This window comes from Stenotrophomonas sp. AN71 (assembly GCF_050435725.1).
Classification (GTDB): Bacteria; Pseudomonadota; Gammaproteobacteria; order Xanthomonadales; family Xanthomonadaceae; genus Stenotrophomonas.
In genome coordinates this window covers 56,929-172,271 of sequence record NZ_JBNDKU010000004.1, presented here as the reverse complement: position 1 = coordinate 172,271, position 115,343 = coordinate 56,929, and the positions used below count along the sequence as shown (strand labels likewise).

Annotated in this window: 102 protein-coding genes and 1 tRNA gene (2 of these 103 only partly in view); 44 read left to right on the top strand and 59 right to left on the bottom strand. The window is 65.9% G+C overall.

Features of this window, described 5'->3' with window-relative positions:
* Together ABH900_RS08705 and ABH900_RS08700 are read left to right on the top strand one after the other, a co-directional pair.
* Positions 1-946: the 3' portion of an ABC transporter permease gene (locus ABH900_RS08705; RefSeq protein WP_429622493.1), read on the top strand. 242 nt of this gene lie to the left of the window's left edge; 946 of the gene's 1,188 nt are visible here — the last part of the coding sequence; the start codon falls outside the window, past its left edge; the stop codon is at positions 944-946.
* Positions 943-2,070, top strand: coding sequence for an ABC transporter permease (locus tag ABH900_RS08700; RefSeq protein WP_429622492.1), 1,128 nt, complete (start codon positions 943-945; stop codon positions 2,068-2,070). Before ABH900_RS08705 ends, ABH900_RS08700 begins: the two co-directional genes overlap by 4 nt.
* A 129-nt stretch (positions 2,071-2,199) precedes the next feature.
* On the opposite strand, the gene ABH900_RS08695 is transcribed toward ABH900_RS08700, so the two are convergent.
* Positions 2,200-2,568, bottom strand: a complete 369-nt coding sequence (locus ABH900_RS08695; RefSeq protein WP_014646414.1) for a glycine zipper 2TM domain-containing protein — start codon at positions 2,566-2,568, stop codon at positions 2,200-2,202.
* Between the two features lie 169 nt (positions 2,569-2,737).
* Positions 2,738-4,960 carry a methyl-accepting chemotaxis protein gene (locus tag ABH900_RS08690; protein ID WP_429622491.1) on the bottom strand — a complete coding sequence of 741 codons (2,223 nt, stop codon included), beginning with the start codon at positions 4,958-4,960 and terminating at the stop codon, positions 2,738-2,740.
* A gap of 184 nt (positions 4,961-5,144) precedes the next feature.
* On the opposite strand from ABH900_RS08690, the gene ABH900_RS08685 reads away from it, so the two are divergent.
* The 4 genes from ABH900_RS08685 (at position 5,145) to ABH900_RS08670 (ending at position 10,802) form a co-directional block, all read left to right on the top strand.
* Positions 5,145-5,537 (top strand): barstar family protein, encoded by a 393-nt coding sequence (locus tag ABH900_RS08685; RefSeq protein WP_429622490.1) that lies wholly within the window; start codon positions 5,145-5,147, stop codon positions 5,535-5,537.
* A gap of 113 nt (positions 5,538-5,650) precedes the next feature.
* Positions 5,651-8,242 (top strand): DNA mismatch repair protein MutS, encoded by a 2,592-nt coding sequence (gene mutS, locus ABH900_RS08680; protein ID WP_429622489.1) that lies wholly within the window; start codon positions 5,651-5,653, stop codon positions 8,240-8,242.
* A 194-nt stretch (positions 8,243-8,436) separates the two neighbouring features.
* A complete protein-coding gene (locus ABH900_RS08675; protein WP_429622488.1) occupies positions 8,437-10,080 on the top strand; it encodes a catalase in 1,644 nt (547 codons plus the stop codon).
* A gap of 107 nt (positions 10,081-10,187) precedes the next feature.
* Positions 10,188-10,802, top strand: a complete 615-nt coding sequence (locus tag ABH900_RS08670; protein ID WP_429622487.1) for a DUF937 domain-containing protein — start codon at positions 10,188-10,190, stop codon at positions 10,800-10,802.
* 108 nt (positions 10,803-10,910) lie between these two features.
* On the opposite strand, the gene ABH900_RS08665 is transcribed toward ABH900_RS08670, so the two are convergent.
* From ABH900_RS08665 to ABH900_RS08655, 3 genes are all read right to left on the bottom strand, one after another.
* Positions 10,911-12,104, bottom strand: a complete 1,194-nt coding sequence (locus ABH900_RS08665; protein ID WP_429622486.1) for a glycoside hydrolase family 5 protein — start codon at positions 12,102-12,104, stop codon at positions 10,911-10,913.
* Positions 12,105-12,223: 119 nt separating this feature from the next.
* Positions 12,224-12,631, bottom strand: a complete 408-nt coding sequence (locus ABH900_RS08660; RefSeq protein ID WP_429622485.1) for an RNA-binding S4 domain-containing protein — start codon at positions 12,629-12,631, stop codon at positions 12,224-12,226.
* A gap of 9 nt (positions 12,632-12,640) precedes the next feature.
* Positions 12,641-12,880: a hypothetical protein gene (locus ABH900_RS08655; RefSeq protein ID WP_429622484.1), complete on the bottom strand. Its 240-nt coding sequence runs from the start codon at positions 12,878-12,880 to the stop codon at positions 12,641-12,643.
* A 62-nt stretch (positions 12,881-12,942) separates the two neighbouring features.
* Here ABH900_RS08655 and ABH900_RS08650 point away from each other — a divergent pair, with 62 nt between their 5' ends.
* Positions 12,943-14,415, top strand: a complete 1,473-nt coding sequence (locus tag ABH900_RS08650; RefSeq protein WP_429622483.1) for an MATE family efflux transporter — start codon at positions 12,943-12,945, stop codon at positions 14,413-14,415.
* Between the two features lie 98 nt (positions 14,416-14,513).
* On the opposite strand, the gene ABH900_RS08645 is transcribed toward ABH900_RS08650, so the two are convergent.
* The 10 genes from ABH900_RS08645 to ffh form a co-directional block, all read right to left on the bottom strand.
* Positions 14,514-14,921 (bottom strand): DUF1801 domain-containing protein, encoded by a 408-nt coding sequence (locus ABH900_RS08645; protein WP_429622482.1) that lies wholly within the window; start codon positions 14,919-14,921, stop codon positions 14,514-14,516.
* A gap of 38 nt (positions 14,922-14,959) precedes the next feature.
* Positions 14,960-15,394, bottom strand: coding sequence for a DUF1801 domain-containing protein (locus ABH900_RS08640; protein WP_429622481.1), 435 nt, complete (start codon positions 15,392-15,394; stop codon positions 14,960-14,962).
* A gap of 79 nt (positions 15,395-15,473) precedes the next feature.
* Complete coding sequence (locus tag ABH900_RS08635; protein ID WP_429622480.1) at positions 15,474-15,854, bottom strand: DUF6404 family protein; 381 nt, start codon at positions 15,852-15,854, stop codon at positions 15,474-15,476.
* A gap of 82 nt (positions 15,855-15,936) precedes the next feature.
* The gene (gene rplS, locus ABH900_RS08630; protein ID WP_079221128.1) at positions 15,937-16,338 is read right to left on the bottom strand and encodes a 50S ribosomal protein L19; all 402 of its coding nucleotides are present in this window, start codon (positions 16,336-16,338) and stop codon (positions 15,937-15,939) included.
* 154 nt (positions 16,339-16,492) lie between these two features.
* A complete protein-coding gene (trmD, locus tag ABH900_RS08625) occupies positions 16,493-17,251 on the bottom strand; it encodes a tRNA (guanosine(37)-N1)-methyltransferase TrmD (RefSeq protein ID WP_429622478.1) in 759 nt (252 codons plus the stop codon).
* A gap of 8 nt (positions 17,252-17,259) precedes the next feature.
* A complete protein-coding gene (rimM, locus tag ABH900_RS08620; protein ID WP_429622477.1) occupies positions 17,260-17,772 on the bottom strand; it encodes a ribosome maturation factor RimM in 513 nt (170 codons plus the stop codon).
* 45 nt (positions 17,773-17,817) lie between these two features.
* Positions 17,818-18,078 carry a 30S ribosomal protein S16 gene (gene rpsP, locus ABH900_RS08615; RefSeq protein WP_025873821.1) on the bottom strand — a complete coding sequence of 87 codons (261 nt, stop codon included), beginning with the start codon at positions 18,076-18,078 and terminating at the stop codon, positions 17,818-17,820.
* A 167-nt stretch (positions 18,079-18,245) separates the two neighbouring features.
* Positions 18,246-19,046, bottom strand: coding sequence for an aminotransferase class IV family protein (locus ABH900_RS08610; RefSeq protein WP_429622476.1), 801 nt, complete (start codon positions 19,044-19,046; stop codon positions 18,246-18,248).
* On the bottom strand, positions 19,043-20,119 hold the full coding sequence (locus ABH900_RS08605; RefSeq protein ID WP_429622475.1) for an NAD(P)H-dependent flavin oxidoreductase: 1,077 nt from the start codon (positions 20,117-20,119) through the stop codon (positions 19,043-19,045). Before ABH900_RS08605 ends, ABH900_RS08610 begins: the two co-directional genes overlap by 4 nt.
* 94 nt (positions 20,120-20,213) lie before the next feature.
* Positions 20,214-21,590 (bottom strand): signal recognition particle protein, encoded by a 1,377-nt coding sequence (ffh, locus tag ABH900_RS08600; RefSeq protein ID WP_004149025.1) that lies wholly within the window; start codon positions 21,588-21,590, stop codon positions 20,214-20,216.
* A 122-nt stretch (positions 21,591-21,712) separates the two neighbouring features.
* Here ffh and ABH900_RS08595 point away from each other — a divergent pair, with 122 nt between their 5' ends.
* The gene (locus tag ABH900_RS08595) at positions 21,713-22,507 is read left to right on the top strand and encodes a cytochrome C assembly family protein (protein ID WP_429622474.1); all 795 of its coding nucleotides are present in this window, start codon (positions 21,713-21,715) and stop codon (positions 22,505-22,507) included.
* A 137-nt stretch (positions 22,508-22,644) separates the two neighbouring features.
* Here the strand turns inward: ABH900_RS08595 and ABH900_RS08590 are convergent, their stop codons facing one another.
* The 4 genes from ABH900_RS08590 to radA form a co-directional block, all read right to left on the bottom strand.
* Entirely contained in the window at positions 22,645-23,109 is a 465-nt protein-coding gene (locus tag ABH900_RS08590; RefSeq protein WP_429622473.1) for a hypothetical protein, read from the bottom strand.
* A gap of 105 nt (positions 23,110-23,214) precedes the next feature.
* A complete protein-coding gene (locus tag ABH900_RS08585; RefSeq protein ID WP_429622472.1) occupies positions 23,215-25,521 on the bottom strand; it encodes a tetratricopeptide repeat protein in 2,307 nt (768 codons plus the stop codon).
* 48 nt (positions 25,522-25,569) lie between these two features.
* A complete protein-coding gene (locus ABH900_RS08580) occupies positions 25,570-27,426 on the bottom strand; it encodes an ATP-binding protein (RefSeq protein ID WP_429622471.1) in 1,857 nt (618 codons plus the stop codon).
* 156 nt (positions 27,427-27,582) lie between these two features.
* Positions 27,583-28,959, bottom strand: a complete 1,377-nt coding sequence (radA, locus tag ABH900_RS08575; protein ID WP_429622470.1) for a DNA repair protein RadA — start codon at positions 28,957-28,959, stop codon at positions 27,583-27,585.
* 149 nt (positions 28,960-29,108) lie between these two features.
* Here radA and ABH900_RS08570 point away from each other — a divergent pair, with 149 nt between their 5' ends.
* Positions 29,109-31,166 carry a putative bifunctional diguanylate cyclase/phosphodiesterase gene (locus ABH900_RS08570; RefSeq protein WP_429622469.1) on the top strand — a complete coding sequence of 686 codons (2,058 nt, stop codon included), beginning with the start codon at positions 29,109-29,111 and terminating at the stop codon, positions 31,164-31,166.
* Between the two features lie 214 nt (positions 31,167-31,380).
* Here ABH900_RS08570 and cyoD read toward each other — a convergent pair whose 3' ends face one another.
* From cyoD to cyoA, 4 genes are read right to left on the bottom strand one after another with little or no spacing between them, the layout of a single operon-like run.
* Entirely contained in the window at positions 31,381-31,722 is a 342-nt protein-coding gene (gene cyoD, locus ABH900_RS08565; RefSeq protein ID WP_005408584.1) for a cytochrome o ubiquinol oxidase subunit IV, read from the bottom strand.
* A complete protein-coding gene (gene cyoC, locus ABH900_RS08560) occupies positions 31,722-32,360 on the bottom strand; it encodes a cytochrome o ubiquinol oxidase subunit III (RefSeq protein ID WP_429622468.1) in 639 nt (212 codons plus the stop codon). The genes cyoD and cyoC overlap by 1 nt, the downstream gene beginning before the upstream one ends.
* Positions 32,357-34,354, bottom strand: a complete 1,998-nt coding sequence (cyoB, locus tag ABH900_RS08555) for a cytochrome o ubiquinol oxidase subunit I (RefSeq protein ID WP_429622467.1) — start codon at positions 34,352-34,354, stop codon at positions 32,357-32,359. Before cyoB ends, cyoC begins: the two co-directional genes overlap by 4 nt.
* A gap of 2 nt (positions 34,355-34,356) precedes the next feature.
* Entirely contained in the window at positions 34,357-35,412 is a 1,056-nt protein-coding gene (gene cyoA / locus ABH900_RS08550) for a ubiquinol oxidase subunit II (protein ID WP_429622466.1), read from the bottom strand.
* 306 nt (positions 35,413-35,718) lie between these two features.
* Between cyoA and ABH900_RS08545 the strand changes: the two genes are divergently transcribed.
* The gene (locus ABH900_RS08545; protein ID WP_429622465.1) at positions 35,719-36,354 is read left to right on the top strand and encodes a GyrI-like domain-containing protein; all 636 of its coding nucleotides are present in this window, start codon (positions 35,719-35,721) and stop codon (positions 36,352-36,354) included.
* A gap of 13 nt (positions 36,355-36,367) precedes the next feature.
* On the top strand, positions 36,368-36,703 hold the full coding sequence (locus ABH900_RS08540) for a hypothetical protein (protein ID WP_429622464.1): 336 nt from the start codon (positions 36,368-36,370) through the stop codon (positions 36,701-36,703).
* A gap of 34 nt (positions 36,704-36,737) precedes the next feature.
* On the opposite strand, the gene ABH900_RS08535 is transcribed toward ABH900_RS08540, so the two are convergent.
* From ABH900_RS08535 to ABH900_RS08480, 12 genes are all read right to left on the bottom strand, one after another.
* Complete coding sequence (locus ABH900_RS08535; protein WP_429622463.1) at positions 36,738-37,100, bottom strand: hypothetical protein; 363 nt, start codon at positions 37,098-37,100, stop codon at positions 36,738-36,740.
* Positions 37,101-37,344: 244 nt separating this feature from the next.
* The gene (locus ABH900_RS08530) at positions 37,345-37,659 is read right to left on the bottom strand and encodes a hypothetical protein (protein WP_429622462.1); all 315 of its coding nucleotides are present in this window, start codon (positions 37,657-37,659) and stop codon (positions 37,345-37,347) included.
* Positions 37,660-37,738: 79 nt separating this feature from the next.
* Positions 37,739-37,936, bottom strand: coding sequence for a hypothetical protein (locus ABH900_RS08525; RefSeq protein WP_429622461.1), 198 nt, complete (start codon positions 37,934-37,936; stop codon positions 37,739-37,741).
* 286 nt (positions 37,937-38,222) lie between these two features.
* Positions 38,223-38,564 carry a hypothetical protein gene (locus tag ABH900_RS08520; RefSeq protein WP_429622459.1) on the bottom strand — a complete coding sequence of 114 codons (342 nt, stop codon included), beginning with the start codon at positions 38,562-38,564 and terminating at the stop codon, positions 38,223-38,225.
* A complete protein-coding gene (locus ABH900_RS08515; protein ID WP_429622458.1) occupies positions 38,561-39,454 on the bottom strand; it encodes an RHS repeat domain-containing protein in 894 nt (297 codons plus the stop codon). The genes ABH900_RS08520 and ABH900_RS08515 overlap by 4 nt, the downstream gene beginning before the upstream one ends.
* Positions 39,455-39,468: 14 nt before the next feature.
* A complete protein-coding gene (locus ABH900_RS08510; protein ID WP_429622457.1) occupies positions 39,469-45,525 on the bottom strand; it encodes an RHS repeat protein in 6,057 nt (2,018 codons plus the stop codon).
* Between the two features lie 452 nt (positions 45,526-45,977).
* Positions 45,978-46,235, bottom strand: coding sequence for a hypothetical protein (locus ABH900_RS08505; protein WP_429622456.1), 258 nt, complete (start codon positions 46,233-46,235; stop codon positions 45,978-45,980).
* Between the two features lies 1 nt (position 46,236).
* Positions 46,237-46,599 (bottom strand): hypothetical protein, encoded by a 363-nt coding sequence (locus ABH900_RS08500; protein ID WP_429622455.1) that lies wholly within the window; start codon positions 46,597-46,599, stop codon positions 46,237-46,239.
* 2 nt (positions 46,600-46,601) lie between these two features.
* Positions 46,602-47,555, bottom strand: a complete 954-nt coding sequence (locus ABH900_RS08495; protein WP_429622658.1) for an RHS repeat-associated core domain-containing protein — start codon at positions 47,553-47,555, stop codon at positions 46,602-46,604.
* A 239-nt stretch (positions 47,556-47,794) separates the two neighbouring features.
* Positions 47,795-47,870 (bottom strand) — tRNA-Thr (locus tag ABH900_RS08490).
* A 50-nt stretch (positions 47,871-47,920) separates the two neighbouring features.
* A complete protein-coding gene (locus tag ABH900_RS08485; RefSeq protein WP_429622454.1) occupies positions 47,921-48,925 on the bottom strand; it encodes a 2-hydroxyacid dehydrogenase in 1,005 nt (334 codons plus the stop codon).
* A 104-nt stretch (positions 48,926-49,029) separates the two neighbouring features.
* Positions 49,030-51,900 carry an autotransporter domain-containing protein gene (locus ABH900_RS08480; protein WP_429622452.1) on the bottom strand — a complete coding sequence of 957 codons (2,871 nt, stop codon included), beginning with the start codon at positions 51,898-51,900 and terminating at the stop codon, positions 49,030-49,032.
* A 238-nt stretch (positions 51,901-52,138) separates the two neighbouring features.
* Between ABH900_RS08480 and ABH900_RS08475 the strand changes: the two genes are divergently transcribed.
* Genes ABH900_RS08475 through ABH900_RS08455 form a run of 5 tightly spaced genes read left to right on the top strand, consistent with a single transcriptional unit; the run spans position 52,139 to position 58,158 of the window.
* Positions 52,139-52,666, top strand: a complete 528-nt coding sequence (locus ABH900_RS08475) for an RNA polymerase sigma factor (RefSeq protein ID WP_429622451.1) — start codon at positions 52,139-52,141, stop codon at positions 52,664-52,666.
* Positions 52,663-53,631, top strand: coding sequence for a FecR family protein (locus tag ABH900_RS08470; RefSeq protein WP_429622450.1), 969 nt, complete (start codon positions 52,663-52,665; stop codon positions 53,629-53,631). Before ABH900_RS08475 ends, ABH900_RS08470 begins: the two co-directional genes overlap by 4 nt.
* Before the next feature lie 14 nt (positions 53,632-53,645).
* The gene (locus ABH900_RS08465) at positions 53,646-56,441 is read left to right on the top strand and encodes a TonB-dependent receptor plug domain-containing protein (RefSeq protein ID WP_429622657.1); all 2,796 of its coding nucleotides are present in this window, start codon (positions 53,646-53,648) and stop codon (positions 56,439-56,441) included.
* 44 nt (positions 56,442-56,485) lie between these two features.
* Complete coding sequence (locus tag ABH900_RS08460) at positions 56,486-57,442, top strand: hypothetical protein (protein ID WP_429622449.1); 957 nt, start codon at positions 56,486-56,488, stop codon at positions 57,440-57,442.
* On the top strand, positions 57,439-58,158 hold the full coding sequence (locus ABH900_RS08455) for a hypothetical protein (protein ID WP_429622448.1): 720 nt from the start codon (positions 57,439-57,441) through the stop codon (positions 58,156-58,158). Before ABH900_RS08460 ends, ABH900_RS08455 begins: the two co-directional genes overlap by 4 nt.
* Before the next feature lie 84 nt (positions 58,159-58,242).
* Here ABH900_RS08455 and ABH900_RS08450 read toward each other — a convergent pair whose 3' ends face one another.
* The 7 genes from ABH900_RS08450 to murJ form a co-directional block, all read right to left on the bottom strand.
* Positions 58,243-58,908 (bottom strand): lysoplasmalogenase, encoded by a 666-nt coding sequence (locus ABH900_RS08450; protein ID WP_429622447.1) that lies wholly within the window; start codon positions 58,906-58,908, stop codon positions 58,243-58,245.
* A complete protein-coding gene (locus ABH900_RS08445; RefSeq protein WP_429622446.1) occupies positions 58,905-60,788 on the bottom strand; it encodes a M61 family metallopeptidase in 1,884 nt (627 codons plus the stop codon). The genes ABH900_RS08450 and ABH900_RS08445 overlap by 4 nt, the downstream gene beginning before the upstream one ends.
* A gap of 193 nt (positions 60,789-60,981) precedes the next feature.
* On the bottom strand, positions 60,982-61,932 hold the full coding sequence (gene ispH / locus ABH900_RS08440) for a 4-hydroxy-3-methylbut-2-enyl diphosphate reductase (RefSeq protein WP_429622444.1): 951 nt from the start codon (positions 61,930-61,932) through the stop codon (positions 60,982-60,984).
* Positions 61,933-61,959: 27 nt separating this feature from the next.
* A complete protein-coding gene (gene lspA, locus ABH900_RS08435) occupies positions 61,960-62,484 on the bottom strand; it encodes a signal peptidase II (protein ID WP_429622442.1) in 525 nt (174 codons plus the stop codon).
* Positions 62,484-65,315, bottom strand: coding sequence for an isoleucine--tRNA ligase (gene ileS, locus ABH900_RS08430; protein WP_429622441.1), 2,832 nt, complete (start codon positions 65,313-65,315; stop codon positions 62,484-62,486). The genes lspA and ileS overlap by 1 nt, the downstream gene beginning before the upstream one ends.
* On the bottom strand, positions 65,312-66,259 hold the full coding sequence (locus ABH900_RS08425; RefSeq protein WP_429622440.1) for a bifunctional riboflavin kinase/FAD synthetase: 948 nt from the start codon (positions 66,257-66,259) through the stop codon (positions 65,312-65,314). Before ABH900_RS08425 ends, ileS begins: the two co-directional genes overlap by 4 nt.
* A 75-nt stretch (positions 66,260-66,334) precedes the next feature.
* The gene (gene murJ, locus ABH900_RS08420; RefSeq protein WP_429622656.1) at positions 66,335-67,939 is read right to left on the bottom strand and encodes a murein biosynthesis integral membrane protein MurJ; all 1,605 of its coding nucleotides are present in this window, start codon (positions 67,937-67,939) and stop codon (positions 66,335-66,337) included.
* A gap of 117 nt (positions 67,940-68,056) precedes the next feature.
* Between murJ and rpsT the strand changes: the two genes are divergently transcribed.
* The gene (gene rpsT / locus ABH900_RS08415; RefSeq protein WP_005408560.1) at positions 68,057-68,326 is read left to right on the top strand and encodes a 30S ribosomal protein S20; all 270 of its coding nucleotides are present in this window, start codon (positions 68,057-68,059) and stop codon (positions 68,324-68,326) included.
* A gap of 204 nt (positions 68,327-68,530) precedes the next feature.
* Here the strand turns inward: rpsT and cgtA are convergent, their stop codons facing one another.
* The 3 genes from cgtA to rplU form a co-directional block, all read right to left on the bottom strand.
* Complete coding sequence (gene cgtA, locus ABH900_RS08410; protein WP_429622439.1) at positions 68,531-69,583, bottom strand: Obg family GTPase CgtA; 1,053 nt, start codon at positions 69,581-69,583, stop codon at positions 68,531-68,533.
* 216 nt (positions 69,584-69,799) lie between these two features.
* On the bottom strand, positions 69,800-70,063 hold the full coding sequence (gene rpmA / locus ABH900_RS08405; protein WP_004148333.1) for a 50S ribosomal protein L27: 264 nt from the start codon (positions 70,061-70,063) through the stop codon (positions 69,800-69,802).
* Between the two features lie 11 nt (positions 70,064-70,074).
* The gene (rplU, locus tag ABH900_RS08400; RefSeq protein WP_004148331.1) at positions 70,075-70,392 is read right to left on the bottom strand and encodes a 50S ribosomal protein L21; all 318 of its coding nucleotides are present in this window, start codon (positions 70,390-70,392) and stop codon (positions 70,075-70,077) included.
* Positions 70,393-70,710: 318 nt separating this feature from the next.
* Between rplU and uvrA the strand changes: the two genes are divergently transcribed.
* The 3 genes from uvrA (at position 70,711) to ABH900_RS08385 (ending at position 74,919) form a co-directional block, all read left to right on the top strand.
* Positions 70,711-73,704 carry an excinuclease ABC subunit UvrA gene (gene uvrA, locus ABH900_RS08395; protein WP_429622438.1) on the top strand — a complete coding sequence of 998 codons (2,994 nt, stop codon included), beginning with the start codon at positions 70,711-70,713 and terminating at the stop codon, positions 73,702-73,704.
* Positions 73,704-74,111, top strand: a complete 408-nt coding sequence (locus tag ABH900_RS08390) for an acyl-CoA thioesterase (RefSeq protein ID WP_429622437.1) — start codon at positions 73,704-73,706, stop codon at positions 74,109-74,111. Before uvrA ends, ABH900_RS08390 begins: the two co-directional genes overlap by 1 nt.
* A gap of 82 nt (positions 74,112-74,193) precedes the next feature.
* A complete protein-coding gene (locus ABH900_RS08385) occupies positions 74,194-74,919 on the top strand; it encodes an enolase (protein WP_429622436.1) in 726 nt (241 codons plus the stop codon).
* Positions 74,920-74,957: 38 nt separating this feature from the next.
* Here the strand turns inward: ABH900_RS08385 and ABH900_RS08380 are convergent, their stop codons facing one another.
* A complete protein-coding gene (locus ABH900_RS08380; protein WP_429622435.1) occupies positions 74,958-75,404 on the bottom strand; it encodes a copper chaperone PCu(A)C in 447 nt (148 codons plus the stop codon).
* 34 nt (positions 75,405-75,438) lie between these two features.
* Between ABH900_RS08380 and ABH900_RS08375 the strand changes: the two genes are divergently transcribed.
* The 4 genes from ABH900_RS08375 (at position 75,439) to ABH900_RS08360 (ending at position 79,242) form a co-directional block, all read left to right on the top strand.
* Positions 75,439-76,215, top strand: a complete 777-nt coding sequence (locus ABH900_RS08375; protein ID WP_429622434.1) for an enoyl-CoA hydratase/isomerase family protein — start codon at positions 75,439-75,441, stop codon at positions 76,213-76,215.
* Positions 76,216-76,364: 149 nt separating this feature from the next.
* On the top strand, positions 76,365-77,285 hold the full coding sequence (tesB, locus tag ABH900_RS08370) for an acyl-CoA thioesterase II (protein WP_429622433.1): 921 nt from the start codon (positions 76,365-76,367) through the stop codon (positions 77,283-77,285).
* Positions 77,286-77,289: 4 nt separating this feature from the next.
* Positions 77,290-77,799 carry a pathogenicity-like protein gene (locus ABH900_RS08365; RefSeq protein ID WP_429622431.1) on the top strand — a complete coding sequence of 170 codons (510 nt, stop codon included), beginning with the start codon at positions 77,290-77,292 and terminating at the stop codon, positions 77,797-77,799.
* Positions 77,800-78,024: 225 nt separating this feature from the next.
* On the top strand, positions 78,025-79,242 hold the full coding sequence (locus tag ABH900_RS08360; protein WP_429622430.1) for an RNA polymerase sigma factor: 1,218 nt from the start codon (positions 78,025-78,027) through the stop codon (positions 79,240-79,242).
* 51 nt (positions 79,243-79,293) lie between these two features.
* On the opposite strand, the gene ABH900_RS08355 is transcribed toward ABH900_RS08360, so the two are convergent.
* Positions 79,294-79,854 carry an EF-hand domain-containing protein gene (locus tag ABH900_RS08355; RefSeq protein WP_429622429.1) on the bottom strand — a complete coding sequence of 187 codons (561 nt, stop codon included), beginning with the start codon at positions 79,852-79,854 and terminating at the stop codon, positions 79,294-79,296.
* A gap of 156 nt (positions 79,855-80,010) precedes the next feature.
* On the opposite strand from ABH900_RS08355, the gene ABH900_RS08350 reads away from it, so the two are divergent.
* The gene (locus ABH900_RS08350; protein ID WP_429622428.1) at positions 80,011-80,766 is read left to right on the top strand and encodes an arginyltransferase; all 756 of its coding nucleotides are present in this window, start codon (positions 80,011-80,013) and stop codon (positions 80,764-80,766) included.
* Between the two features lie 37 nt (positions 80,767-80,803).
* Positions 80,804-82,012: an endonuclease/exonuclease/phosphatase family protein gene (locus ABH900_RS08345; RefSeq protein ID WP_429622427.1), complete on the top strand. Its 1,209-nt coding sequence runs from the start codon at positions 80,804-80,806 to the stop codon at positions 82,010-82,012.
* A gap of 77 nt (positions 82,013-82,089) precedes the next feature.
* On the opposite strand, the gene purT is transcribed toward ABH900_RS08345, so the two are convergent.
* Positions 82,090-83,277: a formate-dependent phosphoribosylglycinamide formyltransferase gene (purT, locus tag ABH900_RS08340; RefSeq protein ID WP_429622426.1), complete on the bottom strand. Its 1,188-nt coding sequence runs from the start codon at positions 83,275-83,277 to the stop codon at positions 82,090-82,092.
* A 142-nt stretch (positions 83,278-83,419) separates the two neighbouring features.
* Between purT and ABH900_RS08335 the strand changes: the two genes are divergently transcribed.
* The 6 genes from ABH900_RS08335 to ABH900_RS08310 are packed head-to-tail and all read left to right on the top strand — an operon-like array spanning position 83,420 to position 87,418.
* Positions 83,420-84,301, top strand: coding sequence for an SPFH domain-containing protein (locus ABH900_RS08335; RefSeq protein WP_429622425.1), 882 nt, complete (start codon positions 83,420-83,422; stop codon positions 84,299-84,301).
* 45 nt (positions 84,302-84,346) lie between these two features.
* Complete coding sequence (locus ABH900_RS08330; RefSeq protein WP_005412615.1) at positions 84,347-84,526, top strand: hypothetical protein; 180 nt, start codon at positions 84,347-84,349, stop codon at positions 84,524-84,526.
* Positions 84,523-84,702, top strand: a complete 180-nt coding sequence (locus ABH900_RS08325) for a DUF4177 domain-containing protein (RefSeq protein WP_429622423.1) — start codon at positions 84,523-84,525, stop codon at positions 84,700-84,702. Before ABH900_RS08330 ends, ABH900_RS08325 begins: the two co-directional genes overlap by 4 nt.
* A 2-nt stretch (positions 84,703-84,704) precedes the next feature.
* Entirely contained in the window at positions 84,705-86,009 is a 1,305-nt protein-coding gene (locus ABH900_RS08320; protein ID WP_429622422.1) for an alpha/beta fold hydrolase, read from the top strand.
* Positions 86,006-86,599, top strand: coding sequence for a PH domain-containing protein (locus tag ABH900_RS08315; protein ID WP_429622421.1), 594 nt, complete (start codon positions 86,006-86,008; stop codon positions 86,597-86,599). The genes ABH900_RS08320 and ABH900_RS08315 overlap by 4 nt, the downstream gene beginning before the upstream one ends.
* A gap of 9 nt (positions 86,600-86,608) precedes the next feature.
* Complete coding sequence (locus ABH900_RS08310) at positions 86,609-87,418, top strand: M15 family metallopeptidase (RefSeq protein ID WP_429622420.1); 810 nt, start codon at positions 86,609-86,611, stop codon at positions 87,416-87,418.
* A 175-nt stretch (positions 87,419-87,593) separates the two neighbouring features.
* Here the strand turns inward: ABH900_RS08310 and ABH900_RS08305 are convergent, their stop codons facing one another.
* From ABH900_RS08305 to ABH900_RS08290, 4 genes are all read right to left on the bottom strand, one after another.
* On the bottom strand, positions 87,594-87,965 hold the full coding sequence (locus tag ABH900_RS08305) for a DUF423 domain-containing protein (protein WP_429622419.1): 372 nt from the start codon (positions 87,963-87,965) through the stop codon (positions 87,594-87,596).
* 103 nt (positions 87,966-88,068) lie between these two features.
* Complete coding sequence (locus ABH900_RS08300; RefSeq protein ID WP_429622418.1) at positions 88,069-89,142, bottom strand: SRPBCC family protein; 1,074 nt, start codon at positions 89,140-89,142, stop codon at positions 88,069-88,071.
* 234 nt (positions 89,143-89,376) lie between these two features.
* Positions 89,377-90,018 carry a response regulator gene (locus tag ABH900_RS08295; RefSeq protein WP_429622417.1) on the bottom strand — a complete coding sequence of 214 codons (642 nt, stop codon included), beginning with the start codon at positions 90,016-90,018 and terminating at the stop codon, positions 89,377-89,379.
* Complete coding sequence (locus tag ABH900_RS08290) at positions 90,018-91,214, bottom strand: sensor histidine kinase (protein ID WP_429622416.1); 1,197 nt, start codon at positions 91,212-91,214, stop codon at positions 90,018-90,020. Before ABH900_RS08290 ends, ABH900_RS08295 begins: the two co-directional genes overlap by 1 nt.
* A 151-nt stretch (positions 91,215-91,365) precedes the next feature.
* Here ABH900_RS08290 and ABH900_RS08285 point away from each other — a divergent pair, with 151 nt between their 5' ends.
* The 5 genes from ABH900_RS08285 to ABH900_RS08265 are packed head-to-tail and all read left to right on the top strand — an operon-like array spanning position 91,366 to position 94,393.
* The gene (locus ABH900_RS08285) at positions 91,366-91,962 is read left to right on the top strand and encodes a GNAT family N-acetyltransferase (RefSeq protein WP_429622415.1); all 597 of its coding nucleotides are present in this window, start codon (positions 91,366-91,368) and stop codon (positions 91,960-91,962) included.
* Positions 91,908-92,759, top strand: a complete 852-nt coding sequence (minC, locus tag ABH900_RS08280) for a septum site-determining protein MinC (RefSeq protein WP_429622414.1) — start codon at positions 91,908-91,910, stop codon at positions 92,757-92,759. The genes ABH900_RS08285 and minC overlap by 55 nt, the downstream gene beginning before the upstream one ends.
* Before the next feature lie 35 nt (positions 92,760-92,794).
* Positions 92,795-93,604, top strand: coding sequence for a septum site-determining protein MinD (minD, locus tag ABH900_RS08275; RefSeq protein WP_004148075.1), 810 nt, complete (start codon positions 92,795-92,797; stop codon positions 93,602-93,604).
* A gap of 2 nt (positions 93,605-93,606) precedes the next feature.
* Positions 93,607-93,867, top strand: a complete 261-nt coding sequence (minE, locus tag ABH900_RS08270; RefSeq protein WP_053516176.1) for a cell division topological specificity factor MinE — start codon at positions 93,607-93,609, stop codon at positions 93,865-93,867.
* A gap of 46 nt (positions 93,868-93,913) precedes the next feature.
* A complete protein-coding gene (locus ABH900_RS08265; RefSeq protein ID WP_429622413.1) occupies positions 93,914-94,393 on the top strand; it encodes a hypothetical protein in 480 nt (159 codons plus the stop codon).
* 227 nt (positions 94,394-94,620) lie between these two features.
* Here the strand turns inward: ABH900_RS08265 and ABH900_RS08260 are convergent, their stop codons facing one another.
* From ABH900_RS08260 to ABH900_RS08250, 3 genes are all read right to left on the bottom strand, one after another.
* Positions 94,621-95,850 carry a DUF819 domain-containing protein gene (locus tag ABH900_RS08260; RefSeq protein WP_429622412.1) on the bottom strand — a complete coding sequence of 410 codons (1,230 nt, stop codon included), beginning with the start codon at positions 95,848-95,850 and terminating at the stop codon, positions 94,621-94,623.
* 126 nt (positions 95,851-95,976) lie between these two features.
* Positions 95,977-98,055, bottom strand: a complete 2,079-nt coding sequence (locus ABH900_RS08255) for a prolyl oligopeptidase family serine peptidase (protein WP_429622411.1) — start codon at positions 98,053-98,055, stop codon at positions 95,977-95,979.
* A 235-nt stretch (positions 98,056-98,290) separates the two neighbouring features.
* Positions 98,291-100,255: an OPT family oligopeptide transporter gene (locus tag ABH900_RS08250; protein ID WP_429622410.1), complete on the bottom strand. Its 1,965-nt coding sequence runs from the start codon at positions 100,253-100,255 to the stop codon at positions 98,291-98,293.
* Between the two features lie 256 nt (positions 100,256-100,511).
* Between ABH900_RS08250 and ABH900_RS08245 the strand changes: the two genes are divergently transcribed.
* The gene (locus ABH900_RS08245) at positions 100,512-102,266 is read left to right on the top strand and encodes a peptide MFS transporter (protein ID WP_429622409.1); all 1,755 of its coding nucleotides are present in this window, start codon (positions 100,512-100,514) and stop codon (positions 102,264-102,266) included.
* Between the two features lie 9 nt (positions 102,267-102,275).
* On the opposite strand, the gene ABH900_RS08240 is transcribed toward ABH900_RS08245, so the two are convergent.
* The 3 genes from ABH900_RS08240 to ABH900_RS08230 form a co-directional block, all read right to left on the bottom strand.
* On the bottom strand, positions 102,276-103,625 hold the full coding sequence (locus ABH900_RS08240; protein WP_429622407.1) for a hypothetical protein: 1,350 nt from the start codon (positions 103,623-103,625) through the stop codon (positions 102,276-102,278).
* A gap of 179 nt (positions 103,626-103,804) precedes the next feature.
* Positions 103,805-105,793 carry an alpha/beta hydrolase family protein gene (locus tag ABH900_RS08235; RefSeq protein WP_429622405.1) on the bottom strand — a complete coding sequence of 663 codons (1,989 nt, stop codon included), beginning with the start codon at positions 105,791-105,793 and terminating at the stop codon, positions 103,805-103,807.
* 164 nt (positions 105,794-105,957) lie between these two features.
* The gene (locus ABH900_RS08230; protein ID WP_429622404.1) at positions 105,958-106,593 is read right to left on the bottom strand and encodes a LysE/ArgO family amino acid transporter; all 636 of its coding nucleotides are present in this window, start codon (positions 106,591-106,593) and stop codon (positions 105,958-105,960) included.
* A gap of 138 nt (positions 106,594-106,731) precedes the next feature.
* Here ABH900_RS08230 and ABH900_RS08225 point away from each other — a divergent pair, with 138 nt between their 5' ends.
* From ABH900_RS08225 to ABH900_RS08210, 4 genes are all read left to right on the top strand, one after another.
* Positions 106,732-107,637, top strand: a complete 906-nt coding sequence (locus ABH900_RS08225) for a LysR family transcriptional regulator ArgP (RefSeq protein WP_429622403.1) — start codon at positions 106,732-106,734, stop codon at positions 107,635-107,637.
* 158 nt (positions 107,638-107,795) lie between these two features.
* Positions 107,796-108,242 (top strand): N-acetyltransferase family protein, encoded by a 447-nt coding sequence (locus ABH900_RS08220; protein ID WP_429622402.1) that lies wholly within the window; start codon positions 107,796-107,798, stop codon positions 108,240-108,242.
* Between the two features lie 228 nt (positions 108,243-108,470).
* Positions 108,471-110,183: a malate dehydrogenase (quinone) gene (gene mqo, locus ABH900_RS08215; RefSeq protein ID WP_429622401.1), complete on the top strand. Its 1,713-nt coding sequence runs from the start codon at positions 108,471-108,473 to the stop codon at positions 110,181-110,183.
* 334 nt (positions 110,184-110,517) lie between these two features.
* A complete protein-coding gene (locus ABH900_RS08210; protein WP_429622400.1) occupies positions 110,518-112,710 on the top strand; it encodes a TonB-dependent siderophore receptor in 2,193 nt (730 codons plus the stop codon).
* Between the two features lie 150 nt (positions 112,711-112,860).
* Here the strand turns inward: ABH900_RS08210 and ABH900_RS08205 are convergent, their stop codons facing one another.
* Positions 112,861-113,337 (bottom strand): hypothetical protein, encoded by a 477-nt coding sequence (locus ABH900_RS08205; protein WP_429622399.1) that lies wholly within the window; start codon positions 113,335-113,337, stop codon positions 112,861-112,863.
* Between the two features lie 198 nt (positions 113,338-113,535).
* Here ABH900_RS08205 and mdcA point away from each other — a divergent pair, with 198 nt between their 5' ends.
* The gene (gene mdcA / locus ABH900_RS08200; RefSeq protein WP_429622398.1) at positions 113,536-115,179 is read left to right on the top strand and encodes a malonate decarboxylase subunit alpha; all 1,644 of its coding nucleotides are present in this window, start codon (positions 113,536-113,538) and stop codon (positions 115,177-115,179) included.
* Positions 115,180-115,189: 10 nt separating this feature from the next.
* Positions 115,190-115,343 carry the 5' end (the start) of a malonate decarboxylase acyl carrier protein gene (gene mdcC / locus ABH900_RS08195; RefSeq protein ID WP_429622397.1) on the top strand. Its footprint extends 167 nt past the window's final position, so 154 of the gene's 321 nt are visible here — the first part of the coding sequence; it begins with the start codon at positions 115,190-115,192; the stop codon falls past the right edge of the window.

The window sequence follows — 115,343 nt, the reverse complement described above, 5'->3', positions numbered from 1 at the left end:
CCTACGCATCGCCAGCCAGCCGGCCGACCTGGAAGAGGCCCGCTCGCAGCTGCGCAGCCTGGACGTGTTCGCCATCGTGCTGGTGCCGCGCGATGTCACCCGGCAGGCGCTGCGTGGGCATCAGGGCACGGTGTTCGCCTATTACAACGCCACCTACATGACCACCGGCCAGTCGGCTGCGCGCGATATCGGCGACGCGGTCTCGGCCTGGAACGCACGCCTGCTGCGCGAGCGCATCGGCCTGCAGGTCGGCCCGGGCAAGCTGCGTGCGGCGCCGATCGCGGTGCAGTCGGACATCCTTTACAACCCGGCGCGCAGCTACGAGTTGTTCCTGCTGCCGCTGATCTTCCCGGCGGTGCTGTCGCTGGTATTGGCGCTGGCCGTGGCCGGCAGTCTCGGGCGCGAGATCCGCGATGGCTCCCTGCCCGCCTGGCTGGGCCGCGCACCGTGGCCTGCCATCGCCGGCAAGGTCGCGCCGTACATCCTGCTGTTCTCGCTGTATGGCGCGCTCGGCATCGGCTATCTGGCCTGGCTGCGCGGTGATGGCGTGGCTGGCAGCGTGCTCCTGCTGCTGCTCGCCCAGCCGTTGTTCTATCTGGCCACGGCCGCTTACGCGCTGTTCTTCGTTGGGGTTACCCGCGACATGGGCACGGCGCTCTCTGCGGTCGGTCTCAGCATCGGCACCGCGCTGGCGTTTTCCAGCGCCACCTTCCCGGTGCTGGACGGCCCCCTGTTCACCCGCGTCTGGCATCAGCTGCTGCCACTCAGCGCCTACATCAAGCTGCAGACCCAGCAGCAGTTCATGGGTTCACCGCTGCTGGTCTCGTTGTGGCCGATGACCACACTGCTGCTGATGTCACTGGTGGCCGGTGGTATCGGCGGCAGGCGCCTGATCGCATTCGCGCGTACGCCCGAGGCCGCCCAACCTGCGGGAGCCGACGCATGAGCTCGCTCTGGCGCAGCCTGCAGCAAACCCTGATGGCGGTGCTCTGCGACCGCTATGCGATCGTAGTGATGATCGGCGCGGTGATCCTGTACTCATTCTTCTACCCGGCTGCGTACCGCCACCAGGTGGCCGGCAACCTGCCGGTGCTGGTGGTGGACGAAGACCACAGCGCGACCAGCCGCGAACTGCTGCGCAAGCTCGATGCACTGCGGGTCGCACGCGTGGTCGGGCAACCGGCGGACATCGACAGTGCGCGCCAACAACTGGAAGCCGGCCACGCCGAAGGCATCGTGCTGATCCCGGCCAACCTGGAGCGTGACATCCTGCGTGGGCACCCGGCCAAACTGGTGCTGCTCGGCAACGGCGCCTACCTGGGCCGCGCAAGCTGGGTGCTGGGCAGTGTGGCCGACGCACTGGGCGCGTTCGGGCGTGATGCGGTGGTCGGCCAGGCCGCCTTCATGGGCGCACCACAGCCCCCCCCGGTCACCCTGGTGCAGCGCCCGCTGTACAACACCCAGGAAGGCTATGGCAGCGCCATCGTGCCCGGTGTGGCCGAGTTGATCGTGCACCAGACCCTGCTGATGGGTATCGGCGTGCTGCTCGGCGGCCGCCGCCTCGCGCTCGGCCGGCGCCTGCGTTTCGACCTCCCGACCCTGGCCGGCATGGCGATGGGCTTCGGCCTGATCGGCCTGTTCGGCCTGTTCTATTACGCCGGTTTCACCGCCTGGGTGCAGGACTATCCACGCGGCGGCAACCCGCTGGGCCAGCTGCTGGGCGGCACCCTGTTCATCGCCGCCACGGTGGCCTTCGGCCTGTTCATCGGCAGCTTCTTCCGCACCCGCGAACGCGCCTTCCAGTACATCATCGCCACCTCCATCCCGCTGTTCTTCCTGGCGAACCTGTCGTGGCCGGCAGTGATGACGCCGCAACCGCTGGTCTGGCTGGCGCAGCTGCTGCCCACCACCTCCGGCATCAACCTGATGGTGCGCCTGAACCAGATGGACGCCAGCCTCGCCGAAGTCAGCCACGAACTGATCACCCTCACCGTCCTGCTGCTGCTCTACGGCAGCCTCGCCACCTGGCGCCTCCTCGCAAAAAAGGGGACGGAGGGGATTAAGTCGTAAGCGGCCGATTTGGGGGATTGCGACTTAATCCCCTCCGTCCCCTTTTCGCGCAACGAAGAACGCCGGCGCGGGGCCGGCGTTCGCGTACTGCGATGTGGAAGGGGGGAAATCGGGTATGGCAGCGATCGATCAGCGATAGACGCGTTCGCAGCGGCGTTCAACCACGCGGTCGCCGTTCTTCTGCTGGCTGTTGCCCTGGATCTGCCGGCCGGCCGCACCGCCGGCTACGGCACCGGCCACGGTAGCGAGCTTCTTGCCATTGCCGCCGCCCACCTGGTTGCCCAGCAGGCCACCGATCACCGCACCAGTGGCGGTACCGGCAATGCGGTTGGGATCGCGCGAGTTGCGCTGCACTTCCACGTTCTTGCAGACCACGCGGCTGCCATCGTTGAATCGGCGTCCTTCATCGCGCGGCCCGTAGGTCTGCGCGCCGGCTACCGACGAAGCCGCCAGCAGGGTGCCCAGCACAAGCAATCGGGTCGAGGTCTTCATGGCCATCTCCTGAGGTCCGGTATGGCGGAAGTGTCCTCCCGGGGTTGGCAACCGGAAGTGAAATGCGCGTGTCCGTCGCCTCATCGGCCATCGCGCGTTCAGGAAGAAAATCTGCGCCCATCACGATCAGCCATCGTGATGGGCGCCGTCTCCCTACCGGCGTGCCATGTTCTAGCTAGAACTCTTCCCAACCACCGGCATTGGCCGCCAGTGTCGGCTCGATGCGCGGCGACAGTGCCGCCGGCCTGCGCACCGGGGTGACCGTCGCGGCCACCGCAGCCAGGGCCGGACGCACGGCTGCAGCCGCCGCAGTCGCGCCGGTACGGAACACCGATACCGCCTCGGCCAGCAGGGTGGCCTGCTCCTCCATGGAACGCGCTGCGGCGCTGGCCTCTTCCACCAGCGCCGCATTCTGCTGCGTGGTCTCGTCCATCTGCACCACGGCCTGGTTGACCTGCTCGATGCCCGAACTCTGCTCCTGCGACGCAGCAGAGATGTCGGCCATGATGTCGGTCACGCGCTGCACCGAGGCAACGATTTCGCCCATCGTGGTGCCTGCCTGGCGGACCAGGGCCGATCCATCGGCCACCTTGCCGACCGAATCCTCGATCAGGCCCTTGATCTCCTTGGCCGCGCTCGCCGAGCGCTGCGCCAGCGTGCGCACCTCACTGGCGACCACCGCAAAGCCCCGGCCCTGCTCTCCGGCACGTGCGGCTTCCACTGCCGCGTTGAGCGCCAGGATATTGGTCTGGAACGAGATGCCGTCGATGACCGAAATGATCTCGGCAATCTTCTTCGATGATGCCTCGATGGCCGACATCGTGGTCACCACCTGGCCGACCACTTCGCCCCCCTGCGAGGCGACGCCATGTGCACCGATGGCCAGCTGGTTCGCCTGGCGCGCATGTTCGGCGTTCTGCTTCACTGTGGAGGTCAGTTCCTCCATCGAAGCGGCCGTCTCTTCCAGGTTCGCCGCCTGCTGTTCGGTGCGCCGCGACAGATCGGTGTTGCCCGAGGCGATCTCGCCCGCGGCCAGATTGATGCTGGAGGCGCTGGCCTGGATGCGGCCGACGATCTGCTTGAGCTGATCGACGGTGGCATTGCAGTCATCGCGCATGCGGGCGAATACCCCATGGAAATCGCCTTGCATGCGCACGGTCAGATCGCCGCGCGAGATCGCCTGCAACAGCGTCGATACCTGCACCAGATTCTCGTCGGTGGTCTGCATCAGTCCGTTGAGCCCGGCCACCATGTCGCGGAAATCGTAGGCAAAGCGATCTTCGTCGCCGCGCAGGCTGAAGTCACCGGCCGCCGCTGCCGTCGCCAGTCGGCGGATCTCACCGTTGATCGCCGACAGGCTGGTCTTGGTCTCGTCCATGGCCTGAGTGATCGCCGCCTTCTCACCCGGCAGCGGATCCATGTCCACCGACAGGTCACCACGGGCGTAGTGCTTCATCACTTCGATCAGGCGGTTCTGCACCTGCACGTGCGAACCGACCAGGGAATTCGTCTCATGCACCATCCGCCCGTAGTCGCCGGGGAAGGCGCTCTCATCCATGCGATAGCTGAGGCTGCCCGCATCGTGCTGGCGGGCCAACTCGCCCTGCGCTGCCATCACCGACTGCAACTGCGCCTGCATGCGCTGCATCGACCTGAGCAGCTGGGTCAGCTCGTCGTTGCCGGAGGCGTCGATGCTGCTGTCCAGCCGCCCGTTGGCGATACCGTCGGCCAGCGTCACCGCCCCTTCCAGCGGGCGGGTCAGGCTGCGGGTGATGGCCCACGCGGCCAGCGAGCCCAGTATCAGGCTCAGCACGCCGAACACGATCGACAATGTGCCGGTCCAGGATTCGGTTGAACGATATTCCTCGCGACTGCGCGCGGTCAGTGCCTCCTGATGCCGCAACAGGGTCGAGATCGCCTCATTCCATGCGGTGGCCAGGCCATGCTCGGCAAGCAGTTCCTTGGCCGCGCCGTCGAAATCACCGGCCTTCATGCGCTCGTGCAGATGCTGGGTGGAAGCATCGGTGGCCTTGCGTGCCGCGTCGATTTTCGCAACCAGGGTATCGCCGGTGGCATCGCGCGGAATCTTGATGTACTTGGCCCAGATACCGTCGTAGGTCTGCGACAGCGCCTGCGCCTTCTGATAATCCTTGTCGAAATCCTCGCCGCGCTTGATCACCATCAGCCGGCGGTGCATCAGCACCGCGTTGTTGGTATCGAGCATGTCGTTCAACAGCCGCATCTTCACCATGTTGACGTCCACCACTTTCTCGAACTGGGCGGACTTCAGGTGATTTCCGTACAGCACCAGGCCGACGATGGCCACGATGAACAGCAGCAGCAAACCAAACCCGGCACCCAGCCGGGATCCCACTCGGAGGTTGCGTAAGGCGAGCATCTCAATTCCCTTGATCATGGCCGTACGATCGATGGCGGCTCGATCGGGGGAATCTTTAAGAGCTTTTCCGAATATACCTTCATCAATATCTTGAACTGTGCATACAGGATTGAAAAATACCCCCATGAAACCCGCATTCATATTCGCAATGAATACTTGTCACTTTCCAACCCGGGAGCCATCAATGCCGCTCACCCTGCAGATTGAAGGCGCCGCCATCGATGACATTGCCAGCCTGTATGCGGAGATCAACCGGGTGTTCATGGCCAACGAAAGCTGGCAGCTGGGGCCCAGCCTGGATGCCCTCGACGACCTGCTGCATGGCGGCTATGGAGCGCTGGCCGGGCACCCTGCGGCCACGCTGATCTGGCGCGATATCGCACATACCCGCGCAGCCCTGGGAGCGGAGGCCACCCGCAGCTGGCTGCAGGCCAAGCTGGACGCACCCGGCACCTTCAACAGACAGACCGTTGCCGGCCAGCTGGACGCACTGCAACGGGGCGAAGGGCAGACCTACTTCGAGATCGTCATGGAAATCGTCGGCGGCCATCGGCAGATCACCCTGGTACCGGCCTGATCCTGCCACCGGTGGCGGCGCCCCCGTGCGCCAGCAGTTACCATGGACGGCCCTGTACCCGCTCCGCCGCCGCTGCCCTCCGGCGCGGCCGGACGCCGCGATCCACGAGTGCCATGTCCAAAGACAAGTCCGCCGAACATACCCCGCTGATGAAGCAGTTCTTCGCAGCCAAGTCCGACCATCCGGACCTGCTGCTGTTCTTCCGCATGGGCGACTTCTACGAGCTCTTCTATGACGATGCGCGCAAGGCCGCGCGCCTGCTCGACATCACCCTGACCCAGCGTGGCAGCTCCGGCGGCGCACCGATCCCGATGGCCGGCGTGCCGGTGCATGCCTACGAGGGCTATCTGGCGCGGCTGGTGGCGCTGGGCGAATCGGTGGCGATCTGCGAGCAGATCGGTGATCCGGCGCTGGCCAAGGGCCTGGTCGAGCGCAAGGTGGTGCGCATCGTCACCCCCGGCACCGTCACCGACGAAGCGCTGCTGGACGAGCGTCGCGACACCCTGCTGATGGCGCTGTCGCGCACCAGGCAGGGCTACGGCCTGGCCTGGGCCGACCTGGCCGGTGGCCGCTTCCTGGTCAACGAAGTGGAAACCGACGACGCACTGGAAGCCGAACTGGCGCGGCTGGAACCGGCCGAGCTGCTGGTGCCCGACGAGGAGAACTGGCCGGAGTTCCTGCGCCAGCGCACCGGCGTGCGCCGCCGCGCACCGTGGTTGTTCGACGCCGACAGCGGTCGCCGCCAGCTGCTGAACTTCTTCAAGTTGCATGACCTGAGCGGTTTCGGCATCGACGACAAGCCGCGCGCCACCGCCGCAGCCGGCGCCCTGCTCGGCTATGTCGAGGAAACCCAGAAACAGCGCCTGCCACACCTGACCGCGATCGCGATGGAAAACGCCGGCGAGGCGATCGCGATGAATGCCGCGACCCGTCGCCATCTGGAACTGGACACGCGTGTCGATGGCGATACCCGCAATACCCTGCTGGGCGTGCTCGACAGCACGGTGACACCGATGGGCGGCCGCCTGCTGCGGCGCTGGCTGCACCGTCCGTTGCGCCTGCGCGAGGTACTGGTGCAGCGCCACCACGCGGTGGAAACGCTGATCGATCGTGGCAGCGACGCCGACATCCGCGAGCAGTTCCGCCGCCTCGGTGACCTGGAACGCATCCTGACCCGCGTCGCGCTGCGCTCGGCGCGCCCACGCGATTTCTCGACCCTGCGCGACGGCCTGGGCCTGCTGCCGGCGGTGCGCGAGGTGCTGGCGCCGCTGGATTCACCGCGCCTGCAGGCCCTGCATGCCGCACTCGGCGAGCACGACGACTGCGCGCAGCTGCTCGCCCGCGCCATCGCTGAAACGCCGCCGCTGAAGTTGAGCGACGGCGGGGTGCTGGCCGACGGCTTCGACGAGGAACTGGACGAGCTGCGCCGCCTGTCCACCCACGCCGACCAGTTCCTGGTCGACCTGGAACTGCGCGAGCGCGAGAGCAGCGGTATCCCTACCCTGAAGGTGGGCTACAACCGTGTGCACGGCTACTACATCGAAATCAGCAAGGGGCAATCCGAGCGCGCGCCGGTGCACTACACCCGCCGCCAGACGCTGACCAATGCCGAGCGCTACATCACCGAGGAACTGAAGGCGTTCGAAGACAAGGTACTTTCTGCGCGCGACCGTTCGCTGTCGCGCGAAAAGTACCTGTACGAGCAGCTGCTGGACACCCTCGGCGGGCAGCTGGAACCACTGAAGCAGTGCGCCGCCGCGCTGAGCGAACTGGACGTGCTGGCCGCCTTCGCCGAACGCGCCCAGGCGCTGGACTGGGCGCGCCCGGAACTACAGGTCGAGCAGTGCCTGAAGATCGAACGTGGCCGCCATCCGGTGGTCGAGGCGGTGCGCGAGCAGCCGTTCGAACCGAACGACCTGGACCTGCATCCTGACCGACGCATGCTGGTGATCACCGGTCCGAACATGGGCGGTAAATCGACCTACATGCGGCAGAACGCGCTGATCGTGCTGCTGGCCCACATCGGCAGCTTCGTGCCGGCCAGCCGTGCGCTGATCGGCCCGATCGACCGCATCCTGACCCGCATTGGCGCCGGCGACGATCTCGCGCGCGGACAATCGACCTTCATGGTCGAAATGGCCGAGACCAGCTACATCCTGCATCACGCCACCGCGCATTCGCTGGTGCTGATGGACGAGATCGGGCGCGGCACCTCCACCTACGACGGCCTGGCGCTGGCCGATGCCGTGGCTCGCCACCTTGCTTACCAGAACCGCTGCTACACGCTGTTCGCCACCCACTACTTCGAGCTGACCGCGCTGGCCGACGAGCAGCACGAGGGCGGTCGCAGCGGCATCGCCAACGTGCATCTGGACGCGGTCGAGCATGGTGAAGCGCTGGTGTTCATGCATGCCGTAAAGGACGGCCCGGCCAACCGCAGCTTCGGTCTGCAGGTGGCGGCCCTGGCCGGCCTGCCGCGCACCACCGTGGCACAGGCGCGGCGTCGCCTGGCCGAGCTGGAGCAGCGCGGCGGTGAGAGCCACGCCGCTGAACTGGCGCCGCATGCGTTGGATGCACCGCAGCAGTTCGGCTTGTTTGCGGCACCGGCCAGCAAGGCACAGGAGGCGCTGGCAGCGATCGATCCGGACGAGTTGACCCCGAAGCAGGCGCTGGAAGCCCTGTACCGGCTGAAGGCGCTGCTGTAAGCGCAGCTCCGCGGGAGGTCTCGGGCCCGGGGAGTTTCCCCGGGCTACCGAAAGGCCCCGCGAATCCGATTCTGCATTTCAATTGACAGAATCTATCAAACTGAACGAATCATTCGATTATTCATTTCATCTGGCCCTAGCTACAGTCGAGTGAAGATGTTTTCCACATCTTCACCGCCACCAGGAGCCAGCCGATGAGCCAGTCCGACAACAACAACGCCAAGTGCCCGTACCACACCGCCCCGTCGCCGGAGCAGGGCGCCCAGCAGCAGCGCGAGCTGAGCACCACGCCGAAGCAGAAGCACGGCGACGATCCGGTCACGCCGATGACCACGGCCTTCGGTGCGCCGGTGGTGGACAACCAGAACAGCAAGACCGCCGGCCCGCGTGGCCCGCTGCTGATGGAAGACGTGTGGCTGCTGGAGAAGCTGGCCAACCTCAACCGCGAGATCATTCCCGAGCGCCGCATGCACGCCAAGGGCTCGGGCGCGTTCGGCACCTTCACCGTCACCCACGACATCAGCAAGTACACCCGCGCCAGGATGTTCGAGAAGGTCGGCAAGAAGACCGAGATGTTCGCCCGCTTCACCACGGTGGCGGGTGAACGTGGTGCCGCCGACGCCGAGCGCGACATCCGCGGCTTTGCACTGAAGTTCTACACCGAGGAAGGCAACTGGGACCTGGTCGGCAACAACACGCCGGTGTTCTTCCTGCGCGACCCGCGCAAGTTCGCCGACCTCAACAAGGCTGTGAAGCGCGACCCGCACACCAACCTGCGCAGCGCGCGCAACAACTGGGATTTCTGGACCTTGCTTCCCGAGGCCCTGCTGCAGGTGACCGTGGTGATGAGCGATCGCGGCATTCCGCGCAGCTTCCGCCACATGCATGGTTTCGGTTCGCACACCTACAGCTTCACCAATGCCGACAGCGAGCGCTTCTGGGTCAAGTTCCATTTCGTCAGCCAGCAGGGCATCGAATCGCTGACCGACGCGCAGGCGCAGATCCTGGTCGGCCATGACCGCGAAAGCCACGGCCGCGACCTGTTCGCCGCGATCGACAAGGGCGACTTCCCGAAGTGGAAGCTGTTCATCCAGGTCATGCCGGAACTGGACGCGGAAACCTACCGCGTGCATCCGTTCGACCTGACCAAGGTGTGGCCGAAGAGCGACTACCCGCTGATCGAAGTGGGCCAGTTCGAACTGAACCGCAACCCGGTCAACTGGTACCAGGACGTGGAGCAGTCGGCGTTCGCACCGAGCAACCTGGTGCCGGGCATCGGTCCGTCGCCGGACAAGATGCTGCAGGCCCGCCTGTTCGCCTATTCCGATGCGCAGCGCTACCGCCTGGGCGTGAACCACCACCAGATTCCGGTGAACGCCGCACGCTGCCCGGTGCACAGCAACCACCGCGACGGTGCGATGCGCGTGGACGGCAACTACGGTGGCCTGCCGCACTACGAGCCGAACAGCTATGGCCAGTGGCAGGAACAGCCTGAGTACCGCGAGCCGCCGATGAAGATCCGCGGCGATGCTGACTTCTGGAACTTCCGCGAGGACGACGCCGACTACTTCAGCCAGCCCGGTGCGCTGTTCCGCAGCTACAGCCAGGCGCAGAAGGACAGGCTGTTCGCCAATACCGCCCGCGCACTCGGCGATGCGCCGGACTTCATCAAGCAGCGCCACATCGACAACTGCAGCAAGGCCGACCCAGCTTACGGTGCCGGCATCGCGGCAGCACTGAAGGCGCTGGCCAGCCAGCCGTCCGATCCGTTCCTGCCGGCCCAGCCGGAAACCGACTTCCCGGCCGCCACCCCGGGTGCGGAAGACATCGAGCTCTGATCGCCCTGCCCCGCGTACGGCACGCCGTCTCCTTGTGAGGCGGCGTCGCCGTTTTAACAGACGGGGTCGTACCGTGTGCAGCGCCAACCCAACCGAGGATTCCCCTGATGAGCCTGACCGATGAACTTCTCGCCAAATTGCAGGGCGCTCCGCTGCAGCAGGTCTCGCAGCAGCTTGGCATCAGCGACACCCAGGCGTCCGGCGCGATCAGCGCCGCACTGCCGGTACTGATGGGCGCGCTGGGCAACAATGCCGCCCAGCCGCAGGGCGCGCAGGCGCTGCTCGGTGCGTTGCAGAACAACCACAGCGGCCTCGACCTGGGCAGCGTGCTTGGCTCGGTGCTGGGCGGCGGTGGCGGCGGTGCTGCCAGCGATGGCGCTGGCATCCTCGGCCACATCTTCGGTGGCAGCCAGCAGAAGGTGGAGACCGGGCTGGCCCAGGCCACCCAGCTCGACAGCGGCCGCACCAGCCAGCTGTTGCAGATCCTGGCGCCGATCGTGATGGCCTTCCTCGCCCAACGCCTCGGTGGTGGCCAGGCCGATGCCGGCTCGCTCAGCCAGGCCCTCGGCCAGGAAAAGCAGCAGGTGCAGCAGCAGGTGCAGCAGCAGGGCGGCATTGCCGGCGGCCTGCTCGGCAGCGTGCTGGACCAGGATGGCGACGGCCAGTTCGGCGTGAGCGACCTGCTCAAGCTGGGCGGCAACCTGCTGGGCGGCAAGCGCTGAGGCAGACGGGCGCCGGGCGTGGCCCGGCGCTACCGGGCACCGCCTTGATCGATATCCGCCGGGCGTAACCGGTATCTCCATGGGTAGCGCCGGGCCATGCCCGGCGGCTTACCGGTCGCCAGCCTTCAACCGCTGCAGGATCGGCGCGAACAGCGGCGCCTGCATCGAGCGCGGCGGCTGCACGGCTTCGCCTTTCTCCTGCGCCTGCCAGTACGACCATGGCAGCGCCGCATCACCCAGTTCGTAGTCCATGCCGTCCCAACCGTCCTCGCGGAACGCGTAGAAGGCCCAGTGCACCTTGTGTTGTTCCAGCACCTCCAGCACATCCTGCAGGTAGCGGCGGCAGTCAGGCCAGCGCCGCATGCAACCGAATTCACCCACCACCACGCGATTGGCAGCAACACCGTGTGACGCCGCCCAGGTCATCGGCTGCTCCAGGTAACCGCGTACACGTGCCGGGTCCCAGCGCTCACTGTGCTCATTGAACGGCACAACGCCGGGGTACCGGTAAGGCGTGGCCCGTTTCTGGTTCGGTGCACTGGTTGCCGCATACGGCTCGTACATGTGCACGCTGTACAGCAGGCGGGAATCGGCCAGCGGCGCCGGCCAGTAGTTGAAACCATCCGCGGCGGCATACCAGCCCGCATCCAGCATCAGCGGCATCTCCGCGTCGACCTCGCGGATGCTGGCAATCAATTCGGAATAGAAGCGGCGCAGATCGCGCGGACCGTCCTGGACGCCGGCGTACCACTGCTGCATGGCCTCGATGGAGGCATGCTCGGCCAGGCCCGCGCCGTACTCCGGCACAGGCTCATTGATCAGGTTGTAGGCCGCCAACGCCGGGTGATCCTTCAGGGCCGTCGCCAGATCGTGCCAGAAGCGTCGGGCCGGCGCGTGGTTCTCGAAGGACCGCCACAGGCGCGGATCGACCACATCCCCGTTGTGCTGCTTCCAGCGCAGCAACGGCAGCGACAACGGCGTCAGCACCACTTTCAGTCCGGCCGCGTCGGCGTCATCCAGCACCCGCCGCAGCGTGGCCAGGTCGCCCGGCACCAGACCGCGATAGTCATCGGCGTTGCCGATCAGGAAATCACGACCGCCCTGCCCCTTCCATTTGTCCGGCACCAGCCGCACCCAGGTCGCCCCGGTGGCGCGCAGGGCCTGGAAGTAGGCCCGGTCGGGAGGCGACATGTTCATGCTGTTGCCCCCGCGCTGCGGGGTGTCCCAGAAGGTGATGTCGGCGGCGTGCAACGGCACGGTAGCAAACAGGGACAGGCCGAGCAGGCAATGGCGGAGGAACATCGCGATCTTCCATGAAGGGATGGTCAACCCTGCCGGGTGCCCACCCAACCGCTGCTGACCGCGACCGTGTCCGCCGGGCACGGCCCGGCGCTACCGGGTGCATCGCCTTGGGTAAAGCGTCACAACGCGTCGATATCACCCAATGCACGGATCAGCCGCCGCGCGCGCTTGTCCGGCTTGTGCTCCGGCGGCTGGAATCCATCGCGTGCGGCGATGCGCAGCGCACGCAGCTCGGCGCGGCGCGCCTTGGAGGCGTCGCTCTCGGCGTACAACTGCTGCGCCGACGGTGCCGGCCCGCGCTGGTCGCTCAGGCCCAGCACCTGGATCTCGAAATGCTCCTCGCCGCGGTCCACCTGCAGCTGCTCGCCCACGCGCACCGCGCGTGAGGATTTCGGGCGTTGGCCAGCCACGCTGACCTTTCCGGTTTCGATGGCCTGCTTGGCCAGGCTGCGCGTCTTGAAGAAACGGGCCGCCCACAGCCAGATGTCCAGGCGGACACTGGGCGGCAGCGGGGAAAGCTCATGCATCGGTACGCACTACTCCGGTGGCTTGTTCAGGGGACGCGGATTGTCGGGGTCGGTCCGGCAGCCGGTGCCGCCGATCAGGGTCGGCACACCCGTGGACAGATCCTGGCGCTGGCTGCCGACCAGGCACTCGGGGCGGTCGGTCGGCCGCACCTGGGTATCGCCCAGCCGGTCACCTGTCGAACATGCGGCCAGTGCGACGCCGATCAAGGCCAGCGCCACGCCGCGCGTCACCTGCAGTGGTTGATGCATTGCCACATCCCGCAAACCTGCTTGGTGCTAGTGTGCGCCTCCCGGGATTCGATCACCACTCCATGGCCAAAGCGCCGCTTGACCTGACCTCCGGCCCGATCGGCCGCAACCTCCTGCTGTTTTCCCTGCCGATCCTGGCGGGCAACATCGCGCAGTCGCTGAACGGTTCGGTGAACGCGATCTGGGTGGGGCGCTTCCTGGGCGAGGCGGCACTGACTGCCACCGCGAACGCCAACAACATCATGTTCTTCCTGATCGGCTCGGTGTTCGGCTTCGGCATGGCCTCCACCATCCTGATCGGCCAGGCCATCGGTGCACGCGATATCGCGCAGGCGCGGCGCGTGGTCGGCACCAGTGCCACCTTCTTCATCGGTCTGTCGGTGATCATCGCCATCGCCGGCTGGTTCATGGCGCATCCGTTGCTGGCGGCGATGGGCACCCCAGCCGCCTCGCTGCCGCTGGCCGAGGCCTACCTGCAGATCATCTTCCTGGCGATGCCGACGCTGTACGCGTTCGCCTTCCTCACCGCGGCGCTGCGCGGTGCCGGCGATTCACGCACGCCGTTCCGTTTCCTGATGGTGTCGGTGGCGTTGGACATCGTGTTGAACCCGGTGCTGATCTTCGGCATGGGGCCGTTCCCCGCACTGGGCATCGCCGGCTCGGCCTGGGCCACGCTGGTGGCGCAGACGCTGTCACTGGCCGGGCTGCTGCTGTACATGCGGCACAAGCGCCACACGCTGTGGCTGGGCCGCGCTGACATGCGCCTGTTCAAGCTCGACCTGACCATCCTCAAATCGCTGGTGATCAAGGGCGTGCCGATGGGACTGCAGATGGTGCTGATCTCGTTGTCGGTGATCCTGCTGATGACCATGGTCAACCAGTACGGCACCGACACCGCAGCCGGCTATGGTGCCTCGCTGCAGCTGTGGAACTACCTGCAGATGCCGGCGATGGCGATCGGTGCGGCCTGTTCGTCGATGGCCGCACAGAATGTCGGCGCGCAGCGCTGGGATCGTGTGCGTGGCACCGCGCGCCAAGGCGTGCTGTTCAACTTCCTGCTGACCGGCGCGCTGATCCTGCCGCTGGTGCTGTTCGATCGCCAGCTGCTGGCACTGTTCCTGCCGCCGGCCAGCCAGGCGCTGGAGACGGCCCGGCATCTGAACCACGTGGTGATCGGCTCGTTCCTGTTCTTCGGCGTCAGCTTCGTGATCTCCGGCGTGGTGCGTTCCACCGGCGCGGTGATCCCACCGCTGCTGATCCTGGCCGGTTCACTGTGGGGCGTGCGCGTACCGTTCGCCGAACTGCTGCAACCGTACTGGGGCGCCGATGCGATCTGGTGGAGTTTCCCGGTCAGTTCACTGGTGTCGATGCTGCTGTCGCTGGCGTACTACCGCTGGGGCGGCTGGCGCAAGGCAAAGATGATCGGCAAGCCCCCGCATGCGGAAGAACTGGCCACGCCTTCGGAGATTCCAGCCTGCCCGCCGTCGCCCGTGGCCGACCCGGATGCCACGCTGGAAGCCACGCCGCCACGCTGAACGGTGCCCGGCGGTGGGTGCGGTGGGTGCGGTGGGTGCGGACCGTTGGTCCGCACATACCTCCCAGCCGAACATGGGCTCGGCTCTACAGGAGGCGGTCAGCGTTTCTTCTTGGCGACGTTGTACTTCGCTGCTTCTCGCAGCAACGCTTTGAACGCCGCGGCATTGGGCATCGCGCCTGCATGGATGTCGATCGCGCGCCGCGTAGTGCCTTCAAGGCTGGCGTTGAACAGGCCCTTCGGGTCGGCCAGCGCCGCGCCATGGGCAAAGGTCAGCTTCACCGTCTGCGTGTAGGTTTCACCCGTGCACAGGATGCCGTTGAGTTCCCACACCGGAACGCCGCGCCATTTCCAGGTTTCCTGCACATCCGGCAACGCCTCATGGATCAACGCACGCACGCGTGCCAGCGTTTCGCCACGCCAATCGCCCAGCTCTGCGATGCGTGCATCGATCAGTTCGGCCGCCGGCGTACCGGCATCGGCGGGGTTCGGCACGTGCATGGCCATCAGGGGCTCTCATGGCAAAGGGAATCGGAACGGTCGGCTTACATGTGCTCGCCGGGCAGCGCGGCGGCCTGGCACACCCAGTCGAGGAACTGCGCTTCGTCCAGCCCGGCACCCTCGTGGATGTGCAGGTAGCGCGTATCGGCACTCTTCGACGGCTCCGGTGGCATCGGCTGCAATGCAGCGCCGCGGAAAAACGCCACCTTGATATAGCGGGTGAAGCAATGGAAGCTGAGGAACCACCCTTCGCCGGCAGCTAACGCGTACATCGGCGAGTTCCATTTCACCGCCTTGTGCACGCCCGGCACGGCCTGCCCGATCAGCGCATCCAGCCGTGCGCCCATCGGCTGCTTCCAGTCCGGCATGGCCGCAATGTAGGCCTGCACCGGGGCATCGCCGTCGCCCTTGGCGATCTGCGGGTTGCCACCGGACAACAGCGTGGGCATGGCAGAAGGTGCGGTTCGCTTGGCAGGCATCGCACGGCACGTCCATCGGGATGACGCCGTAGCCTAGCGCGGCCCGCAACCAACGGTCACGGCGCAGTGCGCCATCGGCTCACCCAGCCTGCCGGGCCCGGAACTGGCGCCAGTCCGGCAGCTTGCGGTGACGACGCAGCGAGCGCATCAGCGCCGCCATCACCAGTCCGAACAACGCGCCGGCCAACAGCCCGGCCACCAGCAGCAGCAGCAGCGGGCGCTCACTGCCCTGCCACAGCATCAACCACATCAGCGCGGTCCAGAACAGCCCGAACAGCAGGCCCTGCACCAGTGCATTGGTGCCGAAGCTGGCCAGGATCGGCGGCGGCAGGGCGATGCCCGCACGCCACAGCAGACGATGCAGCAACGGCGCCGACTGCACGCGCGCCAGGCCCTTGCCGTCAAGAAAGCGCAGCGCCGACTGGATCACGGCCGGATAGCGCGGGTTGATGTCATTCATCGCCTGATCGTGGCCGATGCGATACCGGAAACGCAAACGGCCGCCCGAAGGCGGCCGTCGCGGCAACAACCGAAGTTGTTTATCAGGCCTTTTCGGCCAGACGGGCAGCCTTGGCGGCAGCAGCGGCAGCCAGGTCTTCCTTGATGCGGGCAGCCTTGCCTTCCAGGCCACGCAGGTAGTACAGCTTGCCGGCGCGGACCTTACCACGACGCTTCACTTCGACCGAGTCGATGATGGCGCTGTGGGTCTGGAAGACGCGCTCGACGCCGTAGCCGTGCGAAATCTTGCGGACGGTGAACGAGGAGTTCAGGCCGCCGTTCTTGGTCGCGATGACAACGCCTTCATAGGCCTGCACGCGCTCGCGGGTACCTTCCTTCACCTTCACGTTGACGACAACGGTGTCGCCCTGGCTGAACTTCGGCAGTTCACGGGTGATCTGGGCGGATTCGAATTCCGCGACGATGGACTTGTTCAGCTTGCTCATGGGTTACACCGATTCTTGTTCGGGTGGTCGTGTCGTTTCGACAACGTAGGCTCATGCAGTCACCGGACTGTGCTGCACGTTTGTTGTGGGTACTGCGCGCGTCGGCCGAGGCTGACGGTAATTGGCCATGATAGCCGATAAAACCCGCCCTGCGCTAGGGGCTGGCCTTCTGTTTCCGGGCCTGGCGGGCCAGATCCAGCAGTTTGCGGTCGGCCTTGCCCAGCGCCTGTTCATCCAGCAGGTCCGGGCGTCGCTGTGCGGTGCGGACCAGCGACTGCTGGCGGCGCCAGGCGGCGATGGCCGCGTGGTTGCCCGAGCGCAGCACGTCCGGCACGTCACCCAGCGGGTGCTGGGCCGGCTGGCTGTAGTGCGGGCAGTCAAGCAGGCCGAGGTCCCCCTCGAAGCTGTCCTGCGCCGCCGATTCAGCATCGTTCAGGGCACCGTCCTGCAGGCGGGCCACGGCGTCGATGATCACCGCCGCACCCAGTTCGCCACCGGACAGCACGTAATCGCCGAGCGAAATCTCCTCGTCGACGTTGGCCTCCAGGAAGCGCTCGTCGATGCCCTCGTAGCGGCCGCAGAGCAGGACCATGCGCGGCAGGGCCGCCAGTTCCCGCACCTTGGCCTGGGTCAACGGCGCGCCCTGCGGGCTGAGGTAGATCACCCGTGCCGGGGTCGGGTCGGCGTCGCGGATCGCCTGCAGGCAGGCCTGCAGCGGCTCGATCAGCATCACCATGCCCGGGCCACCGCCGAACGGACGGTCGTCCACCCGGCGGTAATTGCCTTCAGCGTAATCACGGGGATTCCAGCCATGCAGGCTGAACAGCCCCTTCTCCTGCGCACGCCCGACCACGCCCAACCCAGCGGACTGGGCCAGGAAATCGGGGAACAGGGTGATGACGTCGAAACGCATGCTTGCCCTCAGAACTCGGGGTCCCAATCGACCACGACCAGATTGGCCTCGAAGTCGACGGAGACAACGAAATCCGGCTGCACGAACGGAATCATCCGCTCGCGATCACCGCGAACCACCACCACGTCGTTGGCGCCGGTGCTGAACAGGTGCGAGACCTGGCCCAGGGCAACGCCCTCGGTGGTCTTCACGTCCAGGCCTTCCAGATCCACCCAGTAGTATTCATCAGGCTTCGGCGGCGGCAGTGCACTGCGGGCCACGTAGACCTCGGTGCCATGCATTGCCTCGACCGTGTCGCGATCCTCGATGCCCGGGAAACGGGCCACCAGGTGCTTGCCGGTATCCCGGCCACGGGCGCCTTCAAACGTCGATTCCTGCCCGTTGGGGCTGCGCAGGATCCACGGCTGGTAACGGAAAATAGCGGAACGCGGCTCGGTCCAGGACTCGAGCTTTATTTCGCCGCGCACACCAAAAGCGCCGACAATCCTGCCCAGCAGGATGCGGCGCCCGTTATCTTTCATCTGCGTTCAATCAGATGGGCCGCGCCAGGGCGCGGCCCGTCAGGATCAGGCCGCAGCGGCCTGGGACTTGCTCGCTTCCTTGATCAGGTTGCGAACCTTTTCGGTCGGCTGGGCGCCGTTCTTGACCCAATGGTCAACGCGGGCCAGGTCCAGCTCGATGCGCTTCTCGCCGCCCTGGGCGACCGGGTTGTAGAAGCCCACGCGCTCGATGTTGCGGCCGTCGCGCGCGCTGCGCACGTCCGTCACGATGATGTGGTAAAACGGACGCTTCTTGGCGCCGCCGCGGGTCAGTCGAATCTTGACCATGGTGTTTTTCCTATTGCCCAGTCGCCAGGATGGCGAGGTAAGCGGGCGATTATAGCGGCAGAGCCCGGCCGAGCCAACCCCATGGGTGGTGTATGCCCTCACGGTAGCGCCGGGCCATGCCCGGCGGGCGGTATCCCGCCGCTGCGCTCGCGGGGCATGGCCCCGCGCTACCGGTGCGTTGCGTCAATCTTGAGCGCGTCCCACGGAACGCCCGCCAGCACCGCCCTGCCTTGTTCCGCCAACGCCTGGGAGCCCGGCAGGCCATGCCCGTCAATGGCCTCCAGCGCCCACAGGCCGCTGGCGTTGCAGGCAAAAGCGGCCTTCACGCTGGCCAGGTCCGCCAGCGCCAGCGGCCGCGTCAGCTGCGGGCCCGGCCAATGCTGCTTGAGCAGACGCTCGGCAGTCCCGCGCAGGGCGGGCGCCTGCGGCCAGATGAGCCGTTCACCATCGTGCACGGCCAGGTTCCAGGTGCTGCCTTCGCTGACCTCGCCATCAGCGGTCACGAACAGCACATCGTCGAATCCTTCCGCCATCGCCGCGCGACGCTCGGCGAACAGGCCGAAGGTGCCCACATGCTTGATCTGCGGCAGTTCGCGCTGCCAGGCCACGCTGCGCACACGCTTGGAGGCGGCCAGCGTCACCGGCGCTGAAACCGCCACCAGCACGTCCACCGGCACGGCCGCCAGCGGATTGCGGAAATCGAAGCGGCGCGAGTACACGGTTACCCGCAGCGAGGCATCGACCCGGCCGGCCTGCCGCAGCGCCTGCGCCATCCAACCCCGCACCTGCGCCACATCCAGCTCGCTGCCGAACAGCTCACGCGTGGCCTGTGACAGCCGCACCAGATGCAGGTCCAGCCCCTGTACGGCGTGGCCGCGCGCCTGCAGCGAGGTGAAGTGGCCGTAGTTCACCAGTGCCGGCAGCAGGTCCTCCACCTGTGCCGGCTGGCCGTTGCAGGTCAGCGTCATCGCAGCAGTGCCTGCGCCTGGCTCCACATGCTGCGCAGCACGTCGGCGGCCGGCTGTGCGGGGGCCATCCACGCCGACTGCCCGGCCCAGGCCTGCATCGCCGCCAGGCGGTTTTCCTGCACGGCCTGCTTGCGCATCGGTGCGGTCAGGCCGCGCTGCACCGGGTACGGGCGTGATGCGGGCGCACCGTCTGCGGCGGCGGCGCGCACATAGGGGGTGGCCAGGCCGCGGCCCAGACGACCACTGAAGGCACGGGTCGGCCAGGTGTCTTCCGGTTCGCTGGCGGCCAGCCCATCGGCCCACGCCGAGGCGATCGCCGCTTCGGGCGTGCGCAGGAAGGCAGTGCCGATCTGCACGGCGCTGGCCCCCAGCGTGAGCGCGGCGGCGATGCCACGGCCATCGGCGATGCCACCAGCAGCGATGACGGGAATCTGCAGGTGATCGGCCAAGCGCGGCAGCAGTGCGAACAGCCCAACCAGCTGGCGTTCGGCCATCGCCGGATCGAACGCACCACGATGGCCACCGGCCTCAACGCCCTGCGCCACCACCGCGTCGGCGCCAGCATCCTGGGCCGCCCGCGCTTCGGACAACGTGGTCGCACAGGCGATCCAGGCAATGCCAGCATCCTTCAACTGCTGCACGTGACGCGGCAGCAGCACGCCCATGATGGTCGAGGCCACCGCCGGGCGCGCGGCCAGCAAGGCGGCAAACTGTTCTTCGAAATCGGCGGGCGTGGCATCGGCGGCGCTGGCCGGCACGTCCGGGCCCCATTGTGCGAGGAACGCGCGGCTGGCGGCCTCGGCAGCAACGTCGCGGGTCGGTGCCGGGTCCGGCACCCAGAGGTTTACCTGGGCCGGACCGCGGGACGTGGCGCGGAAGTCCTCCATCCAGCGACCGATATCGGCTGATGACGACAGCACAGCGCCCATCGCGCCCATGCTGCCCGCATTGGCCAGCGTGGCCGACAAGGGCACCGGGCAGGCACCGGCCATCGGCGCCAGCAGGATCGGAACGGAAACGTCAAAGCGCCGGCAGAACGCCTCGACGCGAGAAGCTACAGCGGACATCTGCATGACGGCCCATCGTTGTGGACAGGCCCCCATGGTGCGCGCAGGACGGGGGTGGAGTCGAGCTTGCTCGACTCTACACACGAGCCGCGCGAATGCATCAACGGAACGGCATGCCGCGGCCGCCCATGGCGCCCATCATGCCCTTCATGCTGCGCATCATGCCCTTCATGCCACCGCCGGCCATCTTGCTCATCATCTTTTCCATCTGCATGTACTGCTTCATGAGCTTGTTGACATCGGCCGGGGTCACGCCCGAGCCCTTGGCGATGCGCGCACGGCGCGAGCCATTGAGCAGGTTCGGGTTGCGCCGTTCCTTCTTGGTCATCGAGCTGATGATGGCGATCATGCGCGGCACTTCCTTGCCCTGGCTGACCTGCTGCTTCAGGTGATCGGGGATGTTGCCCAGGCCCGGAAGCTTGTCCATCAGGCCGCCGATGCCGCCCATGTTCTGCATCTGCTCCAGCTGGTCACGCATGTCGTTCAGGTCGAACTTCTTGCCCTTGGCGACCTTCTCGGCCAGCTTGGCGGCCTTGTCCTTGTCGACCTGCTGCTCGACCTGCTCGACCAGCGACAGCACGTCGCCCATGTCCAGGATGCGGCTGGCGATGCGGTCCGGGTGGAACACGTCCAGGCCTTCCGGCTTCTCGCTGACACCGACGAACTTGATCGGCTTGCCGGTGATGTAGCGCACGCTCAATGCGGCACCGCCACGGGCATCACCGTCGGTCTTGGTCAGCACCACGCCGGTCAGCGGTAGCGCATCGCCGAAGGCCTTGGCGGTGTTGGCCGCGTCCTGGCCGGTCATGGCGTCGACCACGAACAGCGTCTCGGCCGGGTTCACCGCCGCGTGCAGGGCCTTGATCTCGGCCATCATCGCTTCGTCGATGGCCAGACGGCCGGCGGTATCGACCAGCAGCACGTCGACGAAGGACTTGCGCGCATCGTCGATGGCAGCGCGGACGATGGCTTCCGGCTTCTGGTCGGCGCTGGACGGGAAGAACAGCACACCCACCTGCTCGGCCAGGGTCTTCAGCTGTTCGATCGCGGCCGGACGATAGACGTCGGCCGACACCACCATCACCTTCTTCTTGCGCTTTTCCTTCAGGTGCTTGGCCAGCTTGCCGACCGTGGTGGTCTTGCCGGCGCCCTGCAGGCCCGCCATCAGGATGATCGCCGGGGCCGGAACGTTGAGGTTCAGGTCGCTGGCTTCGGCGCCCATCACCGCGGTCAGCTCGTCGCGCACCACCTTGATCAGGGCCTGGCCCGGGGTCAGCGACTTCAGCACTTCCTGGCCGACCGCACGCACCTTGATGCGCTCGATCAGGGCCTGCACCACCGGCAGCGCGACGTCGGCTTCGAGCAGTGCGATGCGCACTTCACGGGTGGCCTCGCGGATGTTCTCCTCGGTCAGGCGGCCGCGGCCACGCAGGCGCTCGATGGTGCCGGAAAGGCGCTGGGTCAGGGACTCGAACATGCGGCGCAACCTGTCTGAAAGCGGGGGACAATAAGGCAGACAGTATAGCGGGTCCGCCTGCCGTCCCGGACTGCGACCACGGGGCCGTCGCCAGCATCCCGGGGGTATGCGAAACTGCAACGATGACAATCGTTCTCATCGCCGTCCTGCTATATCTGGCCGCCAGCGCCCTGCTGGTGCGCGCGCTCGGTCGCGATGAAACCACCGGCTCGCCCGTCTGGCTATGGCCGGCCCTGCCGGCGATGCTGCTGCATGGCGGCTACCACGTGATGGTGGCGATGCGCACCAATGGCGGGCCGGACATGCACTTCTTCGCCGCCCTGTCACTGGTCGGCCTGGGCATGGCCTGGCTGACCTCGCTGGTCGGCGCGCGCAGGCGGATGTCGGCGCTGGGCGTGGTGGTGTTTCCGCTGGCCGCGGTGCTGCTGCTGGTTTACCACGGCTACGGCCATGAACCGAGCAAGGTGCTGGGCTGGCGGCTGGCCAGCCATGCCTGGCTGGCGCTGCTGGCCTACGCCACCCTGAGCATCGCCGCGCTGCTGGCGATCATGCAGTGGCTGCAGGAGCGCGCGCTGCGCCGCCGCGAGTTCCGGCCGTGGCTGCGTGCGCTGCCACCGCTGGCCGACCTGGAATCGCTGCTGTTCCGGGTCATCACGGTGGGCTTCGCGCTGCTGACCCTGACCCTGGTCACCGGGGTCCTGTTCGTCGATGACCTGCTGGCGCAGAAGCTGGTGCACAAGACCGTGCTCAGCGTGCTGTCCTGGATCGTGTTCGGCGTACTGCTGATCGGGCGACGCCGCTATGGCTGGCGAGGCATGAAAGCGGTCCACTGGACACTGGCGGCGATGCTGTTGCTGCTGCTGGCGTTCTTCGGCAGCCAGTTCGTGATCGAACTGGTGTTCGGGCATACGCGATAGAGGCGTGCCGACCAACGGTCGGCACCCACCCCAATATCACCTGGTAGTGCCGGCCGCTGGCCGGCAAGTGGGGCGCCGTAAAGCCACGCCACGCGTGGATGCCGGCAGGAGCCGGCGAGCGGCCGGCAGTACCGTCGTCAGGGCACCGGTTGGGCCAGGATCTTCCGCACCGAGCGGCCGCTGTTGGTGAGGATGTCATCGACCTGCCAGCAACCCTGCCCCTGGCGCACCATCGACAGGCGGGTCAGGTAGGCCTCCTTCCACACCGAATAACGCATCTCGACCTGACCGGCGGTGGCCGAAGCCTCCTTCCAGCTGTAACGCACCGGGGGTTCGATGTCGCCGTCCTGCGCATCCAGCCACGGATCGGAATCGATCGTGCAGATGCCCTCTTCGCGCTGCTGGCAGGCGCGCTCGCCGCGCAGCGCCTTGCCGAAGGCCGGGCTGACCAGCGCGGGCGGCGGCTCCAGCAGGTCACCATCGCCGGTCGTTGCCTCGTAGAAGGCGCGGGCAATGGCCGTGGGTTCCTGGCAGGCCGGCGCGGCCTGCACGGCCTGGGCCAACAGTAGTCCGATGATGACGAACGTCCCTGTCTTTCGCATGTAGTCCATTCCTTTTGTGGAGGACGCCGGGTATGGCCCGGCGCTACCGGAACCGCGCGGGGGTGACGCCGGGCCATGCCCGGCGAGCGCTTAGCGCGACAGAGCTTACAACCCGTAGCGCTCGATCACGTCCAGGTGCGACTGTCGATCCTGGTCGCAGGCCTCGGCCAGGCGCAGCCAGCACTGCGGATGCGACCACGTTGCGGTTTCCTGCTGCAGGAAGCGATGCAGGGCCAGAGGCGCATGATCCTGCGGCTGGGCCACAGTGAACAACAGACCCGGCAGCGTGCCTTCATGCACCTCGGGATCGGTCACGGTGTAGTCCGGGCGGCTGTGCGACCACACCTGCCAGCCCTGTGCCTCAGCGCCTTCGACAAAGGCATTCCACGCGTCCTCACCGGGATGTGCGCCATCGATCAGCCAACTGCGGGCGAAGCCGCCACGTTCAAGCACATGCACCTGGGCGTAGGTCGGGATGAAATGTTCGCGCGCGTGTTCCTCCTCCGGCGCCGGATGCACCAGTGCAGCGTCGAACACCACCCAGTCGCCGACCTGCTGGGCGCGGTTGGCCGGAGCATTCTCAACGATGCGCGCAGTCACCGGGCCACTGCGGCGCGCGTAGTACTCCATCGGCTCGCCGTTCTCTTCGCTGCGGATGATCACCCAGCCCCACGGCTCCTCGACCACGCCGTCCTGGCTGGACAGCTCCATGCCGATCGCGCTGGCCGAGCGCCGTACCGCGTCCCAGTCGCGCGCCGCACTGGCGGCACTCATGTGATCCCAATGCGCGGCATTGGGCTCATCCAGCCGTTCCACCAATTGCGCATAGCAGGCCTGCGCCTCGCTGAAGCGGCCAGTGTCCATGTACATCCGTGCCAATGTGCCGCGTGCGCCGTGTGAGCCCGGCGACGCCGCCAGCAGCGCCTGCGCCGCCTGCTCCAATGTCGGCCAGTCGGATACGCGACGGGCGCGCTGCACGTCGCACCAGTGCGCGAACACCGGCACGCTGCCACGGTAGGCGCCGGCCAGCTGCTGCAGGCCCTCATCGTCGCCCTGCTCGGTCAGCCAGCGCATCAGCGTGTAGGCGGCAGGGCCATCGTTCTGTGCATGGCCACCCACGAACCGCCACAACAAGGCACGCGCTTCGGCCTGTGCGCCGCAGGCATGCAACGCCGAGGCGGCCGTCTCGGCCAACGCCTCGTCGTCAGCACATTGCGCATGCGCCTGCAGCAGCCACTGCGCCTCGCGCTCGGGATCACGCGACTGATGCTGCTCTGCCTGCTCGCTCAGCCACCCCAGCAGTTCGGCCGCTGGCACCGGCAGCGGCGCCACCTCCGGCAGTGCGTCGATGCGCGCGGCCAGACCTGCCACCAGCGCAGCCGCACCTCGGTCCTGGCGCAGCTGCGACAGATGGGTACGGGCCAGTTCCAGCTGGCGCTGCGCAACCCAGCGCGCACCGCGCTGCAGGGCCAGCTCCAGGCTCAGCGCGGCCATCTCGATCACCAGGCGATGTGAACCCACGCGAGCGAAGTGCTCGATGATCGTGTTGAAACGGGTGCCAAGATCCCAGGTGTTGCGCGCTGGATCGCGCTGGCACAGCGCAGCGGCGGTGTTGGCCCACAGCCGCCAGTAGTTCGGGGTCAGCTCGCCCCATGGCACCAGCTGCTGCAGGGCCTCTTCATCACGGCCCAGCTGGGCCAGCGCCCAGGCCTTGGACAGGCGGCGCGGCACCGTGCAGTTGGCCGGCTCGTATTCACCGGAGGCCGCTACTTCGGCTTCGCGCTTCTCGATCAGCGCCAGCGCCTGTTCGGCCCGGCCCACGGCAAGCAGGATCTTGATCTGCATCTCGGGGAAGCTGTCGAACACCTCCTTGCCACACGCCTCGATCGCATCGGACTGCGCCTGCAGATAATCCAGCGCCTCCTGGCCGCGGCCGTCATCGAGCAGGGCATCGGCCTTCTCGCAGCTCAGGCACTGGAAGCAGGCCCAGCTCGGATCGATGCGGCCCAGCGTTTCATCGCAGACCTCGATGCGCTCCGGCACCCAGCCCGGGCCATCGATATTGCCGTAGCAGGCGGCCAGGTCCTGGGTCACGCAGATCGACTGCGGGCATCCCAGGGTGTCCTCGCGATGCGCGCGCTCGAACAGCGACACCGCCTCGCCCAGCGCACTTTCTCCTTCGACGCGGTTGCCAACACGGTTGCGCAGCGCCCAATGGCCGACGTAGACGTCCACCCAGGGATTGTCCAGCGCCTTGCCCAGCGCGCGCGCCTCGGGCAGCAGTGCGTCGACGCGATCGATCTGCAGTTCACTGACTTCGTCGGCGAGGCGGTTCAGCAGGTGCGCGTTCTGCGCCTGGCCGGCCTGACGCAGGTCACTCTGCAGTTTTTCAACCCAGTTCCAGATGTCCATGGGGTAATTGCTCCTGTCTAGCGAAGGCTGGATGAGAGGGGGCGGTGCTCAGCGCAGCATCTGCTGCAGGGCACCGGCGATATCGGCGAAGGCGCCGTTGAGGTCAGGGCCCGCAGTGGTCGTCGCCCGTGCCAGCGGGCGGCCCTGCGCGGCAACGATGATCTTCAGCGAGCGCAGCAGGCGCGCGGCGGCTTCGGCCTGCGGGTGGCCATCGCGTTGTGCGCGCAGCAGTGACTGCACCGCCGGGTTGTCCAGGTTGAGGTACAGCCGCGACGGCGCACGCGATTCGATGCGCGCGGTGAACTGCCGGGCCAGACGCAGCGCGGCCATCGAGACGCGCTTGTCGTTCTCGTCGTCTTCCAGCCGCTGTTTCAGTTCGGCCTCGCGGTCAGGCACCACCACCACCGGCAGTGCTTCGGGGCTGAAGCGTGCCGGCAGCAGCTGCTCGCCGTCGCCCAGCTGCTCACGCAACCAGGCCAGCTGGGTGTCGTCGAGACTGTCGTCGGTGCGGAACAACGCACGATTGCCCTGCTCGGTGCCGAGCTCGACCAGGCGCAGCCCCTTGGCCTGTGCCCAACGGCGCAGGAACGGCACCACGGCATAACGATGGCCATGCGCGACCGGCACGCCCATCGCGCGGAACAGCATCTCTTCGAAGCCGCCGCCGTTGTCGAGGATGACGTGCACCGCGCCACGCGATGGCAGCGCACTGGCTGGCAGGTCGCCCTGCGAGGTTGGCACGCGCACGTGCTCGAGCAGCAGGTCGAACAGGCGGTCATCGCACAGCGCCGCGCCCAGCAGTGCCTCGTTGTGACGGGTCAGCACGCGCCGCCACGCTTCCGGCTGCTGCCGCGCGACGTCGGCCAGGCCGTCGATCAGGGCTTCCAGCAACGCATGCTGCACGGCACGGTACTGGTCGTCGCGCTGCAGGTCTTCGCGGCTGGCGGTGGGCGTCAACCGCGACGATTCGATCACCCCGCCGATGAAGCCGGCCCATGGCGGCAGCAGGTCGCGGGCGTCGTCATCCAGCAGCATGCCGCGCACGAATACCGACAGGTTGCGGTTGTCGCTGGTGCCATAGGTGGCGCCATCCTGCACCCACAGCAGGCCGACGGCATCGCTGCTGCCATCAGCGCGCAGCGGCAAGGTGGCGATCGGCTCGAAATCGTGCTCGAAGCGCGCAGCAAACTGCAACGCCTGGCGGCGGGCCTGCACCGGGTGCACGGCAACATCGCCCGGGCCGCGCCACGGCGGTGGCTCGGGGTTCAGCGCCTCGGTCGCGGCACCGATGAAGATCGGTTCGGACAGCAACGCGCAATAGCGGCCCAGTACCTCGTGCAGGCGTGCCTCGTTGGCCAGCGGCAGGAAATCCGGATGCAGCTCCAGCTCCACCTCGGTACCAACCGCGCGTGCCGGCACTTCGCTGACCGTGTACTGCTCGGCGTTGCTGGACACATACAGGTGGCCCAGCTCCGGCGTCTGGTAGGAGGTGGTGCGCACGCTGACCCGCCGCGCCAGCACGAACGCCGACAGGAAACCGAGGCCGAACATGCCGATCAGGCCGTCGTCGTCGTCCCCACCCTGGCGCAGGCCGCGGGTATAGCCGACACCGACAGTGGCCAGGTAGTCATGGATTTCCTGCCGGGTCAGGCCCGCCCCGGTATCGGTGATGCGCAGCACGCCGGCACCGGCATCGACCCGCACCGAAATGTGCGAGGGCACCTCGGCACCGGGTTGCTCGATGCGGCGGCGGATGATCGAGTCGTGCGCGTTCTGCACCAGCTCACGCAACGCCACCATCGGGGTGGAATACAGGTGCTTGCCCAGCACCGTCATCAGTCCATTGAGATCGACCCCGGCGCGACGGATTTCGGCGTTGGGGGCGATGAGCGCGGTGTCCTGCATGTAATCGTTTACTCCTGGGCACGGAAAGACGCCAGCGGGCATCTTCGTCGAGCGGGAAAAACTAGCACAGCAACGCTGACCATTGCCGTGCCCGCCGCCGCATTCCGCACGCGCGAAGGTAGCGCCGGGCCAGCCCGGCGGGAGGCGCGGCAGGCATCACGCCGCGTCGATGGCCTCGGACAGGCGCTCGACGGCAATCACTTCCATGCCCTTCACCGACCCGCCCTTGGGCGCATTGGCCTTGGGCACGATGGCGCGCTTAAAGCCATGGGTGGCCGCCTCGCGCAGGCGGTCTTCACCATTGGGGACCGGACGGATCTCGCCGGACAGGCCGACTTCGCCAAAGGCGATGGTCTTCTCCGCCAGCGGCCTGTCCTGCAACGAGGACAGCACCGCCAGCAGCACCGGCAGATCGGCCGCCGTCTCCTGCACGCGGATGCCTCCGACCACATTGACGAATACGTCCTGGTCGCCGACCAGCACGCCACCGTGGCGATGCAGCACCGCCAGCAACATCGCCAGACGGTTCTGTTCCAGGCCAACGGCGACACGGCGCGGATTGGACAGCGGCGAAGCATCGACCAGCGCCTGCACCTCCACCAGCAAGGGCCGGGTGCCCTCGCGGGTGACCATCACGCAGCTGCCTGGCTGGTGGGTGCTGCCGCCGGACAGGAAGATCGCCGACGGGTTGGAAACCTCCTTCAGCCCCTTGTCGCCCATCGCGAACACGCCCAGCTCGTTGACCGCGCCGAAACGGTTCTTGAACGCCCGCAGCAGGCGGAAGCGGCTGCCGCTTTCGCCTTCGAAGTACAGCACCGCGTCAACCATGTGCTCCAGCACACGCGGGCCAGCGATACCGCCCTCCTTGGTCACGTGGCCGACCAGGAACACGGCGGTGCCGGTCTCCTTGGCGAAGCGCACCAGCCGTGCGGCACTCTCGCGGACCTGGCTCACCGAACCCGGCGCCGCCGTCAGGCTCTCGGTCCACAGGGTCTGCACCGAGTCGGCCACGATCAGCCGCGGGCCGGCCCGGGAGGCATGCTGCAGGATCGACTCGACCCCGGTTTCAGCCAATGCGTTGACGCCGTCCAGCGGCAGGCCCAGGCGGTGCGCACGGCCGGCCACCTGGGCCAGCGACTCCTCGCCGGTGACATACAGCACCGGCAGTTCGGCGGCCATCTTCGCCACCGCCTGCAGCAGCAGGGTCGACTTGCCGATGCCCGGGTCGCCGCCGACCAGCACCACCGCGCCCTCGACCAGACCACCGCCGAGCACGCGGTCGAACTCGCCGATGCCGGTGGTGACACGGCGGTGCTCGGTCTGCTCCACGTCCTTCAGCGCGGTGATCTTCGGCGGATCGATCTTGCCGGCCCACCCCGCCCGCCGCGAGGCCGGCGCCTTGGCCGCCGCCGCGCTTTCCAGCACGATTTCCGACAGTGAGTTCCAGGCGTTGCACTCGGTGCACTGGCCCTGCCATTTACTGAACTCGGCGCCGCATTCATTGCAGACGTAGGCGGTGCGGGCTTTTGCCATCTGGGAATTTCCTGCAACGGGAACGGGCGTGGCAGGATAGCCGAGCCGGGTCGCAGGTGCTGCGACCGCTCAAGTTCCGCCCACCCGCGCCGATAGGGGTCGCAGGCGTGCGCCTTGCGGGCGCCCCTCCCTCCTCCACTGGATCCAACATGACTGGCAGTTACAGTCAGAGCCTGGTCATCACCTCCCTGCTGGTGGCCATCCTTGCTTCGTACACGGCACTGGACATGGCCGGCCGCCTGGCCACGGCCGAGGGCCGCGTGGCGCGATGGTGGCTGGCTGGCGGCGCCGCAGCGATGGGCCTTGGCATCTGGTCGATGCACTTCATCGGCATGCTCGCCTTCGACCTGCCAATCCCACTGGGCTACGACCTGGGCATCACCCTTTACTCGCTGGCGGTGTCAATCGGCGCCTCGGCCTATGCGCTGTGGCTGGTGTCACGGCCCAGCCTGCCCTGGCGGCGCCTGCTGGCCGGCGCGGTGCTGATGGGGCTGGGCATCGCCACCATGCATTACCTGGGCATGGCGGCCCTGCGCATGCAGCCGGGCATCGACTACCATCCGGGCTGGTTCGCCGCCTCCATCGCGGTGGCCATCGGTGCCGCCGGCGCCGCCCTGTGGATCGCCTTCCGCCTGCGCACCGAACAGCGCAACACGCTGCTGCTGCGCGGCCTCGCCTCGCTGGTGATGGGCCTGGCCATCGTCGGCATGCATTACACCGGCATGGCCGCCGCGCGCTTCCCTGATGGCAGCATCTGTGGCGCAGTCGGCAGCGGCGGCATCGACACGCGCTGGCTGGCCGTGCTGGTCATCGTCACCACGGTAGCGACGCTGGGCATCGCTCTGGTGGCCTCATTGTTCGACCGGCAGATGCGTGTGCGCACCGGGCTGCTGGCCGATTCACTGGCGCACGCCAACAACAAGCTGATCCAGGCCGCCCTGCATGACCCGCTGACCCAGCTGCCGAACCGCATGCTGCTGCAGGACCGCATCGAGCAGTCCATCGAAAAGGCACGCCGCCGCAACCACGCGGTGGCGGTGATGTTCTGCGACCTGGACGGCTTCAAGGCAGTCAATGATGCGTATGGCCATCAGCTCGGCGACCGCCTGCTGGTGGCGGTGGCGCAGCGCATCGGTGGCCTGCTGCGGCCACAGGACACCTTCGCCCGCCTCGGCGGCGACGAATTCGTGATCGTGCTGGCCATCGACATTCCCGACGATGCCGTGGTGGTGGCCGAACGCATCATCGCCGCCGCCGGCGAACCGTTCACGCTGGACGCGGCCGAACTGCAGGTCAGTGCCAGCCTGGGCATCGCCCTGTATCCGGATGACGCCGGCAACGAGCGCGAACTGATGGCACACGCCGACGCGGCGATGTACCACACCAAGGAAACCGGGCGGAACGGCTACACCTTCTTCACCCCGTCGATGCAGCTCAGCGCCAATCGCCAGCTGCGGCTGCTGCAGGACCTGCGCAAGGCCATCGCCCGCAACGAACTGATCCTGCACTACCAGCCCAAGTTTCCCGCCGCTGGCGCTCCGGCCACGGGCGCCGAGGCGCTGCTGCGCTGGCAGCATCCGGAGCTGGGGCTGCTGGCGCCGGATGTGTTCATTCCGATCGCCGAACGCAGCGGCCTGATCCTGCCGATCGGCGACTGGGTACTGGACCGCGCCTGCGCCCAGCTGCGTGCCTGGCACGATGCAGGTCACAGCGAGTGGTCGATGGCAGTGAACCTGTCGCCGCTGCAGTTCGCCTCACCGGCGCTGCTGGACAGCGTGCGCGCGGTGCTGGAGCGGCATCGGATCGAGCCGGCGCGGCTGACCCTGGAGATCACCGAAACCACGGCGATGAAGGATGTGGATGCCAGCCTGGCGATCCTCAACGACCTGACCGCCATGGGCGTGCACATCGCCATCGACGACTTCGGCACCGGCTATTCCAGCCTGTTGTACCTCAAGCGCATGCCCGCCACCGAGCTAAAGATCGACCGCGCATTCGTGCACGACCTGGAATGCAACGCCGAGGACGCGGCCATCGTCTCGTCGATCATCGCGCTCGGGCGCACCCTGCAACTTCAGGTGGTGGCCGAGGGCGTGGAGACCCAGGCGCAGCGCGAGTACCTGCGCGATCTGGGCTGCGACCAGCTGCAGGGTTACCACCTGGGCCGGCCGATGGAGGCCGAGGAATTCCTGCGCAAGGTGGGATGAGGTTCGACGCCGGGGTCGGATCCCTTGCCGCAGGCAAGGGCTCTGACCCCATCCACGCATGGCATGGATCTACTGCACTGCGCATCCACGCATGGCGTGGATCTACCGCCCCCTGAGTAGATCCACGCCATGCGTGGATGCCTTTCCCGGTGTTGCCGGAAAACAGAAAGGCCGCCCGGGGGCGGCCTTTCTGCGTGGCAACGTCGCGTGGACGTCAGTGCATCATGTGCACGTTCATGTTGTGCATGACCCACAGGGTGCCGACCACGATGATGCCGATCACCACCACGGTGAAGGCCGCAGCGTTGACGTTCCAGCGGCTTTCCGACGAGCGGTCCAGATGCAGGAAGAACACCAGGTGGACCAACATCTGCAGCACGGCGGTAATGGCGATGACCACACCGTTGACGGTGCGCGAGAAATCACCCGACATCACCATCCAGAACGGGATGACGGTCAGCACCACCGCCAGCACGAAGCCGATCAGGTACGACTTCACGGTGCCATGGCTTTCGCCGCCGGTGCCGTGGTCGTGTGCATGGTTGTCATGTGCCATTACAGCGCTCCATTGAGGTAGACGACGGAGAACACGCCGATCCAGATCAGGTCCAGGAAGTGCCAGAACAGGCTCAGGCACGCCATGCGGGTCTTGTTGGTCGGGGTCAGGCCGTACTTCTTCAGCTGCACGAACATCACCAGCAGCCACAGCAGGCCGGCGCTGACGTGCAGGCCGTGGGTACCGACCAGGGCGAAGAACGCAGAGAGGAAGGCACTGCGGTCCGGACCGTAGCCCTGATGGATCAGGTGCTGGAATTCATAGACTTCCATGCACATGAAGCCGAAGCCCAGCAGCCAGGTGATCGCCAGCCACAGGAACATCTGGCCGACCTGCTTGCGGTGCATGGCGATCATGCCCAGGCCGAAGGTCAGCGACGAGGTCAGCAGCAGCGCGGTTTCCCACGCCACGAACGGCAGCTCGAACAGGTCCTTCGCGCCGGGGCCACCATCGGTACCGCCAGACAGCACCACGTAGGTGGCGAACAGCGAGGCGAAGATGAGGCAGTCGCTCATCAGGTACACCCAGAAACCGAAGACGGTGTTGCCGCCGGTGTCGTGGTGCTCGTGGTCGTCATGGCCATGGGCCGCCGCTTGCGCGGCGTGCCCGTGGCTCAGGGTCGAGGTATTGGTGCTCATGCCTTCAGCTCCGACTTCACCAGGCCCTGGTTTTCCAGGTGCTTGCGGTGTTCGTTCTCGATGCGTTCCACCTCGGCGGCCGGGACCCAGTAGTCCACGTCCTGGTCGAAGGTGCGGTAGATGAACGTGGCGATCATGCCGACGAAGCCAATGATGGCCAGCCACCAGATGTGCCAGATCATCGCGAAGCCGAACACCATGCTGAAGGCACCGATGACCACGCCCGTGCCGGTGTTGCGCGGCATGTGGATGTCGGTGTACTTGGCCGGCTTCGGCCAGGCTTCACCACGCTGCTTGCGCTCCCAGAAATCGTCCAGCTCGGTGACTTCCGGCAGTGCGCCGAAGTTGTAGAAGGCCGGCGGCGAAGAGGTTTCCCACTCCAGCGTACGGGCATCCCACGGGTCGCCGGTCAGATCGGCCGTCTTCTTGCGGTCGCGGATCGACACGGCCACCTGGATGATCTGGCACAGGATGCCGGCACCCACGATGAAGGCACCTGCGGCAGCCACCAGCAGCAGCGGCTCGTAGGCCGGGTTGACGGTGCTCTGCAGGCGACGGGTCATGCCCATGAAGCCCAGCACGTACATCGGCATGAAGGTCACGTAGAAGCCGATGAACCAGCACCAGAACGCGCACTTGCCCCAGAACTCGTTGAGGCGGAAGCCGAACATCTTCGGCCACCAGTAGGTGATGCCGGCGAACATGCCGAACACCACGCCGCCGATGATGACGTTGTGGAAATGGGCAATCAGGAACAGGCTGTTGTGCAGCACGAAGTCGATGGCCGGGATCGCCAGCATCACGCCGGTCATGCCGCCGATGGTGAAGGTGACCATGAAGCCGATGGTCCACAGCACGGGCGTGGTGAACTGCACGCGACCGCGGAACATGGTGAACAGCCAGTTGAAGATCTTCACGCCGGTCGGGATCGAGATGATCATCGTCGTGATGCCGAAGAAGGCATTGACGTTGGCACCCGAGCCCATGGTGAAGAAGTGGTGCAGCCACACGATGAACGACAGCACGCCGATGCAGGCAGTGGCGTAGACCATGCCCTTGTAGCCGAACAGCGCCTTGCGCGAGAAGGTCGCGATGACTTCGGAGAACACACCGAACGCAGGCAGGACCAGGATATAGACTTCCGGGTGACCCCAGATCCAGATCAGGTTGATGTACAGCATGGCGTTGCCGCCACCGTCATTGGTGAAGAAGTGCGTGCCCAGGTAGCGGTCCAGGGTCAGCAACACCAGGGTGATGGTCAGCACCGGGAAGGCCGCGACGATCAGCACGTTGGTCACCAGCGCAGTCCAGGTGAACACCGGCATCTGCATCAGCTTCATGCTGGGGGTACGCATCTTCAAAATGGTGATGAAGAAGTTGATACCGCTCAGCGTGGTACCCAGGCCTGCGACCTGTAGACCCCAGATGTAGTAGTCCATGCCGACGCTTGGACTGTATTCGATGCCCGACAATGGCGGGAACGCCAGCCAGCCGGTGGCGGCGAACTCACCGATCCACAGCGACAGCATGATCAGCACCGCACCGGACACGAACAGCCAGAAGCTGAGCGAGTTGACGAACGGGAACGCGACGTCGCGCGCACCGATCTGCAGCGGCACGGCCAGGTTCATCAGGCCGGTGATCAGCGGCATCGCCACGAAGAAGATCATGATCACGCCGTGGGCGGTGAAGATCTGGTCGTAGTGGTGCGGCGGCAGGTAACCCTCGGACCCGCCGACGGCGAGCGCCTGCTGGGTACGCATCATGATCGCGTCGGAGAAACCGCGCAGCAGCATGACGAAGGCGACGATGAGGTACATCACGCCGATCTTCTTGTGATCCACCGAGGTGAACCACTCCTTCCACAGGTAACCCCACAGCTTGAACTTGGTGATCAGGGCCATCACGCCCAGGCCACCCAGCACTGCACCGATCAACGTCGTCAGGACGATCGGATCGTGGGGGATCGACTCAATAGAGAGTTTTCCCAACATGTTCATTCTCCCGAGCCCGCATGGCCGGCGTGACCGGCGGCGGCGTGCTCGTCAGCAGTGTGTCCGGCGTGTTCGGCCGGAGCGGCAGCGGCATCGGTGTGGCCTTCGTGGCCCTCGTGACCCGCATGGGCATCGTGGCCTTCGGCAGCGGCACCATCGGCCGGGGCCTTGTGCTCGTGCTTCATGCCGTAGTGCTTGTTGTCACCCATGTGCTTGGCCAGGACCCAGTCGAACAGGCCTTCTTCGGTCTTGCCGAAGTAGGTGACCGGATACCACTCGGCGTTGCGTGCTTCACCCAGCGCCTTGAACGAGGCCTTGTCCAAGGTCTGCTCGCCGGCGCGGACCTGGTCCAGCCACTGGCGGTATTCGGCATCGGTGACCGAGTAGGCGGTGAAGTGCATCTTGGCGAAGCCCGCGCCGCTGTAGTGCGAGGACATGCCCGGGAATTCACCGGTCTCGTTGGCGATCAGATGGAGCTTGGTCTCCATCGCGGCCATCGAGTAGATCATGCTGCCCAGGTGCGGGATGAAGAAGGCATTCATCACCGTGTCGGACGTGATCTTGAAGTTCAGCGGCGTGTTGACCGGGAACTTGATTTCGTTGACGACCGCCACCTTCTCTTCCGGATAGATGAACAGCCACTTCCAGTCCAGCGAGATCGCCTCGATGGTGACCGGCTTGACGTCCGATTCCAGCGGCTTGTACGGGTCCAGCGCGTGCGACGAACGCCAGGTCAGGACCGCCAGCACCAGCACGATCATGCACGGGATCGACCACACCACCACCTCGATCGCCGTCGAGTGGGACCACTTCGGCTCGTAGCGGGCCTTGGTGTTGGAGGCGCGATACTTCCACGCGAAGGTCAGGGTCATGATGATGACCGGGATGACGACCAGCAGCATGAGCACGGTAGCCGTGATCAGCAGGGTCTTCTCATCCTGGCCGATCTGGCCCTTCGGACTGAGGATGGCCACGGCATCGCAGCCGGTAAGCATCACCAGCAACGACAGCAGCAGGCCCGGGCGCAACCAGCGCCCAAGGGTTTTCAACGGAATCATCGGTCGATCCAATTGCGAGGGAATGCCGTTCCCCGTCCTGCCCGCTCCGGCCAAAGCCGGTCCCGCCTGTGGTGAGACAGGCAGTGAGGTGGGGTCGAGTCAGCCTTCCAATTTTAGGCCGTCACCCACCATTTAAGAAAGGCATTGACAATGATCGGACGCAGGAAAGGCCGCTTTCGGGCTGCGACACGTTGTCGCACTGCCCGCACAGGTACGGTCCGGCCGTGTTCGGCAAAGTCGGATGAACAGATTCAGGAACGCGCGTGAGGGCGAGGACGTGGGATCCTCGGCGCGAGGAGGGGCCTCATGGACAAGATCGACTTCAAGAAGCGCGACCGGATGCTGTACCAGCCGCCGGCGGGCAGGTTTGTCACGGTGGAGGTCCCTGCCCTGCCCTACGTGATGGTCGACGGCTGCGGCGATCCGAACACGGCCCCCGCCTACCTGCAGGCGGTGCCGTGGCTGTACGCGGTCAGCTATGCACTGAAGTTCGCACTGAAGGCCGAAGGCCAGGACTACGTGGTGCCACCGCTGGAGGCACTATGGAGTGCCGATGACCCGGCCAGCTTCATCGCCCGCCGCAAGGACGAGTGGAGCTGGACGGTGATGATCCGGACGCCCGAGCGCATCGCCGCAGACTTGTTTGAAGCCGCGATTACCCAGTCGCGGAAGAAGCGGGGTGATGCGCCTGCCAGCCTTCGCCATGAAACGCTCGAAGAAGGCCGCTGCCTGCAGACCCTGCATGTGGGCGCCTATGACGATGAAGGCCCGACGCTGGCTCATCTGCATGACGAACTGATGCCCGCGCGGGGCTACACCTTCGCCGGCCCCCACCACGAGATCTACCTGAGCGACCCGCGCAGGACCGCGTCGGCGCGCCTGAAGACCATCCTGCGGCAGCCGGTGCGGGCACTTCAGACCGGCGCCCCTTCCCGCCCGTGATACAAGGAACGCCATGCGCCTGATCAACCGACTGCTTCTCTGGACCACCCTGCCCGCCGGGCGCCACCTGATGGCCGTTCTGGGTGCCGGGCTGGTGATCGTGCTGGCCTGCAATCCGGATCTGCTGCCGTTGTTGCCGGTGGTGGATGCGCTGGGGTTGGACGTGCTGATGCTATTGCTGGGTGCACAGGTGGTGGCACTGCTGCCTTGGGTGCGGAAGCGGGCTGGACGCGGGGCCAGAATGCTTGCACGACTGCTGATCGGCGCATTGGCGGGAGCAGCAGGCGGCTATCTCCGGCAGCTCGCCTGGTGGTTGGCGCGGGATGCAGGGGTCGTGAGGCACCGATAAGGCGTACTACACCCGATCCTCTGGCGGAATCACTTCATGCTGCCCTGATCGCCGACAAGATGGCTTCAATCCCGACTTCCGCACATATCCTCAGCGCGAGCTCCTGGGCTTCAGATGGGCCAAGTCGCCCTGCCAACTTCAAAGCCTCAACTGAATACCCAGCATCAAGCGAAATCCTGTTCACCACCTCTTCCTGGATGCGGCGGTGCAGCTCAACAGCGCGCCCAAGCCTTTGCATGTGCTCTGGCTGCAATGCACTTGAAGCCTCGTGCCCGTCCAGTGCGTCGTAGTAATAGAAATTCGAATAACGACCAATGAAATCCTGCGCAGCAACAGCACCGACCGCGAAGCTTCCCACAAGCCTCGTCATCTCGACGAACGCCTCTTCATCTTTCATTTTCCGACTCGCCCCCGCCAACAGTCTCATCGGAACCCCCCCCCCTCTAAATAGCAGAGCCATCAGCCGGTAGAGCTTTCGCCCTCTTGACCCACCCCCACTCCTGGCCCTGCCTGCGCGCGCGATCATTCGCCTCGGCTAGTTGTGAGTTTCCCATCACATGAATCCTCGTTGCCACGGGGCCATGCCGGCGAACGCTCCATCTCATAGAGAAAACGTCTCCAGGGACGCACCAAAATCTTCGCTAAATAGAGAAGATCAGTGCGCAGCAAACATGACCACGCCTGTAAGCGTCAACATTGCATACGCCAATATCAAGCTTCGAAACGCCCATCGCCGCATCGACGAGATGGCATAGCCATGCTGCGAGAAGCCCAAAATACCCCCCCCTAAGACATTTAAACCCCAAATCCACCTTCGACACGCCAACTCCTCTCAGCACTTCCGGCGACTCCCTATCCAAAGCCAGTAGCGCACGATATGCGGCAATTGAAGCGACCCAACCAAAAATACCAACGACAGCGATCACCACTGAATAGCTTCCAGAAAACTGATCCATCACTTACCTCCAATCAGAGTGTCGTCAAACATCACTGATACACCCGTATACGCACCAACGCTTGTACTAGCCGAAAGCGTCAGATCGTTCCTTTACCCGGATCAAAATTGACCGCCCCTGAAGATGCTAAATGATGGCGCAGATCATGAAAGCGGAACTCTTCAATGCGGGCATCGGCTATGAGTTTGCCCCCCCCCTTCTTGATGTCGGTCACGTCGAAGACCTTGCCCGCACGGCGCTCGCCCGCTTGCCCAGCCCAACGCTGCAGGACTTCCATGGCTTCGACGATTAGCGGGATGTGACGCTGCCTACCGGACTTGGCGTTCTCGGCTCGAAGGGAACATGAGCGTCGCCCAATGATCGGCTTGCAGCGAACCCCGTTCGCATCAAAGAGTTCCAACGCCCCACCCAAACAAAAAGTCCCGACCAAGGCCGGGGCTCTTCATTAAGTATCAGGACCACTACAGCACCGTAGTGCTCGCAGTCGTAGCGTTTGGTCACATTGCCACTGGGATCGTCGTTGCAGCGCAGAACGCAACCTCATCCGATCTCCCGCACTTCCGTCACGCTGACCAGCAGTACAACGGGCTTCCAAAAATGCCGTGAGCTCCAAGCTGCTCGGGCCTTGCCCCCCAAAAGGCGTAGAACAAATCCTCCTTCGCCCGATAGACCAACCAGCGCCCCCCCTCCTTGGCGACGCACATCCCAGAGATCTCTTCACCATCGTCAAATCCCGGAATACCTGGCGCCATTACCACCGCAGACAGTTCAAATGGTTGACATGCATTCCGCCTGATGTCATTCGCAAGTTCTTCAAGATACTCGCTCGGACTCATGCCCGAATCGATATAGACATCGGAGCCATCGACCAGGCGCGACTCCAACAAATCATTAAGATCGATCACAGGCCCGACCTCTCTGGCGGCGGAGGCGGCTTGGGGTAATGTAGTGTCTCATGAGGCTTTTCACCATTTGCCGGAATATCGATTCGAGGGCCAGAACCTGCATTTCCTGGTCGATATATTACTCCGTTATCACCAACCTGCGCCCCCTCTGGCAATCGTGAACCTTCAGATGCTAGATCGAACTTGCCGCCGGTTAAAGTACCAAAATCCTTCAGCCCATCCCCCACCCCACCATTGTCCGGCGCCAGCGGACCGTTATTGACACGCCCTCCCTGCTGCCTGCTTCCCTTATCTTCAATTCCTACCAATCCCTCAGGCAGCGCAGGAGCGTCACCTTTAGGTGACTGAGACTGCTGAATAACTGGCAGTATCGACTCGACCGCATTCCGAAGCAGCCGCCCTCCATACACCGTTCCCACGTATACATAGTCTACGGCGCACGCAAATCCGCTGGTACATTCGATTACGCATGACCTCTCACCACATGTGGCGGACCTTCCATCAGGATCTTTGAACTTGTACGGATTCCCGTTCGCATACCGATACCGATTGAACTGCCCAACCGGCTGGTCATACGCAGTCACCGGATCAACCGACAGGAACACGCCCAGCAGCGGATCCATGTACCGCTGCTGCATGTAGCTCAGGCCCGTAGCCGAGTCGCTCACATGCCCGGTATATCCCGGCCCGTCCGTGACCTGACCACCTACCACGGCCCCATAAGGCTCGTAGTCATAGCGCTTGATCACATTGCCATTGGCATCGCTCTCGGCCACCACCGAGCCAAGGGCGTCCGTATGGATGTAAGTGACCGTCTGGGCACCGGCAGAAGCCACCACGCAAACAAGCAACAGCCCGTACACGGCAATACGCGTGATCAGTTTCGACATCACGTGCTCCCAATTCATACCGGCGGATCCCCCGGATTTTCCGGCTTCGGATCCCGCTCCACCGTAGGCACGAAAGGTGACGACCAGCCGGAGCAGCCCGCCGCGTTGCATGCCCTTACGACGTAGGGATCTGCGCAGTACTGAATCGAGTAGCCGCTACCCTGGATGTCATTGAGCGGCCCCGAGTACATCTGGCCATACACCGTCGTACCATCGCCTGCGTGGAGTTCATAGCGCTCCGCTCCAACAGAAGCAGTCCAACTGACATTGCAGGAAGCAAATTCGCTGTTGTGAGGCCCGGCGTAGTACCAGTGGTGATGCGCATAGGTGATGACAGGAGCCAACGGAGCTCGTATTACATTGACGGCCCTTGTCGCAGACCAGCCTCCACAGCCGCTGCTGTTGCATGCAGCGACTCGATAGGCGTAGCTGCCAAATGGCCCGGGATTGAACGACGTACTCGTACCCGCATGATCGCCCGCACCGGTCCACGGCGCACCGTTGATGCTCTGCTGCAGGCTGTAACGTGTCGCCCCAGTGACGGCGGACCAGCTGATGGTGTATGCACCAGGTGCGGAGTCCGGCGCGCTCAGGGCAGGTGCACTCTGCGGGGGAAGCAGAACCGTAACCACGGCCGTACTGGAGTAGCCGCTGCAGCCGCCGCTGTTACAGGCGCGGACACGGAACGAGTAGCTGCCACTCCCCCGCCCACTGACGCCAATGCTGGTACCCGCTCCGCTCTGGATCTGCGACCATGCGCCTGATACCAACTCCTCCAAGCGGTACTCGGTCGTCGTCGCAACGGCGGCCCAGGTGACAGTGAAGGCCCCATCCGTACTGGAACCGGACACCGTCAGGGCCGGGGCAGCAGCCGGCGGCCGGGTCACTACCGTGGATACCGGCGCGGAGTACCCGCCACAACCACTGGCATTGCAGGCTCTGGCACGATATTCGAAGGTGCCGCTGGCTTTGTCGCTGACCTCTTTGCTGATTGCAGAACCGTCATGCACATTGGTCCATGCCCCACCGGCAACCCGCTCCTCCAATTGGTAAGAGTCCGCCGTTGAAACGGATGACCAACTCACCGTCCATGCACCCGAACTGTTGGTCGCAGGAACAGCAACTGCGGGCGTGCCTGGCACCAGCAGAACAACGATTGCCATCTCAACCGACCAGGGCCCACAGCCGCCAGCATTACAGGCTTGAACTCGATAGCTCCAGGTTCCGGTAGCCTTACCGGAAACACTACGCACTGTGGCTCCTTCTGCCTGCACCCCCTGCCAGGAGCCAGTGCCGAGCCGCTCTTCGAGTCGATACTCCACCGCGCCGGCCACGCTGCTCCAGGCCACGGGGAAAGCACCTGTCGAGCTGTTGCCGGCAAGAGTGATCGCTGGAGCGGCATTGGGTGCCAGTAGAACTGATGTAGAAACAACGTTCGACCAAGGGCCGCAGCCCGCTGAATTGCAGGCGCGTACCTGATACCCATAGCTGCCCGTCGATTTCCCCTCGATCTGCACGGACGTTCCAGCGACGCTGGCTAGACTGGTCCACGCGCTGGTCCCAAGGCGCTCCTGCGGCTCATACCGGATGCTGCCCGCCACCGGTGTCCAGCTCACGGTGAAAGCTCCGGAATAGTTGCTGGCGGGGGCGGTCACTGTCGGCGCGGTGTCTGTCGGGTAGATCACAGTCATCGCCTGCGCAGCCGAATACGGACCACAGCCGGACACGTTGCAGGCGCGAGCACGATAGCTGTAGCTGCCTGCCGCTCTGCCATTCAACGTTACAGCAAGCGCTGCTGCATCATGCACAACCAACCATGCTGCAGCTCCGGCCTGTTCTTCGACGACATAGCGGGACGCGTCAGCAATGGCCGACCAGCTGATGGTATGGCTGCCATTGAGGCCAACCGCCGGCATGGCCAGCGAAGGCGCCGATGCGGGAATGGGGATATGACTGACAAGGGCCGACGTGCTCCAGCTTCCACACCCGCTTCCCTGACACGCCCTGACCTGGTAATAACGTGTCCCCTTCTCAACACCTGTAACGGCATAGGACAGCGCACTGCCCGCATAGGCACTGCTCCAGGAGCCACCCGAATTGGTCGAGACACGAAGCTCATATCGGTTGGCGTTTCCGATTGAACTCCAGCTCACGGTGTAGTTGCCAACAGCCACGGTATCCGGCGCAGAAATCACAGGAGTCCCCAGAGCAACCCCTGTCTCCACTTGCGCAACCAGGTGGGCGCCAAGGCTCACGTACTCGAGCTCTTTCCCGGTGCGCTTGTTGTGCTGACGGCGCAGCACTCCGTCATTGCCATAGAACGAGAGAATGTCTCCCAGGGTGGCGTTGTAGCTGCCGACGCGACGACCATGGGCATCGTATGCATATGCCTCACGCCCGCCCACATCACGCAGTCGATTACCAAGGTCAAAGCGGAACCCTTCGCCGTTCTTCCTGGCCAGGTTGCCCTGCACATCGTAGTCAAGGCCGATGATGGCATTGCCATCGTCCTGGTTGACGGTCGTCATCCGGTTGCGCGCGTCATACCAGTAGCTGTGTTGCTTGATGCCTCCCAACTTGGCGCTGCGGAGGTTATCCAGAACGTCGTAGGTAAACCTATAGACCCCGTCCCCACCAAACGAGGCAGAGCTCGCCTGCGTCAAGCGATCCGAGCTGTCGTACTGCATCTGTCGCGACTTGGCCGCTTCGATCGCATCGGCAATGCTTGCGACGTTTCCATTCCTGTCATAAACAATGCTGGAATCGATCACCCCGGAGTCAATCGCCCGGGCCGGCAGCCCGCGAGCGTTCTGGGACATGCTGTGGGCGACACCGTTTCCGTAGGTGAAGGCGCGCAATGCACCATTTGGATAGTAGCCAACGCCGGTAGCGAAGCTGCCAACCCGAGTCGGTTGACCCAGTGCGTTGGGCGCCAGTGTCACCTGCAGGCCACTCGGGTACTGCAGACTGGCCAACGCGCCATTGGCGTCGTAGCCATACCCCATCGACCAGATTCCCATCCCAGTCTGCTGCAGGGTTTCGTTGGTGATTGAACCGCGCTTGGCGTAGGCAAAGGTGTTGATGACCTGCCTGCCATCCGGATTGGCCGTTACCACCTGCGTAGGCTGCCCGACGTTGTTGTAGGACCAAACCTGGTCACCGCTGCCATCGGCAAAGATGAGTTGCTTCAGGCGATTGCGAGCATCATACGTGCGGTCAACGCGGCGGCCGGACGCCTGCGCCGCTACTGCATCACAGTTATTGGTCGCCGTCAGCGTTAGTCCAGCTGCTGACCAGGCGATATTTCCCGCGGCGTCATAGCCCATCGCGCTGGCGCCGGTTTCCGGCTCCACACTTTTGCAGAGTTCCTGCTGAGCGTTATAGACGTAGGAACGCGTAACCGACACACCACTGGTTGCGTTGCGACGCTCTATGGAGACCGGCTTGCCGAACACGTCGCGCACGATATCGGTGAAGGCACCGCCCGGATGTTCGATGGCCACCGGCATTTCAAGAACCGGCGTGTCATAGACGCGATACTGGGTAGTTGTCGACTGGCCTCGTGGATCTGTCGTCCGTACCCGCATGCCGGACAGGTAGGCAGTTACCGTGGTCAGCAGCCCCTGCTCACTATCAACCGACGTCGACGTGGGTCGCCCCAATGCATCGAACTCGCTCCACTGTCCGCTGGTGGGATTGCTTCCTGCAGTCGGATAGGACTGGAACGTGGTCCTGCCTGCATGATCGTAGCTGAAGCGCTGATAGCGCGCGGTTGAAGCAACGTCGCCGGCATCCTGCTCCAGGGTCAGTGCCGGACGCCACATCGCATCGAACCAGGTCACCTTGTTGCGATTACCGGTATTGGTGGTCAAGCGCCAATGACCGGCTGCCAACCCGTGCTCCACGGCATCGACGCGCTCAAATACCTGTGTCGTTGGATTCCATGCAACCGAATCACCCGTGGCAAATGCCTTGCGCACAAGTCGTCCCATGGCATCGTAGTCGAACGTGCTCTGGTAACCCACCTCGTTGGTGATCGACCGGATCCAACCATTGTCATCAACGGAGGCTGACATCGAAGTACCGTCGGCGAAGCCGATCGACTGCGGCGTTCCGCGTTTCCAGGAGTTCAATGAGGTGGCGTTGCCCCGCCCATCCGCAATGCTGGCCACGCTGCCATCGGCATGATAAGACAACGCCTGAACCAGTTTACCGAAACGCCGTTGCTCGGCCGGGAGTCCAGCAGCGTTGTACGTAGTCTGCGCCTCAACCAGGCCCGAGCTGTTGGTCTGCGCAGCAACCTGGCCGAGGATCCAGAGGCTGGTATCGTTGTAGTAGCTGGTGGTATCAGTCCGACTGGCCCCTTGGGAGCTGCTGCGGGTCACGCTCGCCGCACGCCCATACGCGTCGAACGAATTGGCCTGCCAGGTCATTGTCACGCCATCCCGGGTCAACTGCCGCTGCTGCATTGGGCGAATGATCACCGAACTGTCATCACTCCCGCCCCAGCGATACCCATAGCGCTCAGGAAACGGCATGGACGGCATCTGCGCAGTGGAGACATAGGTCAGTGCCTCCGACTCCAACACATTCCCGGATGGCGACACGGTACGGCGCCCCAGGAGCTTTCCTTCGTTGTGGTCAAAGACGATTCCATACGTTTCCTCCAGCCTGCTCCCGTCTGGCTGGGTGATACTCACCACCTTTGATTGCGTGCAAGTCGTGCAGGGTGGAATGCCATCCCACATGTCGTGGTACTCACCCGAGTCTCCGTAGGTCCAGCGCATCACAGGTATGCCTGGCCCACTGATGGTCTTCTCCGACAGCGAGAACACATCAAAGTAATAGGGCGTCACGAGCGTATGAGTGATCGTGCCCCCACTCTCAGTCGCGCCGCCCTGGGTCTGCGCCGTGCACTGGATGATGGGCACACCCGCACGGTAGAAGCGGCCGTGGTCGAAACGGAACGAGCCAACGGCTCCCGATGGATGCTTGATCTGCAGCGAATAGGTCTTGGCACGGATCGGCGCGACACCGCCACAACCAGGACCTGGATCCTCGGTCCAGTTCTCATGATCGACGAACATGTTCGGCAGATGGGTGAACTCCCAGCTCGCCGAGTCGGGCTGGACCACACGCTGAAGCGTAGCCCCGACGTAGCCGTACGACCATGTACGCCCATTGGCTGTGGCACTTGCCAGCTGGTTTCCAGCGTACTGCAGCGAGATCGACCGCCCGTCATTGGCAGTGATGGACGTCGGGTGCCCGTTGCCGTTGTAAGCGATATTGACCCAGTTGCCAAAACGATCCTCGATGCGACTGGCAAGGATGTAGACCTCGATCCGCGGTCGGCTCTGCGAAGTCGAAGTGTCCGTACCCATCTCGCCAACCGTGCGCACCGTTCCCACATTGAAGGTGTACTTGACTCCTTCAGTAGTCTGCAGAACGAACCCCTCGCCTTCGTAGCCTGCAATCATCGCAGTGCAGGAGATGGCGTCCAGAGAGCTCGTGGTCCAGTTGTTGTTCTGCCCACCCGTCGGCTTGAACTGGGAGGGAGGCATTCCGATCAGCGTGCGCGCCTTGTCGCCCGGCAGGTTGACCGTGTAGCCGGACCAGATGCTGGTGATGTTGTGGGGAGGCGATGTCCAAGGATAGAACGTATCCGTACAGCGCCCGGTCTTGCGCGCCCCCATGCCGTAGATCCAGCCATAGTGGGAATCGAAGACCCCCGAGATGAAAGGAACATCGATGTTCCAGTCACCTGCGCCCCCATAAATCTGCGGTGGCATGCCGCCAGTCGGGATCGGACGGACAGCAAGCTTGCGTGACAGTCTTACCGGCAGCGCATTGGTCCCGCGAAGATCGATGTCGGTCTGCAGGAACGATGCCGACTGGTCGTAGACGTTGACTGCATCTCCAAACAGGTCGGAGGTCAGTGCGCCCACCTGCTCAGCAGAACGAACCTGCTTGTCGTACTCCTGATAGGGCTGCTGCACCACTTGCTGGGCCTGGACGTTCCAGCCCGCTGTGATCCCAAGAATGACGGCGCATATCCGCGCAGAAGGCCACATGCCGACTCCCGAAGACTCGATCCGCATCCCTGCCACCCCTGATTGTTGACGCGAGTATTCCGCCAGAGTTGGCAAATATCAAGGACTAGTGAATGTGATAAGGATAATTGACTCCACGTCAAGACTCCCGTCACTCTGCTGCCGCTGTCCTGCTTTGCTGCTGCGGCGAGGCACGGCGAAGGAAGCAAAGTCGCCGATTGGAGACAGGAGCACGCCAGGGCCAGGCGCTTGGGAAGCCGAGAAAGCCTCATGCTGAACAGAGAGGCGGGGCTTTCCGCGTTGCCGGCCAGAGGCTCGCACTACTGAAGCTGCGGGTCAGCGACCGGCACTACCGCTGGCAGTACCGTTCAAACAAAAAGCCCCGACCAAGGCCGGGGCTTTTGCTGAAACTGGTGCAGGAAATAGGAGTCGAACCTAGGACCAGCCGCATATGACTCCAAATCAACGATTGCCTAGCCGCTGGATGCATCAGTCTGATCAGCGATAGCGCCAACGAAATCGATGATCTCTTCGATCTCGACGCCTCGTTGATTAGGCTCATCGTCAGGTCCCAAACCGGTCTCCAAAAACTCTTGCACTAATGCATCGATCAGCGACTCGCGGTCTTGTTTGACAAGGTGCTTGATGCCCTCTTCAGGCAAGTGAAAGCTGTGCTTTGCCGCGATTTCAGCCAACAGAGAAAGCAGACGGGATGAGATAGACCGCTTCATTTCACTTCACCTTCGGGTCTCTCGATCCAGCGATACTTCTGATTCTGACCGCCCTGTCCAGACTCTCCTCAAAAACCTCACCATCTTCAATATAGAGCTGCACACCCTCATCAGATGAGAGCCGAATGTCCAGCACCCACACCTGAGGGGCGCCAGCAAGCGCATCGCACAGATCCGCGGTGGACACCTCCAACGGGCCGTCCGCCATCCGCTCTCGAAGGTGACTCAGGATCTCCTGTGACTTCGCTCCCGACGGAACATCAAAATCCGATAGCAGCCATACGTCATTCGTACTGAAGTTCGTCCTTAACGCCTCAACTACCCTGTCTCCCGTGATTGGGAAGCCCCACGCATTTACGGTCATGACTATCCACCTCCGTTCAGCGGCCGCGCTGGCCCTCGAGAAGGAGTGCCACCGGTAGCACTCGGCTCGTAAGGATGTTCGTGCGGGTTCGTATGACTACCCGGCCTACCGTGGTCAGTAAAATCAATAGTCTTTACTGGCCTCCCTCGACCGTCGAACTCTCTCGCTTGGTCGTACTTTCCATTTCTACCATCTCGCTGGCCTAGTTGCGTATGCGGGCCAGCCGCATCCGGATCTGGTGCAGGCTCACCATTAGGCTTCGTAGGCAATGGCCTGTCGGGAAAGCGATTAGGTATTGGCTGCCCGTCTCGCCCCCGACGAACCGTATCCCTCCCTGCCGGACGTTCAGTCGGTCTCGATGTTGGCCTTCCACTTGGTCCGCTCTCGCGATTCCCACCGGATGTGTCCTCACTGCGTTGGATGTTTCCACCAGAGCTGGGGACCGGGATGGGAAGAATGTAAGGGGCAGGCATGGGGATCGCCTGACGCCCATCCGGATCCGTGAACTTGTAAGGATTGCCGTTCGCATACCGATACCGATTGAACTGCCCTACCGGCTGCTCATACGCCGTCACCGGATCAACCGAGAGGAACACTCCCAGCTGCGGATCCATGTACCGTTGCTGCATGTAGCTCAGCCCGGTAGCCGAGTCGCTCACATGCCCCGTATACCCCGGCCCGTCCGTGACCTGACCACCTACCACGGCCCCATAAGGCTCGTAGTCATAGCGCTTGATCACATTGCCGTTGGCATCGCTCTCGGCCACCACCGAGCCAAGGGCGTCAGTGTGGATGTACGTCACCGTCGTCTGGGCGATTGCGGATGGCGGCAGGCCAAGACCGATCAGCAGCACGCAGCACAGCCAGGCGCCGAATGCTCCTAGCCTCCGAATTCGATCTTCAAATCCCCTGAAGCGGGTAAACACACCGCCTGCAGTTCCCCCGAACCTCCGCATCTTTCCAATCCCTGAAAGAGCCTTGAAGCAAGGCAGGGTACTCATAGCACAGGAATGGCTGGCTGCGGATTCCAGGTCGAGAACAGTGCCAGGAGCTAAGCGCCTGGGAAGCCGGAGGGGCGAGCGGGTCGCGAGGTTCGGAAATCCTGAGCTGCCAGCCATGGGCAGGCACTACTGCAGCGGTCGCCCATGCCGCCCAAACAAAAAGCCCCGACCAAGGCCGGGGCTTTTCATACAACTGGTGCCGGAAATAGGAATCGAACCTACGACCTACGCATTACGAATGCGCCGCTCTACCAACTGAGCTATTCCGGCTGAGCCCGCGATTTTACGGGCTAGGTGACCCAGTGGTCAATCACCCCGACTCACCCCGCCTCCACCCGGTTCGCCCCCATCCGCCCCGCCGCGAAATCCTGCAGATTCCCCAGCGTGATCGCCGAGATCTCCTGCAGCGCCTCCACCGTGAAGAAGCCCTGGTGGCCGGTCACCAGCACGTTGGGGAAGGTCATCAGGCGCTGGAAGGCCTCGTCGTCGATGATCTCGCCGGACAGGTCCTGGAAGAACAGCGCGCTCTCCTGCTCGTAGACATCGATGGCCAGATGACCCAGCCGCCGCGATTTCAGCGCGCGGATCACCGCATGGGTATCAACCAGCCCGCCACGCGAGGTGTTGACCAGCATCGCGCCGGGCTTCATCCATGCCAGCGAGGTGTCGTTGATCAGATGCTGGGTGTCCGGCGTCAGCGGGCAATGCAGCGACACGATGTCGGCGCGCGCCAGCAGTTCGTCCAACCCCACCATCTCGCCCACCCCGGCAAAGGCCGGCGACGGATGCGGGTCATGCCCGAGCACCGTGCAGCCCATGCCGTTGAAGATGCGCGCGGTAGCCAGCCCGATCTTGCCGGTACCGACGATGCCGACCGTGCGCCCAAGCAGGGTGCGCCCGAGCAGGCCATCAAGCATGAAGTTGCCCTCGCGCACGCGGTTGTAGGCGCGATGGGTCTGACGGTTGAGGGTCATCACCAGCGCCAGTGCATGCTCGGCCACGGCTTCGGGCGAATACGCAGGCACCCGTGCGACGAACAAGTCCAGTGCTTTCGCGGTGACCAGGTCCACATTGTTGAAGCCCGCACAGCGCAGCAGCACCGCACGCACGCCCAACGCATGCAGGGCATGCAGAACCGGCGCGTCGAGGCGGTCATTGACGAACACGCAGACGGCTGCGCAGTCCTGTGCCAACGCAGCGGTATGCACGTCCAGCGCGGCATCGAAGTACACGAACGCAAAACCCTGACCGGCCGCATCGCGTTGATTGGCCTCGTCGAGGAAGCGACGATCGTAAGGGCGGGCACTGAAGACGGCGATCTGCATGGGGTGGCCTGGCGGGAATTCCCTGCCGACCATACCGCAGCCACGCGTACATGGGGGTGGCACCGGCGATGCAGACATCGCCGGTGCCGTCAACTGCCTGGAACCTAGAACCGGTAGCCCAGACCCAGCATCACGCCGTTCTGGATCTGCCCATCGCGGCGCTCGCCCACGTAGTCGGCCATGATCGACAGACGCTCGCTGGCACGGCTGGTCACGCCCACATTCCAGGCCAGCACCTGCTCGCCAACCGCCTGGCTGCTGGCGCCAAACACCAGGTCCGGCGCCGCGGCGAAGCCGGTGCTGTAGCGCGCCTGGGAATCGCCCAGTTCCTTCTGCCAGACCACTCGGGCACGCGGGGTGATGCGCTCACCCTTGTTGCCTTCGAAGGTCTTGAACAGCTGCAGGCCGGCACCGACCCGGATGCTCTCCAGGCTGCCACTGCGGCCGATCAGCGCACCGGCACCCTGCCCCTCGTTGAAGCGCGTGGCCGAGGTACGGGCGTAGTCCACCACCGGCAGCAGCGGCTGGATCACCAGACCCTTGCCGATGGTGAAGGAGAACGCGTGCTCGACCCGCGCCGAGATCGCATCGTTGCTGTATCGGGCACGCAACGGCTGCTGCAGGCCCTCGAACGCGGAAAGGCTGCGGCGGGTGTCGTGGCGCAGGTCGGTGTAGCGCACGGCCGCCGACAGGTAGCCACGCGAATAGGTGGCATCCAGATAGCCGCCCACGTCCAGCGCGCGCACATCACCACTGAAGCCGGAGCCATCGTTGGCCTTGGTCGACATGTCGGCCGCGGCCACGCTGACACCGAGGGTGACGCGGTCATCGGCCACGCGGGTATCGGCACCGACCACGATGCCGCCGATGTTGTGGCTCAGGCCGGCCACACCACCGTCGGCGTCGATGCGGCCATGGCTGGCGAAACCGCGCGCCCACAGGCCACGGCTGCGACCGGTGGCACCGCCACCAGCGCCCTCGCCCGCCGGCTCGACCAGATGCATGGCCAGCTGGTTGAACAGGCTGCCATGGCGCATACCCGGCTGCGCCGAGACCGACTGCGCCGCCTGCGAAGCCAGGCCATCGGCATCGCCGCCACTGCGCATCGCCGCCTGGTGCTGCTGCACCACGTTGCCGATGCTGCCCAGCAGTGCATTGTCGGCCAGCCGCAGGCTGGCATGTGCATCACCGCGCAGCGCGCCGGCCTGCTGTGCGATCACATCGCGGTCGGTGAACTGCAGCGCACCCAGCAGCGATTTCAGCCCGTTGTCCTGGCGGTCCGATGCAGCGGCCAGTGCACGCCCCAGTCCGTCACCGGACGTACCGTTGGCGAACAGCCCCAGCTGGTCGAAACCCGGGTTGGCGGTCAGCCACAAGCCGTCGGCCGTCTGCTTGACGTTGAAGCTGAGCAGCGAGTTGTGGCGCGGACGGAACACCTCGGCGCCGGTGATGCTGGCGCTGTAACCGGCATCGCCCAGCCGCACCACCTCCTTGAAGCCGTCCTCGTAGATCGGGCCGTCCACCAGGTCGCGACGGTAGTTGCCGGCATAGAAGCCCTGCGCCACATTCAAAGCAAGGTGCGCGCCCTGCGCGATCACCAGCGCGCCATCCTCGGCGCCGTCATCGTAGAAGCTGCCCACGCGCAGGCGTCCGCCACCGCTGCCGCCGGCCTCGGTGACGTCGAACAGCACCTGTCCCCCGGCCATGATGTTGACGTAGCCGTGGGTGACCAGATCGCCGCCGCGCGGCATCAGCGTGCCGTAGACACGCAGCCGGTTGAAGCCGTCTTCGCGATAGGACGGGCCGGTGCCGTCAAGCAGTGCGTTGGAGTCCATGCCCACCGATGCGATATCGCCATGGCCCACCACGATGCTGCCCGGCATCACCCGCAGTTCCGGCGTGCGCAGCGCGCCGCCTTCCAGTGCAATGGTGCCGTTGTCGACCAGCATGAAGTCGGCACCGGTGGTGGCGCTGGTGCGCCAGGTCGCGCCGTTGGCGATGCGGATCACGCCGGCCGAATTGGCCAGGGTCGAGGCGTCCAGGTCGGCCAGGCGCAGCTGCCCGCGCAGCTCGTTCTGGATATCGGGGTCGGCCAGCAGTTGCTGCAGCGACTGCGGTCCGATTCCGTTCGCTCCGCGCGAGGAATAGTTGTAGAGGCTCACCGCGTAGTTGATGTAGGTGCTGGCCCAGTCGGTATTCCAGCGCGCGAAGTCATCATCGACGAAGGCCTGCAGCTGGCGCGCGGTGCGCAGGTAACCGGGGTTGATGTCACCCGTGACGTTGGCGGTGACCGTCATCGTGTCGCCCGGATCGCGATAGCCCGCTGCGGTGATGATGTTGTTGCCGCGGATGTCCTGGCCGGGGAACGATTCCAGGCGGCGGCCACTGCCATCGGGATCGAAGGTGACCGAGGTGCCGCTGGTGCGCGCCGGGTCGCGGAAGACCAGCAGGCCGTTGGGCTGCACCACTTCGTACATCGCCTTGTGCAGCAGCCCGGCATCCATGCCACCGCCGTAGTTGCCGGTGTAGATCTGGGTCATGCGCGGCGACGGCGCGTAGGTGATCCTGCCGCCACTGCTGGCGGCATGGATCTGCACCGAGTCGACCACCGGCAGGTCACCGGCCAGATAGCGGTTGACGCCGCCGGACTGCATGATCGAGCAGGAGGAAATGCAGTGGCCGGACACGATGGTGTCCAGGCCCTGGGTGCGGATCAATGCCTGCAGCCATTCGCCGGCGATCAGCGCGCCACCGTTGGAGGTACGCAGCACCACTTCGCGGATCGGGCGGCCTTCGGCCTGGGCCTTGGCCAGCAGGGCTGGCAACGCCACCACATCGGCAAAGGTCACGCCGCCACTGAGGAAGACTCGGTCATCCTGGACGTGATAATTCATTGCCATGACGTCATCAGCCGTCGCCATGGCGGTGATGGCCAGCAGCCCCGCCAGGGCCACGCTCAACTTCGAATGTTTCATGTGTTCTCTCTCTCCACCCGCAACACACGGGTCAAGAGTTCAACGCGAAGGCGGTGCCAACCCCCCCAGCATGCCGGCCGTAGAAACATGAATACATTCACAATGGAATCATGGCCGATGGACACTCTTCCCCATCCGGTCATCGTCGCGTAAAACTCGAAGACGCACCCGCCACCGTCGTCCGAGGCCTGCCCTGTCCGTCCCCTCTCCTCTGATCCATCGCGCGCCGGACCTGTCCGTGCCTGCGGACGCCTTCATCGCGTTCGTACGGGAAGAACGCGGACCGCTATGCGCATTCCTGCGCACGCGCGGCGTGGGACCGGATGATGCGGAGGACATCGCGCAGGACTGCATGGAGCGGCTGATCCGTTATCGCAGCCACAGCGCCGATGAACTGCGCCTGCTGCTGTATCGTATCGCCCGCAACCGCCTGGCAGACCGCGGCCGTTCGCCGCAGTCGCGGCCGCATCTGTCACTGGCCGAGCACGATGGTGGCAACGAGCCTTCCAGCACGTCGCCCGATCCATTGCGCCAGGCCGAATCCGGGCAGATGCTGTCCCTGCTGCGGCAGGCCCTGTTCAAGTTGCCCGAACGCGCTCGCGAGGTCTACCTGCTCAACCGGATCACCGGCATGAGCTATACCCAGATCGCTCGGCATTGTGGAATCACTGCAAAGACCGTGGAAAAACACATCGCCCGTGCCCTGCAGGGCCTGCGCCAGGAACTCGGATCGGATCCGCTGCACAACGACAGGGACAACGAATGATCGGCGCCCGGCACAAGGAAGACGCCTTGCTGTTCGAACGCGCCAGCACCTGGGTGGCGCGCCTGGAAGCCCCGGACTGCACGCCGGGCGAGCGCGAAACGTTCGAGGACTGGCTGGCCGAGGATCCTGCCCACGTCAAAGCGTGGGTCCAGGCCGAAACCCTGTTCCAGCAGAGCGAAACGCTGGCCGCCGACCCATGGCTGAGTACCGCCGCATCACGTGCGGCACGTCCTGCCCGGCGGCGCTGGTTGCCCGGTCTCGCCGCCGCCGCTGGCATCTGTCTGGCTGTCGGCATCGGCTGGATGGTGGCCGTCGACGGCAACCCCTTGCCGCAGCACTATGCCAACGATTCCCACCAGCCGCGACAGCTGACACTGGCTGACGGCAGCGTGGCCACGCTCGACGCCGGCACCACGCTGCGCGCCCGCTTCGGGTGGCGCCATCGTGACCTGGTGCTGGAGCGCGGACGCCTGCAACTGCAGGTCGCCGCGTCGAGCAAGGCGCTGCAGCTGCGCGTTGGCGACAGCACGATCCGCGACATCGGCACCACCTTCCAGGTCGAGCGTCTGCACGATGGCCGGGTCGAAGTCGCATTGCTGGAAGGCGCGGTGGAAGTCCGCAACGGCAGCGCCCAGCACACGCTGACTCCCGGCCAGCAGCTGCAGGTGCTGCCATCGGGCCGCATCCAGCCAGGCCCGTCATTGTCGTCCAATGCCGCTGCCGAAGCCTGGCTGCACGGACAACTGGTATTCGATGGCACGCCGTTGTCCATCGTGGTCGAACGTATGAACCGCTACGGCCGCACGCCGCTGGTGATTGCCGATCCGGCGATCGCCAACCTGGCCGTAAGCGGCACCTACCGCGCCGGTGATGCACAGGACCTGCTGTCGGCGCTGGAAGTGGGTTGGTCCGTGGCTGGCCAGACGCGTCCGGATGGCGCGCTGGAACTGCGCCGCACGTACTGAGGAGGCCTGCGGTGATGGCAGTACCGGGTGCGCTGCAGGGGGGGCTGCTCCGCACCCTGCTTGGCTTCGGGCTCGGCAGTGCGCTGCTGCCCATGGCCGCCGCAACCGAGCAGGCCGGCACCCTGGAAATCGATGTCGGCGCAGGTCCTCTCGCGCCGGCATTGCAGCAGTGGGCTCGGCAGAGTGGCATCGCCTTGCTGTTCGACGCGCGCGAACTGGGCGGACTGCACACCCACGGCACCCACGGCCGGCGTGATGCCGCCAGTGCCCTGAAGGAGCTGGTTGCCGGCACGCCGGTGAACATCCTGCGCACGCCCACCGGTGGATTCGTCGTCCGTCGCGTGCAGCCGCCCCAGCCGCCAACAACCGCTGCCACCTCCCGGCCCGCAACGTCGCCGCCGGGACCGCGCACGATGCCCGATGGCCCCCCTCAAGTGGAACTGGCGCCGATCCATGTCACCGGCAGCCGGCTGCCACGCACCTCGGTGCAGACCACGCTGCCGGTAACCATCATCGACCGCGATGACATCCTGCGCAGCGGTTACGGCAGCCTGTTCGACCTGCTGCGTCACCTGCCAGGGATGAACGGGCACCCGGCGATGAGCACGGCGCGCAGTGGCGACTCGCAGTACCTGCCGGTCGGTGCGGCCACCACCACCAGCCTGGACGGCATGGGTCCGCGCGCAACGCTGTTCCTGGTAAACGGGCGGCGTCTGCCGCGCTACCCGATGGTCTCGCTGGAACAGGGCGGACTCACCGACCTGGGCGGCATCCCGCTCAGTTTCGTCGACCGCATCGAGCTGGTGCGTGGCGGGGCCTCGGCCATCTACGGCGCCGATGCGATGTCCGGCGTGGTCAACATCATCCTGCGCGATCAGGCCGAAGGCCCCGAGGCGATGCTGCAGACCGGACTCAGCAGCCGTGGTGATGCCGGACAGTACCGCCTGCAGGCAGCCACCGGCGGCGTGCGTGGCAACGGCGATCGCTGGTTCGCCGGCATCGACCTGCACCGCATCGAACATCTGGCCGGTGATCGCCGTGACTGGCACGCGGAAACCTCGCAGTACCTGATCGGTGCATTTCGCGATGGCAGCTACTGGCCCGCCAAGCACTGCGACGGCCCACTGAAACGGCGCGAGGGTGCCTGCTGGTTCGACAGCGCGCGACCGCGCTCGCTGCAACCGGCCTCGGATACCGCCTCGGCCTATCTGCGCTATCGCCATGAGCGCGGCGAAGGACGTTATGCCTATGCCGAAGCGCGGGCCAGCCACAACCGGCAACGCTTCGATCTGGGCCCCACCGCCGTGGCCATCGGCCTGTACGGCTTCACCTTCAACAGCGTGCTGCGCGAAGCCGGCAACGTGCGTCCGCATGTTCGCGCCACCGATGCCGATGTCACCTTCGGCATCGGCCGCAACCAGGGCCGGCGCGGCTGGGATGCCGGCATCAGTGCACAACGCAGTGACGTCACCCTGTCCACGTCGGGCACCGTGCGTGCCCAGCCATTGCTGCGTGCGGCAGAGTCGCTGGATTTCCTGCCGGGCTTCACCTCCCTGCGTACCGATGCAGCCAAGGAGTTGTTTCCGTCGATCCGCAACCGCGGCCGCACCGAGCAGTGGCAGGGCTGGTGGGGAATGCAGCGCGAACTCGTCCCGCTGCCAGGCGGCAACGTGCAACTGGCCACCGGCATCGACGTGCGCCAGGAGCGCTGGACCTCGCACCCCGACACGCTGCTCAGCCAGGGCGACCTGGCGCTGGGGCTGCCGCAGGAACAACGCCACCTGTCGCGACAAAGCGGTGGCGCCTATGCCGAAGTCGGCCTGCCCTTGGCGCCCACACTGCGCATGGACCTTGCCGCCCGCTGGGACCGCGACGGCGACTACAGTGCGTTCTCGCCGCGCGCGGGCCTGCGCTGGAGCCCCTCACCGCACTGGTCGTTCCTGCTGGCCAGCGGGCGCGGCTACCGCGCGCCCAGCCTGTTCGAACAGCGGCGCCCACCGGGATATTTCGGCGAGATCGAACTGCCTGCCTCCAGCGCGCTGCCCGACTGTGCACAGACCAGCGGCAATGGCCGCTGCAGTGTCACCGTGGACGTGGTGGAGAACGATGCACTGAAGGCCGAGCAATCACGCAGCCATTCGCTGGCCGCCACCTGGACGCCGACCGACACCTTCTCGCTGTCGCTGACCCACAACATCGTCGAGCTGCGCAACGAAATCCTGGCCCTGCAACCGGCTGACGCGGTGTGGAACCGCAGCACATGGGAACTGGATGAGGATGGTCGCCTGCGCAGCCTGCGCCTGTCGTTCGACAACATCGGCCGCACCACCTCGCGCAACTGGGTGCTGCGCGGCGAGTACCACATCGATACCGGCAGCACCGGCCAGTGGTTGTTCTCGCTCGATGCACTGAAGCAGCAGGCGCTGCGCCGCGACCGGGGCGAAGATGCGGCTGTAGATCTGCGCGGCCACGTCACGCCGACGATGGCGGCGGTGCTCAATGTGCAATGGCAGAACAGCAACTGGGACATCGCCCTGCGCGGCAACCAGGTGGGGCGTACGCGTGCATGGCTGCCGGGCGCGGAATGCCCCGAAGAGCAGCGCGAACTCAACCACTGCATGAACCCGCGGCAGCTGCGCTGGAACCTGCATCTGGCGCGCCGGCTGGGGCCGCGTATCGTCGCCGCGCTGGACGTGCACAACGTGCTCGACACGCAGCCGGTGAACTATCTGGTCGGCAATGGCGGACAGATGCCGGGGCTGGACGATCCGCTCGGCCGCTACTTCCTGCTGACCCTGCAGTTCCGCTGAGCGTAGTACGCTACGCGCCCTGTTCCACCGGTCCCCACCACCCCATGAAGGCCCACCTCTGGTTCTGGGGCGCGTTCCTGCTGTTCTTCGCGTTGCCCTTCCCCTGCATCCTCTACTTCGGCACGTCGTGGCCGGTGCAGCTTGCCGACCGCAGCGCGCCATGGCTGGCGCTGCTGCTGTTGGCGCTGTCGCTGGTCCTGTGGCTGGCCCTGCTGCTCGCGTTCCTGCACTACCTGCTGCTGGGCCCGCCGCGTGCGCTACATCGGGTGCGCTCGATCCTGGCCGACGGTGAGCCACGTGATGCCTTGATCGAACAGGCCGAGCAGACCGGCGTGCACGTGCGCGGATTCGCGCAGTGGAAGCTGCAACTGTCCTTCCAGAACCTGTCCGGCACGCCGATCAACGAACAGATGCTGGTGGTGGACAGCAAGCCGCAGCTGCGGCGCTTCATTGCAGGCCAGCACATCGAAGCGCGCGTGAGCCGGGCGCCAGGGGCGTTCCCCAACGTGGTGCTGGAGGGTGCCCAGCCCGAACTGGATGTTGCCCGCCTCTGGCGCCGTAGCATCGCCGCTGTCATCGGCATCGTGGCGGTTGCCAGCGCCTATGTGTTCGCCTATCGACTTCAGAGCGAGGGCCTGGGCTGGACCTTCCTGTCACTCGGACACCCTCTGCTGGTGTGCCCGCTGGTACTGTGTGGTTACGCGCTGGGGCTGCGCCTGCTCGGCCGCGTGCTGCAAGCCGATGCGCGGGGTGACGTACTGAAGTACCGCGGCCTCCGCGTGGACGCCAAAGTGCTGAAGGTGCGCCAGACCGGCACCTACTTCAACGAGCAACCGCAGGTGGAGTTCCAGCTGGAATTCATCGACCGCGACGGCAACGTGCAGCACGCCAGCGCACGCCGGTTCATCCCCCTGATCGAACTGGCCAACATCCCGCGCGAACAGGTCACCCTGCTGTACGACCCGGAAGATCGCAGCAATGTGCGGCTGGAGGGCGTATGAAGCCGCCTCCCTCCACGCGAATGCTTTTCTCTGCAGTGCTGCTGGTGCTGGCCGGCGCGGCCGTGGCCGGCGGTGCGCTGCAGACCCTGGGCGAGACGCTGGGGCATTCGGTGCAGGCCGACCGGCTGCCGCCGTACCTCTCATCGGCTCCGCCTCGCGAGCAGCCCGCGTCGCTTTCGCCCGGCTTCACCGCACCCACCAATGCGCCGTCCGCAGCGCTGCACGGACGCAGCAACCGCTTGTTCGATGTGGACTACCTGTTGGCTGCGCGACAGGCGTTGGAGAAACTGCCGGCGCTGGCCGGCCATCGGTTGACGGTTTTCCACAGCGTCCACTTCTACGAGGATGGCCGTATCAACCTGGATCTGGTCGATCCGCAGCAACCGGGGCATGTGGACAGCTACCACTTTGAACGTGGCAGGTGGCGCAAGGGCGGACCGATCGATCCGCAACGCTTCGCGCCCACCATCAGCCTGCAACGAAGCACCACGGCGCTGGCCAACATCGATTTCGAGGCCGTCCCGCGCGTTGCCGAGGCGCTGCAGGTGCAACGCAGTGCATTGATGGGCACGCCGGGTGAAGTTGGCCACGTCCATGTGATCGTGCGCAAGGCCGGCACGCTGGTCTGGCTGCCGGACGAGGTCGCCGGGGATCGTGAATCGGCGCACCTTTCGTTCGACGCGCAGGGCACCCTGCGTCGCGTGAGCCGCCAATAGCCAGCATAAAGAAGGGGACGGAGGGGATTAAGTCGTATGTGTCATCAAGGCAAAGACGACTTAATCCCCTCCGTCCCCTTTTTGCTATCTGACCGAACGGGCGATGGCGTACTGCGCACCGTAGTAGGTGGACAACACCAGCAAGCTGGCCAGCGGCAGGCCGCCGGCGAAGCGGTCCCAGGCCAGCAGCGAATCGCTGGCGACGAACAGCAGCGCACCGGCCGCTGCCCAGCGTGCACTGCACGGTTCCGGTGCCGCTACAGGGGGACGTGCCCATGCGCGTGCAAGCGCCAGCACCGCCATCGACGCGAGCACCACCACGTAGGCCAGCACCGGGATGCGCATCGGCACCGGCAGATGTGGCCACAGCCCCATCACGTTAAGCACGGCGAATGCCCCGAGCAGGACGCTGGCGGCGAGCAGGCCACGTCCTGCACGCAGGCCATCGCGGAACGCGGCGATATAGCAGAGGTGCGCCAGCAGGAACGCAACAAGGCCCGGTACGAACGCATCCATCGGCAACATCAGTGCGATGTCGCCCACGCACGACAGCAGCATGCCGGCCAGCACCGCGCGCCGGTAGAACGGCTGCGCGGGATCGTGCACGCGCCAGGCGATGGCAGCGATCAGCAGGGTGGTGGTCGGCTTGGCCAGCCAATGCAGCCAGCGCCCGTCACCGTGCAGGAACGCGCCGGTGATGGCGAGGACCGCCATCAACAGGATCAGACCCTCGCGGGCGCGCGGCTTCATCGTGCCTTCCACAGGTCTGCGAGGCGATCAGGCTTGCCGGCGATGCGCTCCAGTACCGGATACTGCAGGCCACCGTGATAGTCGATGTTCATCGTTTCGATGCGGTCGAACTGCTTGACCAGCAGCACGATCGGCGCCTTGTCTTTTGCCGCGCTGGCGACAGTATCCTTCAGCCGCTGGCTGCTGTACTCACGGCCGTTCACCGCGATCACCTTCATGCCCGGCGCCAGGCCGGCATTGAAGGCCGGGCTGTCCCAGATCACATCACCGACCGCCCCGCTGTCGAGCACCGTCGCGCCCAGCGAGTAGGCCAGCAATGCCGCCTTGGCGCGTTTCTCCTGCGCCTTGTAGGCGTCGTTCGGTGTATCGCGGTAGACCAGCGTCCAGCCGGCCAGCGCCAGGCCACCGGTCAGCGAACCGTGGCCGTCCAGGCGACCGCGCAGGAAACCGGCCCAGTCATACGGCGCGATGCCGTTCAAGGTCGCCACCACGTCATCGAAGGTGTACGGATTGACGTCCCACTTGCCGTTGCCGACGCCAAAGAACGCACGTGCGAAGTCGTCCAGGCTGCGACGGTTGCCGCTCAGTTCGCGCAGCTTGCCTTCCACTTCCAGCCACAGCATCTGGCCACCGGAGTAGTAGTCCTCGCTCATCTGATAGTTGCGGTACGGCAACGTTCTACGTTGTGCGATGGTCGGATCGTTGGTGGTGTCCTGCAGCGGGCGCCAGGCCAGGCCCGGGCGACCGCGATCATAGGTGGCGGCCACGTTGGCCAGCATGTCGCGCGCCTGCGCGACCGACCACAGCCCCGAGCGCGCGGCCAGCACCTGGCCCCAGAACTGGGTCTGGCCTTCGTACACCCACAGCAGGCTGTCGCCCATCGGCACGTTGAAGTTGGCGGTGGCCAGATCTGCACCACGGCGATACTTCCCGTTCCAGGAATGGGTGTACTCGTGCGGCAGCAGATCGCGCATCCACGCGTTGCTGTCCCATTCGGTGAAGTAGCCCGGATCGGCACTGTTCTCGCTGGAGCGGTGATGCTCCAGGCCGATGCCGCCGAGGCGGTCGGTCAACGCCAGCAGGAACTCATAGTGGTTGTAGTGGCGCGCGCCGTAGAGCTTGTCGGCCTGCTGCACCAGCGCGCGATGCGTCGCGACCTGTGCCTCGGTCGGCTTCAGCGACTTGGCGTCGTCGGCAAACACGTTCAGGTGCACCGGCACCTTCGCGCCCGGATCGAGATCGATGCGCTGGTAGTGCTCGCCGGCGAACAGGGGCGAATCGACCAGGTGGTCATAGGAAATCGGCTTGAACACCACGGTGTCGCCGTCGCGGCGCGCCGTCTCCAGCGCCGTGGCGAACGACCAGCCCTTGGGCAGGGTCACGCTGGCCTGTGCCTGCAGGTTGCGTGCATCCACGCCGGCCGGATACAGCGAGTTGGCGTTCCACTGCAGGTTGAGCATTTCCGGGGTCATCACCACCCGCCCCTGACTGCCGCCCTGCGAGGACAGGAAATCAAAGTGGGCGACGATCTCGCTCACCCCCTCAGGCACGTCCACCTTGAACGCATAGACGTTGTACTGGTCGCGCTGCCAGGCCAGCGGCTTGCCGTTGGCGGTGACGCGCAGGCCGGCCAGCTTGTCGATCGGGCCGGTCGGCGAATGGTTGCCGGGAATCCACTGCGGATACAGCAGGGTCATCGGGCCGGGCGTGGCCGGCACGGTGGCGGTGACCTTGAAGATGCGCCGGGCCAGGTCGCGCGCGTCCACATCGATACGCAGCAATCCAGGAGCCGCAGCATCGGCCGGCGGCGAGGCCAGCGCCAGCGCAGGCGTGGCGGCCAGCGCGAACAGCAGCGACATCGCCAGGGCTCGGGTCTTCATCGGGCAGCTTCCAACAGCGGAGAATCCTCCGATGCTAGGCCTGTGGAATGGCCCGCCCCATGGCCAAAGGTCATGGCTGCGCATCTATCCACGCATGGCGTGGATCTACTGGAGCGATGCGCTCGCGCTGTATGGGCACACACCGGCCCGAATGCAGTAGATCCACGCCATGCGTGGATGAAGCCTTTCCCGGTCAGTCGACCAACCGCAGCCGCAATTCCTTCGGCAGCGCGAACACCATCGATTCCGGTTCGCCATCCAGCTCGCCGACGCCGGTCGCGCCCAGCTCGGCCAGGCGCGCCAGCACGCCATCCACCAGCACCTGCGGCGCCGAGGCACCGGCAGTGACGCCGATATGCTGCTTGCCTTCCACCCAGTGCGGATCGATCTCGTGCGCACCATCGATCAGGTACGACTCCACGCCTTCACGGCGCGCCAGTTCGCTCAGACGATTGGAGTTGGAGCTGTTCGGCGAACCGACCACCAGCACCAGGTCGCAACGCTTGGCCAGGTCGCGCACGGCGTCCTGGCGGTTCTGCGTGGCGTAGCAGATGTCGTCGTTCTTCGGCCCCTGCATCGCGGGGAAGCGCTCGCGCAGCGCGTCGATGATGCCGCGCGTATCGTCCACCGACAGCGTGGTCTGGGTGGTGTAGGCGAAGTTTTCCGGCTGGTTGATCTGCAGCGTGGCAACCTGCTCGACATCCTCGACCAGATAGATCTGGCCGGTACCGGCTTCGCGGTTCCACTGCCCCATGGTGCCCTCCACTTCCGGATGACCGGCGTGGCCGATCAGCACCACGTCACGGCCGGCACGGCAGTGGCGGGCGACTTCGAAGTGAACCTTGGTCACCAGCGGGCAGGTCGCGTCGAACACCTTCAGGCCACGGCGCTCGGCTTCCTGGCGCACCGCCTGGGATACGCCATGCGCGCTGAAGATGACCGTGTTGTTGTCCGGCACTTCGTCCAGTTCCTCGACGAAGATCGCGCCCCGCTGCTTCAGGTCGTCGACCACGAAGCGGTTGTGCACCACTTCATGGCGGACGTAGATGGGCGCGCCCAGCGTTTCGATCGCGCGCTTGACGATCTCGATCGCACGATCGACACCGGCACAGAAACCACGCGGGTTGGCGAGCAGCACATCCATCAGTTCAATCTCCCGGCAGCGGCCGGCTTACGGTTTCGGGTTGGCATTATCCGCCTTTTTGGCGGACTTGCCGTCGAACAGGCCGAACAGGGCGATGCCGATGGCACCAGCCACGATGGCCGAATCGGCGATGTTGAACGAGGGCCAGGTGTAGCTGCCCGCATACCACTGGATGAAATCGACCACATGACCGTGCACCTGGCGGTCGATCACGTTGCCGATGGCACCGCCGATGATCAGCGCATAGGGCACCGCTGCCTTCCAGTTGCCGCGGGCCGTACCGCGCAGCCACCAGGCCATCAGGCCGCTGATGGCAATCGCCAGCACGGTGAAGAAGTGCTTCTGCCAGCCACCGGCGTCGCTCAGGAAACTGAACGCGGCACCGGTGTTGTAGGTCCGGTACCAGTTCCAGAAGCCATCGATGACCACCACCGGCTGGAACTCCGGCAGGCTGGACAGGACCCAGGCCTTGGACCACTGGTCCAGGCCGATGATGGCCGCCGACAGCAGCAGCCAGACCAGGGCGTTCGGATGCGGACGTGCGGTGCTCATCAGAACCAGCTCCGCAGTTCGCCGTCGCCGGTGATGTTGCTCACGCAGCGACCGCACAGTTCCGGATGATCGGCATGGCTGCCAACGTCGGCACGGTGGTGCCAGCAGCGCACGCACTTGGCCTTGGTGGTCGGCTGGGCGCTGACGAACACCTCGTCGGTGGTGGCCGGGCGCACCTGCACATCGCCACTGATGAACAGGAAACGCAGCTCATCGGCCAGCGGCTGCCAGCGCGCGGCCTGCTCGTCGCTGGCGGCGATGGTGATCTCCGCTTCCAGCGCAGCACCGATCGCACCGTTGGCACGCATCGGCTCGAGCACCTTGGCCACCTGCTCGCGCACGGCCAGCAGCTGGTCGAAGTCGGCGGCGTTGAGCTGGGCATCGGCCGGCAGCGGCGCCAGGCCGTCGTACCAGGTGGTGAACAGCACGTGCCCGGCACGCTCGCCCGGCAGGTAGCCCCACAGCTCGTCGGCGGTGAAGGTCAGGATCGGCGCAACCCAGCGGGTGAACGCTTCGGCGATGTGGTACATCGCGCTCTGTGCCGAACGACGACCGTGCGAATCGGCCGGCATCGTGTACAGGCGGTCCTTGGTCACGTCCAGGTAAAGCGAGCCGAGGTCGACGCTGCAGAAGTTCAGCAGCAGCTGCACGATCTCGGCCATGTTGTAGCCGTCGTAGGCCGCCTTGATCTTCTCCTGCAGCTCCCAGGCGCGATGCACGATCCAGCGGTCCAGCGCGACCATCTGGTCGAGCGGGCGCAGGTGCTGGGCCGGGTCGAAACCGTCCAGGTTGCCGAGCAGGAAGCGCGCGGTGTTGCGCAGGCGGCGGTAGGCGTCGGCGTTGCGCTTGAGGATCTCCTGCGACAACGACATCTCGTTGCTGTAATCGGCCGAGGCGATCCACAGGCGCAGGATGTCCGCGCCCAGCTTGTTCATGATGTCCTGCGGCTCGATGCCGTTGCCCAGCGACTTGGACATCTTGCGGCCGTGCTCGTCCACGGTGAAGCCGTGGGTGAGGCACTGCTTGTACGGAGCGCGCTTGTCGATCGCCACGCCGGTCAGCAGCGAGGACTGGAACCAGCCGCGGTGCTGGTCGGAGCCTTCCAGGTACAGGTCGGCCGGCTTGCCGAAGCCACGCGCGGCGAGCACGCCTTCATGGGTGACGCCCGAATCGAACCAGACGTCGAGGATGTCGGTGACCTTCTCGTAGTCGGCCGCTTCGGCGCCCAGCAGTTCGGCGGCATCCAGCGAGTACCACACGTCGATGCCCTCGGCCTCGACGCGGTCGGCGACCTGCTGCATCAGCTCCACCGAACGCGGGTGGATCTCGCCGGTCTGGCGATGGGTGAACAGGGCGATCGGCACGCCCCAGGTGCGCTGGCGCGAGATGGTCCAGTCCGGACGACCGTCGACCATGCTCTGGATGCGCGCCTTGCCCCAGCTCGGGAACCAGCCCACGGTATCGATGGCGGCCAGCGCATCGTTGCGCAGGTTGGCCTTGTCCATCGAGATGAACCACTGCGGGGTGGCACGGAACACCACCGGCGTCTTGTGGCGCCAGCAATGCGGGTAGCTGTGGCGGATCGGGTGGAAGGCCAGCAGCGAACCGTTGTCGCGCAGCACGCCGACGATGGCCTCCTGCGCCTTCCACAGGTGCTGGCCGGCCAGCACCACGTCACCGGCCGGCGGGGTCGATTCCAGGTACACGCCGCGGCCGTCGATCGGCGTGACCTGGCCGGCGTTGTACTTGTCCAGCAGGCCGTACTTCTGGCTGACCACGAAGTCTTCCTGGCCGTGACCGGGGGCGGTGTGCACCGCACCGGTACCGTCCTCGTCGGACACGTGGTCGCCGTTGAGCACCAGGATCTCGCGTTCCGGGTAGAACGGGTGCGCCAGCAGCTGGTTCTCCAGCGCCGCGCCGGTGGTTTCACCGTGCAGCACGACCGCTTCCACGCCGTAGCGCTGCAGCGCGCGCTCGGCCAGCGCGGCGGCCAGCACCAGCCAACGGCGCTTGCCGTTGTGGGCCGGGCCTTCGGCCAGCACGTAGTTGATCTCCGCGCCGAGCGACACCGCCAGCGAGGCCGGCAGCGTCCACGGCGTGGTGGTCCAGATCGGCACGGCCACTTCGACATCGGCCGGCACGCTCACGCCGAACGCCTGGCCGATGGCCCGCGCATCGCGCGCGGCGTAGGCCACGTCGATCGCCGGCGATTCCTTTTCCTGGTATTCGATCTCGGCCTCGGCCAGCGCCGAGCCACAGTCGAAGCACCAGTACACCGGCTTGGCGCCCCGCACCAGGTGGCCATTGGCCACGACCTTGGCCAGTGCGCGGATCTCGTTGGCTTCGAAGTCGAAGCTCAGGGTCTTGTACGGGTTGTCCCAGTCGCCGGTCACGCCCAGGCGCTTGAAGTCCGCGCGCTGGATGTTGATCTGCTCTTCGGCGAACTCGCGGCACTTCTGCCGGAATTGGACGGCGTCGAGCTTGGTGCCGACCTTGCCCCACTTCTTCTCGACCGCAATCTCGATCGGCAGGCCGTGGCAGTCCCAGCCCGGCACGTAGGGCGCATCGAAGCCGGCCAGGTAGCGCGACTTGACGATGATGTCCTTCAGGATCTTGTTGACCGCGTGGCCCAGGTGGATGCGGCCGTTGGCGTACGGCGGGCCGTCATGCAGCACGAACAGCGGGCGGCCGGCGGCGTTGTCGCGCAGCTGCTGGTAGAGCCCCTGCGCTTCCCACTGCGCCAGAATGCCCGGCTCGCGCTTGGGCAGGTCGCCGCGCATCGGGAATTCGGTGGCTGGCAGGTTCAGGGTGGTCTTGTAGTCCTGGCTCACGCAGTGGCTCGCAATCTATGTTCGGAAAGGATGGCGCGCGCCTGTTCGGCGTCGCGGTGCATCTGGTCGGTCAGTGCCGCCAGATCATTGAATTTCTCTTCGTCGCGCAGCTTGGCGACGAACTCCACGTCGATGTGGCGCCCGTAAAGGTCGCCCTGGAAATCGAACAGGTGTGCTTCCAGCAGCGGCTCCACGCCCTCCACCGTCGGCCGCGTGCCGAAGCTGGACACCGACGGCCACGGCTGGTCGAACACGCCGTGTACCCAGGTCGCGTAGATGCCCGACAGCGCCGGGGTCTTCGGGAACCGCAGGTTGGCGGTGGGGAAGCCCAGCGTGCGGCCAAGCTGGCGCCCGCGCACGACACGGCCGCTGATCGCGTACGGACGGCCGAGCAGATCGCCGGCACGGGCGAAGTCACCCTCCTGCAGCAGCTGGCGGATGCGCGTGCTGGAAATGCGCTCGCCATGCAGGTCGACCGCCTCGATCTCGCCGGCGCTGAAGCCCAGCTCGGCGCCCATCGTCTGCAGCAGGGCCAGATCGCCACGACGGCGGTTGCCGAAGCAGAACTCCGGGCCGATCCACACCTCGCGGGCGCCCAGCCGGTGCGCCAGCAACTGGCGCACGAAGGTCTCGGCCGGCATCGCCGCCATTGCCGCATCGAAACGCAGCAGGCCGATCGCATCGACACCGAGCTCGCGCAGCATCTCGACCTTGCTGCGCGCCAGGGTCAGCCGCGGCGGCGGTGTGCCCTGGGCAAAGAATTCACGCGGCAGCGGTTCGAACGCCACGGCCACTGCGGCCACGCCCAAGGCGCGCGCGCGGGCGACCGCGTGGCGGACCAGCGCACGATGGCCCAGATGGAGGCCGTCGAATGCGCCGATACAGACCACGCTTCCGTTGGGGAACAGTTCCCCGCCCTCGACGCTTCTGAACAGCCTGCTCATCAACTCTCGTTCCGGCCCGACCGGGGCCGCCGCTTCAATGGTGTAACCCTGAAGTATAGCCGCCACAGGCCGCGATCAATGCCCGCGCAGGTCGCGCGGGCGGAAGCCCATCGCCAGCATGGCCACGGCGTAGGTCGCACCGCCGCCACCAACCAGCAGCGACAGGCTGCCGATCCGCTGCCAGACGCCCATCGCCGAGAAGGCCGGCAGCCAGTACAGCAGCGCCAGCAGCGCGGCAACCATGGCCGTGCAGGCCAGCAGCAGGCGTACCAGATAGCCGCCCCAACCCGGCCGGCGCTGGTAGACATCGGTCTTGCCCAGCCAGTACCAGAGCAGGCCCAGGTTCAGGTAACTGGACAGCGCGCTGGCAATGCCCAGCGCCAGGTGCAGGCCCGGCTGCTTGCCGAGGGCGGCCATCACGCCCTGCGCCTTCAGCGCATCGGGCACCATCACCTGGTACAGCACCGCCAGCAGGATGAAGTTGAACACCATGTTGGCCACCAGCGCAGCCACGCCGGCGCGCACCGGGGTCTTGGTGTCCTGGCGTGCGTAGAACGCCGGCAGCACCACCTTCAGCAAGGCAAATGCCGGCAGGCCGAAGCTCAGGCCATAGACAGACAGCGCGGTCATGCGGGTGTCGAACGCGCTGAACTGGCCATGCTGGAAAATGGTGGCGATCAGCGGTTCGGCCAGCAGCAGCAGGCCCAGCATCGCCGGCACCGAGATCAGCAGGGTCATGCGCAGGCCCCAGTCCAGCGAGCGCGAGAAACCCTCACGGTCGGTGCTGACATGGTGGCGGGCCAACGCCGGCAGGATCACCGTGCCCAGCGCCACGCCGAACACGCCCAGCGGCAGTTCCAGGAAGCGATCGGCCAGCGACAGCCAGGACTGCGAGCCGTCGGTCAGCTTGGCGGCGATGACGGTATCCAGCAGCAGGTTGATCTGCGCCACCGAGGAACCGAACAGGGTCGGCACCATCAGCGTCATCACCTTGCGCACGCCCGGATGGCTCCAGCCCCAACGCGGCAGGGTCAGCAGGTTGATGCCCTTCAGCGACGGCAGCTGGAACAGCAGCTGCAGGAAGCCGGCGGCCAGCACCGCCCAGCCCAGCGCCAGGATCTGCTTTTCCGGAGTGCCACCCAGCCGCGGCGCCAGCCACAGCGCGCCGGCGATCATGCACAGATTGAGGATCACCGGGGTCAATGCCGGCATCGCGAAGCGCTGGAAGCTGTTGAGCGCGCCACCGGCCAGGGCGGTCAGCGAGACGAACAGCAGGAATGGAAAAGTCAGGCGGAACAGGTCGACCAGCAGGCCCTGCTTGACCGGATCCGTATCAACACCACTTGAGAACACCGAGGCCAGCTGCGGCGCGAAGATCAGCGCCAGCGCGGTGACCAGCATCAGCACCCCACCCAGGGTGCCGGCGGTGCGGGCCATCAGTTCGCGCAGCTCGGCGTGGCTGCGGGTTTCCTTCACTTCGGTGAACACCGGCACGAAAGCGGTGGCGAAGGAGCCTTCGGCGAACAACCGGCGCAGGAAATTGGGTACCCTGAAGGCGACCCAGAAAGCATCAGTGATGGCGTTGGTGCCGAACGTGGTGGTCACCACGAAGTCCCGGACAAGTCCGAGAACGCGCGAGACCATGGTCATGCTGCTGAACGACAGCAGGCCCCGCAACAACTTGGGTGAACTCACTCAGCGTCCCTCTTGACAATCGACTTGACGTGCATTTCTTACGCCATCATACTAGCTAGCTTGCTGTTCCCATAACACCGATTTTTTCAGGAAACCACCACCGTGGCCAATATCAAGTCCGCCAAGAAGCGCGCCAAGCAGACCGTCGTGCGCAACGCGCGCAACGTGGCTCAGCGCTCGATGCTGCGCACCGCTGTCAAGAAAGTGATCAAGGCTCTGGACGCCAACGACGCCGCCGGCGCCGAAGCCGCCTTCGCCGTTGCCCAGCCGATCCTGGATCGCTTCAGCGCGCGTGGCCTGATCCACAAGAACAAGGCTGCTCGCCACAAGAGCCGCCTGAACGACCGCATCAAGGCCCTCAAGGCCGCCTGATCCGGCGTTGCCGCCCTGCCCTTCGGGGCCGGGCAGCAGACAAAAGCCCGGCCTCGGCCGGGTTTTTTGTTGCCTGCGAATCCACCCGGACCCGCCCGGGGTCAGATCCCCTTTCCTGCGGAAAGGGATCTGACCCCATCCTTCCGGCGCAAACGAAAAACCCGGCCGAAGCCGGGTTTTTCGCACGGAACCCCAACGGCGTCGTTACGCGTTGCGGGCAGCCTCCAGCTCGTCTTCCTTCTGCCGATCGAAGAAGGCCATGATCCGGCTCATGATCGGGAAGGTGCCTTCACGGCCCAGTGCCGAGACCAGGAACCACGGCTCCTTCCAGCCCAGCTCGGCCACGATCTGCTCGGCCGCGGCCTTGGCCTCGTCCTCGAACATCAGGTCAGCCTTGTTCAGCACCAGCCAGCGCGGCTTGTTCAGCAGCTCCGGGTCGTGCTTCTCCAGCTCGCGCTCGATCGCACGCACCTGCTCCACCGGCGAGATGCCCTCCACGCCACCTTCCATCGGCGAGATGTCCACCAGGTGCAGCAGCAGACGGGTGCGCTGCAGGTGGCGCAGGAACTGCGCGCCCAGACCAGCACCATCGGCCGCACCTTCGATCAGGCCGGGAATGTCGGCAATCACGAAGCTGCGGTAGTTCTCCACCTTCACCACACCCAGGTTCGGGTACAGCGTGGTGAACGGGTAATCGGCCACCTTCGGCGTCGCCGCCGAAACGGCGCGGATCAGGGTGCTCTTGCCGGCGTTGGGGAAGCCCAGCAGGCCGACGTCGGCCAGCAGCTTCAATTCCAGCTTCAGCGTGCGCTCCTCACCCGGCTCACCCGGCAGCGCCTGGCGCGGCGAACGGTTGGTCGAGCTCTTGAAGTGCATGTTGCCGAGCCCGCCGCGGCCACCCTGGGCCACCAGCAGACGGTCGTTGTGCTGGGTCAGGTCGCCGATGATTTCGTCGGTGGCGACATTGATGACCACGGTGCCGACCGGCACGGTGATGGTCAGGTCTTCGCCACCCTTGCCATAGGCCTGCCGGCCCATGCCGTTCTCGCCACGCTGCGCCTTGAAGATGCGGTCATGACGGAAGTCGACCAGGGTGTTCAGATTCTCGTCGGCGCGGATGTACACGCTGCCGCCGGCACCGCCGTCGCCGCCGTCCGGGCCGCCGAGCGGAATGAACTTCTCGCGACGGAAGCCAATGCAGCCGTTGCCGCCGTTGCCGGCGAACACTTCGATTTCTGCTTCGTCTACCAGTTTCATTGTTTCGATGCCTGCGATGGGCGCGACCTGCGGGCCGCCGCCTTGCTTGAATGTCGTGCCGGATGCTCTCCGGCCACCGGGGCCAGGCCCCGCGATCGGGCCGTGCCCGTTGTACCACTGATTCCAACGAAAAGCCCCGCCGAAGCGGGGCTCTTCATGCAGCGCGCGATTCGACCAGCAAAGCCATGCCGGGGCATGGCTGCCAGACAAGCCTTATCAGGCTTCGACCGACACGACGCTGACGGTGCGACGCTTCTTGGCGCCCTTGACCGAGAACTCCACCTTGCCGTCCACGAGGGCGAACAGGGTGTGGTCACGGCCCAGGCCAACGCCGGAACCCGGGTGGAACTGGGTGCCGCGCTGACGCACGATGATGTTGCCGGCTTCGATGGCCTGGCCGCCGAAGATCTTGACGCCCAGGTACTTCGGGTTGGAGTCGCGACCGTTGCGCGAAGAGCCTACGCCTTTTTTATGTGCCATGACCTATCTCCTTACTTGCTGCCACCGGCAATGCCGGTGATCTCGATTTCGGTGTAGTACTGACGGTGACCCTGGCGCTTCATGTGGTGCTTGCGGCGACGGAACTTGATGATCCGGACCTTGTCAGCACGACCCTGGGACAGGACGGTGGCAGTGACCGCAGCGCCGCTCAGGGCGTCGCCGATCTTGATGCCATCACTGTCGCCGAGCAGCAGGATGTTGTCGAACTTGATCTCGCTGCCGACTTCGACTTCGAGCTTTTCAATGCGGAGCTTTTCGCCCTGCGCCACGCGGTATTGCTTACCGCCGGTGACCAGTACTGCGTACATGACCAGACTTCCTCTGTAGTTATTGTGGTCTATGGACTGCCGCCATCGAGGGCGGACAGGAGCGGAATTGTACGCAGGTCGGCGAGCGCGGGTCAAGTCAACCCCTGAACGGCCTGGAGGGCCCGGCCGGAACGGGGTCAGATCCCTTTTCACAACGTGAAAAGGGATCTGACCCCTGCCTGTCGGCCTGTCTCACAAGGTGAGACACCGGGCTGGCATTGTCGCCCATTGCCCCCATCTGGTCACCTCGGTAGGCTGACCGATTGCCGTTCCCTGCTGGCCCGGCACCCAGCCAACGCCCCCACAACCGGATCCCCCATGGCGATGGATTTCATCCGCATCCGCGGCGCGCGGACGCACAATCTGAAGAACCTCGACCTCGACCTGCCCCGCGACAAGTTGATCGTGATCACCGGCCTGTCCGGTTCGGGCAAGTCCTCGCTGGCGTTCGACACCATCTATGCAGAAGGCCAGCGCCGCTACGTCGAGTCGCTGTCGGCCTATGCACGCCAGTTCCTGAGCGTGATGGAAAAGCCGGACCTGGACCATATCGAGGGCCTGTCCCCGGCCATCTCGATCGAGCAGAAGTCGACCTCGCACAACCCGCGTTCGACGGTCGGCACGATCACCGAGATCTACGACTACCTGCGCCTGCTGTACGCGCGCGTCGGCACCCCGCGCTGCCCGGACCACGGCTACCCGCTGGAAGCGCAGACGGTCAGCCAGATGGTCGACCAGGTGCTGACCCTGGACCCGGAACAGCGCTACATGCTGCTGGCCCCGGTCATTCGCGACCGCAAGGGCGAGCATGCCCAGGTGTTCGACCAGCTGCGCGCGCAGGGCTTCGTGCGTGTGCGCGTGGACGGCGAACTGCATGAGATCGATGCGGTGCCGCCGCTGGCGCTGCGCCAGAAGCACACCATCGAGGCGGTGATCGACCGCTTCCGCCCGCGCGAGGACATCAAGCAGCGCCTGGCCGAGAGCTTCGAGACCGCGCTGAAGCTGGGCGACGGCATGGCCTCGGTGCAGAGCCTGGACAATGCCGAAACCGCGCCTGCGCTGTTCTCCTCCAAATACTCCTGCCCGGTGTGCGATTACTCGCTGCCGGAACTGGAGCCGCGCCTGTTCTCGTTCAACGCACCGATGGGCGCCTGCCCCGGTTGCGATGGCCTGGGCGTGGCCGAATTCTTCGACCCGTCGCGCGTGGTGGTGCATCCAGAACTGTCGCTGGCCGCCGGCGCGGTACGCGGCTGGGATCGCCGCAACGCCTACTACTTCCAGCTGATCGCCTCGCTGGCCAAGCACTACACGTTCGACGTCGATGCGGCGTGGAACTCGCTGCCGGAGAAGGTGCGGCAGGCGGTGCTGTACGGCAGCGGCGATGAAGCGATCACCTTTACCTACTTCACCGAAGCCGGTGGCCGCACCCAGCGCAAGCATCGCTTCGAGGGCATCATTCCCAACCTCGAGCGCCGCTACAAGGAAACCGAATCGCCGGCGGTGCGCGAAGAGCTGTCCAAGTACATCAGCGAACAGCCGTGCCCGGAATGCCATGGCGCGCGCCTGAACAAGGCGGCACGCAACGTGTTCGTGGCCGACCGCCCGCTGCCGGACCTGGTAGTGCTGCCGATCGACGAGGCGCTGAAGTTCTTCAGTGAACTGAGCCTGCCGGGCTGGCGCGGCGAGATCGCCTCGAAGATCGTCAAGGAAATCGGTGAGCGCCTCGGCTTCCTGGTCGATGTGGGCCTGGACTACCTGACCCTGGAGCGCAAGGCCGACACCCTGTCCGGTGGCGAGGCGCAGCGCATCCGCCTGGCCAGCCAGATCGGCGCCGGCCTGGTTGGCGTGATGTACGTGCTGGACGAGCCGTCGATCGGCCTGCACCAGCGCGACAACGAACGCCTGCTCGGCACGCTGACCCGCCTGCGTGACCTCGGCAACACGGTGATCGTGGTCGAGCATGACGAGGATGCGATCCGCCTGGCCGACTACGTGCTGGACATCGGCCCGGGCGCGGGCGTGCATGGCGGCGAGATCGTCGGCCAGGGCACCCTGCAGGACATCCTGGAGGCACCGCGCTCGCTGACCGGCCAGTACCTGTCGGGCAAGCGTGCGATCGAGATCCCGGCACGCCGGCACAAGCCGAACCCGAAGATGACCCTGCACCTGCGCGGGGCCAGTGGCAACAACCTAAAGGGCGTGGACCTGGCGATTCCGTCGGGCCTGTTGACCTGCGTGACCGGCGTGTCCGGCTCGGGCAAGTCGACCCTGATCAACGACACCCTGTTCTCGCTGGCCGCCAACGAGATCAACGGCTCCTCGCACCCGATCGCCCCGTACAAGGAGATCGATGGCCTGGACCTGTTCGACAAGGTGGTGGACATCGACCAGTCGCCGATCGGCCGCACCCCGCGTTCGAACCCGGCCACCTACACCGGCCTGTTCACCCCGCTGCGCGAACTGTTCGCACAGGTGCCCGAAGCGCGTGCACGTGGCTACTCACCGGGGCGCTTCAGCTTCAACGTGCGTGGCGGCCGCTGCGAAGCCTGCCAGGGCGATGGCCTGATCAAGGTCGAGATGCACTTCCTGCCGGACGTGTACGTGCCCTGCGACGTCTGCCACGGCAAGCGCTACAACCGCGAGACGCTGGAGATCCTTTACAAGGGCTTCAACATCAACGACGTGCTGCAGATGACCGTCGAGGATGCGCTGCGGCTGTTCGAGCCGGTGCCGTCGATCGCGCGCAAGCTGGAAACCCTGGTCGACGTCGGCCTGAGCTACATCAAGCTGGGCCAGAGCGCGACCACGCTGTCCGGTGGTGAAGCGCAGCGCGTGAAACTGTCCAAGGAACTGTCGCGCCGCGATACCGGCCGTACCCTGTACATCCTCGACGAGCCGACCACCGGCCTGCACTTCCATGACATCGAAGCGCTGCTGGGCGTGCTGCACAAGCTGCGCGACGAAGGCAACACGGTGGTGGTGATCGAGCACAACCTGGACGTGATCAAGACCGCCGACTGGATCGTCGACCTGGGTCCGGAAGGCGGCCATCGCGGTGGCACCATCCTGGTCACCGGCACGCCGGAAGACGTGGCGGCCTGCCCGCAGTCGTACACCGGCCAGTTCCTGGCCCGCATGCTGCCTTCCACCAGCGCACGCCCGGAGCAGCCGGCGGCCGTGGCCAACAAGCCCGACGCCCGCCCGCCGCGCAAGGTGAAGCCCGAGAAGCCTGCGAAGAAGGCGGTGGCCGCCAAGAGCACCGGCAAGAGCAGCAAGACCGCCACTGCCAGCAAGAAGAAGAAGGACGCCTGATGAGCAGCGAACCCAAGATCCTGGCCCGCATCCCGATCAGCGTGCGCTGGCGCGACATGGACAGCATGGGCCACGTCAACAACGCCAAGTACATCTCCTATCTGGAAGAAGCGCGCGTGCGCTGGATGCTGGGTGTGGAAGGCGTGTCGATGACCGACCGCATCGCACCGGTGGTGGCCGCGACCAACGTCAATTACCGGCTGCCGATCGTGTGGCCCAACGACATCCTGGTCGAATTGTTCGTCGAGCGCCTGGGCAACAGCAGCGTGACCATCGGCCACCGCATCGTCGACCAGCAGGATGAGTCGACGCTGTACTCCGACGGCAATGTGGTGGTGGTGTGGTTGGACACCCAGACCGGCAAGAGCGCACCGCTGCCGGAGGCGATCCGCAGCGCGTCGAGCTGACACATCTGGTAGATGCCGACCTTGGTCGGCACCGGCCCGCCGGGCATGGCCCGGCGCTACCGTTCCACATCAAAGGACTGACATGATCCACCAGACTGAACTGAGCGACCTGCTGCCCGGCATGGTCCCCTTCCCCACCGACGTCTTCCCCGCCGACCAGGCTTGGCTTGGCGAGCACCTGCTGCCACTGCTGAAGATCGACCTGGGCGTGCTGCGCCCGGAACTGGCTGGCCAGGTGGCGACGATGCTCTGCCCGATCGAACCGTATGACGGCTGCATCGGCGATGGCACCGAAGAACACCACAACGCATTCACCGGCACCAACTGGATCGCCTTCGAACTGACCGCCGGCAACGAGATGCGCTTCCTCGGCAACAAGGGTTATTTCATCGGCGATGCGGTGCAGGACAAGGACGCGCGGGAACACATCGCGCAGATGCGCGAGAGTTATGCCAAGGCGCGTGACTACCATGCCACGCATGGCCGCCTGGCCTGTTACTCGCGCTATGGCAAGGGTGAAGCCAGCGAGCGCGATTACCTGGATTCGCTGGGCGGCCCGATCGGTTTCGGCAACTGGACGGAGACTGCAGAGATTCCCGCCGCCTTCGAGCTTGGCTTCACCGAGGCTGCCGATGACCCCGACGCCGCGGACGATGCCGAAACCGTGATCATCACCCGCGATGGCCACAAATTCTTCTCCGTAGCCGACGTAGCCGGCTACAACTGGTGCGCCACCGGCGCCGATGCCATCGTAATGCTGTACGAGCCGGAAAGCCGCACGGTGCTGTTCTCTTACGACTGGTCGTAAGCCCGTGCCGGGCATGGCCCGGCGGAACATGCGGTGCGTTACGGCGCCACCTTGCGCGCTATCAATGCCGTGCTGACTTCGGTGCCATCTTCCAGCTGCAGCTGCAGCCACACAGGCTGCCCCTCCTCCAGGGTGCGGTAGCCGTCCATCAGCATCAGGTGCAGGCCACCGGGCTTGAGTACGGCGCGTGCGCCGGGCGCCAATGGCAGGCGCCGGACCTCACGCATGCGGCTGACCCCATCGACGATCGTGGTCTCGTGCAGCGACACATCGCCGAAGGTCGCACTGCGTGCACCCGTGATCGCCACCGCCTTGGCGCAGCCGTTGCGGATCACCGCATAACCGGCAGTCATTGCCATCTTCGGGTTGGGCAGCAACCGCACCCAGCCCTGCTCCACTGTGACGCACTTCGTCTCGGCGGCGGAAGCCGATGCTGCGGCCGCACACATCATCAACAATACGCCAACGAATGGTTTGGTTATCATCGCCCAGGTTCCTTCTTCGCAACGAGACCGCAGCATGACGACGCTCATCGAGGTGATCAACCATGGCCCCATCCGCGAGCTGCGCCTGGCGCGGCCGCCGGTCAATGCCCTGGATACCGAACTGTGCCGGCAGTTGATCCATGCCATCGAGCTGGCCATGGCCGAAGACGCGCACGGCATCGTGCTGTCCGGCAGCGAGCGCATCTTCACCGGCGGCATGGATGTACCGCACCTGCTCTCGCACGGCGATGACAAGCACAAGCTGCTGGACACCTGGAACGCCTTTTTTGGCGCGGTGCGCACGCTGGCCGAGAGCCGCATTCCGGTGGTCGCGGCGATCACCGGCCACGCCCCGGCCGGCGGCTGCGTGCTGGCCCTGTGCTGCGACTACCGGGTGATGGCGCGCAGTGCCGATCCGTCGCGCCCGTATGCCATCGGCCTGAACGAAGTACAGGTGGGCCTGATCGCGCCGGAGGGCATCCAGCGCCTGCTGCGCCGCGCGGTGGGTGTGCACCGTGCCGGCGTGCTGCTCACCACCGGTGCCCTGGTGCCGGCCGAGCAGGCGCTGCAGATCGGCCTGGTCGATGAACTGGCCGAGGGCGACCTGGTGGTGGCACGCGCGGTGGCCTGGCTGCAGAACCTGCTCAAGCAGCCGCGCCAGCCGATGCTGCTGACCCGCGCCATCGCCCGCGCCGACCTGCACGTAGCGCTGCAGCCGGACCTGATCCAGCTCGACCGCTTCGTCGAGGCCTGGTTCGCCCCGGATGCGCAGAACGCCCTGCAGGCGCTGCTCGCCCGGCTGGGCAAGTAAACGGTAGTGCCGGCCGCTGGCCGGCAACCTGGCAATCCTTCCGGGCCCCCTGCGGTTGCCGGCCAGCGGCCGGCACTACCGAAGGCGGGGCCGCGCGCGGCATCGGGGTCAGATCCCTGACCGGTATAATCGGACCCTCTTTCACTGCTGTGGCCGCCCCCTTGAACGACACGCCCGAACCCGTCGTCTCCGAGCTGATCGACCTGCTCACCCTGGAGCGGCTGGAGGACAACCTGTTCCGCGGGCAGAGCCGCGACATCGGCACCAAGTACGTGTTCGGCGGGCAGGTGCTGGGCCAGGCCCTCGCTGCGGCGCAGGCCACGGTCGACAACGGCCGCCACGTGCACTCGCTGCATGCCTATTTCCTGCGTGCCGGCAACATCGACCACCCGATCGTCTACGACGTGGACCGCACCCGCGACGGCGGCAGCTTCTCGGTACGCCGGGTCACCGCGATCCAGCACGGCAAGGTGATCTTCTTCTGCGCGGCCTCGTTCCAGCAGGCCGAGACCGGTGCCGAGCACCAGCACAAGATGCCCGAAGTGCCGCAGCCGGAAGACATCGAGCCGAACCGCCCGCTGCCGGCCGAGGTGCTGGAGCGGCTGCCGATCAAAGTGCAGCGCTGGCTGTCACGCGGCGGCCCGTTCGAATTCCGCCACGTCTACCCGCGCGACGAACTGAACCCGCCCAAGCGCCCTCCCTACCACCAGGTGTGGATGCGCCTGAGCGAGCCGGTCGGCGATGCGCCCGAACTGCACCAGGCCCTGCTGGCCTATGCCTCCGATTTCCACCTGCTGGGCACGGCGACGTTCCCGCACGGCATCAGCTATTACCACCCGCACGTGCAGATGGCCTCGCTCGACCATGCCATCTGGTTCCACCGCCCGTTCCGCGCCGACGACTGGCTGCTGTACTCGCTGGACAGCCCGAGCGCACAGGATTCACGCGGACTGGCCCGTGGCCAGTTCTTCACCCGCAACGGTGTGCTGGTCGCCAGCACGGCGCAGGAAGGCCTGATCCGCGTCGTTCCGGACCAGGCAGCAGCGGCCGCCGTGCCGGCCAAGGACTGATCCGATGCGCCAGATTTTCAGCAGCCAGCGCGTGGAAACCGTTGAAGGCGTGGCCGAGCTCCTGCGCGAGCACGGCATCGAGGTCAAGGTGACCAATGGGCGCTCGTACAAGACCCGCCGCCGCGGCCAGTTCAGCTATACCGAGCTGGGCAACGCCAATGCCTATCCCGCGGTATGGATCGTGCGTGCCGATGACCAGCCGCGCGCCCGCGAGATCCTGCGCGACGCGCGCCTGCTCGACACCACCCGCCGCGACCACCCGACCGCCGAGTTCGCCTTCCGCGACGACGCGCCGGCGACGGGCGGCGGCCGTGGCTGGGCCTGGCGCATCCGCATCGCCCTGCTGGTGGTGATCGCCGGCGTGGCACTGGTGATCGGCCTGCGCCATCGCGGCGCCCCGGCACCGGCCGCACCGGCCCCTGCTCCGCAGGCCCAGCCGCAGCAGGCGCAACCTGCCCCGCAGGCCGCGCCGGAAGAGGAAGAAGTGCGGGTCCGCATCCAGCCCGCCAAGTAACGCACCGGTAGCGCCGGGCCATGCCCGGCGAGCGCAGCGGCCTGGCAGCAGGGCCGCGATTTCACCGTAACCGGTCAGGATTGGAGCCCCCTTGTTGTTCAAGGGGGTGCGCCAACGGCGCGGGGATGAGGTGGAATGCGCGGACCGCAGATGCATCAGCATCTGCGGTCACATTGGGCATGCGGCGCCGTCATGGGACACAATCCCCGCAGGAGCGCCGCCACCATGACGACCTTCGCCGCATCGATCGACCAGACCCTGGAACGCGAACTGCCGGCGGCCGCCGGCGGCTGCCAGCATGCCTATGGCCGCATCGTGCTGGCCTGCCAGAACACCGTCACCGCCATCGCGCTGGCCATCACCCGCGACCGCCAGGCCAGCGAGGACATCGCCCAGGAAGCCTTCGTGAAAGGCTGGCAACAGCTGCACCAGCTGCGCAGTTCAACCAGCTTCCTGCCCTGGCTGCGGCAGATCACCCGCAACCTGGCCCGCGACTGGCTGCGCGCGCAGCGTGGCCGCCCGCTGACCGGCGAGGCCGCCGAGGTCGCGCTGGGCATGGCCGCCGACCCGACGCCGGGCGCGGCCGACCGGCTGCAGCGGGTGGAAGAAGAGATCGCCGCCGAGGACATCATGTCCGCCCTGCCCGCCGACAGCCGCGAAGTGCTGTTGCTGTACTACCGCGAAGGCCAGCGCTCGCAGCAGGTGGCCGACCTGCTCGGGCTCAGCGACGCGGCCGTGCGCAAGCGCCTGTCACGCGCCCGCGCGCTGGTGCGCGAAGGCCTGCTGCAGCGCTTCGGCGAATTCGCCCGCAGCAGCGCTCCGAGCGCTGCGTTCGCTACCGTCGTGGTGTCGATGGTGCTGGTGGCCGCGCCCGGCACCGCCAGCGCCGCGATCCTGCTCGGTACCGGTGTCGGCATCGGCGGCAGCAAACTTGGCCTCGGTGGCGCCAGCGTTGCCGGCGGCACCGCGATGGGCACGTTGACCGCCACGCTGGGCCAACTGCATGTGCTGCCGGTCGGAAGCTGGGGGGCCATCGCTGCCGGCGTCGCCGGCGGAGCGATCGGCAGCTACCTCGGTGCCCGCTTCCTGATGTCGTATGCAGAGACCGAAGGCGAACGCACGCAGGTGCGGCACTTTGTCCGCCTCAACACCGGCACCGCCCTGGTCTGGTGCGTGGCGATGCTGCTGGCGGCGCTGCTGCAGGCCCCGATCTGGGGCCAGATGCTGCTGCTGGCACTGGGTCTGGGCGTGGTCAACTACCAGTGCCTGGTGCCGCTGCAGCGGGTGATGGCACCGATGATCGCGCGCGATTCGGCGCGGCGCGGCCGCAGCGGAACCAACTGGAAATTCGAATCCATGTATGGCCGCAGTGGCATCATCGGGGCGAACGTATTCGTGATCGGTCTGGTGGTGTACACGCTGATGCGCAGCGGGCACCTGTAACGGACAACGCCGGCAATGCGCCGGCGTTGTCGTCATTCACTGCGTTGAAACTCAGCGCTGCGGCTTCGGCGCCGCATTGTCACGCGGGCCGCCATGACGCGGACCACCGTGCATCGGGCCCTTGGCCGCATCGAACTCGGCCTTGCTCAACTGGCCGTCCTTGTTGGTGTCGGCGGCGGCGAACCAGGCGTCCCGCACCTGCTTCATGCGCAGCTCGCGGTCGGCCTTGTCCAGATAGCCGTCCTTGTTGAGATCGAGCTGGTCGAAGCGCTCGGCCAGGCGCGGATCGGCCTTGGCTTCCTCGCGGCTGATGCGGCCGTCCTTGTTGACGTCCAGCTTGGCCCAGCGCTCACCACCGTGGCCACGGCGACCGTGCTTCCAGCGCGGCAGTTCATCGCGCGAGAGCTTGCCGTCCTTGTTCTTGTCCAGCTCGTCGAACTTCGCGGCCAGGCGCGGGTTGGCAGCGGCCTCGCTGCGGTCGATGACGCCGTCACCGTTGGTGTCCAGCTTGGCCGGGCGCTGTGCCGGCGCGGTCGGGGTGTCGGCCGCCAGCGCGATACCGGAAGCGGAGGTGCCGAGCAGCAGGGCCAGCAGCAGGGGGGTACGGATCATGGGGTCACTCCTGGGGATGGGAATTGCGTCGGGGTGATCACTTCACCCTCGGGAGACAACAACGCCCGGGCGCGACATTGGTTGACGCCGCTGCCGGTTCCATTCATCCGGCGGACAGTCGCCGCCACTGCGACGGGCTGGAGCTATGCTGTGCCCATGGCGATACACGGCGACAGAGACGACGAACTTCGACTTTTCCAGACCGGCGAGCACCCCTGCGGGTACTGGTCGGACCGGGTGGCGCGCGACCTGGTGCTGGACCCGCACGACCGTCGCCTCGGCGGCCTGTACCCGCTGGCCCTGAGCTGGGGCTTCCGCCGCAGTGGCGATCTGGTCTATCGCCCCCACTGTGCCCAGTGCCAGGCCTGCGTGGCGGTACGCATTCCGGTGGCGCGCTTCGCCGCGGATCGCAGCCAGCGTCGCTGCGCGGCCCGCAATGACGATCTGGAGGTGCGGATCACCGCCGCCACTGCCCGCGACGACCTGTTCGCGCTGTATCACCGCTACCTGGTGCACCGCCACGCCAATGGCGGCATGGACGACCACGGGCCGCACGAGTTCGAGCAGTTCCTGATCGGCAGCTGGTCGCACACCCGCTTCATGGAAATGCGCCTGCCCGGTCACGATGGCCAGCCCAGCCAGCTGCTGGGGGTGGCGGTGACCGACGTCACCGAGCATGGCCTGTCGGCGGTCTATACCTTCTTCGACCCGGACCATGCCGCTCGCGGGCTGGGCACCTTCGCGATCCTGCAGCAGATCGAATGGGCCCGCCGCGAGGGCCTGCCGCACGTATACCTGGGCTACTGGATCCGTGGGCACCAGAAGATGGACTACAAGCGCCGCTTCCATCCGCTGGAGGCCTATGACGGCCGCCGCTGGCACGATTTCGACAACGATCTGGACGGCCGCTGACAAACCACTGACACCGGGCCGGGTGCACAATACGGCCATGAACGCCCAACCCCTGATGCTCGCCCTGGCCCTGCTCTGCGGCGCCACCGCCCCCGCCTTCGCCAAGTCCCCCGCGATGACCGAAAAGCCGTCCGCTGCGCTGCGCCTGGCCACCTACAACACCTCGCTGTACTCGGACGACGCGGGTGGCCTGATCAAGGAGCTGGAAGGCGACAGCGAACACGCGCGCAAGATCGCCGCCGTGCTGCAGCAGGTGCGCCCGGACCTGGTGCTGCTGAACGAGTTCGACTTCGACGACGCCCATCGCGCCGCCGACCTGTTCCAGAAGCGCTACCTGGGCGTTGCCCAGCCCGGCGGCGGCAAGCCGCTGCACTTCGCCTACCGCTACCTGGCCCCGGTCAACACCGGCGTGCCCAGTGGCCTGGACCTGGACAACAACGGCGTGGTCGGCGGCGAAGGCCGCAGCCGCGGCAACGACGCCTGGGGCTACGGCCTGCACCCGGGCCAGTACGGCATGCTGCTGCTGTCGCGTTACCCGATCGACGAGGCCAAGGTGCGCAGCTTCCAGCTGCTGAAGTGGAGCACGATGCCCGGCGCGATCCGTCCGATCGATCCGCGCACCGGCAAGAGCTTCTACAACGACCAGGTGTGGTCGCAGCTGCGGCTGTCCTCGAAGTCGCATTGGGACGTGCCGGTGAAGACCCCGGCCGGCGTGGTCCATGCACTGGTCTCGCACCCGACGCCGCCGGTGTTCGACGGCCCGGAAAAGCGCAACGCAGCGCGCAACCACGACGAACTGCGCCTGTGGCAGGAGTACCTGTCCAAGGGTGACAAGCCGTGGCTGTGCGACGACAAGGGCCAGTGTGGCGGCCTGGCACAGGATGCGCGCTTCGTGATCCTCGGCGACCTCAACAACGACCCGGTCGATGGCGATGGCCGCCATGAGGCAATCGTTGAACTGATCGAGAATGCCCGCGTGCTGCGCTACCCCACCCCGCGCAGCATCGGCGGCGAGCAGACCAGCCTGGCCTATGCGGCCAAGGGCATCGAGCGCAAGGGCGCGCCGTTCCACGCCACCGGCGATTTCGGCCCGAAGTCCGGCACCATGCGCCTGGACTACGTACTGCCCTCGACCGGTTTCGAATACATCGGCAGCGGCATCTTCTGGCCGGCCAATGAAAGCCCGGAAGCGAAGATCGCCGACGGCAGCGACCACCACCTGGTGTGGGTGGACGTTAAGCCGTAAGGCCCAGCAAAAAGGGGACGGAGGGGATTAAGTCGTTTGTGGAAAAACGACTTAATCCCCTCCGTCCCCTTTTTGCTTTACGGGCGCAGTTCGACGCCGATGGCGTCGGCCGCATCACGCGCGATGGCACGTGCTTCGTCGATCGTTTCGGCGCGCGCCAGGGTCACACCGACGCGGCGATGGCCGTGCACGCTGGGCTTGCCGAACAGGCGCACCGCGGTGTCCGGCACCTGCAGCGCGGCAGCGACGTTGTTGAAGTACGGCACGCCCTCACCGTGCGCCAGCAACGCGCACGAGGCCGACGGGCCGCTCTGGCGGATCAGCGGAATCGGCAGACCGAGGATGGCGCGCGCGTGCAGCGCGAACTCACTCAGCTCCTGCGACACCAGAGTGACCAGGCCGGTGTCGTGCGGGCGCGGCGACACTTCGCTGAACCACACTTCGTCGCCCTTCACGAACAGCTCCACGCCGAACAGGCCCCAGCCACCGAGGTCGTCGGTGATCGCGCGCGAGATTTCTTCGGCCCGCGCCAGCGCCTTGTCCGACATCGGCTGCGGCTGCCAGCTCTCGCGGTAGTCGCCATCCTTCTGCAGGTGACCGATCGGCGCGCAGAACGACGTGCCGCCGGCATGGCGCACGGTCAGCAGGGTGATTTCGTAATCGAAATCGATGAAGCCTTCGACGATGCAGCGGCCGGCGCCGGCGCGGCCTCCGGTCTGCGCGTAGTCCCACGCCGGGGCGATGTCCGCCTCGCGACGCAGGGTGCTCTGGCCCTTGCCCGAGGACGACATCACCGGCTTGACCACGCACGGCAGGCCGATCGCAGCCACCGCCGCGCGGTACTCGGCTTCGGTATCGACGAAGCGGTACGGCGAGGTCGGCAGGCCCAGGGTCTCGGCGGCCAGCCGACGGATGCCCTCGCGGTCCATGGTCAGGCGCGCAGCGCGTGCGGTCGGAACAACCCGCAGGCCCTGCTCCTGTTCCAGCTGTACCAGGGTCTCGGTGTGGATGGCCTCGATCTCCGGCACCACCAGGTGCGGCTGCTCCTGCGCAATCAGCGCGCGCAGCGCCATCGCGTCGAGCATGTCGATCACATGCGAGCGGTGCGCGACCTGCATGGCCGGGGCGTCGGCATAGCGGTCGGCGGCGATCACTTCCACGCCCAACCGCTGCAGCTCGATCGCCACCTCCTTGCCGAGTTCGCCCGAGCCCAGCAGCAGCACGCGGGTGGCGGAGGGGGACAGCGGGGTTCCAAGCTTGGCCATGGCGGTTCCGGCAGCGATGTGAAGGCGGGTGGGCATTCTAGCCGGTCCAGCCCCGGCGCCCTGCCGGCAACTTCCGACGAACGGTCATATGATCTGATATCAATTTGATATCTTTCTATCGAACCCTCAAGGACGTACCGCCATGAAAGAGAAGTCGCTTGCCTCCCTCAACGGCCTCGGCACCCTGGCCGGATCCCTGCTGGCCGGCGTGGCCGGCGGCGCGCTGTTCGTACTGGGAGTGGCGGCCAAGGCCAGCACCGGCTCGCCGAACCTGGTGCTGATGCTGGCCGGCCTGCTGGTCGCTGCAGCAGCGCTCTTCATCCTGGCCGGCCTGTACACGGTCCAGCCCAACCAGGCGGCGGTACTGAGCCTGTTCGGCAAGTACGTCGGCACCGTCAAGGACAACGGCCTGCGCTGGAACAACCCCTTCTATGCCAAGCGCCGGGTCAGCCAGCGCGTGCGCAACTTCGAGAGCGGCAAGCTGAAGGTCAACGAACTGGACGGCAGCCCGATCGAAATCGCCGCAGTGATCGTCTGGCAGGTGGTGGACGCCTCCGAGGCGGTCTACAACGTGGACGACTATGAGAGCTTCGTGCACATCCAGTCCGAATCGGCGCTGCGCGCGATGGCCACCAGCTATCCCTACGACCAGCACGAGGACGGCCAGCTCGCCCTGCGCAGCCATGCCAGCGAGATCTCCCAGCACCTGAAGAACGAACTGGCCGAACGCCTGGCCGACGCCGGCGTGCAGGTGATCGACGCGCGCATCAGCCACCTCGCCTACGCCGCCGAAATCGCCCAGGCGATGCTGCAGCGGCAACAGGCCAATGCCGTGATCGCCGCACGCACGCGCATCGTCGCCGGTGCCGTCGGCATGGTCGAGATGGCCCTGGCCGAACTGCAGAAGAACGGCGTGGTGCAGCTGGACGAGGAACGCAAGGCGCACATGGTCAGCAACCTGCTGACCGTGCTGTGCTCGGACCGCGGTACCCAGCCGATCGTCAACGCCGGTTCGCTGTACTGAACCACCCTCGCAACGGGGCGCCCCACCGCCCCGCCAGGAGCTTTCATGAGTGAGAAGAAAGCCTACCCGCTGCGCATCAACGCCGAGGTTCTGGCCGCCGCGCAGCGCTGGGCTGACGATGAGTTGCGCAGCCTCAACGCGCAGATCGAATACGTGCTGCGCGACGCCCTGCGCAAGGCAGGACGCCTGCCGAAACCCAAGCCATCGCCGGAGGACAAGGAATGAGCACGCGTTGGAGTTACCAGACGATCGAAGTGAAGACCACGATGATGGGCGCACTCAAGGCCGAGGACATCCAGAGCGAACTGACCCGCCAGGGTCAGCTCGGCTGGGAACTGGTCAACGTCATCATTCCGGCGCCGATGCGCCCGGCCATGCTGGTCTTCAAGAAGGAGCAGTAGCCATGTCCACGTCGTCCATGTCCACGTCCCGCCGATTGCTCATGCTGGGCCTGACCCTGCTCGCCTGCCCGGCCATCGCCGCCGATCCGCAGCAGGTGGCCAACCGGCTTCTCGATCACCTGCAGGCCGGCCAGACGACCGATGCCGAAGCGATGTTCACCGCGCAGATGGCCGAGGCCGTACCTGCCGAAAAACTCGGCACGCTGTGGAATTCGCTGGGCACGCTGAAGGAGCGCGGCACCGCCCAGGTGAGCACACAACAGGGCCTGCAGCTGGTGGTGGTGCCGCTGCAGTTCTCCAGCGGGGGCGTCGTAGCGCAGGTGGCGGTGGATGCACAGGACAAGGTGGCCGGCTTGATGCTGCGGCCCGCTGCCGCCGAAAAGGCTGCGCCGCCGCCGGCGGATGCCCGCTACAGCGAGGTGGAGTTCAGCGTGCCGCAGGCGCGCGGCGCCCTGCCCGGCACCCTGGCACTGCCCAAGGGCAAAGGCCCCTTCCCTGCGGTCGTGCTGGTGCATGGCTCGGGTCCACAGGACCGCGACGAGACCATCGGCGGCAGCCGCCCGTTCCTGGATGTTGCGCGCGGCCTGGCGGCCCGGGGCATCGCCGTACTGCGCTATGACAAGCGCACCCTCACCCGCCCGCAGGATTTCGCCAACGATCACTTCACCGTCGATGACGAGACCACGCTGGATGCGGTGGCCGCCCTGACCGCAGTCGCTGCCGATCCGCGCATCGACCGCAGCCACGTGTTCGTGATGGGGCACAGCCAGGGCGGCATGCTCGCCCCGCGTATCGCCAGCCGTTGGCCGCAGGCGCGTGGCGCGATCCTGTGGGCCGCGCCAGCGCGCACGCTGCTGGAACTGCTGCCCGAACAGAACCGCTACCTGATGGCACTCGACGGCAGCATCAGCGCACCGGAACAGGCTTTCCTCGATCGCCTCGATGCACAGATCGCAGCGGCCCGCAGTGATGCGCCGGCACCAGCCAGCGAACTGCCACTGGGCGTTCCGCAGTCCTTCTGGAAGAGCGTTGAAGCGGTCAATGCACGCGGCGATGCACAGGCCCTGCACAAGCCCTTGCTGATGCTGCACGGTAGCCGCGACTTCCAGGTGCCCGATGCCGACTGGACACTGTGGCAGAAGGCACTGGCCGGCCGCAGCGACGTGCAGTGGCAGGCCTATCCGGCACTCAACCATATCGGCATTGCCGGCAGCGGCCCCAGCTCGTTGCAGGAATACGCGCACCCGGGCCACGTCGACGCGACGCTGATCGATGACGTAGCCACCTGGATCAAGGCGCAACGATGAGCAGCAGCGACCCGAAGCAGTTCGATGTGGCAGAGAGCTCACCGTTGCGCGTGCTGTGGGTCGTGCTGCCCCTGCTGCTCGCCTTCGGCATCAGCGTCTTTGCGCAGCTGCATACCGCCCGCGCCAACGCGCCGTGGATGGAAGTGACGCTGTCGCCGCCCTGGTTCCGGTTGGGCGGCAGCGCGGCGTGGAGCCTGCTGGTAATCGCCGCGCTCGGCATCGGTCTCAGCGTGGCGTTCTTCCGGCGCCGGGTCGAGTTCGACGGCGCCGTGCTGGACGTCCGCTCGACGATGTACCGGCGACGCGTGCCCGTGGCGCAGCTGCGACTGGAGCAGGCGGAAGTCGTCGATCTCAGCCGCGACCGCCGCTACGCCATCCGCTTCAAGACCAACGGCTACTCGATGCCCGGTTTCCATTCCGGCCACTTCCGCCTGCGCGGTGGCGGCAAGGGCTTTGCCCTGGTCACCGATCGCACGCGGGTGCTGGTATTGCCGGTCGTCGATGGCAGCACGCTGCTGCTCAGCCTGGACCGGCCACAGGCGCTGCTGGATGCCCTGCGCAAGGTGGCCGTGCCGGCGCCGCGGCAGTAAGCTGCGGCGATGCAACGACGCCTGCCCCTGCTGATCAATACCGAGGCCATCGAAGTGTGGCCCGCCGACCTGCTGCGCGCGCGCGGCACTGCCGATGCGCGCCTGCTGGCGCGGGCACAATGGATACTGCGGCGCAAACTTGATGGCCGGTACCTGGCGGCGGTCCTGCCGCTCGGCGTGCACGCCATGGTGCCGCGACTGGCGCGCGAGCCAGGGGTCGAGGAAGCACTGGCGCTGCTCGATGCTCCGCTGGCACGGCCGTTCGGCGCGCCACTGGAAGAACAATGGCTGCCACTGGCCGGACTGCAGCAGCGCCTGCAGCAGCTGGGCCTGGATCCGCAGCGTTATGCCGAAGACAGCGGCCTGCCACTGGAGCCCGAGCCTTGCCTGCTGCATTTCGCGGGCCGTGACCGTTTCGGCCGCCCGCTATGGCTGCGTCGCGTGGCTGCACAGGGCTGGCAACGGATGCGCCGGCACGCTGCCCAGGATGGCATTGCGCTGGACGCGATCTCCGGTTTTCGCAGCCATGCCTACCAGCTGGGCATCTTCGACCGGAAACGGGCGCGCGGCCTGGGCGTGACGGAGATCCTGAAGGTCAATGCCGCACCGGGCTTCAGCGAACACCACAGCGGCCACGCACTGGACATCGGCACCCCCGGTGATGCCCCCGCCGAGGAAACCTTCGAGGCGACCGCGGCATTCGCGTGGCTGCAGGCCCATGCCGGCGAACACGGCTTCCAGTTGAGCTACCCACGCGGCAATCCGCACGGGATCGTCTACGAACCCTGGCACTGGTGCTGGAAACCGGCCAACGGTTGAGCCCCTCGTGGCGGCTGCCTGGAGCAGTCCGCGCATGGACGCGTCCCGGAATTGTTCCGCGTGCGTCCGCCACGGGATGGAACAGAAAATCAAAGGCGAAAGCGGGTCGCTACGCTCGAAGTCGAGCAGGGCTCGACTCTACAGAGGCCGTGCCCGGCGGCTCGCCGCACTGCTCTCAGCGCCGCAACGCATTGATCGCCAGCAACACCCATCCGGCCATCATGCTGGTGCCGCCGATCGGCGCCATCCGCGTCGGCCACTGCCACAGCGCTCCGCCCACCAGGCTGCCGGAGAACAGCACTACGCCCAGCAACAGCACGTACAGCGCCAGGTGCGCGATCGCCCCCTGCGCGCGCGGCCCCAATACCAGCAGCACCGCGCCATGCGCGAACGCATACAGCGCCGCCATGTTCAGATGCTGCTGCGCAAGCAGGTCGGTCACACCGTGCGAGGCGTAGGCAGACAGGCCGATCGAGGCGGCGGCCAGCAATGCGCCCAGGCAGGCCAGCAGCGAGGGCTTACGTGCTCGGCGTTCGAGATTGAACATGACGGCTCCTTGCGCAGCGCTCCAGGGCGGGCGCCGGATGAAAAAAAACGCGCCGCAATGAGCGGCGCGTTTTCGTGTCCAACACTACATGATCAGCCGAGGCTTACTTGACGGCCCAGTAGATGTCGTAGGTCGCTTCCGGGGTGAACGACTTGTCGAGGCCGTCCTTCCAGCTTTCGTACGGACGATCGACAACTTCGTTGCCCGAGGTCACGGCCCAGGCACGCAGGCCGTTGCGCGCAACGTCCAGACCCGCCATGTGACCGGTGTAGGCAGCATGCGCCGAGCGGTGCGGAGCCACGTGCACGTACTTGACCGGAGCGCCGCCGTCGATCTTGACGGTCAGCTCTTCAGCAGTGGCACCTTCAGCACCCTTCTTCTTCACCGGCTGGGCGATATCGAAGGCGTACTTCTCCTGACCGAAGTCGGTGGTGATGATGCGGAACGGACCGGCGGCTTCAAGGCCATTGGCCTCCATCACGCGCTTGATCCACTCCTGGTTGTCCTTGATGGACTTGGTGATGGTGTCCTGACCGCGGTCAACGTTACCGGCGTTGACGACCAGCAGGTCTTCAGCCGGCACTTCCACGATGGCCAGATCGGTCAGCGGGGCTTCCGGGGTGCGGTAGTCAACGTTCGGGACGCTGGCCAGCATGTTCGCGATGCGCGACAGGCCCATCTTGATGTCATCGCCGATCTGGCGGCTGACATACAGACCAGCATAGCGGCCGAACAGGTCGAAGCCGTACTTCACCGAGTAGTCCTGGGTGATCTTGACGTTGCGACCGCCCTTGCCGGTCGGCTCCAGGCTGAAGGTGGTGACCTTGTCGTGACCCTTGGTGGCGTCTTCGATGGCGATCACAACACGCTTGTTCTCTTCGGCTTCGGTGATCTTCCAGGAACCGGTGCCCAGGTCCTTGGAGGTGAAGTCGAGGGTGGCACCGGTACCGGAGGCCGGGCCGGACAGCTTCAGTTCAACGGCGGGATCGCGCAGTACCAGCGGGTTCCAGTCCTTGAAGCGGCGCAGGCTGCTGACCGTGTCGTACACGATCGTCATCTTGCGGTTGGTCTCGATGCTTTCGGTGATGTGACGCTCGCCCGGCAGACAGACGCCAATAATGACGAACAGGCCAGCCACGATCCCCAAGGCGATCAGGAACTCGATAATACGGGTCATTCAGAGAGTCTCCGGGGCCGATCCCACGGCCGGGTTGATTGAAGCGAAGCGCCAATCCTAGCAGGCTTCGCGGGCATTGTTTATCGGGATTGGCGCACCGGTTTCCCTGCCGGCTGCGTATTTGTATGGACAAAGGAATCGAAGGGTACCGCATACCGATACCCGGCAAGTAGGGGGCGTTCCTGGCGAACGCCCCTGTTTGCCGCTCAAGTCTTTGTACCTGAACGATTTTCCTCAGACCAGCTGAAGTTCGAATGCCTTCAACACGGCCCGCGTACGGTCACGCACGCCCAGCTTGGAGAGGATGTTGGACACGTGATTCTTGATGGTGCCCTCGGCCACGCCCAGCGAGTTGGCGATCTCCTTGTTGGAGAAACCGCTGGCCATCAACCGCAGGATTTCGGTCTCGCGGTCGGTCAGCGGGTCCGGACGGTCCAGGCTGACGAACTCGTTGCGCATGTGTTCCAGGCCGGACAACAGGCGCTGGGTCACTGCCGGCTGCACCAGTGAACCCCCATCGGCCACGGTGCGGATCGCACCGACCAGCTGGTCCAGGGTGACGTCCTTGAGCAGGTAGCCCTTGGCACCGGCCTTGAGCCCGGCCAGTACCAGCTGATCGTCATCAAAGGTGGTGAGGATGATGGTGGGCGGCAGCTGCTCCTGACGCGACAGCATCTGCAGTGCCTCCAGCCCGGACATCACCGGCATGCGCATGTCCATCAGCACCACATCGGGGCGGACCTGCGGTATCACCTCGACCGCCTGCCGGCCGTCGCCAGCCTCGGCCACCACCTCGATGCCATCGTCGAGCGCCAACAGGGAGCGGATTCCCTGCCGCACCAGGGTTTGGTCGTCGACCAGGCAGACGCGAATCATCAACGCACTCCTTCAGGAACCTTGGTAAGGGCGGCCACCAGCACCGTTGCCGGCACCGACGCCCGCAGGCGGAAGCCTTCGCCGGGACGGGTCTGGACCTGCAGCTGGCCACCACATTGTTGCAGGCGCTCGCGCATTCCGCGCAAGCCATTGCCCACATTGACCATTTCCGCGCCGACACCGTCGTCGCGGGTCTCCACCACCACCCGGTCGGGGGCTTCACGGTACACCTTGATCCACAGGTGGCGCGCGCCGGCGTGGCGCACCGTGTTGGTGATGATCTCCTGGGTGCAGCGCAGCAGCACGTGAGCCCGCTGCGGGTCCTCGACGTTCAGCGGATCCTCGATGTCCAGCTGGATGTCCAGCGAGGGCACGTTCTCGGTCAGCGGCCGCAGCGCGGCGGCCAGATCGATGGCGCCGGTCTCGCGCAGCTGGCTGACCACTTCGCGCACGTTGCCCAGCAGCAGCTTGGCCAGCGCATGCGAGCGCTTCACGTGCTCCAGTGCCTGGCCTTCGGCCAGGTGACCGGCCACTTCCAGGTTCAGGGTCAGCGCGGTCAGCTGGTGGCCCAGCAGGTCGTGCAGCTCCCGCGAGATGCGGGTGCGCTCGTTGACCCGGGCGCTCTCGGCCAACAGGGCCCGGGTGGCACGCAGTTCCGAGTTCAACCGGCGCTGCTCGTCGCGGGCCTCGGTCTGCTGCCGGGCGACCAGACTGGTCACGAAGATGAACATGGAGAAGCCGCCGTACAGCAGCGACTGCATCACCGCCTCGAACAGCGGGAAGCGCAGCAGCATGTAGTAGACCGGAGCCACCGCCAACTGGCTGACCAGCAGCCACAGCACGCCCAGCCGTATCGACAGCATCCACGGGATCACCCCGGCGGCGACCATCATCAGGATGCTGCCCAGGCCCGAGCCGCTGAGGAAGCTCACCCCCAGCGCCGAGACCGTCAACAGCAACAGCAGGCCGCGGTCCAGCCAGGTGGTGTGGCTGTCGCTGCGCAGCATGCGGGTCAGCCAGTAGTAGGCGGTACCGAAGGACAGGTAGGCGACGAACAACAGGATCGCCCAGCCGCCCATGTCGTTGCGGCTGTGCAGGTTCTCGAACTGCGAATAGGCCAGCGGCAGGCCGACCATGACCCAGGTGAACAGGCCGGCCAGGCGGAGGACGCGTGTATGGCTGAGGACTCCCAACATCCCAGCACTCTACGGTCCGGGCCGGCGTCCTGCACTCCCACGGAAGTCATGCCTGCCCGGTCGCCTGTTCATGCCGCAGCCCACCCCGGGCATGCAATAATCGTGCGCAGGGTCCTTTGATGGACCAACCGCGTTACCCCACGGAGTCACAATGTCGATTGTCATCCGCGACGTGCGCGAGCACGAGCTCGATTCCGTCCTGGCTTTGAACAACAACGCTGGCCTGGCCATCCTTCCCCTGGATGCCGACCGCCTGCGCCTGTTCTATGAAACCGCTGAGTATTTCCGTGTCGCCGAGCGCGACGGCAACCTGGCCGGCTTCCTGATCGGCTTCGGCAGCGACAGCCAGCACGACAGCAGCAATTTCGCCTGGTTCAAGCAGCATCTGGACACCCCGTTCTTCTACATCGACCGCATCGTGGTCGCCAGCCGCCGTCGCGGCGGTGGCGTCGGCCGTGCGTTCTACGCCGATGCGCAGAGCTTTGCCGAGCTGCGCTTCCCGCAGATGACCTGCGAAGTCTTCCTCGACCACGGCGCCGATGCCGCCCTGCTCTTCCACGGCAGCTTCGGCTTCCGCGAGCTGGGCCAGAACACCATGCCGCAGGTCGATGTGCGCGCCAGCATGCTGGCCAAGGAACTGTGCAGCTACCCGTGGGTGCAGGAGACCTACGGCGGCAAGCTGCCGGATGTGGCATGGACGCGCGCGCGGCAGCTGCCGGCGCAGGCACAACGGCCGACGGGGACCTGAGCGTGGCGGTGAATTTCGATTACGAACAGGCCGGTGAACTGAAGATCGGCCAGGTGGGCATCGCCAACCTGCGCATCCGCACCCTTGATGTCGAACGCCTTGTGCAGGAAATGCGCGAGCGCGTGACCCGCGCACCAAAACTGTTCGGCCGCGCGGCGGTGATTCTCGACTTTGGCGGACTGAGCCAGGTGCCCGACGTGGCTACCGCACAGGCGCTGGTCGATGGCCTGCGCAGCGCCGGCGTGCTGCCGGTGGCGCTGGCCTATGGCACCAGCGCGGTCGACCTGCTCTCACAGCAGCTCGGGCTGCCGCTGCTGGCCAAGTTCCGCGCGCAGTACGAGCGGGCCGACGCCGAAGTGGCGCCGCCGCCCGCACCGGAACCGCGTCGCGCGGTGCGGGCCGAGCCGAAGCCGGCCCCGGCCGCGCCGGTGGCCAAGGTGGCCAAGGTGGCCGATGCCGCCGCGCCGCAGCCTGGCCGCATGCAGCTGGGCAACGTGCGCTCGGGCCAGCAGCTGTACGCGGAAAATTGTGACCTGACGGTGATGGCCACCGTCGGCGCCGGTGCCGAAGTGATCGCCGACGGCAGCATCCATATCTACGGCACCCTGCGCGGCCGCGCGCTGGCAGGGGCCCAGGGCAACACCGCGGCACGCATCTTCTGCCGCGATTTCCATGCGGAACTGGTCGCCATTGCGGGCCATTACAAGGTACTGGACGATGTGCCGGACACCCTGCGCGGCAAGGCCGTGCAGGTGTGGCTGGAACAGGACCAGATCAAGATCGCTGCGCTGGACTGACGCAGCACCCAAACAGAATCATCAGGAGAAGTCCTTTGGCTGAAATCATCGTAGTCACCTCCGGCAAGGGCGGCGTCGGCAAGACCACTTCCAGCGCAAGCCTGGCCTGCGGCCTGGCACGGCGCGGCAAGAAGGTGGCGGTGATCGACTTCGACGTCGGCCTGCGCAACCTCGACCTGATCATGGGCTGCGAACGCCGCGTGGTGTACGACTTCGTGAACGTCGTGCATGGCGAAGCCACCCTCAAGCAGGCCCTGATCAAGGACAAGCGCTTCGACAACCTGTACGTGCTGGCGGCCTCGCAGACCCGCGACAAGGATGCGCTGACCCAGGAAGGCGTGGGCAAGGTCCTGAAGGACCTGGCCGCCGACGGCTTCGACTACATCATCTGCGACTCCCCGGCCGGCATCGAGAAGGGCGCCTTCCTGGCGATGTACTTCGCCGACCGCGCCGTGGTGGTGGTGAATCCGGAAGTCTCTTCGGTGCGCGACTCGGACCGCATCATCGGGCTGCTCGATTCGAAGACCCACAAGGCCGAATCCGGCCAGGACGTGCCGGCCTTCCTGCTGCTCACCCGCTACACCCCGGTGCGCGTGGAAAGCGGCGAAATGCTGAGCATCGCCGACGTCGAGGAAGTGCTGGGCCTGAAGGCGATCGGTGTGATCCCCGAATCGGGCGACGTGCTCAATGCCTCCAACAAGGGTGAACCGGTGATCCTGGACGTCGAGTCCGCTGCCGGCCAGGCCTATGACGACGCCGTCGCGCGCATCCTGGGCGAAGAACGTCCGATGCGATTCACCAACGTCGAGAAGAAGGGCTTCTTCAGCAAGCTGTTCGGAGGGTAAGCATGGGCCTGTTTGATTTCCTCAAAGCGAAGAAGACCACCGCCGAAACCGCCAAGAACCGCCTGCAGATCATCATCGCGCAGGAACGCAGCCACCGCGGTGGCCCGGACTACCTGCCGCTGCTGCAGCGCGAACTGCTCGAAGTAATCAAGAAGTACGTGAACATCGACGTCGATGCGGTGAAGGTCGACCTGGTGAAGGATGGCCAGCACGATGTGCTGGACATCTCCGTGGCGCTGCCGGAAGGCCCGGAAAAACCCTGATCTGCCGCCCCGTCCATGCCCGCATGGGCGGGGCTTTCCGACCCGCATGACCGATACCACACCCGAACCGAACGTCACCCGCGTCGGCGATATCGCCTTCGCCGATGCGCAGCGCCTGCTCGCCGCGCATGGCCTGCTGCTGCATCACGTAGGCGCCGGTGAACCGATTCCCGGCAGCTACTGGGGCGAACCGGAAGCCGGCATCATCGCCAGCAATGTCTACGTGCGCGATGACACTCCCGTGCATTCGATGCTGCATGAAGCCTGCCACCTGATCGTGCTGCCACCGGAGCGGCGCGCACAGGTACACACCGATGCCACTGATTCGGTGCCCGAAGAAGACGCCACCTGTTACCTGCAGATCGTGCTGGCCGCGCAGCTGCCCGGCGTCGGCAGTCAGCGGCTGATGGCCGACATGGATGCGTGGGGGTATACGTACCGACTAGGGTCGACGAAAGCGTGGTTCGAGCAGGATGCGGAAGATGCCAAAGCGTGGTTGATCGAGCGCGGGTTGCCGGTGGCGTAAAGCCGCGGGCGCGGTTGGCCATGGGCGCGTGGCGACGCGCCGGTCCTTGCGGCGCCCTTCCTTTCACTCGGCGCGGTTCGAGCAGGATGCGGAAGATGCCAAAGCGTGGTTGATCGAGCGCGGGTTGCCGGTGGCATAGGGCATCGGTAGTGCCGGCCGCTGGCCGGCAACCTCATGAACCGGTGGAGCATCACCGGGTTGCCGGCCAGCGGCCGGCACTACCGGGATCACCCCTGCCCCGCCAACGCACGCAGGGTGATGCCGACGATGTAGGCCAGATAGGTGCCGGTCGCATAGCCCATCGTGCCCAGCAGCACACCGACCGGCGCCAGCGCCGGGTGGAACGCCGCAGCCACCACCGGTGCCGAGGCCGGGCCACCGATGTTCGACTGCGATCCGATGGCGAAGTAGAAGAACGGCACCTTCAGCAGCTTGCCCAGGCACCACAGCAGCGCGATGTGCACGCTGATCCAGATGATGCCCAGCAGGAACAGCCACGGGCGGTCCAGCAGCGCCAGCAGGTCCATCTGCATGCCGATGCAGGCGATCAGGAAATACAGCAGGAGCGAGCCCAGCCGCGAGGCACCGGCACCTTCCAGATTGCGGGCACGGGTGAAGCTCAGGCTCAGGCCCAACGTGGTCGACAGCACCACCACCCACACGAACGGCGCGTCCAGGCTGAACTGCGAGGCCCAGCCGACGTTGGCCTTGAACCATGCCGCCAGCGGTGCACCGATCGCATGCGACAGACCGACGCCGCCGAAGGCCACCGCCACGATCAGCATCAGGTCGGTCAGGCTGGGAATGCGTTCGTGCTCGGCCTGGAAGCGCGCGATTCGCTCCTTCAGTTCGTCGATGGCCGAGGTGTCGGCGCCGCTGCGCGCGTCGATCTTCGCCGCGCGTCCGGCCAGGAAGATCAGCGCGGCCATCCACACGTAACCGACACCGACATCGACCACCGCGAACTGGCCGAAGGTGGTTGCGTTGACGTCGAACACTTCGCGCATCGCCAGCATGTTGGCACCGCCACCGATCCAGCTGCCGGCCAGCGCGGCCATGCCGGCCCAGGTATCACCGGCCACGGTCTCCGGATGCAGCGCACGCATCAGCAGGAACGCCACCACCGCGCCGAGCATGATGCTGGCCGACGCACCCAGGTACATCAGCACCAGCTTCGGGCCCAGCCGCAGGATGCCCTTGATGTCCACCGCCAGGGTCAGCAGGATCAGCGCCGCCGGCAGCAGGATGTCGCGCGCGATCGGGTTGTAGAGCTTGGTGTTCTGGCCATCGATCAGGCCGACGGTGTTATAGATGCCGGGAATCAGGTAGCACAGCAGCAGCGCCGGCACGAAGGTGTAGAAACGCTTCCACAGCCCCTGTTCGCGCGAGGCGGTCCAGAACACGGCACCGAGGGTGGCGGCGATCAAACCGAAGACGACGATGTCGTTCTGGATCATGCAGGTGCTCTGGGTGCGGGGTCGGATCCCTTTCGCCATGCGAAAGGGCTCTGACCCCAGGAACGGACAATGGCGGGGTCGGATCCCTTGCGCTGTGCGGAAGGGATCCGACCCCTCGGCGCTACATCAATTGCCGATGTGCTGCTTCAGCCAGGCATTGACGGTGTCGTGCCACAGGATGCTGTTGTTCGGCTTCAGCACCCAATGGTTCTCGTCCGGGAAGTACAGGAACTTCGACTCGATGCCCTGGCGTTGAGCGGCCGTGAACGCGGCCAGGCCCTGCTCGACCGGGATGCGGAAGTCCTGCTGGCCGTGGATGACCAGGATCGGCTTCTTCCAGTCCGCCACGTGGTTGACCGGATTGAACTTCTCGTAGTTCGCCGCCTTCTGGTACGGGGTACCGCCCTGCTCCCACTCGGTGAACCACAGTTCCTCGGTGGCGTAGCCCATCATGCGCTGGTCGAACACACCGTCATGGTTCACCAGGCACTTGAACGGGCTGTTCCAGTTGCCGGCGATCCAGTTGACCATGAAGCCGCCGTAGCTGGCGCCCAGCGCACAGGCCTTGTCGCCGTTGAGGAAGGAGTACTTCTTCAGCGCCGCGTCCCAGCCCTTCTGCAGATCTTCCAGCGGGCGGTCGCCCCAGTGCTGGCTGATCGCATCGGTGAACGCCTGCCCGTAGCCGGTGGAACCGTGGAAGTCGATCATCACCACCGCGTAGCCCTGGCCCGCATAGGTCTGCGGGTTCCAGCGGTAGCTCCAGCCGTTGCCGAAGCTGCCCTGCGGGCCGCCGTGGATCAGGAACGCGACCGGATAGGACTTGCCTTCCTGGTAGTTGTGCGGCTTGACCACGTAGCCGTGCACGGTGTCATTGTTCCAGCCCTTGAACTCGAACTGCTCGTAGTCACCGAAGGACACGTCCTTCAGCACATCGCCAGCGGCCGGGGTCAGCGCGCGCAGTTCGCCGATCGCTTCGCCAGCGGCCGGCAGCAGGCCAACCAGCACCTGGTCGTTGCTCTTCAGGCTGTTGCGGGTGATCGCCACGCTGTTGCCCGCCACGTCCACTGCGGTGACGCTGCCATCGCCGATCAGCTTGGTGGCCTTGCCGCTGGCCACGTCGATCTGGAACAGCGGGTGCTCGCCGAGGTCATCAGCAGTGGTGTAGATGCTGGCGCCGTCGGCGGACAGGGTGATGCCACCGGCCGAACGATCCCACTGCGGGGCGATCTCGCGGGTCTTGCCACTGGCCAGGTCCATCGCCATCAGGCCGAAACGGTCGGCCTCGAAGCCCGGGCGCTTCATCGCACGGTAGAACAGGGTCTTGCCGTCGGCGCTGAACACCGGGCCGGCATCCCAGGCCGGGTTGGACGCGGTCAGGTTGACCGGTGGCTGCTTGCCGGCCGCGTCGAAGCGGTACAGGTCGAAGTTGGTCGACCACGGTTCCTGCTTGCCGGCCACGCGGATGCTGGCGACCACGCTGGCGCCATCCGGCGACCACGCAAAATCATCATTGCCGCCGAACGGCTTGGACGGCGCATCACCATCGATGGTCGCGCTCAGCGCCGAAGCGCCCTTGACCGCGCCGGCCTTGGCTGCCGGTAGCGGGGCCACGAACAGGGTGTTGCGGCGGCCGTCGTTCCAGGTATCCCAGTGGCGCACGAACAGCGAATCGAAGACCTTGCCGCTGGCCTTGGCGCCGGCGACGTCCTTGAGCTTCTTTTCGGTGCAGGCCAGGTCCGAGGCACACGCCTGGAACACGCCGGCGCTGAACAGCACGCGGTCGTCCTGCGGCGACACGTGGTAGCTGTCCACGTCCACGGCGAAATCGGTCAGCTGGCGCGGCGTACCACCGCTGATCGGCTGCGCGTACAGCTGCTGGCTGCCGCCCTTGGCGCTGAGGAAGTACACGGTCTGGCCATCGGCCGACAGCGAAGCGGAATTGACGTTCCAGCCGGCCGGGGTGATCTGCTTCGGCGGGGCGGCGTCGCGGGTGCGCAGGTTGCGCGCGAACAATGCGGTGGAGGCCTTCAGGGTGGCATCGACGCTGCGCTTGGCGAACACTACGGTGCCGCCATCCGTGGTCAGTACCGGCGCGGAGACCCGGTCCATGGCCACCATGTCGCGGACCTCGAGGCCGCGGGCGGCGGCAACGCTGGGCAGGGCAGCCAGCAGGCTCAATGGCAGCAGGGCATGACGCAGTTTCATCGGGAGTCTCCGCAGGACGGCAAAAAACCGATGGTAGGCCCGTGTGGGCAGGGCTGCCAAGGCCATCGGTCATGGCTACGGGCGAGCAATCGCCAGAAACAGCAAACCGCGCCGAAGCGCGGTTTGTCGGAGGTCGGGGTCGGATCCGATTCCATGGGAATCGGCTCTGACCCCAGACGCTGCCAGCATGGGGTCAGAGCCCTTCCCTGCGGGAAGGGATCCGACCCCGTGGGCGTCACGCCACGGCGCGCTTGCCGGTGCGGTAGATCAACCAGCCGACCAGGAACAGCACGGCCAGGCCGATCCACTGCGCGGCCGGCAGGTGGAACGGCACGGCCAGCACGTCGGCACGGCTGCTGACCACGATCGGCACGGCGATGGCGATGCCCATCAATGCTTCACCGGTGATCAGGCCGGCGGCGAACAGCACGCCCGGCTTGTGCACGCGGTCGCGGCCCTCTTCGTCATCGGCGCGCACCTTGTGGAAGCGCTCCACCAGGTAGGCGATCAGGCCACCGAGGAAGATCGGCACCATCAGTTCCAGCGGCAGGTAGATACCGATGGCAGCAGCCAGCACCGGCACGCGGAAGCGGGCGTTGCGCGACTTCAGCCAGCTGTCGAAGGCGATGATGGCGGCACCGACCACGGCACCGATGCCGATGAAGGTCCACGGCAGTTCGCCACCGAACAGGCCCTTGGCGACCGAGGCCATCAGGTTGGCCTGCGGTGCAGCCAGCGCGTTCGGATGCAGATCGGACTTGACGCCGATACCGTAGGCGGTGGCCAGCAGGTTCAGCACCGGGGCCATGATCAGCGCACACGAGAACGCGCCGATGCCCAGCATCAGCTGCTGCTTCCACGGGGTGGCACCGACGATGTAACCGGCCTTGAGGTCCTGAAGGTTGTCGCCACCGACAGCGGCGGCACAGCACACCACCGCACCGATCATGATCGCGGCCACCGCCCCCAACGGCGCGCCGAAGGCACCCACCGGCTGCAGGCCGTCCTTGCCCAGCAGCAGCACCAGCACCGCCGAGGCGAACAGGATGGTGGAGATGGTGATGCCCGAGACCGGGTTGTTGGACGAACCGATCAGGCCGGCCAGATAGGCCGAGACCGAGACGAACAGGAAGCCGGCGACGATCATGATGAGGGTCATCGGGATCGACACGTGCCACTGGCCAACGATGGCCTGGTACAGCGCCAGCAGCGGCAGGGTGAACACCACCAGCGCCACCAGCATCCACTTCATCGGCAGATCGCGCTCGGTGTGCGCCAGCGCCGGGCCACTGCTCTTGCGCGCGGCGGCAAAGCCACTCTTGACGCCGTTCAGCAGCGACTTGCGCAGCGAGATCAGCGTCCAGATGCCGCCGATCAGCATGGCGCCCACGCCCAGGTAGCGCATCTTCGCGCCCCAGATGGCGAAGGCCGCCTCGGTGGACGAGGCGGTGGCGATCGAGGCCGCCAGGCCCGGATCGGTGTTCATGAAGAACGCCTGGTAGATCGGAATGGCGATGTGCCAGGTCAGGATCGAGCCGGACACCACCACGATGCCGACGTTGAGGCCGACGATGTAGCCCACGCCCAGCAACGCCGGCGACAGGTTGGTGCCGATGAAGGCGGTGACCTTGGAGCTGCCGACATAGGCCGAGGTGGCCCAGGCATCGGGAATCAGGCGCATGCCGCTTTCCGCGGCCAGCTTCACGAACGCACCGATGACCGCCGACAGACCGAGGATCTTCAGGCCCGGGCCGGGGTTTTCACCGGCCTTGAGCACTTCGGCCGCGGCCTTGCCTTCCGGGAACGGCAGCGGGTCTTCAACGATCATCGAACGGCGCAGCGGCACCGAGAACAGCACGCCCAGCAGGCCACCGAGGCCGGCGATGCCCAGCACCCACCAGTACTTGAAGTCCGGCCAGTAGCCCATGATCACCAGCGCGGGGATGGTGAAGATGACGCCAGCGGCGATCGACGAGCCGGCCGAGGCGCCGGTCTGCACGATGTTGTTTTCAAGGATGGAGCCACCGCCCAGCAGGCGCAGCACGCCCATGGAAATCACCGCGGCGGGAATGGCGGTGGCGATGGTCAGGCCTGCGAACAGACCGAGGTAGGCGTTTGCGGCCGACAGCACCACCGCCAGCACGATGGCCAGGACCACCGCGCGGAAAGTGAGCTGCTTGGGCGCAGCGTCATGGTTCATGAAAGCCCCTGCTGGCAAAAAATCCCCGTCACGCTAGCGTTCAGGGGGCGGCAAGTCCAGTGCGGTTGGTCACCGCCGTCCAAGGCCTGCCCCCCGCTCCAGCCGGTACGGCAACGCCAACCGGCCGATCCAGCAAAGCCAGGCAACATCGGCCGCAAAAAAGGGGACGGAGGGGATTAAGTCGCATTTGTCATAAGCGCAGTGATGTCCCCCATCCCCTTCTATAATCGCGCCCTTTCCGCAGTCCCCGCCGTCGATGACCGTTGCCGCTACCGCCTCCGACGACTTCCTGGGCCACCCCAAGGGCGTCTACGTCTGCTTCTTCACCGAAATGTGGGAGCGCTTCTCCTTCTACGGCATGAAGGCGCTGCTGTTGCTGTACCTGACCAAGTACCACCTGTTCGGCGACAAGGCAGGCTTGGACCTGCTCGGCGCCTACGGCGGCCTGGTGTACTGCATCCCGGTGTTCGGCGGCATGCTGGCCGACCGTTGGCTGGGCATGCGCCGGGCGGTGCTGTTCGGCGGCATCCTGCTGGTGCTGGGCCATCTGGGCATGGCCTTCGAGGGCCATGCGGCCTACCGGGTCAACGGTGAAGTGGTGCGCGATACCTCGGCGCTGGCGGTGACCTACCTGTCGCTGGCGTTGATCATCATGGGCGTGGGCTTCCTGAAGCCGAACATCTCCACCATCGTCGGCAAGCTTTATCCCAAGGACGATCCGCGCCGCGATTCGGGCTTCTCGCTGTTCTACGCCGGCATCAACCTGGGCGCGTTGTTCTCCTCGCTGGTGTGTGGCTTCCTCGGTGAGGCCTATGGCTGGAAGTATGGTTTCGGCGCCGCTGGCATCGGCATGCTGGCCGGCCTGGCGATGTTCCTGTGGGGCCAGAAGTACCTGCAGGGCCATGCCGAACCGCCGCAGCCGGCCGCGCTGAAGCAGAAGGTGCTGGGCCTGCCGCGCGAATGGCTCATCTATCTGTGCGCGGTGCTCGGTGTGCTGCCGGTGGCGTGGCTGATGTGGGCAGCCGGCAACGGCGCGTTCGCGCTGGGCGGTGAAATCAGCCTGGCGCTGATGCTGATGCTGGTGGTGCTGGGCGGCGTGCTGGTCTGGTTCGCCTGGTTCACCGGTACCAAATGCACGCCGGTGCAGCGCCAGCAGATGATCGCGCTGATGGTGCTGATCTTCATGGCGCTGGTGTTCTTCACGATGTACGAGCAGTCCTACGGTTCGTGGGTGACCTTCACCGACCGCCTGCTGACCAAGGACATCGTGCCCTCGCTGGTGATCACCAATGGCACGCCCTTGCCGTGGTCGATCATCTCGCTGTTGCTGGCACCGCTGGGTTTCGTGGTCAGCGCGCGGCTGTCCGAACGCCGCCCGGATTCGGCCGCGCCGCGTGCGTTCTTCGCCGCCATCGTCGTACTGATGCTGGTGCTGCTGGTGCGCGACTGCCTGGTGATCCCGCAGACCGCCGGTTCGCTGACCTACCTCGGCGGCCTGTTCCTGGTGCTGCTGGCACCGGCCTTTGCCGCACTGTGGACGTGGATGGACCGCCGTGGCTGGGAACCGGGCAAGCCGGTGAAGTCGGCCTGGGGCCTGGTGATCGGTGCGCTGTCGTTCGTGCCGCTGGCGTTGGCCGCACAGCAGGTCGGCGCTACCGGCGAGATGGCCAGCGTGTGGTGGCTGGTACTGGCCTACTTCCTGCTGGCCAGCGGCGAGATGTGCCTGTCGCCGGTCGGCCTGTCGGCGGTGACCCAGCTGGCCGTGCCACGGGTGATGAGCCTGATGATGGGCACCTGGTTCCTGGCCACCGCCTTCTCGGAAACGCTGGCCGCGCTGTTCGGCAAACTGGCCGCGATCGAGGTACCCGAGGGCGAAGCGCTGGACATGGTGGCCGCGGCCGGTGCCTACGCGCATCTGTTCTGGCTGCTGATGTGGATCGGCCTGGGCTGCGCCCTGCTAGCCTTCATCGCCGCGCCACTGCTGAAGCGGATGATGCACGGGGTGAAGTAAGCCCCGGCATCATTGCCAGCCGCCACGCATGGCTTCGGCCATCTGCAGCCGCATGCTCTGGATTTTGTCGCGGGTATGTTCGTCCAGGGCTGAAGGATCGATGTTGTCCACGCGCAGCACCTCCGGCAGGAACCGGCTGATGTTGGTCGGCTTGCCCCATTCGTCCACCACCGGCATCGGCAGCAGCGCACGCGCCTGCAGCGCCGCGTGCGCGCCGACGGGCAGTTCCCAGCGCTGGGCGTCCGCGCTCCAGTGCAGGCTGGTGAAACCGGCCAGGGTGGTACTGCCGTCGCTGCCGATGGACGCGCGCAACGCACCCAGCACCTGCCGGTAGTGCTGTTCCAGCACATCCTCTGGAAGGGACGCTGCCATCGGAGGTACCGCAATTGCGTCCAGCGCCGGCACCGTGCACTGAACCTCGATGCGTGCACGCTGACCCTCTTCGTCGATGAGGTGTGCCTGCGCGGGCCGGCACCGCAACGGATGCGCCGCGGCAGTGGCAACATAGGCATCCACATCGCTGCGCAGTGACGCCCGCAGCGGCGGCGGGATCCACAGCAGGATCTGCGTGACCAGCTCCTGCGGGACGGGTTGTTCAAGCGTCTGTGCGCTGAAATCGGCGAACATGGCCTCCTGCATATCCGCTTCCGCCGGTCGCGCCGAGTCCATCGAGGGAAGGCGCATCAGCCTGTCCACAACGGTCCCATCCTCGAACCATCGCCGGCCATCAGCGGACGAAGCAAGCTGCAGCTCGCCACCGCTCGCTGCCGGCCAGCGTCGGTCGCGTTGCATCGCCGCTTCGAGTGCGGTGATCAGTTCGCCTGCTGCCGGCCGCTGCCCCTCCTTCAGCAGTTCCATCGTGGCACGCGCAAGTACCCTATGCGCCGATACGTAGGAGGTGATGCAGCGGTACTGGACGTCGAAGATCCTGGCGTCGGCCGCTGAAGGACCGTCCTCGAACCACTCGATTGCCGACTGTTGCGAGCGTGCATCCGCAGACAGTTCCTGGATCTGGTGCAACCCACAGCGCGATGCGCCCGCCAACGCGGCCTGCGCCATCAGGTGCCGGGCCCGCGCGCCATCGGCCTTGGACATGCCCGCCGCGGAAAGGGCATCGATCCAGCTATCGGTCATCGCGGTGCCCAGGGCCAGCATGCGGATCATCGCCCTGACCTCTACCTCCGACCCTACCGGCGGATCCGGCTGTTGGCCCGTCAACCAACGATGCAGCTGCAGCCCCTCCTCGTGGACCGCGCCCGTGCTGAGCAGCGACCGCGCGACCTCATCGGCCTCGTAGCGTTCGACCACCTGGGCATGCACTTCAGCGACCGAGAAGCCGAAGCAGGCAAGCAGCAGCATTCCGTAGCGGGCAAACAGAAGGGCGCATCGATCAGGAAGGGCCATGGCAGCAGCGTGTGGGGAAAGCGCGATGATCCCCACCCAACGGGCCCGCAGGCCATGCAATTTGTTTCAAAGACGGTCCGCGCCGCCATCGGCCTCGCCGCCTGCGGGGGATTGCGCCCCCGCAGGCGGGTCACTCACGGCGCCTTGTCCTTGCCGGCCGCAGGTGCGGCCGATGCGGTCTTTCCGCCCAGGCTGCGCGACAGGAACGCCAACAGCTTGCCGTAGTACTCGCTGCGGTGGGCCTCGGTATAGAAGCCATGACCCTCGGTCTTGTAATACAGGCTTTCCACCGGCGTGCCAGCGCGCTTGAGCGCCGCTTCCATGCGTTCGGTGTGCTGGATCGGAGCGCGCTTGTCCTCGCCACCGGCGGCGAGGAACACCGGCACCTTGATCTGCTCGGCCAGGTTCACCGGCGAGACCGCACCCAGCTTGGCCGGGTCACCGAGCCACTCGCGCAGGTAGGTCACGCCTGAACCACGGTCCTGGATATCGCCGCGGGTGTACATCATCGGCAGGTCGTAGACGCCGACATAGCCGGCCGCGCACTGGTACAGCCCCGGCTCGCGCGCGGCACCCATCATGGCCGAGTAGGCCCCGTAGCTGGCGCCATAGATGCAGATCCGGCGGCCATCGGCGATGCCCTCGCTGATCGCCCAGCGGGTGGCATCGGTGACGTCATCCTGCATCGCCGCGCCCCACTGCTGCGCGCCGGCCTGGGTGTGTGCCCGTCCGTAGTTGCCCGAACCACGGAAATTGACCTGCAGCACAGCGTAGCCGGCTGCGGCGAGCATCTGCGTTTCGCTGTCGTACTGGCCGGAATCGAAAATGTCGAACGGCCCGCCATGCGGCATCACCACCATGGGCAGGTTGCGCCCGTCGCTGCCCGCCGGCAGCGTCAGGAACCCATGCAGCGGCAGCCCGTCACGGGCTTTCAGCGTAATCGGCTTGACGCTGGCGCTGCGTCGCGCATCGATCCAGTCACTGCGGCTGATCAGGTGGTCGGCCTTGCGTGCCACCGTGTCGTACACGTAGAAGTCGCCGGGATTGACGCCCGACCAGGTTTCCACCAGCACCACACGGCCATCGCGGGTGCTGGAGGTGATGTAGACCGCGCTGTCGAAAGCTGCCTCCAGGCTGCGGTACAGGCGCGCATCCGCCGACGTTTCGTCGAAGAAGCGCGTTCGCGGCTTGTCGCCGAGGTACAACGCGCCCACCGGCACATGGGTGCCCGGGCGACGGATGATCCGGTACGGATTGACCACGTCGTCGCGCAGCAGCGTCGCACGTTCGCCGGTCTGCGGATTCCAGCTGACGATCGCATCGGGGCCCTGCGGCTGTTCCACCTGCAGGTAGGCCAGGCCATCATCGGCGGAGAAGCCCAACGCGGTTTCGATGCGCTTGCTGACCGCCTCATCGTTGATCAGCTTCCAGCTGTCGCCGGTACGCTCGCGGAAGTACAGCTTGTTGATGTTGTCGCTGCCGGAACCATGCACGAAACGGACCTCGCCGGCCCCGTCGGTGGTGAACTCGCCGCGCCGAACGGGCGAGGCCGCCACCCGCGTACGATGGCCGCTGGATACGTCCATGCGGTCGACACGGGTATACGGGTCTTCAGCCAGGGGCCACACGGTGACCAGCACGTTGCGCTCGTCGCCCGGCAGGTCGTCGGCCAGGAACGCGGCCACCGCTTCGACCTTCTTCGGCTGGATGCGGGTGCCCGGCCCATTGCTCTCCACCCGGTAGCCGACCAGAAGTTCGCCACGGTTTCCGTTGGCATCGATGGCGTAGAGCTCGCCGGTGGGGCTGGGCTGGTCGAGCGAGCCCCACTTCTGGGACAGGCCGATCAGCAGGCGCTCGTTGCTGACCCAGTCGAATTCCTGCGCATGGTTGCGGTTGGGTGGCCGGAAACTGCCCACCATCTGCTGGTCTTTCAGCCGCAGCACCGCAATCGCGGTGGTGTCCTCCAACGGCACCGTCGCGGCGACGTACTCGCCCCCCGGCGATATCTTGATGTCGGTAAACGTCTCGCGACGCAGATACTGCGTCAGGTCCACCGCCCCTGCGCTGCCTGCGGCAACGCCCCCGATGACGGCCAATGCGGCCGCCAGAATCGTCCTCTGCATCCTTCCCCCTGCTCCTGTGGACACCTTGTCCTGGTGGGCGATTCTAGGCAGAGCCGCGCGCTTCCCGCCAGAGTCGGAAAAGACGACGGCACCGTTGCCGGTGCCGTCGTTGCCACTACCTTGGAGAGAGAGTCAGGACGTGGGTTCGGGGGGCGTGCGCCGGGTCAGTGGACCCCGCGCACCGCCAACATGAGGGCCAGAAGGCTGAGGATCACGGCGATGGTGCCGTCCAGCACGCGCCAGGTGCTGGGCTTGGTGAACAGCGGCGCCAGCAGGCGTGCACCAAGACCCTGCGCGGTCAGCCACAGGCAGCTTGCGGTGACCACACCAGCGGCGAAAGCCATGCGGGCGTTGCCGAAGTTCTCGGCAATCGAGCCGATCACCATCATGTCCAGCCAGAAGTGCGGATTGATCAGCGAGAAGCCGACGGCTGCGATCAGCACTGCACGACGGCTGCCATCATCGCTGTCGGCCTCGCCCATGCCACCACCACCGGCGATCGCACGGCGCGCCGACTTCATCGCGTACCAGGCCAGGAACGCGACGCCGGTCCACAGCACGGCCGTGGTCAGCCACGGCAGCGCCGTGGTGAGCGTGCGCAGGCCGGCCACGCTGGCGAAGATGAAGATCGCATCGATGGCCGCGCAGGTGGCGACCACGGGCACGATGTGCTTGCGCAGGATGCCCTGGCGCAGAATGAAGGCGCTCTGGGCCCCGACCACGGCGAACAGGCCGATGCCGGTGGCTGCACCAGAGAACCAGGCACCGAGGCCGGTGCTGGCGGAGATGACCGAGAACATGGGATTCACTGCCTTGTATTGCTTGGGGGGACGGTGCCTCGCGAAGGCGGACAGCACCGGAACGGGCGCCATTGTCGCGCCGCAACATGAAAAAGACGAGCTAAACTTCCTAAACCAACATTAGCGGAACTTAATTCGATGCGTATCGACCATGCCCAGCTGCGTGCCCTTGCCGCGGTGATCCGCGAAGGCAGCTTCGACCGCGCCGCACAGTCGCTGAATGTCACGCCCTCGGCCATCTCGCAACGGGTCAAGGCACTGGAGGACCGCATCGGCCGCCTGCTGGTCAAGCGCGGCACGCCCGCCACTGCCACGGCCGAGGGTCAGCTGCTGGTGCAGCTGGCCGAGCAGACCGCGCTGCTCGAACACGATGCACTGCACCGGATGGGCCTGGCCGACGAGGATCTGCCACAGGCCAGCATCCCGGTAGCGGTGAACCATGACAGCCTGGAAACCTGGTTCCCGCAGGCCGCCTCGCAGTTCGCGCAGACCACCGGCACCACCCTGGACCTGCGCGTGGAGGACCAGGACCACACCGTGGAGCTGCTGCGCCAGGGCACGGTACTGGGCGCGGTGACCACGCTGGACGAGCCGGTGCAGGGCTGCCAGATCCACGCACTGGGCAGCATCCGCTACGCCGCGACCTGTACGCCGGAGTTCCGCGAGCGCCATTTCGCCAAGGGTGTGACCGCGCAGGCGCTGGCACAGGCGCCGGTGCTGGTGTTCAACCGCAAGGACGACATGCAGTCGCGCTTTGCCCGGCGCATGGCCGGCGATGACCTCCCCAGCACCGCCCCGACCTGGTGGATTCCCTCCACCCGTGCCTTCGTGCAGGCCAATCTGGGCGGCATGGGCTGGACCATGAACCCGCTGCCCCTGGTCAAACGGCATCTGGACGCCGGCCGCCTTGTCTACGTGCGCCAGCGCGCGTGGGAAGACGTGCCGCTGTACTGGCAGCACTGGAAGGGCGACGTGCAGACCATGGCCCTGCTGACCCGCGCGGTGCTGGACGCCTCCTCGGCGCTGATCCGGCGCAAGCGCTGAAAAAGGGACGGAGGGGATTAAGTCGTTCAAGGCCCAAACGACATTCGTGGCAAAGACGACTTAATCCCCTCCGTCCCCTTTTTGCTCTGGGCGGTCTGCACGCCGCGTCCATGCGCGATGCGGATACTGGCGGGCCCGCTACTGCAAGGAAGCCCTGCATGCCCGTGTTCGTGCGCGATGCCCGCCCCGACGATGCCGCCGCTTGCATCGACCTGCGCGGGCGCACCCGCGAGAACGCCTTCAGCGCCGCGCAGTTGGCGGTGCTTGGCATCACCGAAGAAAGCTGGGCGGCGGGCATCGTGCAGGGCGATTCGATCGGCCGCATCGCCTGGGAGGGCGAGCGCATGGCCGGCTACTGCTTCGCCGACCGTGGCAGCGGCGAGGTGCTGGTGCTGGCCCTGCTGCCGGACTACGAGGGTCGCGGTATCGGCCGCCAGCTGCTGCAGGAGGTGGTCAGCCTCACCCGCGATGCGGGGCATCGGCGCCTGTTTCTGTCCTGCTCGGCCGATCCGCGTTCGCGTTCGCATGGCTTCTACCGTCGCCTGGGCTGGCGCCCGACCGGGGAGATCGACGAGGCCGGGGATGAGATTCTTGAGTTGGTCTGATTGAAGGCGTCGCCAGGCATGGCCTGGCGCTACTGGGGCCGAGGTCGCCGGCATTCCCCGGCGCTATCGCAGCGTTGCGGTCGACAACCGGATGCTGCGTTGCATCAAAATCGGACCGGATCCGGTTAGAATCGAGGGCATGGATGCTGCAAGGCGTTGTTTCTTCACGCCCTTTCCCTGCTCCATGCGCATCCTGATCCCCTCCCCTCCGCCAACGATCCCGCCCCCATGAAGAAATTTGGCAAGGCCCTGCTCGCCCTGCTCGTGCTGCTGTTGCTGGCCGCCGCGCTGTTCCTGTACTGGCCGCTGACCCAACGTTCGGTGCCTGCCGCCAGCAACGACAAGCCCGTCGATGTTGTGCTGGTCGGCGCCGGCATCATGAGCATCACCCTGGCTACCTACCTGCAGGAACTGCAGCCGGACTGGAACATCCAGGTCTACGAACGCCTCGACGGCGTCGCCGGTGAAAGCTCCGATGGCTGGAACAACGCCGGCACTGGCCACTCGGCGTTCGCCGAACTGAACTACACCCCGGAACTGCCCGACGGCAGCATCGAGACCAAGCGCGCGGTCGGCATCGCCGAATCGTTCGAGGTCTCCCGCCAGTTCTGGTCGCACCAGGTCAAGGAAGGCCGGCTGAGCCAGCCCAGCGACTTCATCAACCCGACGCCGCACATGAGCTTCGTCTGGGGCGATGACAACATCGCCTACCTGCACAAGCGCCAGCAGGCGCTGGTGAAGAACCCGCTGTTCTACGGCATGCAGTACTCCGAGGACCCGAAGCAGATCCAGCAGTGGGCGCCGCTGCTGATGGAAGGCCGTGATCCGAAGCAGAAGGTCGCCGCCACCTGGATGCCGCTCGGTACCGACGTCAACTTCGGTGTGATCACCCGCCAGCTGACCACCGGCCTGCAGCGCAGCCCGAACTTCAGCCTGCACCTGAACCACGAAGTGAGCGCGCTGCGGCAGAACGCCGACAAGAGCTGGAACGTCACGGTGAAGGACCTCAAGGCCGGCACCGAAACCACCACCCACGCCCGCTTCGTGTTCATCGGTGCCGGTGGCGCCGCGTTGAAGCTGCTGCAGATGTCGGGCATCCCGGAATCGAGGGACTATGCCGGCTTCCCGGTCGGTGGCCAGTTCCTCGCCTTCCAGGGCCAGGACGTGACCTCGCGCCACGGCGTGAAGGCCTACGGCATGGCCGAGACCGGTTCGCCGCCGATGTCAGTGCCGCACCTGGACGCGCGCAAGCTGGACGGCAAGCCGGTGGTCCTGTTCGGGCCGTTCGCGCTGTACAGCACCAAGTTCCTCAAGCACGGCTCGTGGTGGGACCTGTACTCGTCGGTCAACCACAACAACGTCGGCCCGATGCTGGAAGTGGGCAAGGACAACCTGGACCTGGTGCAGTACCTGATGGGCCAGGCGCGCCTGAACGATGCCGACCGCCAGGCCGAGCTGGTCAAGTACTTCCCCAATGCCAAGCCGGGCGACTGGAAGCTGGTCACCGCCGGCCAGCGCGTGCAGATCATCAAGCGTGACCCGCTGAAGGGACCGGTGCTGCAGTTCGGCACCGAGATCGTCACCGACAAGGACCACACCCTCGCCGCCCTGCTCGGCGCCTCGCCGGGTGCATCGACCTCGCCGCCGATCATGCTGGACCTGATGGCCAAGGCCTTCCCCGATGAGATGAAGGCCGGCTGGGAAGCGCGCCTGCGCGAGATCGTGCCGTCGTATGGGCGCAAGCTCAACGACAGCGCCGCGCTGACCAACGAGATCCGCACGTTGACCAGCCAGACCCTGCACCTGCCGTACCTGGAAGTGCCGGTGGATGCCAATGCGGCAACGCCGGCACCTGCACCGGCCGCTGTACCGGCGCCGGCGCCGGTTCCGGCAGCGGCCAAGGAAAAGCGCAACGCCAACGAGGAGCTGCAGGCGCTGTAAGCCGGCAGACGCCTCTTCGCTTCACACGGGCGGCCACCTTCGGGTGGCCGTTCGCGTTTGTGCGACCACCCGCGGGTAGAGCCGAGCCCGCGCTCGGCTGCTCTTCGCGATTGCCAACAGCCGAGCATGGGCTCGGTTCTACACAAAGCCCTGCCATACGCCGGAAAGCCGATGCACAACGACGCGAATTGTAATGTTGTTAAGAATTATTTACATTTGCATCCTGCGCAGTGACAGCGCCTTCCCCAGACGGACCTGACCACGCCCGAAGCCGCCGCCCCGGGTGCTGGACGACTGTTGCCGCCCTTCCCCGCCTCCCTGCTTCGAGCCCACCATGTCCCCGACGTTCCGTATCCGCCTGCCTCGCCGTGCGCTGCTGCCGGCTGCCCTGCTTTCATCACTGACCGTGCTGGCCGCCCCCAGCGCGTTCGCCGCCGCTGATGGCGCCGCCGATGCGAAGACCCTGGACCGGGTCAGCGTTCGCGCCGAACAGTCCGCACCGCCGTCGAGCACCACGCGCCTGGCGATCACCCTGCAGGAAACCCCGCAGTCCGCCACCGCGATCAGCCTGAAGCGCCTGCAGGACGAATCGCTGTTCAGCATCAACGATGTGATGCGCACCGTGACCGGCGTCAGCGTGTCCTTCTATGACACCCAGCGCCCGCTGTACTACGCGCGCGGTTTCGCCATCACCGACTTCCAGGTCGACGGCATCCCGACCTACAGTGGCTCGACCAACCAGGAATACGACACCGCCTTCTACGATCGCATCGAAGTGATCCGCGGTGCCAACGGCCTGCTCAGCGGCGCCGGCGTGCCGTCGGCCACGGTCAACCTGTTGCGCAAGCGCCCGGGCAAGGAGTTCGATGCCTCGTTCGCGGTCAGCGCGGGCAGCTGGGACTATCGGCGCATGGAGGCGGACGTGACCGCGCCGCTGACCGATGACGGCCGCTTCCGCAGCCGCGTGGTCGCCGCCTATACCGATCGTGGGCTGTATTACGACCGCTACAAAGAGAACAAGATGGCCGGCATGGCGGTGCTGGAAGGCGATGTCACCGACAGCACCACGATCACCCTGGGTTACCAGAGCCAGGACAACAACCCAACGGGATCCACCTGGGGAACCGTGGCGTTCTTCGACAACCAGGGCAACTTCGCCCATCTGGCGCGCTCGACCAACCTGTCGCCGAAATGGAGCTACTGGAAGCGTGAGAGCAATACCGCCTTCGCCAACCTGGAACAGCGTTTCGGCGACGACTGGCTGCTGAAGATCAACACCGCCTACACCCGTGGCAACGTGCAGAACGTGCGCCTGTACGGCACCGGCAACCCGGACCCGGCCGCCGGCACCGGCATCTACCTGCGCGCTGCCGCAGGCGATTCCAAGGATACCCGCCGCAACGTCGACGCCTACCTGACCGGCACGTTCCCGTTGTTCGGCCGCGACCACGACCTCACCGTCGGTGCGCAGTGGTCGGACCTGGAAGGCACCACCAATACGCTCACGCTGAACTACCCGCGCGACTGGGCCACCTGCGGGCGCGAGCGCTGTTACTACATCCCCAACGTCTTCAGCTGGGATGGCGATATCTCCGAAGTGACCTACACCCGCACCGGCGCGCGCCGCGTAGCGAAGACCACGCAGAGCGGCGTCTACCTGGCAACCCGCCTGCACCTGGCCGACCCGCTCTCGCTGATCGCCGGTGCACGCCTGAGCCGCTGGCAGACCCTGAGCCGCTCCTACAATGCGGCCGGCGCCTATACCGGCACCACCGGCGCCTACAAGGTCAGCGATGAAGTCACCCCATATGTGGGCCTGGTCTACGAGATCACCCCGAACGTGTCGGCGTACGCCAGCTACACCGAGATCTTCAATCCGCAGAATTACCGCGACCGAAATGACAACCTGCTGGCGCCGGTGCAGGGCTCGAACCTGGAAGCGGGTATCAAGACGCAGTGGTTCGATGGCCGCCTGACGGCGAACGCAGCCGTGTTCGAGGCCAAGCAGGACAACTACGCGGTGCGCGACATGAGCGTGCCGGAAGGCACGTTGAGCGATGGCAGCTCGGCCTATATCGGCATCAACGGCACCAAGGCACGTGGCTGGGAAGTGGACGTCAATGGCGAGATCCTGCCGGGCTGGACGGTCAATGCCGGCTACACCCACGTCAAGGTCACCCGCGCCGCCACCGACCTGCTGTACGCCAATCCGCCCGAAGACCTGCTGCAGCTCAACACCCAGCTGCAGCTGCGCGGCGCACTCGAGCGCCTGAGCATCGGTGGTGGCGTGCAGTGGCAGAGCAAGGTGCGTGGCTACAACATCGCCTACCCGCTGGGTGGCACGGTGACGGTGAACCAGCCGGCGTACTCGCTGGTGCAGTTCAACGCCAACTACCGCATCAGCGACAACTGGACGGCGACGATGAGCGTGCGCAACGCGCTGGACAAGAGCTACTGGGCGAACCTGGACTACAACAACTACGGCGAGCCGCGCTTCGTGTCGGCCAGCCTGCGCTGGAAGTTCTGAGGCGTTGGGGAAGCGGTGGGTGCCGACCGTTGGTCGGCACGCTCCTACGCCCCATGCCGGGCCCCGTCCATGCATGGCGTGGATCTACCAGAGCAAGGGCCGGGGCCCATCCATCCAGGGCGGAAACTCCAGGCCACGCCCGGCGGCGAATCACCGCAGCCAGCGGCGTGCCAGCAGGAATCCGCCGCAGTAGGCGAACGTCATGAACGCACTGACGAACAGCCACAGCCAGATCCAGGCAACCGCACGCGGGTAATCGCCGGGCACCAGCGTCAGCGTGACGACGCTGGCAATCAATGACACGCTGCCCACCAGCATCCGCCGCTTCAGACGCAGCAGGTGCGCAGCGCGCGCGGCCTCGTCCAACGATGACAGCTTCTCCCGGGCCTGGTCGAATGCGCTGACCTCGCGCACCGCATCGCTGCGCGCCAGCAGGCGGCGCGCATCGAACCACACCACGCCCGCGAACAACACGGGCAGACCCCATGCCCACAGCGGTGGCGGTGCGCCCTTCATCGATTGGCCCACCAGCATTCCCAGCACGTAGAGCCCCAGCACTGCGAAGGCCACTACGCGGGTGAGCCTGCGCAGGCGTGCCATGCCGGCGGTCAATGTCCGTAGATCCATGCGGGTCTCCCTTCCCTGGACGGCGGGGCGGTGCCCGCTTGGGGACCGAGCGTACAGGGGCCGAGCGGAAAACTGAATGCGCCCGGCAGCACATCCACGCAAGGCGTGGATCTACAGCCCCGGATTTGCTGCACTGCAGGTTGCATCCCGTCCTGTAATTATGCCGTAATTATCACAACACCAATCGGACGCCGGTCGATGAACCCGAGCTGGGATACGTTGGAACGCAGCCGCCAGGACCGCCTGCAGCGTGCCGCGCCGTGGGCGCGCGGCCGCCAGGTTGCGGCCGAGGAGATAGGCGAACTGCTGCACGCGCTGCTGGAGCCGGGCGACACGGTCTGCCTGGAAGGCAACAACCAGAAGCAGGCCGACTTCCTGGCCCAGGCCCTGGCCAACCTCGATCCGGCCCGCGTACACGACCTGCACATGGTGCAGTCGGTGCTGTCACTGCCTTCGCACCTGGACGTGTTCGAGCGCGGCATCGCCGCGAAGCTGGACTTCTCCTTCTCCGGCCCACAATCGGTGCGCCTGGCCAACCTGGTGGCCGAGGGGCGCATCCAGATCGGTGCCATCCACACCTATCTGGAACTGTTCGGCCGCTACTTCATCGACCTGACCCCGCGCGTGGCCCTGGTCGCCGCGCAGGCCGCCGATCGCCACGGCAACCTCTACACCGGCCCGAACACCGAGGACACCCCGGTGATCGTGGAGGCCACTGCATTCCGCGGCGGCATCGTCGTCGCCCAGGTCAACGAGATCGTCGATACCCTGCCCCGCGTCGACATCCCCGCCGACTGGGTCAACTTCGTGGTGCAGGCGCCGAAGCCAAACCATATCGAGCCGTTGTTCACCCGCGACCCGGCGCAGATCTCCGAGATCCAGGTGCTGATGGCGATGATGGCGATCAAGGGCATCTACGCCGAGTACGGGGTGAACCGGCTCAACCATGGCATCGGCTTCGATACCGCAGCCATCGAACTGCTGCTGCCCACCTATGCCGAATCACTCGGGCTGAAGGGCAGGATCTGCGAGCACTGGGCACTCAACCCGCACCCGGCGCTGATTCCGGCCATTGAATCCGGCTTCGTCAGATCGGTGCATTCGTTCGGTTCCGAGCTGGGCATGGAGAAGTACATCGCCGCACGTGGTGATGTGTTCTTCAATGGCGCCGACGGCTCCATGCGCTCCAACCGCGCGTTCTCGCAGACCGCCGGCCTGTATGCGTGCGACATGTTCATCGGTTCGACGCTGCAGATCGACCTGCAGGGCAACAGCTCCACCGCCACCCGCGACCGCATTGCCGGCTTCGGCGGCGCACCGAACATGGGTTCGGATGCGCGTGGCCGGCGGCATGCCAGCCAGGCATGGATCAAGGCCGGCCAGCAGGCGGCACGCCCCGGTGAAATGCCCCGCGGGCGCAAGCTGGTGGTGCAGATGGTGGAAACCTTCCGCGAACACATGGCGCCGGCCTTCGTCGATCGACTCGACGCCTGGGAACTGGCCGAGCGCGCCGGCATGCCGCTGCCACCGGTGATGATCTATGGCGACGATGTCAGCCACGTGCTGACCGAGGAAGGCATCGCCAACCTGCTGCTGTGCCGCACGCCAGAAGAACGCGAACAGGCGATCCGTGGCGTGGCCGGCTACACCACCGTCGGCCTCGGCCGCGACCGCGCGATGGTGGACAACCTGCGCGACCGTGGCGTGATCCGGCGCCCGGATGATCTGGGTATCAACGTGCGCGATGCCAGCCGCGACCTTCTGGCCGCGCGCTCGGTGAAGGATCTGGTGCGCTGGTCCGGTGGGCTGTACGACCCGCCCAAGCGCTTCCGCAACTGGTAAGGGGCTGAACATGGAAACCCTGGACTATCGATTCGAAGGACGCACCCCCGTGCAGTTCCCGCGCGAGGCCGTTCTGGTCGGCGTGCTGGCCTCGGGCAACCTGGAAATCCTGCTGGAACCGGCGGCACTGGGTGGCGCGATGACGGTCCGCATCGTGACCGCCG

Coding starts and splice junctions, on each gene's coding strand:
- ABH900_RS08700 (WP_429622492.1), top strand. CDS start 943: ATGAGCTCGCTCTGGCGCAGCCTGCAGCAAACCCTGATGGCGGTGCTC.
- ABH900_RS08695 (WP_014646414.1), bottom strand. CDS start 2,568: ATGGCCATGAAGACCTCGACCCGATTGCTTGTGCTGGGCACCCTGCTG.
- ABH900_RS08690 (WP_429622491.1), bottom strand. CDS start 4,960: ATGCTCGCCTTACGCAACCTCCGAGTGGGATCCCGGCTGGGTGCCGGG.
- ABH900_RS08685 (WP_429622490.1), top strand. CDS start 5,145: ATGCCGCTCACCCTGCAGATTGAAGGCGCCGCCATCGATGACATTGCC.
- mutS (WP_429622489.1), top strand. CDS start 5,651: ATGTCCAAAGACAAGTCCGCCGAACATACCCCGCTGATGAAGCAGTTC.
- ABH900_RS08675 (WP_429622488.1), top strand. CDS start 8,437: ATGAGCCAGTCCGACAACAACAACGCCAAGTGCCCGTACCACACCGCC.
- ABH900_RS08670 (WP_429622487.1), top strand. CDS start 10,188: ATGAGCCTGACCGATGAACTTCTCGCCAAATTGCAGGGCGCTCCGCTG.
- ABH900_RS08665 (WP_429622486.1), bottom strand. CDS start 12,104: ATGTTCCTCCGCCATTGCCTGCTCGGCCTGTCCCTGTTTGCTACCGTG.
- ABH900_RS08660 (WP_429622485.1), bottom strand. CDS start 12,631: ATGCATGAGCTTTCCCCGCTGCCGCCCAGTGTCCGCCTGGACATCTGG.
- ABH900_RS08655 (WP_429622484.1), bottom strand. CDS start 12,880: ATGCATCAACCACTGCAGGTGACGCGCGGCGTGGCGCTGGCCTTGATC.
- ABH900_RS08650 (WP_429622483.1), top strand. CDS start 12,943: ATGGCCAAAGCGCCGCTTGACCTGACCTCCGGCCCGATCGGCCGCAAC.
- ABH900_RS08645 (WP_429622482.1), bottom strand. CDS start 14,921: ATGGCCATGCACGTGCCGAACCCCGCCGATGCCGGTACGCCGGCGGCC.
- ABH900_RS08640 (WP_429622481.1), bottom strand. CDS start 15,394: ATGCCTGCCAAGCGAACCGCACCTTCTGCCATGCCCACGCTGTTGTCC.
- ABH900_RS08635 (WP_429622480.1), bottom strand. CDS start 15,854: ATGAATGACATCAACCCGCGCTATCCGGCCGTGATCCAGTCGGCGCTG.
- rplS (WP_079221128.1), bottom strand. CDS start 16,338: ATGAGCAAGCTGAACAAGTCCATCGTCGCGGAATTCGAATCCGCCCAG.
- trmD (WP_429622478.1), bottom strand. CDS start 17,251: ATGCGTTTCGACGTCATCACCCTGTTCCCCGATTTCCTGGCCCAGTCC.
- rimM (WP_429622477.1), bottom strand. CDS start 17,772: ATGAAAGATAACGGGCGCCGCATCCTGCTGGGCAGGATTGTCGGCGCT.
- rpsP (WP_025873821.1), bottom strand. CDS start 18,078: ATGGTCAAGATTCGACTGACCCGCGGCGGCGCCAAGAAGCGTCCGTTT.
- ABH900_RS08610 (WP_429622476.1), bottom strand. CDS start 19,046: ATGACGCTGACCTGCAACGGCCAGCCGGCACAGGTGGAGGACCTGCTG.
- ABH900_RS08605 (WP_429622475.1), bottom strand. CDS start 20,119: ATGCAGATGTCCGCTGTAGCTTCTCGCGTCGAGGCGTTCTGCCGGCGC.
- ffh (WP_004149025.1), bottom strand. CDS start 21,590: ATGTTCGAGTCCCTGACCCAGCGCCTTTCCGGCACCATCGAGCGCCTG.
- ABH900_RS08595 (WP_429622474.1), top strand. CDS start 21,713: ATGACAATCGTTCTCATCGCCGTCCTGCTATATCTGGCCGCCAGCGCC.
- ABH900_RS08590 (WP_429622473.1), bottom strand. CDS start 23,109: ATGCGAAAGACAGGGACGTTCGTCATCATCGGACTACTGTTGGCCCAG.
- ABH900_RS08585 (WP_429622472.1), bottom strand. CDS start 25,521: ATGGACATCTGGAACTGGGTTGAAAAACTGCAGAGTGACCTGCGTCAG.
- ABH900_RS08580 (WP_429622471.1), bottom strand. CDS start 27,426: ATGCAGGACACCGCGCTCATCGCCCCCAACGCCGAAATCCGTCGCGCC.
- radA (WP_429622470.1), bottom strand. CDS start 28,959: ATGGCAAAAGCCCGCACCGCCTACGTCTGCAATGAATGCGGCGCCGAG.
- ABH900_RS08570 (WP_429622469.1), top strand. CDS start 29,109: ATGACTGGCAGTTACAGTCAGAGCCTGGTCATCACCTCCCTGCTGGTG.
- cyoD (WP_005408584.1), bottom strand. CDS start 31,722: ATGGCACATGACAACCATGCACACGACCACGGCACCGGCGGCGAAAGC.
- cyoC (WP_429622468.1), bottom strand. CDS start 32,360: ATGAGCACCAATACCTCGACCCTGAGCCACGGGCACGCCGCGCAAGCG.
- cyoB (WP_429622467.1), bottom strand. CDS start 34,354: ATGTTGGGAAAACTCTCTATTGAGTCGATCCCCCACGATCCGATCGTC.
- cyoA (WP_429622466.1), bottom strand. CDS start 35,412: ATGATTCCGTTGAAAACCCTTGGGCGCTGGTTGCGCCCGGGCCTGCTG.
- ABH900_RS08545 (WP_429622465.1), top strand. CDS start 35,719: ATGGACAAGATCGACTTCAAGAAGCGCGACCGGATGCTGTACCAGCCG.
- ABH900_RS08540 (WP_429622464.1), top strand. CDS start 36,368: ATGCGCCTGATCAACCGACTGCTTCTCTGGACCACCCTGCCCGCCGGG.
- ABH900_RS08535 (WP_429622463.1), bottom strand. CDS start 37,100: ATGAAAGATGAAGAGGCGTTCGTCGAGATGACGAGGCTTGTGGGAAGC.
- ABH900_RS08530 (WP_429622462.1), bottom strand. CDS start 37,659: ATGGATCAGTTTTCTGGAAGCTATTCAGTGGTGATCGCTGTCGTTGGT.
- ABH900_RS08525 (WP_429622461.1), bottom strand. CDS start 37,936: ATGGAAGTCCTGCAGCGTTGGGCTGGGCAAGCGGGCGAGCGCCGTGCG.
- ABH900_RS08515 (WP_429622458.1), bottom strand. CDS start 39,454: ATGTCGAAACTGATCACGCGTATTGCCGTGTACGGGCTGTTGCTTGTT.
- ABH900_RS08510 (WP_429622457.1), bottom strand. CDS start 45,525: ATGTGGCCTTCTGCGCGGATATGCGCCGTCATTCTTGGGATCACAGCG.
- ABH900_RS08505 (WP_429622456.1), bottom strand. CDS start 46,235: ATGAAGCGGTCTATCTCATCCCGTCTGCTTTCTCTGTTGGCTGAAATC.
- ABH900_RS08500 (WP_429622455.1), bottom strand. CDS start 46,599: ATGACCGTAAATGCGTGGGGCTTCCCAATCACGGGAGACAGGGTAGTT.
- ABH900_RS08495 (WP_429622658.1), bottom strand. CDS start 47,555: ATGCGGAGGTTCGGGGGAACTGCAGGCGGTGTGTTTACCCGCTTCAGG.
- ABH900_RS08485 (WP_429622454.1), bottom strand. CDS start 48,925: ATGCAGATCGCCGTCTTCAGTGCCCGCCCTTACGATCGTCGCTTCCTC.
- ABH900_RS08480 (WP_429622452.1), bottom strand. CDS start 51,900: ATGAAACATTCGAAGTTGAGCGTGGCCCTGGCGGGGCTGCTGGCCATC.
- ABH900_RS08470 (WP_429622450.1), top strand. CDS start 52,663: ATGATCGGCGCCCGGCACAAGGAAGACGCCTTGCTGTTCGAACGCGCC.
- ABH900_RS08465 (WP_429622657.1), top strand. CDS start 53,646: ATGGCAGTACCGGGTGCGCTGCAGGGGGGGCTGCTCCGCACCCTGCTT.
- ABH900_RS08460 (WP_429622449.1), top strand. CDS start 56,486: ATGAAGGCCCACCTCTGGTTCTGGGGCGCGTTCCTGCTGTTCTTCGCG.
- ABH900_RS08455 (WP_429622448.1), top strand. CDS start 57,439: ATGAAGCCGCCTCCCTCCACGCGAATGCTTTTCTCTGCAGTGCTGCTG.
- ABH900_RS08450 (WP_429622447.1), bottom strand. CDS start 58,908: ATGAAGCCGCGCGCCCGCGAGGGTCTGATCCTGTTGATGGCGGTCCTC.
- ABH900_RS08445 (WP_429622446.1), bottom strand. CDS start 60,788: ATGAAGACCCGAGCCCTGGCGATGTCGCTGCTGTTCGCGCTGGCCGCC.
- ispH (WP_429622444.1), bottom strand. CDS start 61,932: ATGGATGTGCTGCTCGCCAACCCGCGTGGTTTCTGTGCCGGTGTCGAT.
- lspA (WP_429622442.1), bottom strand. CDS start 62,484: ATGAGCACCGCACGTCCGCATCCGAACGCCCTGGTCTGGCTGCTGCTG.
- ABH900_RS08425 (WP_429622440.1), bottom strand. CDS start 66,259: ATGAGCAGGCTGTTCAGAAGCGTCGAGGGCGGGGAACTGTTCCCCAAC.
- cgtA (WP_429622439.1), bottom strand. CDS start 69,583: ATGAAACTGGTAGACGAAGCAGAAATCGAAGTGTTCGCCGGCAACGGC.
- rpmA (WP_004148333.1), bottom strand. CDS start 70,063: ATGGCACATAAAAAAGGCGTAGGCTCTTCGCGCAACGGTCGCGACTCC.
- rplU (WP_004148331.1), bottom strand. CDS start 70,392: ATGTACGCAGTACTGGTCACCGGCGGTAAGCAATACCGCGTGGCGCAG.
- uvrA (WP_429622438.1), top strand. CDS start 70,711: ATGGCGATGGATTTCATCCGCATCCGCGGCGCGCGGACGCACAATCTG.
- ABH900_RS08390 (WP_429622437.1), top strand. CDS start 73,704: ATGAGCAGCGAACCCAAGATCCTGGCCCGCATCCCGATCAGCGTGCGC.
- ABH900_RS08385 (WP_429622436.1), top strand. CDS start 74,194: ATGATCCACCAGACTGAACTGAGCGACCTGCTGCCCGGCATGGTCCCC.
- ABH900_RS08380 (WP_429622435.1), bottom strand. CDS start 75,404: ATGATAACCAAACCATTCGTTGGCGTATTGTTGATGATGTGTGCGGCC.
- ABH900_RS08375 (WP_429622434.1), top strand. CDS start 75,439: ATGACGACGCTCATCGAGGTGATCAACCATGGCCCCATCCGCGAGCTG.
- ABH900_RS08365 (WP_429622431.1), top strand. CDS start 77,290: ATGCGCCAGATTTTCAGCAGCCAGCGCGTGGAAACCGTTGAAGGCGTG.
- ABH900_RS08360 (WP_429622430.1), top strand. CDS start 78,025: ATGACGACCTTCGCCGCATCGATCGACCAGACCCTGGAACGCGAACTG.
- ABH900_RS08355 (WP_429622429.1), bottom strand. CDS start 79,854: ATGATCCGTACCCCCCTGCTGCTGGCCCTGCTGCTCGGCACCTCCGCT.
- ABH900_RS08350 (WP_429622428.1), top strand. CDS start 80,011: ATGGCGATACACGGCGACAGAGACGACGAACTTCGACTTTTCCAGACC.
- ABH900_RS08345 (WP_429622427.1), top strand. CDS start 80,804: ATGAACGCCCAACCCCTGATGCTCGCCCTGGCCCTGCTCTGCGGCGCC.
- purT (WP_429622426.1), bottom strand. CDS start 83,277: ATGGCCAAGCTTGGAACCCCGCTGTCCCCCTCCGCCACCCGCGTGCTG.
- ABH900_RS08335 (WP_429622425.1), top strand. CDS start 83,420: ATGAAAGAGAAGTCGCTTGCCTCCCTCAACGGCCTCGGCACCCTGGCC.
- ABH900_RS08330 (WP_005412615.1), top strand. CDS start 84,347: ATGAGTGAGAAGAAAGCCTACCCGCTGCGCATCAACGCCGAGGTTCTG.
- ABH900_RS08325 (WP_429622423.1), top strand. CDS start 84,523: ATGAGCACGCGTTGGAGTTACCAGACGATCGAAGTGAAGACCACGATG.
- ABH900_RS08320 (WP_429622422.1), top strand. CDS start 84,705: ATGTCCACGTCGTCCATGTCCACGTCCCGCCGATTGCTCATGCTGGGC.
- ABH900_RS08315 (WP_429622421.1), top strand. CDS start 86,006: ATGAGCAGCAGCGACCCGAAGCAGTTCGATGTGGCAGAGAGCTCACCG.
- ABH900_RS08310 (WP_429622420.1), top strand. CDS start 86,609: ATGCAACGACGCCTGCCCCTGCTGATCAATACCGAGGCCATCGAAGTG.
- ABH900_RS08305 (WP_429622419.1), bottom strand. CDS start 87,965: ATGTTCAATCTCGAACGCCGAGCACGTAAGCCCTCGCTGCTGGCCTGC.
- ABH900_RS08300 (WP_429622418.1), bottom strand. CDS start 89,142: ATGACCCGTATTATCGAGTTCCTGATCGCCTTGGGGATCGTGGCTGGC.
- ABH900_RS08295 (WP_429622417.1), bottom strand. CDS start 90,018: ATGATTCGCGTCTGCCTGGTCGACGACCAAACCCTGGTGCGGCAGGGA.
- ABH900_RS08290 (WP_429622416.1), bottom strand. CDS start 91,214: ATGTTGGGAGTCCTCAGCCATACACGCGTCCTCCGCCTGGCCGGCCTG.
- ABH900_RS08285 (WP_429622415.1), top strand. CDS start 91,366: ATGTCGATTGTCATCCGCGACGTGCGCGAGCACGAGCTCGATTCCGTC.
- minC (WP_429622414.1), top strand. CDS start 91,908: ATGGACGCGCGCGCGGCAGCTGCCGGCGCAGGCACAACGGCCGACGGG.
- minE (WP_053516176.1), top strand. CDS start 93,607: ATGGGCCTGTTTGATTTCCTCAAAGCGAAGAAGACCACCGCCGAAACC.
- ABH900_RS08265 (WP_429622413.1), top strand. CDS start 93,914: ATGACCGATACCACACCCGAACCGAACGTCACCCGCGTCGGCGATATC.
- ABH900_RS08260 (WP_429622412.1), bottom strand. CDS start 95,850: ATGATCCAGAACGACATCGTCGTCTTCGGTTTGATCGCCGCCACCCTC.
- ABH900_RS08255 (WP_429622411.1), bottom strand. CDS start 98,055: ATGAAACTGCGTCATGCCCTGCTGCCATTGAGCCTGCTGGCTGCCCTG.
- ABH900_RS08250 (WP_429622410.1), bottom strand. CDS start 100,255: ATGAACCATGACGCTGCGCCCAAGCAGCTCACTTTCCGCGCGGTGGTC.
- ABH900_RS08245 (WP_429622409.1), top strand. CDS start 100,512: ATGACCGTTGCCGCTACCGCCTCCGACGACTTCCTGGGCCACCCCAAG.
- ABH900_RS08240 (WP_429622407.1), bottom strand. CDS start 103,625: ATGCTGCTGCTTGCCTGCTTCGGCTTCTCGGTCGCTGAAGTGCATGCC.
- ABH900_RS08235 (WP_429622405.1), bottom strand. CDS start 105,793: ATGCAGAGGACGATTCTGGCGGCCGCATTGGCCGTCATCGGGGGCGTT.
- ABH900_RS08230 (WP_429622404.1), bottom strand. CDS start 106,593: ATGTTCTCGGTCATCTCCGCCAGCACCGGCCTCGGTGCCTGGTTCTCT.
- ABH900_RS08225 (WP_429622403.1), top strand. CDS start 106,732: ATGCGTATCGACCATGCCCAGCTGCGTGCCCTTGCCGCGGTGATCCGC.
- ABH900_RS08220 (WP_429622402.1), top strand. CDS start 107,796: ATGCCCGTGTTCGTGCGCGATGCCCGCCCCGACGATGCCGCCGCTTGC.
- mqo (WP_429622401.1), top strand. CDS start 108,471: ATGAAGAAATTTGGCAAGGCCCTGCTCGCCCTGCTCGTGCTGCTGTTG.
- ABH900_RS08210 (WP_429622400.1), top strand. CDS start 110,518: ATGTCCCCGACGTTCCGTATCCGCCTGCCTCGCCGTGCGCTGCTGCCG.
- ABH900_RS08205 (WP_429622399.1), bottom strand. CDS start 113,337: ATGGATCTACGGACATTGACCGCCGGCATGGCACGCCTGCGCAGGCTC.
- mdcA (WP_429622398.1), top strand. CDS start 113,536: ATGAACCCGAGCTGGGATACGTTGGAACGCAGCCGCCAGGACCGCCTG.